The sequence below is a fragment of the Blastococcus sp. SYSU DS0617 genome (assembly GCF_054051075.1).
In genome coordinates this window covers 112978-228320 of the sequence record NZ_JBJHAO010000001.1, presented here as the reverse complement: position 1 = coordinate 228320, position 115343 = coordinate 112978, and the positions used below count along the sequence as shown (strand labels likewise).

At 72.9% G+C, this 115343-nt stretch carries 101 protein-coding genes, 2 tRNA genes and 4 pseudogenes (2 of these 107 only partly in view); 44 read left to right on the top strand and 63 right to left on the bottom strand.

Annotated features, from left to right (window positions below):
- Positions 1-196: the 5' portion of a hypothetical protein gene (locus ACI793_RS01075; protein WP_456604515.1), read on the bottom strand. The gene continues 932 nt to the left of window position 1, outside the view; the window shows 196 of its 1128 coding nt (coding positions 1-196); the start codon lies at positions 194-196; its stop codon lies beyond the left edge, outside the window.
- A 289-nt stretch (positions 197-485) separates the two neighbouring features.
- Between ACI793_RS01075 and ACI793_RS01070 the strand changes: the two genes are divergently transcribed.
- Positions 486-1964 (top strand): dihydrolipoyl dehydrogenase family protein, encoded by a 1479-nt coding sequence (locus ACI793_RS01070; protein ID WP_456604514.1) that lies wholly within the window; start codon positions 486-488, stop codon positions 1962-1964.
- Between the two features lie 318 nt (positions 1965-2282).
- Here the strand turns inward: ACI793_RS01070 and ACI793_RS01065 are convergent, their stop codons facing one another.
- The 4 genes from ACI793_RS01065 to ACI793_RS01050 form a co-directional block, all read right to left on the bottom strand.
- Complete coding sequence (locus ACI793_RS01065) at positions 2283-5036, bottom strand: transglycosylase domain-containing protein (RefSeq protein ID WP_456604513.1); 2754 nt, start codon at positions 5034-5036, stop codon at positions 2283-2285.
- 243 nt (positions 5037-5279) lie between these two features.
- Positions 5280-5352, bottom strand: a tRNA-Arg gene (locus ACI793_RS01060).
- Positions 5353-5372: 20 nt separating this feature from the next.
- Positions 5373-5461 (bottom strand) — tRNA-Ser (locus ACI793_RS01055).
- A gap of 158 nt (positions 5462-5619) precedes the next feature.
- On the bottom strand, positions 5620-6831 hold the full coding sequence (locus tag ACI793_RS01050; protein WP_456604512.1) for an MFS transporter: 1212 nt from the start codon (positions 6829-6831) through the stop codon (positions 5620-5622).
- A 101-nt stretch (positions 6832-6932) separates the two neighbouring features.
- Here ACI793_RS01050 and ACI793_RS01045 point away from each other — a divergent pair, with 101 nt between their 5' ends.
- From ACI793_RS01045 to ACI793_RS01025, 5 genes are all read left to right on the top strand, one after another.
- Entirely contained in the window at positions 6933-7466 is a 534-nt protein-coding gene (locus ACI793_RS01045) for a CGNR zinc finger domain-containing protein (protein ID WP_456604511.1), read from the top strand.
- A 155-nt stretch (positions 7467-7621) separates the two neighbouring features.
- Positions 7622-7876, top strand: a complete 255-nt coding sequence (locus ACI793_RS01040; protein WP_456604510.1) for a hypothetical protein — start codon at positions 7622-7624, stop codon at positions 7874-7876.
- Between the two features lie 114 nt (positions 7877-7990).
- Positions 7991-8251 carry a hypothetical protein gene (locus tag ACI793_RS01035; protein WP_456604509.1) on the top strand — a complete coding sequence of 87 codons (261 nt, stop codon included), beginning with the start codon at positions 7991-7993 and terminating at the stop codon, positions 8249-8251.
- A gap of 61 nt (positions 8252-8312) precedes the next feature.
- The gene (locus tag ACI793_RS01030; protein ID WP_456604508.1) at positions 8313-9032 is read left to right on the top strand and encodes an SGNH/GDSL hydrolase family protein; all 720 of its coding nucleotides are present in this window, start codon (positions 8313-8315) and stop codon (positions 9030-9032) included.
- A gap of 75 nt (positions 9033-9107) precedes the next feature.
- A complete protein-coding gene (locus ACI793_RS01025) occupies positions 9108-10538 on the top strand; it encodes a phosphatase PAP2 family protein (protein ID WP_456604507.1) in 1431 nt (476 codons plus the stop codon).
- Positions 10539-10557: 19 nt separating this feature from the next.
- On the opposite strand, the gene ACI793_RS01020 is transcribed toward ACI793_RS01025, so the two are convergent.
- The 5 genes from ACI793_RS01020 to ACI793_RS01000 form a co-directional block, all read right to left on the bottom strand.
- The gene (locus ACI793_RS01020) at positions 10558-11220 is read right to left on the bottom strand and encodes a potassium channel family protein (protein WP_456604506.1); all 663 of its coding nucleotides are present in this window, start codon (positions 11218-11220) and stop codon (positions 10558-10560) included.
- Positions 11213-12586 carry a TrkH family potassium uptake protein gene (locus ACI793_RS01015; RefSeq protein ID WP_456604505.1) on the bottom strand — a complete coding sequence of 458 codons (1374 nt, stop codon included), beginning with the start codon at positions 12584-12586 and terminating at the stop codon, positions 11213-11215. Before ACI793_RS01015 ends, ACI793_RS01020 begins: the two co-directional genes overlap by 8 nt.
- 163 nt (positions 12587-12749) lie before the next feature.
- The gene (locus ACI793_RS01010) at positions 12750-14183 is read right to left on the bottom strand and encodes an acyltransferase family protein (protein ID WP_456604504.1); all 1434 of its coding nucleotides are present in this window, start codon (positions 14181-14183) and stop codon (positions 12750-12752) included.
- Complete coding sequence (locus tag ACI793_RS01005) at positions 14180-15238, bottom strand: glycosyl hydrolase family 18 protein (protein WP_456604503.1); 1059 nt, start codon at positions 15236-15238, stop codon at positions 14180-14182. The genes ACI793_RS01010 and ACI793_RS01005 overlap by 4 nt, the downstream gene beginning before the upstream one ends.
- Entirely contained in the window at positions 15235-17481 is a 2247-nt protein-coding gene (locus ACI793_RS01000; protein ID WP_456604502.1) for a bifunctional polysaccharide deacetylase/glycosyltransferase family 2 protein, read from the bottom strand. The genes ACI793_RS01005 and ACI793_RS01000 overlap by 4 nt, the downstream gene beginning before the upstream one ends.
- A 2079-nt stretch (positions 17482-19560) precedes the next feature.
- Here ACI793_RS01000 and ACI793_RS00995 point away from each other — a divergent pair.
- From ACI793_RS00995 to ACI793_RS00970, 6 genes are all read left to right on the top strand, one after another.
- The gene (locus ACI793_RS00995; RefSeq protein WP_456604501.1) at positions 19561-20106 is read left to right on the top strand and encodes a DoxX family protein; all 546 of its coding nucleotides are present in this window, start codon (positions 19561-19563) and stop codon (positions 20104-20106) included.
- A gap of 13 nt (positions 20107-20119) precedes the next feature.
- The gene (locus tag ACI793_RS00990; protein ID WP_456604787.1) at positions 20120-21169 is read left to right on the top strand and encodes a PHP domain-containing protein; all 1050 of its coding nucleotides are present in this window, start codon (positions 20120-20122) and stop codon (positions 21167-21169) included.
- Positions 21170-21275: 106 nt separating this feature from the next.
- Positions 21276-21542 carry an ANTAR domain-containing protein gene (locus tag ACI793_RS00985; RefSeq protein ID WP_456604500.1) on the top strand — a complete coding sequence of 89 codons (267 nt, stop codon included), beginning with the start codon at positions 21276-21278 and terminating at the stop codon, positions 21540-21542.
- A gap of 110 nt (positions 21543-21652) precedes the next feature.
- Positions 21653-21787 carry a hypothetical protein gene (locus tag ACI793_RS00980; protein WP_456604499.1) on the top strand — a complete coding sequence of 45 codons (135 nt, stop codon included), beginning with the start codon at positions 21653-21655 and terminating at the stop codon, positions 21785-21787.
- A 55-nt stretch (positions 21788-21842) separates the two neighbouring features.
- Positions 21843-22598, top strand: coding sequence for a polysaccharide deacetylase family protein (locus ACI793_RS00975; RefSeq protein WP_456604498.1), 756 nt, complete (start codon positions 21843-21845; stop codon positions 22596-22598).
- Positions 22595-23695, top strand: a complete 1101-nt coding sequence (locus ACI793_RS00970) for a glycosyltransferase (protein ID WP_456604497.1) — start codon at positions 22595-22597, stop codon at positions 23693-23695. Before ACI793_RS00975 ends, ACI793_RS00970 begins: the two co-directional genes overlap by 4 nt.
- On the opposite strand, the gene ACI793_RS00965 is transcribed toward ACI793_RS00970, so the two are convergent.
- Positions 23672-24742 (bottom strand): GNAT family N-acetyltransferase, encoded by a 1071-nt coding sequence (locus ACI793_RS00965; RefSeq protein WP_456604496.1) that lies wholly within the window; start codon positions 24740-24742, stop codon positions 23672-23674. The two genes, ACI793_RS00970 and ACI793_RS00965, sit on opposite strands and share 24 nt — an antisense overlap.
- A gap of 276 nt (positions 24743-25018) precedes the next feature.
- Between ACI793_RS00965 and ACI793_RS00960 the strand changes: the two genes are divergently transcribed.
- Positions 25019-26188 (top strand): hypothetical protein, encoded by a 1170-nt coding sequence (locus ACI793_RS00960; protein WP_456604495.1) that lies wholly within the window; start codon positions 25019-25021, stop codon positions 26186-26188.
- A 19-nt stretch (positions 26189-26207) separates the two neighbouring features.
- Here the strand turns inward: ACI793_RS00960 and ACI793_RS00955 are convergent, their stop codons facing one another.
- Entirely contained in the window at positions 26208-27320 is a 1113-nt protein-coding gene (locus tag ACI793_RS00955; protein ID WP_456604494.1) for a GNAT family N-acetyltransferase, read from the bottom strand.
- Positions 27321-27349: 29 nt separating this feature from the next.
- Positions 27350-28516 carry a GH39 family glycosyl hydrolase gene (locus ACI793_RS00950; RefSeq protein ID WP_456604493.1) on the bottom strand — a complete coding sequence of 389 codons (1167 nt, stop codon included), beginning with the start codon at positions 28514-28516 and terminating at the stop codon, positions 27350-27352.
- 123 nt (positions 28517-28639) lie between these two features.
- Here ACI793_RS00950 and ACI793_RS00945 point away from each other — a divergent pair, with 123 nt between their 5' ends.
- Both ACI793_RS00945 and ACI793_RS00940 read left to right on the top strand, forming a co-directional pair.
- Complete coding sequence (locus ACI793_RS00945; protein ID WP_456604492.1) at positions 28640-30037, top strand: O-antigen ligase family protein; 1398 nt, start codon at positions 28640-28642, stop codon at positions 30035-30037.
- Positions 30034-30627, top strand: a complete 594-nt coding sequence (locus tag ACI793_RS00940) for a hypothetical protein (RefSeq protein WP_456604491.1) — start codon at positions 30034-30036, stop codon at positions 30625-30627. The genes ACI793_RS00945 and ACI793_RS00940 overlap by 4 nt, the downstream gene beginning before the upstream one ends.
- Positions 30628-30647: 20 nt before the next feature.
- Here the strand turns inward: ACI793_RS00940 and ACI793_RS00935 are convergent, their stop codons facing one another.
- Positions 30648-31328: a hypothetical protein gene (locus ACI793_RS00935; RefSeq protein WP_456604490.1), complete on the bottom strand. Its 681-nt coding sequence runs from the start codon at positions 31326-31328 to the stop codon at positions 30648-30650.
- A 1041-nt stretch (positions 31329-32369) separates the two neighbouring features.
- On the opposite strand from ACI793_RS00935, the gene ACI793_RS00930 reads away from it, so the two are divergent.
- The 5 genes from ACI793_RS00930 to ACI793_RS00910 all read left to right on the top strand — a co-directional run bounded on the left by ACI793_RS00930 (position 32370) and on the right by ACI793_RS00910 (position 37385).
- Positions 32370-32858 carry a hypothetical protein gene (locus ACI793_RS00930; RefSeq protein WP_456604489.1) on the top strand — a complete coding sequence of 163 codons (489 nt, stop codon included), beginning with the start codon at positions 32370-32372 and terminating at the stop codon, positions 32856-32858.
- Between the two features lie 182 nt (positions 32859-33040).
- The gene (locus ACI793_RS00925; protein WP_456604488.1) at positions 33041-34525 is read left to right on the top strand and encodes a sugar transferase; all 1485 of its coding nucleotides are present in this window, start codon (positions 33041-33043) and stop codon (positions 34523-34525) included.
- On the top strand, positions 34522-35619 hold the full coding sequence (locus tag ACI793_RS00920; protein ID WP_456604487.1) for a glycosyltransferase family 4 protein: 1098 nt from the start codon (positions 34522-34524) through the stop codon (positions 35617-35619). Before ACI793_RS00925 ends, ACI793_RS00920 begins: the two co-directional genes overlap by 4 nt.
- A gap of 92 nt (positions 35620-35711) precedes the next feature.
- Positions 35712-36002, top strand: a complete 291-nt coding sequence (locus tag ACI793_RS00915; RefSeq protein ID WP_456604486.1) for a hypothetical protein — start codon at positions 35712-35714, stop codon at positions 36000-36002.
- A 177-nt stretch (positions 36003-36179) separates the two neighbouring features.
- Positions 36180-37385: a L,D-transpeptidase family protein gene (locus ACI793_RS00910; protein WP_456604485.1), complete on the top strand. Its 1206-nt coding sequence runs from the start codon at positions 36180-36182 to the stop codon at positions 37383-37385.
- 9 nt (positions 37386-37394) lie between these two features.
- Here the strand turns inward: ACI793_RS00910 and ACI793_RS00905 are convergent, their stop codons facing one another.
- Positions 37395-38123 (bottom strand): GAF and ANTAR domain-containing protein, encoded by a 729-nt coding sequence (locus ACI793_RS00905; RefSeq protein ID WP_456604484.1) that lies wholly within the window; start codon positions 38121-38123, stop codon positions 37395-37397.
- Between the two features lie 348 nt (positions 38124-38471).
- On the opposite strand from ACI793_RS00905, the gene ACI793_RS00900 reads away from it, so the two are divergent.
- Positions 38472-39212, top strand: coding sequence for an ANTAR domain-containing protein (locus tag ACI793_RS00900; protein ID WP_456604483.1), 741 nt, complete (start codon positions 38472-38474; stop codon positions 39210-39212).
- Positions 39213-39634: 422 nt separating this feature from the next.
- A complete protein-coding gene (locus tag ACI793_RS00895; RefSeq protein ID WP_456604482.1) occupies positions 39635-39802 on the top strand; it encodes a hypothetical protein in 168 nt (55 codons plus the stop codon).
- A gap of 1 nt (position 39803) precedes the next feature.
- Here the strand turns inward: ACI793_RS00895 and ACI793_RS00890 are convergent, their stop codons facing one another.
- The 5 genes from ACI793_RS00890 to ACI793_RS00870 form a co-directional block, all read right to left on the bottom strand.
- Positions 39804-40658, bottom strand: coding sequence for an SDR family oxidoreductase (locus ACI793_RS00890; RefSeq protein WP_456604481.1), 855 nt, complete (start codon positions 40656-40658; stop codon positions 39804-39806).
- Complete coding sequence (gene rfbB / locus ACI793_RS00885) at positions 40655-41650, bottom strand: dTDP-glucose 4,6-dehydratase (protein WP_456604480.1); 996 nt, start codon at positions 41648-41650, stop codon at positions 40655-40657. Before rfbB ends, ACI793_RS00890 begins: the two co-directional genes overlap by 4 nt.
- A gap of 101 nt (positions 41651-41751) precedes the next feature.
- Positions 41752-42642 carry a hypothetical protein gene (locus tag ACI793_RS00880; RefSeq protein WP_456604479.1) on the bottom strand — a complete coding sequence of 297 codons (891 nt, stop codon included), beginning with the start codon at positions 42640-42642 and terminating at the stop codon, positions 41752-41754.
- A gap of 73 nt (positions 42643-42715) precedes the next feature.
- Positions 42716-42943, bottom strand: a complete 228-nt coding sequence (locus ACI793_RS00875; protein ID WP_456604478.1) for a hypothetical protein — start codon at positions 42941-42943, stop codon at positions 42716-42718.
- 107 nt (positions 42944-43050) lie between these two features.
- Entirely contained in the window at positions 43051-44370 is a 1320-nt protein-coding gene (locus ACI793_RS00870; RefSeq protein ID WP_456604477.1) for a UDP-glucose dehydrogenase family protein, read from the bottom strand.
- A gap of 241 nt (positions 44371-44611) precedes the next feature.
- Here ACI793_RS00870 and ACI793_RS00865 point away from each other — a divergent pair, with 241 nt between their 5' ends.
- Positions 44612-45760 (top strand): LCP family protein, encoded by a 1149-nt coding sequence (locus ACI793_RS00865; protein WP_456604476.1) that lies wholly within the window; start codon positions 44612-44614, stop codon positions 45758-45760.
- 19 nt (positions 45761-45779) lie between these two features.
- Here the strand turns inward: ACI793_RS00865 and ACI793_RS00860 are convergent, their stop codons facing one another.
- From ACI793_RS00860 to ACI793_RS00835, 6 genes are all read right to left on the bottom strand, one after another.
- Positions 45780-46382, bottom strand: coding sequence for an arsenate reductase/protein-tyrosine-phosphatase family protein (locus ACI793_RS00860; RefSeq protein WP_456604475.1), 603 nt, complete (start codon positions 46380-46382; stop codon positions 45780-45782).
- A gap of 15 nt (positions 46383-46397) precedes the next feature.
- Positions 46398-47903, bottom strand: a complete 1506-nt coding sequence (locus ACI793_RS00855) for a sugar transferase (RefSeq protein ID WP_456604474.1) — start codon at positions 47901-47903, stop codon at positions 46398-46400.
- A 204-nt stretch (positions 47904-48107) separates the two neighbouring features.
- The gene (locus ACI793_RS00850; protein ID WP_456604473.1) at positions 48108-49499 is read right to left on the bottom strand and encodes a polysaccharide biosynthesis tyrosine autokinase; all 1392 of its coding nucleotides are present in this window, start codon (positions 49497-49499) and stop codon (positions 48108-48110) included.
- 381 nt (positions 49500-49880) lie between these two features.
- Complete coding sequence (locus ACI793_RS00845; protein ID WP_456604472.1) at positions 49881-50858, bottom strand: glycosyltransferase family 2 protein; 978 nt, start codon at positions 50856-50858, stop codon at positions 49881-49883.
- A 223-nt stretch (positions 50859-51081) separates the two neighbouring features.
- Positions 51082-52170 carry a glycosyltransferase gene (locus ACI793_RS00840; protein ID WP_456604471.1) on the bottom strand — a complete coding sequence of 363 codons (1089 nt, stop codon included), beginning with the start codon at positions 52168-52170 and terminating at the stop codon, positions 51082-51084.
- Between the two features lie 168 nt (positions 52171-52338).
- Positions 52339-53082, bottom strand: a complete 744-nt coding sequence (locus tag ACI793_RS00835) for a WecB/TagA/CpsF family glycosyltransferase (protein ID WP_456604786.1) — start codon at positions 53080-53082, stop codon at positions 52339-52341.
- Positions 53083-53930: 848 nt separating this feature from the next.
- Between ACI793_RS00835 and ACI793_RS00830 the strand changes: the two genes are divergently transcribed.
- The 4 genes and pseudogenes from ACI793_RS00830 to ACI793_RS00815 form a co-directional block, all read left to right on the top strand.
- On the top strand, positions 53931-54923 hold the full coding sequence (locus tag ACI793_RS00830; protein ID WP_456604470.1) for a hypothetical protein: 993 nt from the start codon (positions 53931-53933) through the stop codon (positions 54921-54923).
- Positions 54924-55376: 453 nt separating this feature from the next.
- Positions 55377-56177 carry an ATP-grasp fold amidoligase family protein gene (locus tag ACI793_RS00825; RefSeq protein ID WP_456604469.1) on the top strand — a complete coding sequence of 267 codons (801 nt, stop codon included), beginning with the start codon at positions 55377-55379 and terminating at the stop codon, positions 56175-56177.
- A gap of 55 nt (positions 56178-56232) precedes the next feature.
- Positions 56233-57411 carry a lipopolysaccharide biosynthesis protein gene (locus ACI793_RS00820; protein WP_456604468.1) on the top strand — a complete coding sequence of 393 codons (1179 nt, stop codon included), beginning with the start codon at positions 56233-56235 and terminating at the stop codon, positions 57409-57411.
- A gap of 1106 nt (positions 57412-58517) precedes the next feature.
- A pseudogene (locus ACI793_RS00815) lies at positions 58518-58784 on the top strand (DDE-type integrase/transposase/recombinase); the annotation flags it as partial.
- 7 nt (positions 58785-58791) lie between these two features.
- Here the strand turns inward: ACI793_RS00815 and ACI793_RS00810 are convergent.
- A pseudogene (locus ACI793_RS00810) lies at positions 58792-59186 on the bottom strand (IS30 family transposase); the annotation flags it as partial.
- On the opposite strand from ACI793_RS00810, the gene ACI793_RS00805 reads away from it, so the two are divergent.
- Positions 59155-59742, top strand: coding sequence for a TraM recognition domain-containing protein (locus ACI793_RS00805; protein ID WP_456604467.1), 588 nt, complete (start codon positions 59155-59157; stop codon positions 59740-59742). The pseudogene ACI793_RS00810 and the gene ACI793_RS00805 overlap by 32 nt on opposite strands.
- A gap of 564 nt (positions 59743-60306) precedes the next feature.
- Here the strand turns inward: ACI793_RS00805 and ACI793_RS00800 are convergent.
- Genes ACI793_RS00800 through ACI793_RS00780 form a run of 5 tightly spaced genes read right to left on the bottom strand, consistent with a single transcriptional unit; the run spans position 60307 to position 67189 of the window.
- Complete coding sequence (locus ACI793_RS00800) at positions 60307-61401, bottom strand: hypothetical protein (RefSeq protein ID WP_456604466.1); 1095 nt, start codon at positions 61399-61401, stop codon at positions 60307-60309.
- Positions 61402-61406: 5 nt separating this feature from the next.
- Positions 61407-62036, bottom strand: a complete 630-nt coding sequence (locus ACI793_RS00795) for a hypothetical protein (RefSeq protein ID WP_456604465.1) — start codon at positions 62034-62036, stop codon at positions 61407-61409.
- The gene (locus tag ACI793_RS00790; protein WP_456604464.1) at positions 62036-63247 is read right to left on the bottom strand and encodes a hypothetical protein; all 1212 of its coding nucleotides are present in this window, start codon (positions 63245-63247) and stop codon (positions 62036-62038) included. The genes ACI793_RS00795 and ACI793_RS00790 overlap by 1 nt, the downstream gene beginning before the upstream one ends.
- Positions 63244-63765 carry a hypothetical protein gene (locus tag ACI793_RS00785; RefSeq protein WP_456604463.1) on the bottom strand — a complete coding sequence of 174 codons (522 nt, stop codon included), beginning with the start codon at positions 63763-63765 and terminating at the stop codon, positions 63244-63246. Before ACI793_RS00785 ends, ACI793_RS00790 begins: the two co-directional genes overlap by 4 nt.
- Positions 63758-67189 carry an ATP-binding protein gene (locus ACI793_RS00780; RefSeq protein WP_456604462.1) on the bottom strand — a complete coding sequence of 1144 codons (3432 nt, stop codon included), beginning with the start codon at positions 67187-67189 and terminating at the stop codon, positions 63758-63760. Before ACI793_RS00780 ends, ACI793_RS00785 begins: the two co-directional genes overlap by 8 nt.
- Here ACI793_RS00780 and ACI793_RS00775 point away from each other — a divergent pair.
- Together ACI793_RS00775 and ACI793_RS00770 are read left to right on the top strand one after the other, a co-directional pair.
- A pseudogene (locus tag ACI793_RS00775) lies at positions 67095-67706 on the top strand (2-C-methyl-D-erythritol 2,4-cyclodiphosphate synthase); the annotation flags it as partial. The gene ACI793_RS00780 and the pseudogene ACI793_RS00775 overlap by 95 nt on opposite strands.
- A 16-nt stretch (positions 67707-67722) precedes the next feature.
- Positions 67723-68004 carry a 2-C-methyl-D-erythritol 2,4-cyclodiphosphate synthase gene (locus ACI793_RS00770; protein ID WP_456604461.1) on the top strand — a complete coding sequence of 94 codons (282 nt, stop codon included), beginning with the start codon at positions 67723-67725 and terminating at the stop codon, positions 68002-68004.
- Here ACI793_RS00770 and ACI793_RS00765 read toward each other — a convergent pair.
- From ACI793_RS00765 to ACI793_RS00695, 15 genes and pseudogenes are all read right to left on the bottom strand, one after another.
- Complete coding sequence (locus ACI793_RS00765; RefSeq protein ID WP_456604460.1) at positions 67995-68798, bottom strand: peptidoglycan recognition protein family protein; 804 nt, start codon at positions 68796-68798, stop codon at positions 67995-67997. The genes ACI793_RS00770 and ACI793_RS00765 overlap by 10 nt on opposite strands.
- 223 nt (positions 68799-69021) lie before the next feature.
- Positions 69022-69327, bottom strand: coding sequence for a hypothetical protein (locus tag ACI793_RS00760; RefSeq protein ID WP_456604459.1), 306 nt, complete (start codon positions 69325-69327; stop codon positions 69022-69024).
- A gap of 1228 nt (positions 69328-70555) precedes the next feature.
- Positions 70556-71704 carry a protein phosphatase 2C domain-containing protein gene (locus ACI793_RS00755; RefSeq protein ID WP_456604458.1) on the bottom strand — a complete coding sequence of 383 codons (1149 nt, stop codon included), beginning with the start codon at positions 71702-71704 and terminating at the stop codon, positions 70556-70558.
- Complete coding sequence (locus ACI793_RS00750) at positions 71701-72615, bottom strand: hypothetical protein (protein WP_456604457.1); 915 nt, start codon at positions 72613-72615, stop codon at positions 71701-71703. Before ACI793_RS00750 ends, ACI793_RS00755 begins: the two co-directional genes overlap by 4 nt.
- Positions 72606-73313 carry a vWA domain-containing protein gene (locus tag ACI793_RS00745; protein WP_456604456.1) on the bottom strand — a complete coding sequence of 236 codons (708 nt, stop codon included), beginning with the start codon at positions 73311-73313 and terminating at the stop codon, positions 72606-72608. The genes ACI793_RS00750 and ACI793_RS00745 overlap by 10 nt, the downstream gene beginning before the upstream one ends.
- Positions 73314-73337: 24 nt before the next feature.
- Positions 73338-75020, bottom strand: coding sequence for an Hsp70 family protein (locus ACI793_RS00740; protein ID WP_456604455.1), 1683 nt, complete (start codon positions 75018-75020; stop codon positions 73338-73340).
- 1 nt (position 75021) lies between these two features.
- Positions 75022-75516, bottom strand: a complete 495-nt coding sequence (locus ACI793_RS00735) for a hypothetical protein (RefSeq protein WP_456604454.1) — start codon at positions 75514-75516, stop codon at positions 75022-75024.
- 15 nt (positions 75517-75531) lie between these two features.
- Positions 75532-75912 (bottom strand): hypothetical protein, encoded by a 381-nt coding sequence (locus ACI793_RS00730; RefSeq protein WP_456604453.1) that lies wholly within the window; start codon positions 75910-75912, stop codon positions 75532-75534.
- A gap of 20 nt (positions 75913-75932) precedes the next feature.
- Complete coding sequence (locus ACI793_RS00725; protein ID WP_456604452.1) at positions 75933-78500, bottom strand: hypothetical protein; 2568 nt, start codon at positions 78498-78500, stop codon at positions 75933-75935.
- Positions 78501-78597: 97 nt separating this feature from the next.
- A complete protein-coding gene (locus ACI793_RS00720; protein ID WP_456604451.1) occupies positions 78598-80097 on the bottom strand; it encodes a type IV secretory system conjugative DNA transfer family protein in 1500 nt (499 codons plus the stop codon).
- A gap of 229 nt (positions 80098-80326) precedes the next feature.
- Positions 80327-81229 (bottom strand): hypothetical protein, encoded by a 903-nt coding sequence (locus tag ACI793_RS00715; protein WP_456604450.1) that lies wholly within the window; start codon positions 81227-81229, stop codon positions 80327-80329.
- A 781-nt stretch (positions 81230-82010) separates the two neighbouring features.
- The gene (gene nrfD / locus ACI793_RS00710; protein WP_456604449.1) at positions 82011-83054 is read right to left on the bottom strand and encodes an NrfD/PsrC family molybdoenzyme membrane anchor subunit; all 1044 of its coding nucleotides are present in this window, start codon (positions 83052-83054) and stop codon (positions 82011-82013) included.
- Between the two features lie 19 nt (positions 83055-83073).
- Positions 83074-84141 carry a 4Fe-4S dicluster domain-containing protein gene (locus ACI793_RS00705; RefSeq protein ID WP_456604448.1) on the bottom strand — a complete coding sequence of 356 codons (1068 nt, stop codon included), beginning with the start codon at positions 84139-84141 and terminating at the stop codon, positions 83074-83076.
- Positions 84138-87440, bottom strand: a pseudogene (fdh, locus tag ACI793_RS00700) (formate dehydrogenase). Before fdh ends, ACI793_RS00705 begins: the two are co-directional and overlap by 4 nt.
- A gap of 38 nt (positions 87441-87478) precedes the next feature.
- A complete protein-coding gene (locus ACI793_RS00695) occupies positions 87479-87691 on the bottom strand; it encodes a hypothetical protein (RefSeq protein WP_456604447.1) in 213 nt (70 codons plus the stop codon).
- Between the two features lie 119 nt (positions 87692-87810).
- Between ACI793_RS00695 and ACI793_RS00690 the strand changes: the two genes are divergently transcribed.
- From ACI793_RS00690 to ACI793_RS00675, 4 genes are all read left to right on the top strand, one after another.
- Positions 87811-88644, top strand: coding sequence for an SGNH/GDSL hydrolase family protein (locus ACI793_RS00690; protein WP_456604446.1), 834 nt, complete (start codon positions 87811-87813; stop codon positions 88642-88644).
- Positions 88645-88667: 23 nt separating this feature from the next.
- Entirely contained in the window at positions 88668-90059 is a 1392-nt protein-coding gene (locus tag ACI793_RS00685; protein ID WP_456604445.1) for a NosD domain-containing protein, read from the top strand.
- 98 nt (positions 90060-90157) lie between these two features.
- Positions 90158-90424, top strand: a complete 267-nt coding sequence (locus ACI793_RS00680; protein ID WP_456604444.1) for a hypothetical protein — start codon at positions 90158-90160, stop codon at positions 90422-90424.
- Entirely contained in the window at positions 90418-91251 is an 834-nt protein-coding gene (locus ACI793_RS00675) for an HTTM domain-containing protein (RefSeq protein ID WP_456604443.1), read from the top strand. Before ACI793_RS00680 ends, ACI793_RS00675 begins: the two co-directional genes overlap by 7 nt.
- On the opposite strand, the gene ACI793_RS00670 is transcribed toward ACI793_RS00675, so the two are convergent.
- From ACI793_RS00670 to ACI793_RS00650, 5 genes are all read right to left on the bottom strand, one after another.
- Positions 91216-91584: a thiol-disulfide oxidoreductase DCC family protein gene (locus ACI793_RS00670; protein ID WP_456604442.1), complete on the bottom strand. Its 369-nt coding sequence runs from the start codon at positions 91582-91584 to the stop codon at positions 91216-91218. The genes ACI793_RS00675 and ACI793_RS00670 overlap by 36 nt on opposite strands.
- Positions 91585-91964: 380 nt before the next feature.
- Entirely contained in the window at positions 91965-92093 is a 129-nt protein-coding gene (locus ACI793_RS00665; RefSeq protein ID WP_456604441.1) for a hypothetical protein, read from the bottom strand.
- Positions 92094-92292: 199 nt separating this feature from the next.
- On the bottom strand, positions 92293-92889 hold the full coding sequence (locus ACI793_RS00660) for a hypothetical protein (protein ID WP_456604440.1): 597 nt from the start codon (positions 92887-92889) through the stop codon (positions 92293-92295).
- Between the two features lie 119 nt (positions 92890-93008).
- Positions 93009-93521: an N-acetyltransferase family protein gene (locus tag ACI793_RS00655; RefSeq protein ID WP_456604439.1), complete on the bottom strand. Its 513-nt coding sequence runs from the start codon at positions 93519-93521 to the stop codon at positions 93009-93011.
- A gap of 37 nt (positions 93522-93558) precedes the next feature.
- Positions 93559-94038, bottom strand: a complete 480-nt coding sequence (locus ACI793_RS00650) for a hypothetical protein (protein WP_456604438.1) — start codon at positions 94036-94038, stop codon at positions 93559-93561.
- Positions 94039-94194: 156 nt separating this feature from the next.
- Here ACI793_RS00650 and ACI793_RS00645 point away from each other — a divergent pair, with 156 nt between their 5' ends.
- From ACI793_RS00645 to ACI793_RS00625, 5 genes are all read left to right on the top strand, one after another.
- Positions 94195-96111 carry a putative bifunctional diguanylate cyclase/phosphodiesterase gene (locus ACI793_RS00645; RefSeq protein ID WP_456604437.1) on the top strand — a complete coding sequence of 639 codons (1917 nt, stop codon included), beginning with the start codon at positions 94195-94197 and terminating at the stop codon, positions 96109-96111.
- A complete protein-coding gene (locus ACI793_RS00640) occupies positions 96108-98666 on the top strand; it encodes a diguanylate cyclase domain-containing protein (RefSeq protein WP_456604436.1) in 2559 nt (852 codons plus the stop codon). Before ACI793_RS00645 ends, ACI793_RS00640 begins: the two co-directional genes overlap by 4 nt.
- 94 nt (positions 98667-98760) lie before the next feature.
- Entirely contained in the window at positions 98761-99219 is a 459-nt protein-coding gene (locus ACI793_RS00635; protein ID WP_456604435.1) for a DUF5313 family protein, read from the top strand.
- A gap of 111 nt (positions 99220-99330) precedes the next feature.
- Complete coding sequence (locus ACI793_RS00630) at positions 99331-100305, top strand: glucosyl-3-phosphoglycerate synthase (RefSeq protein WP_456604434.1); 975 nt, start codon at positions 99331-99333, stop codon at positions 100303-100305.
- An 85-nt stretch (positions 100306-100390) separates the two neighbouring features.
- Complete coding sequence (locus ACI793_RS00625) at positions 100391-101233, top strand: glycerophosphodiester phosphodiesterase (protein WP_456604433.1); 843 nt, start codon at positions 100391-100393, stop codon at positions 101231-101233.
- 88 nt (positions 101234-101321) lie between these two features.
- Here the strand turns inward: ACI793_RS00625 and ACI793_RS00620 are convergent, their stop codons facing one another.
- Positions 101322-101987, bottom strand: coding sequence for an HAD family hydrolase (locus tag ACI793_RS00620; RefSeq protein ID WP_456604432.1), 666 nt, complete (start codon positions 101985-101987; stop codon positions 101322-101324).
- 93 nt (positions 101988-102080) lie between these two features.
- Positions 102081-103190 carry an NDMA-dependent alcohol dehydrogenase gene (locus ACI793_RS00615; RefSeq protein WP_456604431.1) on the bottom strand — a complete coding sequence of 370 codons (1110 nt, stop codon included), beginning with the start codon at positions 103188-103190 and terminating at the stop codon, positions 102081-102083.
- Positions 103191-103307: 117 nt separating this feature from the next.
- Here ACI793_RS00615 and ACI793_RS00610 point away from each other — a divergent pair, with 117 nt between their 5' ends.
- The gene (locus tag ACI793_RS00610; protein WP_456604430.1) at positions 103308-103751 is read left to right on the top strand and encodes a DUF5946 family protein; all 444 of its coding nucleotides are present in this window, start codon (positions 103308-103310) and stop codon (positions 103749-103751) included.
- Between the two features lie 65 nt (positions 103752-103816).
- Complete coding sequence (locus ACI793_RS00605; protein WP_456604429.1) at positions 103817-104521, top strand: TetR/AcrR family transcriptional regulator; 705 nt, start codon at positions 103817-103819, stop codon at positions 104519-104521.
- Between the two features lie 14 nt (positions 104522-104535).
- Here ACI793_RS00605 and ACI793_RS00600 read toward each other — a convergent pair whose 3' ends face one another.
- The 5 genes from ACI793_RS00600 to ACI793_RS00580 form a co-directional block, all read right to left on the bottom strand.
- On the bottom strand, positions 104536-105132 hold the full coding sequence (locus tag ACI793_RS00600; protein WP_456604428.1) for a TetR-like C-terminal domain-containing protein: 597 nt from the start codon (positions 105130-105132) through the stop codon (positions 104536-104538).
- Between the two features lie 138 nt (positions 105133-105270).
- The gene (locus ACI793_RS00595) at positions 105271-105603 is read right to left on the bottom strand and encodes a hypothetical protein (RefSeq protein WP_456604427.1); all 333 of its coding nucleotides are present in this window, start codon (positions 105601-105603) and stop codon (positions 105271-105273) included.
- 10 nt (positions 105604-105613) lie between these two features.
- Positions 105614-106504, bottom strand: coding sequence for a 1,4-dihydroxy-2-naphthoyl-CoA synthase (locus tag ACI793_RS00590; protein ID WP_456604426.1), 891 nt, complete (start codon positions 106502-106504; stop codon positions 105614-105616).
- A 43-nt stretch (positions 106505-106547) separates the two neighbouring features.
- Positions 106548-107327, bottom strand: coding sequence for a hypothetical protein (locus tag ACI793_RS00585; protein ID WP_456604425.1), 780 nt, complete (start codon positions 107325-107327; stop codon positions 106548-106550).
- Positions 107328-107453: 126 nt separating this feature from the next.
- Positions 107454-107954 (bottom strand): NUDIX domain-containing protein, encoded by a 501-nt coding sequence (locus ACI793_RS00580; RefSeq protein WP_456604424.1) that lies wholly within the window; start codon positions 107952-107954, stop codon positions 107454-107456.
- 94 nt (positions 107955-108048) lie between these two features.
- On the opposite strand from ACI793_RS00580, the gene ACI793_RS00575 reads away from it, so the two are divergent.
- Genes ACI793_RS00575 through ACI793_RS00565 form a run of 3 tightly spaced genes read left to right on the top strand, consistent with a single transcriptional unit; the run spans position 108049 to position 110284 of the window.
- On the top strand, positions 108049-108507 hold the full coding sequence (locus tag ACI793_RS00575; RefSeq protein WP_456604423.1) for a MaoC family dehydratase: 459 nt from the start codon (positions 108049-108051) through the stop codon (positions 108505-108507).
- Between the two features lie 4 nt (positions 108508-108511).
- Positions 108512-109084: an LOG family protein gene (locus ACI793_RS00570; protein WP_456604422.1), complete on the top strand. Its 573-nt coding sequence runs from the start codon at positions 108512-108514 to the stop codon at positions 109082-109084.
- Between the two features lie 51 nt (positions 109085-109135).
- Complete coding sequence (locus ACI793_RS00565; RefSeq protein WP_456604421.1) at positions 109136-110284, top strand: NAD(P)/FAD-dependent oxidoreductase; 1149 nt, start codon at positions 109136-109138, stop codon at positions 110282-110284.
- On the opposite strand, the gene ACI793_RS00560 is transcribed toward ACI793_RS00565, so the two are convergent.
- From ACI793_RS00560 to ACI793_RS00545, 4 genes are all read right to left on the bottom strand, one after another.
- Positions 110223-111545 (bottom strand): alkaline phosphatase family protein, encoded by a 1323-nt coding sequence (locus ACI793_RS00560; protein ID WP_456604420.1) that lies wholly within the window; start codon positions 111543-111545, stop codon positions 110223-110225. The genes ACI793_RS00565 and ACI793_RS00560 overlap by 62 nt on opposite strands.
- Positions 111542-113209 (bottom strand): alkaline phosphatase D family protein, encoded by a 1668-nt coding sequence (locus ACI793_RS00555; RefSeq protein ID WP_456604419.1) that lies wholly within the window; start codon positions 113207-113209, stop codon positions 111542-111544. Before ACI793_RS00555 ends, ACI793_RS00560 begins: the two co-directional genes overlap by 4 nt.
- 618 nt (positions 113210-113827) lie before the next feature.
- Entirely contained in the window at positions 113828-114556 is a 729-nt protein-coding gene (locus ACI793_RS00550; protein WP_456604418.1) for a GerMN domain-containing protein, read from the bottom strand.
- Positions 114553-115343 carry the 3' portion of a sensor histidine kinase gene (locus ACI793_RS00545; protein WP_456604417.1) on the bottom strand. It continues 583 nt past the right edge of the window, so the window shows 791 of its 1374 coding nt (coding positions 584-1374); the start codon falls outside the window, past its right edge; it ends in the stop codon at positions 114553-114555. The genes ACI793_RS00550 and ACI793_RS00545 overlap by 4 nt, the downstream gene beginning before the upstream one ends.

Sequence of the window (115343 nt, the reverse complement as noted above, 5' to 3'; positions counted from 1 at the left end):
CGGGCTCGCGGGTCGTGGCCAGCCGGACGGCGTAGGGCGCCGTGCCGGCGACGACCTCGACCACCAGGCCGCCGGGCCGGCAGCTCGGGGCGTGGGTGACGCGGGCATCGGGGTGGGTCAGATCGTCGATGGCCGCGGCCGGCGCGGCAGCGAGGACACCGGAGACCGCGCAGGCCAGGACGAGGCCGGCGAGCACGCCGGGGCGCCGGAACGCCGCCGATCGGGTGGCGCCGGGGTGACTGGTGGAGATCGGCCTGCCCTCCCGGCATCGACTCGTCCGGGTTCCGATGATGACCGAGGTGACGCATCGTCGCCAGGGCCTCACCGGATCGCCGGAGTCCTCCCCGGCGTGTCGCCGGAGTGTCGGCATCCGGGCGTCCGCCACGCGGGGAGGGCCGTGCCACCACGGCCCGGCCCGCACGCTCCCCATCAGCGACCGGCGCTCCGCCGCGGGAGATCCCCGGACAGCGGTGCCAGGGTGGGGCATGCCTCCCTCCGCCCTCGCCCGTCGCCGCTGGGACCTGCTCGTCGTCGGCGCCGGCACGGCCGGCCTGATCGGCGCCCAGGTCGCCGCGGCGCTCGGTGCCCGGGTCCTGCTCGTCGAGCGGGAGCGCTTCGGCGGCGACTGCCTGTGGACCGGGTGCGTGCCGTCCAAGGCGCTGCTGGCCGCGGCCCACGCCGCCGCCGATGCGCGGGTCGCGGAGAGGTACGGCGTGCACGTCGGGGACGTCCGCGTGGACGGGCCGGCCGTCCTCGCCGCCGTCCGGCAGGCGATCGACACCATCGCCCCGGTCGACTCCCCGGACGCCGTCCGCGCCTCCGGGGCCGGGACGGCGTCCGGCTCCGTCCGGTTCACGGGAGCGACCCGCGCCGAGGTCGACGGCGTGCCCGTCCGGTTCCGCCAGGCGCTGGTGTGCACGGGCTCGGCCCCGCGGATGCCCGACCTGACCGGCCTGGCCGACGTCGACCCGCTGACCACCGACTCGATCTGGTCCCTGCCGGATCTGCCGGACCGGCTCGCCGTCCTGGGCGGCGGCACCAGCGGCTGCGAGCTCGCCCAGGCGTTCGCGCGGCTCGGCGTCCACGTGACCCTCGTGGAGGCCGGCGACCGGCTGCTGCCCGGCGAGGACCCGCGGGCCGCGGAGGTCCTGACCGACGCGCTGCGCCGGGACGGCGTGGACATGCGCCTCGGCAGCGCGCCCGTCCGCGTCACGGGCGACGGGCGGCAGGGCCGGCTGCACCTCCCGGACGGCAGCGGAGCCGACTTCGACCGGCTGCTGGTCACCGTCGGGCGGGCTCCGCGGACCGAGGGCCTCGGGCTCGACGCGGCCGGTGTCGCGACGGACGAGGACGGCAGCGTGGTCGTCGACGACGCGCTGCGCACGACGAACCCCCGCATCTGGGCTGCCGGCGACGTCACCGGGCATCCCGCGTTCACCCATGTCGCCGGGGTGCACGGCAACCTCGCCGCCACGAACGCCGTCCTCGGCCTGCGCCGCCGGGTCGACCTGTCGGCGGTGCCGCGCGTGACCTTCACCCGCCCCGAGGTGGCCGCGGTCGGCGAGCCCACGGGCGAGCCGGGGGCCGGCCGGCGGGTGCACACGCAGCCGCTGCGCCGTGCGGACCGGGCCATCGCCGAGCAGTCGACGGAGGGCTTCACCCGGCTGGTCGTGGACGCCCGGCACCGGGTGCGCGGGGCCACGGTCGTGGGGCCACGGGCCGGCGAGGCGCTCACCGAGCTGACCCTGGCGGTCTCCCGTGGGCTGACGACCTCGCACCTCACCGGGGCGATGCACCCCTACCCGACCTACGCCGATCCGCAGTGGAACGCCGCGATCGCCGACTACCGCGGCCGCCTGACCAGCCGGTCCGGGCGGATCGCCCTGACCGCGCTGCGGCTGGCCCGGCGGGTCCGCCTCGCCCCGGACTCCCGGCCCGGGAGGGACACGCCGACGACGGGTTGACGGACCCGAGTGACCGGGGTCACAGTGGTCTCGGGCGGGGGCAGCCGGCAACGAATGGCCACCCATCGCTGGGTGGACCGACCAACGCGGCCAGACCGCCAGGACCGGCCCCCCGCCCCCACACTCCCCACCCGCCGGGCCCGGCGAACTCGGCCGACCAGCCGCGTCGCGTCGTCGTCCTGCGGCCTGCCCGTCTGCTGCTGGATCAGCAGGCCTGCGTGCGCCGGTTCGAGCACCTCCGCCTCGTGACGCACGGTGGGCAACCGGCACAGCACCCCTGGGCCACAAGCGCTGGACGCCGGTTCTCCGGCGCCGTCGCTACGCGGCGGGCGCGGGCGCCTGGCCGGGCTCCGGCTCCGGCTCGGGCGTCGGCTCGGGCTCGGGCGTCGGCTCGGGCTCGGGCGTCGGCTCGGGCGTCGGCTCGGGTTCAGGCGTCGGCTCGGGCGTCGGCTCGGGCGTCGGCTCGGGCGTCGGCTCGGGCGTCGGCTCGGGTTCAGGCGTCGGCTCGGGCGTCGGGGTCGGCGCCGGAGGCGGAGGCGGAGGCGGCGGCTCCGGGGTGGGCGTGGGCGTCGGTTCGGGGGACGGTGCGGGCGCGGGGGCAGGTGCGGGTGCGGGTGCGGGTGCCGGTGCGGGTGCGGGTGCGGGGGCAGGTGCAGGGGCCGGCGCCGGCTCCGGGGTCGGGGTGGGCGCCGGAGGCGGCGGCGGCTCCGGCGTCGGTGCGGGCGCGGGCGCCGGGGCCGGCGCGGGAGCGCGTCGCGGCTGGGATTCGGGGGTCGGCTCCGGCCGCGGGGGCGGCGGGGGCGCCCAGCGGGCGCCGTTGCTCACCAGGACCGCCACCGGCTGGTCCGTGCTGGCGATCGCACCGGGCCCCGGCTGCACCGCGACGACGATGCCGGGGCGGCGAGGGCTGTCCACCGGGGTGACGGCGGCGGCCAGCCCGACGCCGGAGAGCAGCGCTCGGCAGCGGTCCTCACCGGCCCCGATGCAGCCCCCGGGCACGGTCTGACGGGCGCCCCAGACGTACCGCGGGTCGGCCGGCGCGAACGACGCCTCGGGCCAGAACGGCAGGATCGGTGCCAGCGCGTCGTGCCAGATGGGGGCGGCCAGGCCGCCACCGGTGCCGCCGATGTCCCGGTTGGCCACCGGGTCGAAGACCATGACGCTCGCGGACACCTGCGGCGTGAAGCCCACGAACCCGACCGAGTAGCGGTTCTGCGTCGTCCCGGTCTTGCCGGCGATCTCACGTCCGGGGATGTAGGCCGCTCCGCCCGTCTGTCCCGGGGTGCCGGGCTCGACGTCCTTGCGCAGTGCCTGGCTGAGGGTGTTGGCCAACCCGACGTCCACCACCTGCTCGCAGGGCCCCGGGCCGCCCAGCGGCTGCCCCTCGGAGTCGGTGAGCGGCTCGCCGTCGCGGTCGAGCACGGCCTCGACGGGGGTGGGCGCGCAGCGCTGGCCACCCGCGGCCAGCGTCGCGTAGGCGTTGGCCAGGGCCAGCGGGCTGGTCGACTCCGAGCCGAAGGTGAACGACCCACGGTTCTCCGCCACGATGGTGTCGGCCACCGGGTCCAGCGAGGTGAGCCCGAGACGCTGCGCCATGCGCACCGGCCCCTCGACCGAGCCGAGCTGGTCCTCCAGCGCCAGGAAGTAGGTGTTCGAGGAGCGGTACAGCGCCTCCTCCATGTTCAGCGTCGCCGGGTAGTTGTCGCTGTAGTTCTGCACCGCGTACGGCTCGCCGCCGTCCTCGTACACCGCGGACTCGTACGGGTTGGGCGTGGTGATGACGTGGTCCAGCCCGAAGCCGGCCTCGAGCGCGGCGGCGGCGGTGAAGACCTTGTAGATCGACCCGGCACCCGCGCCGGAGACCAGCCCGAGGTTGACCGAGGTGCGGCTCGGATCTTCCCCGTCGGCGCCGAAGATGCGGTTGACCGACATGGCCAGCACGCGGCCGGTGCCCGGCTGGACGGCGGTGTAGACGCCCGCCCGCGGGTCCTCGACCGCCAGGGCCTTGCGCACCGCGGCGTCCCCGGTCTGCTGCATGACCGGGTCCAGCGTGGTCTGCACCGTGAGGCCGCCGGTCTCGATCTGCTCGCGCGACAGGTCGAGCTCGTCGGTGAGGTACTGCAGCACGTAGTCGCAGAAGAAGCCGGCTGTCCGCGCCTCGCGGCAGCCCCGGGCGGGGCCCTCGCCGGGCTGGAGGACGACCGGGTCGGCGCTCGCCTCGTCGGCCGCCTGCTGGTCGACCATGTCCAGCTCAACCATGCGGGCCAGGACGACGTCCCGGCGCTCGGTCGCCCGCTCCGGCGCGACGAAGGGGTCGTAGGCGGAGGGGCTCTGCACCAGCCCGGCGAGCGTGGCGGCCTGCGCCAGGGTGAGGGCGTCCGGCGTCACGCCGAAGTAGGCCTCGGCGGCAGCGGCGACGCCGTAGGCGCCGGCACCGAAGTACACGCGGTTGAGGTAGCGGGTGAGGATCTCGTCCTTGCTGTAGCGCTTCTCCATGCCGAGGGCCAGCTGCGCCTCGCGGAGCTTGCGGCCCACGCTCTGCTCGGTGGCGCCCTGGCGGCCCTCGGCGTCGTCGGCTGTCTGGAGCCGGATCTGCTTGACCAGCTGCTGGGTCAGCGTCGAACCGCCCTGGACGACGTCGCCCGCCCGCACGTTGGTGACCAGCGCCCGCGCCAGCCCCTTCCCGTCGACACCGGAGTGCTCGTAGAAGCGGGCGTCCTCGATCGCGACCAGGGCGTCCTTCATCACCGGCGCGATCGCCTCGCTGGGGACCACGGTGCGGTTCCGCTGGAACAGCTCGGCGATGAGGGTGCCGTCGGCGGCGAGGATGCGGGTGTTGCCGGGCGGCGTCCGGTCCAGCAGGTCGTCGCCCGCCGGCTGGAACATGTCGGCGGTGGTCCGGGTGGCCAAGGCGGCACCGCCGACCAGCGGCCAGGCGAGACCGGCGGTGAGCGCGCCGGCCAGGACGACGGCGAGCACCAGGAGCAGCAGCGCCCGGAACCGGCGCGGACGCGCGGGCGGGGCCGGCTCGACTGCGGGCAGCGGCAGTCCACCGGGAGGCGGGACGGGCACGGAACTCCTTCGACGGCGACAGGGCTCGGTCCGCCGCGAGGGCGGGCCACCTGTCCCCCGTGCCCGCATCGCACCCGTTTCCCTACGGGATCGGGCGAATCGTCACGTGACGGCAAAGAGACGACGTCCTGCGGGGCCGCCGTCACCGGATCGCAACGTTCGCGGCGGCGCACGCTCCGCGCACGACGAAGCGGCCCCGCACTTCCGTCGAAGTGCGGGGCCGCTCGGTGTCTCAACCAGACGTGCACCCGAAGGGATTCGAACCCCTAACCTTCTGATCCGTAGTCAGATGCTCTATCCGTTGAGCTACGGGTGCCGATGTTCAGTTGTCGTGCGCGGAGGCTCCGGGATTTGAACCCGGGATGGGGATTAACCCAAACCGCATTAGCAGTGCGGCGCCATAGACCGGACTAGGCGAAGCCTCCCGGGGTCCGAGTGTCCTCGTAACCGCCGACGGAGAGACTACCAGCGCCCCGGACGCCGCCCCCAGGGGGCCGGAGCTCCGTGCGAGAGCCGCCGCGCAGTGCCGCAGCCGCGGCCCACGGCGGCTGCGGCGACGTGCGGCGGCTCCCGCACGGAGGGCTCAGGCGGCGACGGGCTCGCGGACGGCGTTCGGTGCGAGCACCGAGGGGCGACGGCCCGGCACCAGCGTGATGCCGACGGCGACCGCGGCGCCGACGGTGGCCAGCGCGAGGCTGCCGCTGACCCCGAAGCGTCCCTCGATGAGCGCGCCGCCGAGCGCCGCACCGACGGCCGACGCACCCACGGTGATGGTGGACAGCCAGGTGAAGGCCTCCGTGGTGGCGTGGTCGGGCGCCATCGAGCCGACGAGGGTGTTCTGCACGGTCAGCGTGGGCGCGATCGCCGTCCCGCCGAGGAAGAGCAGCACCCCCAGCGCCCACGGGCTGGAGATCCAGGCCAGGGGCGCCAGCCCGATCGTGACGCCGAGCAGCAGCAGCCGGTACTGCCGGGGCAGTGACATGCTCAGCACCCGCGCGCCGAACCACAGGCCGCCGATGGTCGAGCCGAGCGCCCACAGCGCGAGCAGCAGGCCGGACATGCCGGGAGCGCCGATCTGCTCCGCGAACGCCGGGACGGCGACCTCGAGCGCGCCGAACCCGAGCATCAGCGCGGCGCCGCTGAGCAGCAGCCGCGGCATGCCCGGGGTGCGGACGGTGGAGAACATGCCCGCGCTCGCCCCGGGCGAGGGGACGTACGCCCGGGTGGCCGCGGAGGTGGCGATGCCCAGGGCGCCGCCGACGGCGAGGACGCCCGCGACGCCCACGGCCAGGGCGGGCGAGGCGAAGACGGCGAGCGCGGCGACCAGCGAGGGGCCCACGACGAAGACGAGCTCGGTGGCGGTGGCGTCCAGCGCGTAGGCGGTGGGGCGCACCCGGGGGTCGACCCGCGACCACAGCGCGCGCACGGTGCCCGACACCAGCGGGGTGGCCGCTCCGGCACCGGCCGACGCGGCGACGACGGCGGCGTCCGGCGCCCCGCCGAGGGCGACGGCGATCAGGAGGGCGAGCAGCAGCGGGTAGGCGGCTGCCTGCACGAGCAGGATCGAGCGGGGGCCACGGCGGTCGGCGAGCCGGCCGAGGACCGGTGCCATGACCGCGGAGGCGACCCCGAGCGTCGCCGCCGCGAGCCCGGCCACCGCGTACGACCCCGTCTGCTGCTGCACCATGAGCAGCAGCGCCAGCGGCACCATGGCCGAGGGGAGCCGGCCGGCGAAGCCGGCGAACAGCAGGACAGGGGCGGACGGAAGCCGCCAGACAGGGAGGTAGGCACGCACGGCGGAGCTCGTTTCGCACTTGCTGGGGAGGAATCGGTAGGTGGTCAAAACCCGTTGACCACCTACGACGGCGACGGTAGCACGGATCGGTAGGGAGTCACATGGATTACGACACCTACGGGTCGACGGCGGTGGAGCTGGCGATCGAGCTGGCCAACACCGAGCGCGGCGACCCGGGGTGGGCGCGCGCCTTCCTGGACTCCCACCACGAGTGGTTCAGCCCGGGCACGTCGTTCGACCTTTCCCCCGGCGAGACGCACCGCGCCGCCGCGACGGCAGGGCTCGTGCGCACCGTCGCGCTGGCCGAGTCGCAGGCCGACGTCCTGGACCGGCTCAACGAGCTCCTCGCGCTGGCCCGGCCGCGGCCCTACGCCACCGACCACGACGGGGAGCTGCACCTGCACTACGCCGCCCCCGACTCCCCGGCACTCGAGCAGCTGACGACGACGGTGGCCATGGGCCTGTCGCAGGTGGTCGTGCAGCACGGCTGGCAGCGCCTGGGCGTCTGCGCGGCCGAGAACTGCGACGACGTCTACGTCGACACCTCGCGCAACGCCAGCCGCCGGTACTGCTCCAACACCTGCGCCAGCCGCTCCACCGTCGCCGCCTACCGCGCCCGCCGGAAGACGGAGTAGCCGGCGCACGGCGGACCCGATTTCGGAACGTCATCGTCCTTTCCTCCGCCACCCCGGCCGGTGAACGCGCAGGTCAGACGCGCACCCTCACCCGTTCGGGTGAACGTCGGCGAGGCCGGTTCAGCGATCGGTGATCGGACCCGAACTTCCCGGACATGAGCAGGTACCGGACGACGACGGCGATGCCCTTCGCCCATCTCCACGGAGCGACGTCCGCGCTCCGCCACCAACTGGAACGCCAGATCACCGCCGACGACGCGTGGGCCGTGGCCGACTGGTCGACGCTGCGCGTCGTCGGGCCGATCGAGACGTTCGGCCCGCACGGCGCGGTCCAGTTCGAGTACCGGGGTTCGGTCGAGCCCCGGCGGCTGGCGCCGCTGCCGAACAGGGCGGCACGCACCCGGCACTGACCCGGTGCCCCCCGGACCCGCGCCTCCCTCCCCTGGTCGTCGCGCGTCACCCGTTCGGTGCAGCGCGGCGCGCAGGGCAGACGCCGGACGGGTCCGACCGGAGATCATCGCCGCGTGCGACTCCGGGATCCGCGCTACCTGTTCGGGGTGAGGCCCTGGGTGTTCTTCCCGGCGTGGTTCGCTCTCGGTTCCACGCTGGGCTGGCTGCTGGACGGCGCGCCGGTCTGGCTGAGGCTGCTGGTCCTGGCGCCGGTCGGCTGGACGATGCCGTTCTACGTGGCCCGGATGCCGTGGATCACCCGGCTGAGTCCTCACGCACGCCGCGACGGCACGAGCCGCTGGAGAGCCGGTCCGCCGGGCGACCGCTGGACGTAGCTGGCGCCTCGCACGGTCCGTCCGCCGCCACCGAGGAGCCGGCCCACGTAGCGTGCGCGCCATGACGCGGCAGCGCCCCTGGATCGCCGCGGGGGCTGCCCTGCTCGTCGTCGGAGCCGCCTCGCTGGGGGTCGCCGACGGTGCCGCACGCGAGGACGCCGGGGAATCACGCGAGGACGCGGGGGAATGCGGCCCGGCCATCGAGGCCCGGGAACAGCGGCTGGCCGAACCGGTCACCAGTGGCAGCCCCACCATCACCGTGCTGGGCGACTCCTACACGCGGGGCACCGGCCTGTCCGGCCCCGAGGTGGCGTGGCCCACCGCGCTGGGCGAACGGCTCGGAGCCGAGGTGGTCGTCGACGGCGTGGGCGCCACCGGCTACACGACCCCCGGCTTCTGCATGACCGCCCCGTTCCGGTACGGCCAGCGGCTGGACTCCGACCCGCCGGAGGGCGACGTCGTCGTGGTGCAGGGCAGCGTCAACGACTCCCTGCTGGGCACACCGGACGAGGTGGGCGCGGCCGCGGCCGACGTCCTGGAACAGCTCGAGGACGTGCCCACCGTGGTGGTCGTGGGCCCGCCGCGCGTCCCCGCCGCCGACGAGGCGGAGCTCGCGGTCATCGACGCCGCCCTGCGCGAGGCCACCGACGAGGCCGGGCGGGTGTACGTGCCCCTGATGGACGCGGACATCGAACTGCTCGACGACGACCTGCACCCCACCGAGGCCGGCCAGCAGCGGATCGCCGAGCTGGTCGCCGCGGCGATCGAGACGGCCGACTAGACGACCCTCCCGGGCGCCGCACCCGGCCGCCGCCGACGGACCCAGCCCGGGCGCGGGCTGCACTAGCGTCCGGCCGTGCCCTCCGCCCGGAACCTGGACGTCCGCCTGCACGCCTACATCGGCGGGCTGCCCAGCTCCCCCGCCGACCGGTGGCTGCACCGGCTCACCACCGCGGCGGACCACGGCCGGCTCTGGCTGGCCGTCGGCGGCCTGCTGGCGCTGCGCCGGGGCAGCCTGCGCCGGGGCGCACTGCGGGGGGCGGGCTCCATGGCGATCACCAGCGCGCTGGTCAACGCCGTCCTCAAGACGCTGTTCCGGCGCGTGCGGCCCGTGCACAGCGGGCACCCCGACCGGCTGCTGCGCCGCTCGCCCACGTCGTCGTCGTTCCCCAGCGGGCACTCCGCCTCCGCCGCGGCCTTCGTCACGGGGCTCGCGATGGAGTCCCTGCCGGCCGGGGCCGCGCTGGCCCCGGTCGGGCTCGCCGTCGGCTACTCCCGGGTGCACGTGGGGGTGCACTACCCCGGGGACGTCGTCGCCGGGTTCGCCGTCGGCGCGGGCGTGGCCGCCGCGACGCAGCACTGGTGGCGGGTCCGGCCGACGGAGCCGGCCCGCGTGCGACCGGCCTCGACGGCGCCCGCCCTGCCCGACGGCGAGGGCCTGACCGTGGCGGTCAACCCGCGCAGCGGCCCCGCCGACTACGACCCCGCCGAGGACATCCGCCGGCTGCTCCCCCGCGCGCGGGTGCTGGAGACGACGGAGGAGGCCGGCGTCGACGAGCTCCTCGGGACGGCGGCCCGCGACGGCGCCCGGGCGCTGGGCGTGGCCGGGGGCGACGGCAGCGTGGCCGCGGCCGCCGCGGTCGCGCTGGAGCACGGGCTGCCGCTCGCGGTCATCCCCGCCGGGACGCTCAACCACTTCGCCCGCGACGTCGGCCTGCTCACCCCGCAGGACGCCGTCGACGCGGTGCTGGCCGGGGAGGCGGTCACCGTGGACGTCGCCGAGGTCAACGGGACGCCGTTCCTCAACACCTCGAGCATCGGCGCCTATCCGGAGATGGTGCGCCGCCGCGACCGGCTCGCCGGGCGGCTGGGCAAGTGGCTGGCGCTGACCGTGGCGGCCGCGCAGGTCCTGCGCACCGGGACGCCGGTGGAGCTCGAGGTGGACGGACGCCCGCTGCGGGTCTGGATCCTGTTCGTCGGCAACTGCCTCTACACCCCGCGCGGGCTGTCGCCGGCCTGGCGCCCGCGGCTGGAGGACGGCCTGCTCGACGTGCAGTACCTGCGCGCGGACCTGCGGTTCGGCCGCACCCGGGCGGTGCTGGCCACCCTGTTCGGGGTCGGCGAGCGCAGCCGCTGCTACGGCAGGTTCCAGGCGCGGGAGCTGGCGGTGGTCTCCCGGTCCGGTCCGCAGCGGGTGGCCTACGACGGCGAGATGGGCGAGCCGGCCACCGGGTTCCGGTTCGGCAAGCGCGCCCCGCTGACCGTCTACTGCTGCCGCGGCCGCTGACGGGCCGTCGAGCGCGGGATCAGTCCAGGTCGACGAACCGCTCGACGTCGCGCGGGCGTCCGGCGATCACGATCTCGGCGCCGTAGGTGAGCACGGTGTCCAGGCCGGCGTGGGTGAAGCTGCTCGCGGCCTCGGGCTTGACGGAGACCACCGTGACGTTGTGCCGCTTCCGCAGCCGCGACTCCCCCAGCGGCACGCCGACCAGCTCCCGCGGCGGCCGGGTCTTGGCGAACACCCACTCCGGGTCGAGCTCCACCCAGTCCAGCAGCCGGCCGGAGACCAGGTGGGCGACCCGCTCCCCCATCTCGTGCTCGGGGAACACCACGTGGTGGGCGCCGATGCGCTCGAGGATCTTCGCGTGCTGGACGCTGAGCGCCTTGACCCAGATGTCGGGGACCGCGAGGTCCACCAGCAGCGCGGTGGTGAGGATGCTGGCTTCCAGGTCGGTGCCGATGCCCACCACCACGCGGGTGAAGTCAGCGATGCCGATCTCCTCCAGCGCGTCGACGTCGGTCGAGTCGGCGACGACCACCTGGCCGAGCTGCCCGGCCAGCCGCTGGACGATCTCGGGGCGGTTGTCGACGCCGAGGATCTCGGTGCCGTTGCCCGCGAGCTCGAGCGCGAGCGCGGTGCCGAACCGGCCCAGGCCGATGACCGCGACGGGGTCCTTGTGGCTAGCCAACGATGGTTCTCTCCTCGGGGAGCTGGTGGCGCCGTCCGCGGTTCCGGATCGCGAGCCCCGAGGCGAGGGTCAGCGGTCCGATGCGGCCGACGAACATGAGGACGACGACGAGCACCTGCGCCGCCGCCGGGAGGTCGGCGGTGATCCCGGTGGACAGGCCGACGGTGGCGAACGCCGACACCGTCTCGAACAGGACGCGCTCGAACGGGAAGGGCGTGAGCACCTCCATGAGCAGCGTGCCGAGGACGACGACGCCCATGCTCAGCACGGCGACGGCCAGGGCCTGGCGCTGGTTGGTGGCCGGGACGCGGCGCCGACCCACCTCCACGTCGGTGTCGCCGCGCATCTCGGCCCACAGCACGTAGGCGAGCAGGCCGAAGGTGGTCACCTTGATGCCCCCGGCGGTGCCCGCGCTGCCCCCGCCGATGAACATCAGGACGTCGGTGAGCAGCAGCGTCTCGGGCTGGTAGGCGCCGATGTCGAGGTTGTTGAACCCCGCCGTGCGCGGCATGACGGCCGCCACGAAGGCGGCGAGCACGGCGCGGGCCGGGTCCAGCCCGCCGAGGGTGTCGGGGTTGCGGCCCTCGAAGGCGAGCATCCCGGCGGTGCCGACGACGAGGAGCACGACGCTGACGAGCACGGTGATGCGGGTCAGGACCGACCACGACCGGGGGTGCCGCCACGAGCGCAGCAGCTCGAACACGACCGGGAAGCCGAGCCCGCCGACGATCACCGCGAGCGCGATGGTCCCGGTGATCCACGAATCGCCCACGAACCCCACCAGGCTGTCGGAGAACAGCCCGAAGCCGGCGTTGTTGAAGGCCGAGACTGCGTGGAAGACGCCGAAGTAGAGGGCGTCGACGGGCGACCCGCCGTAGGCGGTGGCGAACCGGAGGGCGAGCACGGTGGCGACGACGGCCTCGCACACCAGGCTGAAGACGACCACCTTGCCGATGACGCGGCGCACGTCCGCGGCGCTCAGCGACTTGGTCTCGGTCTGGGCGATCAGGCGGGCACGCAGGCCGAGGCGGCGGGACAGCAGGAGCGCCACGAGGGTGGCCAGCGTCATGATGCCGAGGCCGCCGGCCTGGATGAGCAGCAGGATGACCCCCTGCCCGAAGCCGGACCAGTAGGTCCCGGTGTCGACGGTCGCCAGGCCGGTGACGCACACGGCCGAGGTCGCGTGGAAGAGCGCGGTGAGCAGGTCGGCCCGCTCCTCCCCGGCCGTCGACACGGGGAGCATCAGCAGGGCGGTGCCGACGGCGACGGCGGCGGCGAAGGCGGTGGCGATGACCTGCGCGGGGTGGCGGCCGGCGCCCGCGGCCGATCGCCCACGGCGCGGGCTGATGGAGGCGGGGACGCTCACGGGGCGGGCTGCGGGGGCACGCGCCCTGCGGGGAACACGGCGCACACCCTGGCACAGCCGAGCGACCCGCTCGTCGACGCCCGGCAGCTGTGCGGAAGTTGTTCGTGCTCTCCGGGTCCTGCAGGACCCGGGAAGCACGAACAACACCCGTGAACCGGGCGGCTCAGGCGTCGGCGTTCTGCGCCCTCGCCCCGTCGAGCAGCAGCTTGTCCCAGCGCTGGACCAGGTGCTTGTCCCAGCGCTCCGCCCAGAGCGCGGCGAGGTCCGGGTCGACCGTGCCGCGGGCACCCGCCCCGGCCGACGGCCCCGCCCCGACCGATGACCCCGCCCCGGCCGGCGGGCCCGCCTCGACCGGTGGACCCGGGTCCGCGACCACGTTGCCGCTGAACACCACCGCGCGCTGCGCCGGCACCACCGGGCCGCCCGCTCCGTCGTCCGCCATGACCACGTTCTCCTTCCGCACCACCTCGGGTGGCAGCTCCGCCACCGCGTTGTCCTCGAACAGCACCGCAGGCCTGGGAGCCGCCACCGGCCGGCGACGGCGCCACGGCAGCAACCGCACCGGGCGCCCGGCCGCGACGTCCTCCACCCAGCCCAGGAGCACCGCCGCGGCCAGCAGCAGCACCCAGGTGGTCGCGAAGCGGACCAGCCCGCCGGTCGCGTCAGGGGTGTTGAACCCGCGCAGCGGCGACCGGCTCAGCAGGAAGGGGGCCGCCGCGATGGCCAGGTTGGCCCAGACGTACATCGTGACCAGCCGGGAGCCGAAAAAGGCCAGCACGCCGCGGTCGGGCAACCAGGCCGGTGCCGGCCGGTCCGGATCGAGCCGGAGCAGCACGAGCACGCCGCCGACGGCGAACAGCATGTGCGCCAGCGGGACGTCGGCGATCGTGTCGCCGCCCACGACCCGCAGGTGGCGCACCCCCGACCAGGCGCCGACGCCGACGAGCACCGCTCCGGCCGCCACGGTGGGGACCAGGGGTAGCCGGCGCAGCCGCCCGTCGGCGTGCGCGAAGCCCAGCAACCAGCACCCGGCGAAGGTGCAGAGCGGGACGAGCACCTCGGCGCTGCGCAGCGAGACGTTCACGACGCCCAGCGCGACCAGCACCAGGGTGACCACCGGGACGGCCGCCAGCCGCAGCGGCCACCGCCGGAACAGCCACAGCGACGCCGGCGTGAGCAGCAGCAGCCACAGGTAGGTGCCGACGAACCAGAGCGGGCCGGTCCACTGCAGGCCGGTCGTCGACGACGGCGGCTCGACCAGCGGCAGCACCCACGCCCAGCCGGTGTCCCAGGTGAGCGCACGGGCACCGGTGCCCTCCTCGAGGGTCCAGCCGGTGACGAGCATCGCGGTCACCGCCACCGCGCCCAGGAGCCAGAACGGCAGGAGCAGGGCCGGCACCGCCCAGCGCAGGAACAGCCGCCCCGATTCGGCCCGGTCCAGCGCCGTCGCGGCCAGCGAGGCGCTACCGGCGAACAGCACGCCCATGGCCGGGAAGACCAGCGGCAGCCACGCACGCACGGCGGAGTGGTAGCTGACGACCATGACCAGGGCCACCAGCATCAGCAGGTGCAGGTAGCCGGTGCGCCGCGTGCTCATCGGGCACCGCCCCGGGTCGCATCGCCCACGGACTCCCACAGCCGCGGGTCCTCGCCACCCAACTGCCAGATCGCCACCCCGCGCAGGCCGTGCTCGACCGCGATCCGCTGCTTGACCGCCAGCGACCGCGCGTCCTCGAACCAGACCGTGTGCCGCCGGCCGTCCTGCTCGTAGTCGAAGGTGTGCGCGGCGGCGTCGGCGTCCCAGCGCGGCTCGACGCCCAGCCGGTCGGCCAGCGCGACGGCGTCCACGGCCTGCAGGTTCGTGCCGGTGCTGCCCACCCAGTCGTAGCCGTAGGTGGCCAGCCCGAGCATCAGCTTCTCGCGGGGCACCCGCTCGACGGCGTACTCCACCACCTGCTCCACCCACTCCGGCGGGGCGACCGGGCCGGCGGGGCTGGTGCTCCACGCGTGGTCGTAGGTCATCAGCCGCACCTGGTCGGCGATCGCACCGATGAGCTGGTAGCTGTAGGCGAGCGCGTGCGGGCTGGCGTCCTCCGGCCGGGCCGGCACCGCCACCGACAGCTCCAGCCCCTTCGCGTGCAGGTCGTCGCGCAGCGCCTCCAGGAAGTCGGTGAAGTGCGGCCCGGCGGTGGGCGGCAGGCTCTCGTAGTCGATGTCCACGCCGTCCCAGCCGTGCCGGACGGCGAGCTCCACCAGCCGCTCGCGGTGCGCCCGCGCCCGCACCGGGTCGGCCAGCAGGTCGGCGACCGCCTGGCCCTGCCACTCGCCGTCGGAGAAGTTCTGCACCGCCGGCAGCACCCGGGCGCCGCGGCCTGCCAGCAGGCGCAGCACCTCGCGCGGGGGCTCGGTGAGGACGACGTCGCCGTCGGCCTGCAGCACGGCCCACGTGGGGCTCACCTCGGTGACCCCGCCCTCGTCGAGGGCCACCCGGAGCGAGTCCGCGCTGCGCTCGTCCCACACCGGCAGCCAGGCCGCCGCGACCAGCGGTGCGCGGTCGCCGGCGGCCACGCGGACGACGGTCACGACCGCCAGCACCAGCACCGCGAGGACCGCGCTGACCGCGCTGACCGAGAGGAGCGTGCGGCGGCTCATGCCGCCACCACCCCGGGCTCGGCGACCTCGTCCATGTGGGCGGTGCGGGCCAGCTTGTTCCAGCCCAGCCGCACCCCGCGCAGCGCGGTGCCCAGCGACGCGTACAGCAGGTAGGCCCGCAGCGGTTCGTAGATGAACCGGTAGAGCGGCACCATGAGCAGGTGCGCCGGGCGCTCGTGGAGCAGGCGCACCGCCACGGCCGCCAGCAGCCCGTAGAACAGCGCGAACGCCGCGAAGTAGAGCAGCACCATCAGCGGCCCCTGCGCCACCAGCATCTGCAGGACGACGACGGTGATGAACGGGATGAACACCAGGGGCAGCACGACCGTCAGCACCGCCATCGGCATGACGAGCATGCCCAGCCACCCGTACCGCGGCCGCAGCAGCATGGCCCGGTGCGCCCAGACGGCCTGCAGCGTCCCGTGCATCCACCGCACCCGCTGCTTGAGCAGGGCGTCGACGGTCTCGGGCGCCTCGGTCCAGGCGGTGGCCTCGTCGGCCTGCTCCACGCTCCAGCCGTGCCGGTGCAGCGCGAGCGTCAGGTCGCAGTCCTCGGCGAGGGTGGCGTCGCGGTAGCCGCCGCAGGCCAGCACGGCCTCCCGGCGCCAGGCCGCGCAGGCGCCGGGGACGATCATGACCGCGTCGAGCAGCGCGGCGGCCGCGCGGTCGACGCCGATCTGCGTGACGTACTCCAGCGCCTGCCAGCGGGTCACGATGTTGCGGGCGTAGTTGCCGACCTTGATGACGCCGGCCACCGCGCCCACCCGCGGCGAGTGGAACTGCTCCATCAGCCGGCCGACGGTGTCGGGGGTGAAGAGCGTGTCGGCGTCGAGCGTGACCACGAACGGCTGCTCGATGGCCGCGAACCCCCGGTTGAGCGCCGCCCACTTGCCGGCGTTGGGCTGCCGGATCAGCCGCACCCGCGAGTCGGCGGCGGCGATCTCCTCCACCACCGCAGCGGTCCCGTCGGTGCTGCCGTCGTCGACGACGACGACCTCGCGCACCGGATAGCTCGACTGGAGCACGTGCCGCACCGTGCGGGCGAGCACCACCTCCTCGTTGAACGCGGCGATGAGCACCGCGACGGGCGGCCGGTCGGTGGAGACCGGCCGCCGTCGACGCCGGCGGCGGACGACGGCGAGGGTGGTGTTGAGCAGCCCGAGGCCGAGCATCGTGACCACCGCGAAGACGAAGAGCACCACGAGCAGCGGCCCGGGCAGGGCGAAGGCGGTGAAGCCGAGGTACAGGGCGACGCGGTCCTCGACCGACACCTCCGTCGGCCCGGCCCGGCTGTCGGCCTCGGGCAGCACCTGCGGCATCGAGTGGAACGTGTAGCCCGCCGCCCGCGCCTCGGCGACCAGGTCCTCGACGTAGGCCAGCGTGCGGCTGCGGTCGCCCCCGCCGGCGTCGTGCAGCAGCACGGTGATGTTGTCCACGTCGCCCAGCGGTGGCATCGGGATCTCGCCGGAGCGCTGGCCGCTGGCGTAGGCCCAGTCCTGGGTGTCGAAGTCGTGGGTCGCGACGAGGTAGCCGAGCTGCTGCGCGCGCATGATGCCCGGCGCCGCCCCGGTGAGCGACCGGTCGTCCGCCCCGTCGTAGGGCAGGCGGAACAGGTCGGTGCGGTAGCCGGTCTGGGCCTGCATGATCCGGTCGGTCATCACCACCTCGGCCTGCGCCCGCAGGCCGGTCGTGGTGTTCACGTCGATGTGGGTCAGCGAGTGGTTGCCGAGCGCGAACCCCTCGCGGACGATCCGCCGCATGATCTCGGGGTACTTGACCATCTCCTCGCCCGTGACGAAGAAGGTGGCCGGTACCTCCAGCGCGCTCAGCATGTCCAGCAGCCGCGGCGTCCAGACCGGGTCGGGTCCGTCGTCGAAGGTCAGCGAGAGGGTCCGGTGCGCCGATTCGGCGTAGCCGTAGCGCTGGACGATGTAGCGGGCGTCGCCGACCTCGGCGATGGCACGGGCGCCCAGCCGGGTCACGACCTGGCCGGTGAACGGCTCCTGCGCGTAGACGGCGCTCCCGACGCGCAGCAGTTCGAGCACCCGGACCAGCGGTCCGGTGCCGGTCACCGGCGGTTCGCCGATCTCGGCCACCCGCGGCCCCTCCGGCGGTGAGGCGCCCGGGAGCGCGGGTGGGGCGAGGAGCCGCGGTGCCCCGACGGCGACGACGGTCGCCAGGAAGGCGAGCACGACCAGGCCGGCGGCGCGCAGGCGACGCCATCGGCGGCCGGACGGGTTCATGAACACGGGGTGGTCCCCTCCCCGGGCCGTGGCAGGACGGCCCGGGCGGGCGGAACGGAGCATCGGTCGGTTCCTCTGGGCGAGACGGGGGGCGCGCGGGCGCGCCGCTGACCGGCGGGGCGGCTCGTCGTCCGCGCTGCACCGGGGCGCACACGGGCGCGGGGCGCAGGGGACGACGGCGCGACGGCCCGAGGGGCCGTGCGCGGGAGCCGACGCGGCTCAGTCAGGTGGGGACTGGGGCCCCGAGGCGGTGCCTCGCAGGCCCTCCCCGGTTCCGGCGCGCGGCTCGACGCCGCCGTGCTCGCCGGATCCGCTCCCCGACGGGGACGTCGCGTCGTCGACGCCACCACCCGATCCGGGAACGTTCTTGGAGGAGGAGGAGCAGCTCGCGGATCCGGCCGAGGACCCCGCGCCCGGGCCGGCGGGCGACGCAGGTGCCGACGGCGCGGGCGGGGGAACCGGGAGCGGCGCCGGGCCGTGCTCGCCCGCGGTGCCGACGGCCGTCGCGAACATCCGCGCCGGGGCCGGGGACGCCCGCTCGCCAGGGGCCGTGGTGCTCCGCGACGCGGTCGTGCCGGTGGGGAACCCGGTGACGCCGCCGGGGGCCTCGACGCCCACCGCGGCCGGGAACGACGGGCCGCCCTCCGCCAGGGCCACGACGGTCGACGGGTCGGCGGGGTCCGACGCGCGACGGCGCTCGTCCGGCGCGATGCCGGATGCGGACGCCTCGTCCTGTCCAGCGGCTGCAGGGGTGCGGTCCGGCTCGGCTGCGGCGGGAGTTCCCTCACCGGCCGCGGGCCGTCCGGGCTGCGCAGGTGGGCCGGCAGTGGCCGGGCGACCAGCGGTCTCCGGCGGGCCGGCCGCGGCAGGACGACCAGCGGTCTCCGGCGGGCCGGCAGCGCCAGGGCGACCAGCCGACTCCGGCGGACCAGCAGCGGCAGGACGACCAGCCGACTCCGGCGGACCAGCAGCGCCAGGACGACCAGCCGACTCCGGCGGACCAGCAGCGCCAGGACGACCAGCCGACTCCGGCGGACCAGCAGCGCCAGGGCGACCAGCCGACTCCGGCGGACCGGCAGTGCCAGGGCGACCAGCCGACTCCGGCGGACCGGCAATGGCGGGACGACCGGCGGCCGCATGGGCCTGAGGTGCGGCGCCCGGCGCCGGACCAGCCTGGGCGGCAGGCGTGCCCGCCGTCCCCGGCCGGGAGCGCGCCGGATTGGCCCGCGGCGGGGGTCCGCCGCCGGAATCCGGCTTCGCCGCGGCGGCGGAGGCCTGCGGTGCGGGTCGGCCGGCGGTCGGCGGCGCGTGCCCGTCGGCTGCGGGGCGGCCGGCGGCCGGGGGCGGGGACGCCGGCGCGCTAGCCGCCGGGGGGCGGGCCGGTTCCGCGGCGGGGGCCGGTGCCCGCTGCGCGCTCGGCGCGGACTGATGGCCGTCCGGCTTCCCGGACCGGACCGGCTTCCCGGGCCCCCGCTCTGCGGGCCTCGAGGACTCCGCGGGCGCACCGGCGGATGCCGGCTCGCCGTGCGTCACGGCACAGCGGTCGCCGGATGCACCAGCGGCTGCGGCCCCCGGCGGTGGACCAGCGGCCGGACCGCAGGCGGAGGCGGGTGGCGCGGTGAGGACCACGACGACCGTCCAGAGACCGGCCAGGAGGGCGGCCCCCAGGAGCATGCGGAGCAGCCGGCGGGACGGTGCGACCGTCGACGACGGGGGGCCCGCGGGGCACCCCCCCACGCCTGGTCTCTGCACCGCTCGTCTCCACCCGCCGGAACGCACGCCTGATCAGCACGTGCCCCCGTGGATCGCACCCAACGGAACAGCCGGGCGCAGCGCAAGTCCGTTCCGGAACGATCCGCGCCGTTCCGGTTGACCTTCACCGTGCGTGACTCCTCGCGTGACCGGTGTAGCCGCTCCACCCCACCGCGACGCGGGGTACAGCGCCGGCCGTCGCTCGGCCGCGGTCGAGGGGCGGATGTCGCCGGTGATCACTACGGTCGACCGCAGGGATTGCCCGCGCGCCACGCCGGGCACTGCACGACCCGACGTCCACCGAGGTACAGACGGAAAGAGGTCACCATGCTGGTCCGCCGGATCGCCCGGCCCCTGCTCGCCGCGCCGTTCATCGGCGACGGCGTCGACGCGCTGCGCAACCCGCAGTCGCACGTCGCAGCCGCCGCCCCGATCGTCGAGAAGGTCGCCGACACCGCCGACAAGCAGCTGCCCGTGCAGCTGCCGAAGGACACCGCGCAGTGGGTGAAGGGCGTCGCCGGCGTGAAGGTGGCCGCGGGCGTCCTGTTCGCCCTGGGCCGGTTCCCGAGGTTGTCGGCGTTGCTGCTAGGCGCCACCGCGGTGCCCACGGCACTGGCTCAGCACCGCTTCTGGGAGGCGACCGACCCGCAGGAGAAGGCCAACCAGACCAAGCACTTCATGCACAGCATGGGCCTGCTGGGCGGGCTGCTCATCGCCTCGGTCGACACCGAGGGCAAGCCGTCGGTCGGCTACCGCGCGCGCAAGGGCGCCAAGGCGGCCGCCGTCGTCACCGAGAAGAGCTTCGAGCAGGCCTCCAAGCGCGCCGCCAAGGCGCAGCGGAAGGCCGAGAAGAAGCTCAAGAAGAAGCGCTGAGCAGGGTCGAACGCTGAGCACACCGCTGGCGCCCGCGGCCGCGCTCCGGAGGATCGCCTTCCTCCTGGAGCGCGCCCGCGAGCCCAGCTACCGGGTGCAGGCATTCCGGACGGCGGCCGCGGTGGTCGACGGGCTCGGTGCCGACCAGCTGGACCTGAAGATCCGCACGAACACGCTCAAGGACCTCAAGGGCGTCGGACCCAAGACCGCCGCCGTCGTCGTGCAGGCGCACAAGGGCGAGGTGCCTGAGTACCTCGCCAAGCTCGAGCAGGACCTCGCCGAGCTGGTCCCGATGGCCGACGACGTCGCCGAGTTCCGGTCGGCGCTGCGCGGTGACCTGCACCTGCACTCGGACTGGTCCGACGGTGGCAGCCCCATCCGCGAGATGGCCGAGGCCGCCATGGCACTGGGCCACGAGTACATGGCGCTGACCGACCACTCCCCCCGGCTGACCGTGGCCAACGGCCTCTCGCCGGAGCGGCTGGAGAAGCAGCTCGACGTCGTCGCCGCGCTGAACGAGGAGCTCAGCCCCTTCCGGATCCTCACCGGCATCGAGTGCGACATCAACGTCGACGGCAGCCTCGACCAGACCGACGAGCTGCTCGGCCGGCTGGACGTCGTCGTGGCCAGCGTGCACTCCGACCTGCGGGCCGACGCGAATGCGATGACCGCCCGGATGCTCACCGCCGTCGCCAACCCGCACACCGACGTCCTCGGCCACTGCACCGGCCGGCTGGTCATCGGCCGCCGGCAGCGCAACGGCGAGCAGAAGCCGCGCCCGGAGAGCAGCTTCGACGCCGAGGCGGTGTTCGCCGCCTGCGTCGAGTTCGGCACCGCCGTCGAGATCAACTCCCGCCCCGAGCGGCTCGATCCCCCGCGGCGGCTGCTCACGCTGGCGCGGGAGCTCGGCTGCGAGTTCGCCATCGACACCGACGCGCACGCCCCCGGCCAGCTCGACTGGCAGTACAACGGTGTTGAGCGGGCGATCGAGTGCGGCGTCGAGCCGGACCGGGTGATCAACACGAAGGCCGCCGACGACCTGCTGGCCTGGACTGATGCCTGACCGGCCGCGGGCCGGCGAACCGGCGGCCGAGGCCTCGTCGCGCACGCCGCCGGACGCTGAACCACCCCCGTCGGAGGGGTCGCGTTTACGTCGTACGCTGCCCCGCGTGAGGGAGCCGCTCGGCGTGCACGACGACGAAGCGGCACGCCTGCGTTCGGAGCTCGGGATCGTCCACGAACACGTCACCCAACTGGAGGCGGCGCTGCTGAGCAGCCGGCGCATCGGCATCGCCATGGGGATCGTCATGGAACGTCACCGGCTGACCGAGGAGCAGGCGTTCGGCGTCCTCGTCCGGCTCTCCCAGGACGGCAACGTCAAGGTGCGCGACATCGCTGCTCGCATCGTCGAGACCGGGCAGCTGCCCAGCGCCTGAGACCCTCAGTGAGGGGACGCGGTCACGAGCGGGTGACCGACGTCGCCCGACCGGGCGAGGGAAGGCCCCGCCGGTGACCGTGGGTTACGACGGCTGGCTAGGTTCCCCCGGTGCCGGTCGCCCGCAAGATCCTCGCCTCGCTGGCCACCGTCGCCGCGGCGGCCGCCCTGATGGCCTTCGGCACCTTCGGGGAGTTCACCGCCGAGAACGCGGGCATCACCCGCAGCACGCCGGCCGACCGGTAGCCGGACGGATCCCGGCCGCTCCGGGCCGGGCGCAGCGCTACAGTGAGTGACGATCATGCAGACAGACGCGGAACCAGCCGACGGCACGTCCGCCGCGCCGTCGCCGCGACTGCTGCCGGCCGTGCTGATGTACCACTCCATCAGCCCGGCCACGATCCCCGATCCGCACCTGCTGCGCGTGCATCCCGACCGGCTCGACGCCCAGCTGCGGACGCTGCGCCGGCTGGGTCTGCGCGGGGTCTCCCTCGGTGAGCTGATGGCGGCCCGTGACCGCGGCGAGGGGCACCGGATGGTCGCCCTGACCTTCGACGACGGGTACCGCGACTTCCTCGAGCACGCCGTTCCGGTGCTCGACCGGCACGGCATGACCGGCACCGTCTACGTCGTCGCCGACCGGCTGGGTGGGGAGAACGACTGGGACGAGGGGCCGCGGCTGCCGCTGATGGACGCCGACCAGGTGCGTGCCGTCGCGGCGGCCGGCCACGAGGTCGGCAGCCACTCGCTCAGCCATGCGCACCTGGCCGGGCTCGGCCCCGCGGCGCTGCAGGCGGAGGTCGCCGGCAGCCGCTCGGTCCTCGAGGAGGTGCTGGGCCGGCCGGTGCGCGGCTTCTGCTACCCGTACGGCGACTTCGACACCGCGGCCGCCGACGCCGCGCGCGACGCCGGCTACGACCACGCCTGCGTGACCCGGGACTACTCCGTCGGCGACCGGCACACCCTTCCCCGCTCCTACGTGGGCCAGCGCGACACCGGGCCCCGGCTGGTCGCCAAGCTGGCCCGTCACCTGCTCGTCCGCACCCGCGTGCGATGAGGGTCCTGCACGTCATCACCGGCCTGGCGGCGGGCGGCGCGGAGACGCAGTTGCGGTCGCTGCTGCAGCACAGCCGGCACGACGCCGAGGTGGTGGCGCTGTACAACGCCGGGTCGGTGGCCGAGCAGCTGCGGGACGACGGCGTGCCCGTGCACGACCTCGGCATGCGGAGCAACACCGAGGTCGGCGCCGTCCTGCGGCTCGCGCGGCTGATCCGGCGGGGCCGCTACGACGTGGTGCACACCCACCTCTACCGCGCCTGCCTGTACGGGCGGGTCGCCGCCCGCTTGGCCGGGGTGCGCACGGTGGTGGCGACCGAGCACTCGCTGCTCGACGACCAGCTCGAGGGACGGTCGGCCGGCCGCGGGGTGCGCCTCCTCTACCTGGCCACCGAGCGGCTGGGCATCACCACGGTCGCGGTCTCGGCGGCCACGCGGGACAACCTGCTGCGCTGGGGGGTGGCCCCCGAGCGAGTGGTGACCGTGCCCAACGGCCTGGACCTCGATGCGCTCGCGTTCGACCCGGCGGACCGCGCGGCGGTGCGCGCCGAGCTGGGGGTCCCGGCCGGCGCACGCCTGGTCGGCGCGGTCGGCCGGCTGCACCCCGGCAAGCGGTTCGACGAGCTGATCCGGGCGCTCGCGCCCACCCTGGGCGGGGACGACCGGCTGCTCGTCGTGGGCGAGGGCCCGGAGCGGGCGTCCCTGACCGCGCTGGCCGGCGAGCTCGGCGTCGCACCCTTCGTCCACCTGGTCGGCGAGCGCCCGGTCGCACCCGCGCTGTCGGCGATGGACGTGCTGGCGTCGCCGTCGGGCTACGAGACCTTCGGGCTCGCGGTCCTGGAGGCCCTGGCGGCCGGGCTGCCGGTGGTCTTCCGTCGCAGCCCGGCGGTGGACGAGATCGGCGGCCACCTGCCCGGGGCGATCCGCCTCGGTCCCGGCGCGGATCTGGCCGCCACGCTCGCCGGCGTGACCGCCGGTCCGGAGCGCCGGGCTCCGGACGCGCTCGCGGCCTTCGACGTGCGCGCGGTGGCCGCCCGGATCGACGACCTGTACGAGCGGCTGACGTCGTCGGGTTCAGCCGGTTCCGCGGTCGCGTAGCTGCTGCACCCGCCGCGCCGCCGCCAGCGTGACCGAGCCGGCCGCACCGGAGAGCGGCACCAGCACCGTGGAGAACCGCCGTCGTCCGGGCCAGAGCTGGTTGAACAGCGTGTTGTCCGGAACCGTCGCGGAGTCCCGCCATGCGTAGCGGCCGTCCGCAGCGGTGTCGACGGCGTGCAGCAGGATCTGCTCGCCGGGCCGGTGCTCTCCGAGCGTCTCGTCGTAGGCGGACTTGAAGTGCAGCGATCCGTCGCCGGCGGCGAAGTCGACAGCCATCGCCGTGGTGCGGTCCCCGGCTTCCACCGTGAGCACCTCCAGGCGTCCGGCGTCGCGCAGCCCGTCGCAGGCCTCGCGGAACCACGCCGCGTGGGCCGGCTGGCACGCGAGCGCGGTCCCTGACCGTCCCTTCCAGCCCGCCGCCTCCAGGGCCAGGAACTCCTCGATGGCGTCCGGGTCGTCGGCCCGGTCGCGCACGCGGACGGGACCCAGCGCCGCGGCCAGCGCCTCCCGCTGGCGGCGCAACCGCTTGTACCGGTTCTTCCGGTTGCGACTGGGGTCGGGCAGCTCCCGGGGCAGCCACGCGCGCTCGTACGTCTTCAACCGCACGGCTTCCTGTCCCCGGCGGGCCAGTGCCGCGTCGAGCGCCGCGGCGACCGGACCATCCTCGGCGAAGTACCGCAGCAGCAGCGCCGGCGCAGGCAGCCGCCCCGGCGGTCGCAGCAGCCCGGCCATGGCACCCACGGGATCCTCGCCGTCCAGCAACGGCGTGCTGAGCACCTGGTAGGGCTCGACCCACGCCTGCAGCAGCGGCACGGGCAGCCGCCGGCCGGCGACGGCGGGCACCATCACCGGCCACTGCACCAGCAGCAGGCCATCGAGCCGATTCCCGCGCCACGAGGTGAGGACGCCGACCCGCGACCGTCCCGCCAGGTGCCGGACGGCGGGCAGCACCGTCTCCGGCTCGGCGAAGGGGTTCGGCTCGGCGGCCCGCGAGACCAGGTCCCGCCATGCGGCCAGCAGCTCGTCCCCGATCGCGCGGCCGGGCACGAACCTCGTCCGGACTCCGCGGTCACCCGTCGGACGACGGGACTCTGCAGGGCTCACCGATCGGACGCTAGCCCGACCGGAGGACGACGGCCCGGGGACCTGCGCGGACGACCCGGTCGGGTGACACGATGCGACCATGACCGCTCCCGCCCGGCCGGGCACGGCGCCGCTCGGCGCGCCCGTCCGACGGGAGCAGCGGGCAACGCCGCGGTGAGCCCGAGCGATCCTCCGGCCCGTGGGACGTCGTTGCGCACTCGGCTGGACACGGTGCGCCAGATGACCTTCCTGCGCCTGGGCCTCGCCGGCCAGGTGCTCACCTTCGCCGCGATGGTGGTCCCCATCCTCGGGCGGGTGACCGACCAGGTGCTGGTCCTGGTCTTCGCGTCCTCGGTGGCGCTGCTGCTGGTCAACGCCGGGATGCTCGCCTTCCCGTTCGTCTACCCCGTGGTCCGCGGGCCGCGCCTCGCGCGGGTGGCCACGGTGTGGTCGCTCGTCGTCCTCTACTGCGTCTCCGCCGCCGTCGCCGCCCTCTCCCCCCTCGACGGCCGTCTCGGTCTACCGGCCGGCACCTTCGCCTCGGCGGCAGCGGTCACTGCGGCCTGGGGCACGTTCTCGGTGATGAACACCCGCCTGGTCCGCGTCGGTGACGACACCGGCATCGGGCTGGCCCGCCTCTACTACGGCGCGCTGGTGCTGACGACGGCGGTGGCGGCCACGGTCGCCGACCCCGGACCGCTGGCGCTGACGCTGGGGCAGGCGCTGTCCTACCTGCTGGCCGCGGCGCTCCTGCTGGGCCGCCGTACCCACCACGGGCCGCCGCTCCGCCGGTCGACGCGCGCCGGCCGCCGGAGGTTGCGCCGGGCCTGGTTCGCCCGCGTCGCCCAGCCGACGGCGGCCAGCCTGGCCGGCGGCTGGACGGCGGTGATCCCCGGTCTGGTGGTGCCCGGCCTGGGCACGGCCGCGGAGCCGTGGGCCGTGGTCAGCCGCATCTGCGGCGGCTTCGCGACGGTCATGATCGCCCTCATCGCGCCGCCGCTCGAGGCCCGGCTCGGCCGGGCGGTGCGGGACCGCGACCGGGCGGCGTGGGACACCGGACGCCGGACGGCGCTGGCCCTGGGCCTGGGCCTCGCCGGCTGCGGCGTCGTCGGCGGGCTCGCGCTGGCGCTCTACGCCGCGGACGACGCGGCGGAGTGGTTCGCGCCGGTCGCGGTCGCCACGGTGCTGTTCTGGGGCTCGCTGCTGGCCGGCACGCTGCTCAACCGGCTGCCGAACTTCCTGGGCCGCGACGGCCAGCGGCTGTGGTGGGACCTCGGTCGCGCCGCCGCCGTGACCGCCGCCTTCCTCCTGGTCGACGGGCAGGAGGGGCTGGTGGCCATGGGCGTGGTGCTGGCCGCGTCCGCGTGGTTCCTGCTGCCGATGACCCGCTGGAACCGCCGGGAGCGGTGACACCGATCTCCGGCGGCGGTCAGCCGCGGAGGCGCGCCAGCACGTCGCGCAGCCACGGTGCGCGAGCCTTCGCCTGCCGGACGGCGGCGGCGCGGCCGCGGGCGAGCAGCGGATAGCCGGCGCCCGCGAGCCCGGGGCGGGTCAGCAGCAGCCGGGTCTGGACGACGGCGTCGGGGCGCCAGCGCAGCTTGTAGTCCTCCTGCCCGCGCAGCATCGAGTACCGCTGCGCCCCGCGGGCCACCGCGAGTGCGACGTCGTGCTGCACGAGGAGGGCGGCGGTGTCGACCCGGTCGCGCAGCCGGGGGGCGATGCCGGCCAGGTAGTAGGCGACCTCGTCCCGGCCGATCAGCAGGATCTGGGCGAGCACGAGCTCCCCGCCGAGCCGGTACTCGACGAGCGCCGCCTGCCCACCGGCGATCATCGCGGGCAGCGCCCTGACCAGATGGGCGCGGAACCGGCCGGTGAAGTGCTCGGGGGTGCCCCCGCGCCCGGCCCACTGCTCGGCGTGCAGCCGCAGGAGGGCGTCGACCGCGCCGGGGACCTCCGGAGGCGCGGCCTCCGTGATCTCCAGCCCGGCCGCCTCGATCTTGCGCAGCTTCCGGCGCATCGTGTTGGCCGTGCGGCCCGGCATGCGCGCGGCCATGAGGTCGGGCAGCGGCTGTGCGGGCAGCTCCAGGCAGGTGGAGGCCGGCATCCGGGTGACCGCGCCCGGCCAGTGCCCCGCCCACCCGACCGCCGACGCGCCGGGCCGCACCTCCGGCAGGTCGAGCAGCGACCAGCCGGGCTCGTCCAGCAGGACGCGGGCGAGCGCATCGAGGTCGGCGGCGTCGGCGTCCGGGTGCACGAGGACGTCGGTGTGATCGCTCAGGTCCCCGCCCAGCGGGGCGAGCACCCGCCAGGGGCCGCGCCGCACCCGGTGCAGCGGGGCGGCGGCCCGCAGAGCGCCGTCCCGGCGGACGACGGCGACGCGCAGCTCGCCGTCGGGCACGTACGCGCGCGCCCAGGAGCTCAGCCAGGGATGCGCCTGGAAGGGCGTGGCCGCCGGGCACGCCGCGGCGAGGGCGGCCCACTCCTCCGCCAGCCCGTCGAACGCGGCGGTCCCGAGCAGCAGGTCGGTCTCCGCGCGGCGCACCGATCCACGGTATCGACGCAGGTCGCCGCTCACTCCCGCAGCGTGCCGGCGGTGTCGACGAGGGCCTGCTCCGTCGGCGTGCCCAGGATGGCGAAACCGTCGTCGTCGGCGTCGTCGTACCGGTAGGGCGCGAAGCCGACCACCCACTCCCAGTCGGCGGCCTGCCGCAGTGCCGCGGCCATCCACTCGGACCGCCGGGGCTCCGGCACGTGGTACCACTCGCCCTCGGTGGTGGTGTAGCCGAACTCGCCCAGGTAGACGTCCCGCTCGATGCCCTCGTCCTCGGCCACCTGCTCGCGCAGCCGCTCGACGCCGAGGAAGGTCATGTCCTTCGCGCCGCCGCCGGAGGAGCGGCCCTCCATCGATCCGGCGGGCAGCCGGGGGTCGTACCCCTCCCCCCGCTCGCCGGCGTAGGGGTGCACCCCGAGGACGTCGTAGTAGTACCCGTTCTCCGCGTCGCCGCCGCGCTCGGCGAGGGCCCGGCTGAGCTCGCTCATGTAGCCCAGGTCGTTGTTGCTCAGCACCCCGCCGACCAGCGTGACGTCCGGGTTCACCTCCTGGGTCGCCTGCCACACCGCGCGCAGCAGGTCGGCGTACTCACCGGCGTCTGGCCCCTGGGCCCAGAAGTCGTCGATGTTCGGTTCGTTCCACACCTCGTAGGTGGCGACGTCGGTGCCGTAGCGCGCGACGAACTGGGCGAACAGCGCCGCCCACCGGTCCGCGTCCGGCCCCGTCGGCGCGTACCAGCGGCCCCGCTCCGCCATCCACCCCGGGCTGCTGTTGACCTGCAGGTGCACCCGCAGGCCGCGTTCTCCCGCGCGGGCGACCACCGGATCCAGCGGAGCGGTGCTGCACGTCGTCCGCCCGCACAGCCAGCGGACGTCCGCGGTGAGCGCGATCCCTCCGGCCCCGATCGCGGCGGCGGCGTCGACGTCGGCCAGCGCGCCCTCCAGCGTCTGCCGTCCGCCGGGCTCGTCGCCGCCGATCGGGATCACCGGCACGACCAGCGTCTCCTCGGACACCGGCACCGGCGGGGACGACGAGGGCTGCGCCCGGCGGTCGTCCGGCTGCCCGCCGGCGCAGGCGGACACCAGCACGACGAGCGCCAGGGCTGCGGCCGTCCGCCACCGTGCGCGGCGCCGTCGCCGGCCTGCCGGCCACGCCCGCCGGAACCCCGGGTCTCCGTTCCCTCGCACGGGCGGAACCTCCGGGATCGGCGCACACGACGGCGGTCCCGTCGGCTTGACTGCCATGATGACCCTGCGTCGCAGGATCGCGCTGTCCACCGGTCCCGCCGCCGAGGTCCGGGAGGAGGCGCGGTGCACCGGCTGACCGCCGTCGTCCTGCGGCCCAGCACGTGGTTGGCGCTGGCGATCCTCTCGACCCCGCTGTCCTCCGCCGAGGCCTCGGACGGACCGGCGGTGGCGCTGAGTGACGGCGTCCTCGCGGTCGCCGTCGTCCTCGCCGGGTGGGCGCTGCTGCGCGGCGGGGGTGCGGTGATGGCGCGCTCGGTGCCGGGGGTCGCCTTCTGGGCGCTCGGGGTGGTCAGCGTGGTGGCGGCGCTGGCCGCGCCGGCCTTTCCCGAGGGCGTCGTCGGGGGCGTGCGCTTCCTGCAGCTGTTCTGCCTCGTGCCGCTCGCCGTCATGATCGGCCTGCGGACCCGCGCCGACGCCGCGGTGGTCCTCGGCTCGCTGCTGGGGCTGGCGTTCGTGCAGGGCGGCATCGGCGTCGTCCAGTCGGTGACCGGTACCGGGGCCGACATCGGCGGCCGGTCGATCCGGGCCGTGGGCACCTACGGCGCCTACAACATCATGGCGCTGGCCTACCTCGTCTCCCTCGCCCTGGTCGTGTGCGTGGCGTTCGCGGTCGTCCTCCCCGGCCGCGCCCGATGGTGGGCGGCCGGCGGTGCCGCGCTCCTCGCGGTGCCGCTCGCCTTCTCGCTCAGCCGGGGCGCCTGGGTGGCGGCCACCGTGGCCGTGCTCGTGGTCCTGAGCCGCGGCCGGCCGCTGCGCCTGCTGGTCACGGCGGGCGCGGCGGTGGCGGTCGGCCTCGCCGTCCTGCCGGCCGTCCTGGCACGGGGCGGGGACGTGGCGGACCGGCTGACCAGCCTGGTGGACGCCGGCAGCGAACCCGACCAGTCGCTGACGGACCGCTTCGCGCTGTGGACGGCGGCGCGCGACATGGCGTTCGACCACCCGCTCACCGGGGTCGGCCCGCGCGGTTTCGCCGAGCATCGGGACGCCTACGCCGACCTGACCCTGCTGGGCTCGAGCGACATCTCCCTGGGCGGCACCTTCGAGCGGGTGGCGCTGGAGTCACCGCACAACTTCTACCTGCTCGTCGCCGGCGAGCTCGGCCTGGTGGCGGCCTGGACCTTCCTCGTGGCCTTCGCGGTCCTCCTCGCCCGGGGGCTGGTGCGCGCCGCGCGCCCGCGGTCGGACGCCGGCACCGCGGTCGCCCTGGCCGGCACCGGGCTGCTCGCCTACCAGCTGGTGTTCATGGTGACGACAGACCTGGGTGGTCCGGGGTCGGCGCTGGTCGCGATCGCCCTGGGTCTGGCGGGGTGGGCGGCCGCCGACCGCGGGCTCCTGCCGTCCGGGCGGCTGCCGGCCGCGCTGACCCGGCTGCTCCCGGCGTCCCGCTCGCCCGCTCCCGGGCACGGGCCGGGCCCGGGACCGCGGTCGCGGGCGTCCGAGCTGGTGGGGGCGTCGTCGTGACACACCCGGTGGAGCGGCTGCCCGGTCTCCGTCTGGTCGTGCGGCGGCTGTGGTGGGTGGTCGTGGGCGGCGCGCTCGGCCTCGGGCTCGGGCTGGGGCTCGGGGTGGCGCGCCCGCCGGTGTACGAGGCCACGGCCTACCTGACCGTCAGCTCTCCCGCGGGCAGCGACCCCACCAGCCTGGCGCGGGCGGCGCAGGCACTGGCCCGGCTGGCCACCTCGCCCGGCATCGTGTCGGACCCTCTGGAGGCGGCGGGCCTGCCCGACGCCGCCGAGCAGCCGCGCCGCTTCATCGCCGTGGCGGCGGCTCCCGACGCCCCCGTCATCAGCATCACGGGCACGGCGACCGATCCGGAGACCGCCCAGCGGCTCGCCACCACGGTCGGCCGGGCGCTGAGCGACGTGTCGCCCTTCGAGCCGTTCGAGGCCACGCTGGTCGGCGGCGCGCCGCTGCCCGCCGCTCCGACCGTGCCCGGCTGGGTCGCCCCGGTCGGTGGCGTGGGCGTGGGCTCGGGCATCGCCCTGGTCCTGGCCGCGACGGTGCCGGCCCCGGGGGCCGGCCGCCGGACCCCGCTCTCCGCGCGGCGCTGAGCCGGGGCCGGACCCCCCGGTCAGGCCGTCGCCCGCCGACTCGCGCGGCGGTCGAGCAGTACGCCTGCACCTGCACCGAGCAGCGCACCGCCCAGCGCCACGACACCGATCAGGGCCAGACCGGCGCGGACGTCGGCCGTGGCCGGCGGCAGCGCTTCGGTGACCTGCCCGAGGTCGTAGCCGGGGACCGGGTCGTCCTCGGCCTCCTCGAGCAACTGGGCCGCGACGGCGTTGGCCCACTCCGCCGACCGCTGCATGTCCTGGGTGGTGACCCGCACCGACACCAGCGGGGCCCCGGCCGACTGGCTGACCGTCAGCGCGTCGCGCAGGTCGGCGGTGTCGATGCCGAGCGCGTCCGCGGCCTGCTGCCGGATGGCTGCGGAGTCGCCGATCTCCACCCAGATCGCGGTGAACTGCACGGAGACGTCGCCGGCCGGGTCCTCGGGCAGGACCGCGACCAGGGCCTCCGCGGTCCAGGTCCGTGGCAGCAACCGGTCGATCGCGACGAGCGCCGCGACGGCCAGGACGGCGCCGAGCAGCGCCAGGAGCAGCCGCCGGCCGTTCTGCTTCGGGAGGGCGGCGGGGGGCACGGCCACCACGGCTCCACCGCCGGGCGGCGTGCGGTCCGGCTGCTGCGACCGCTCGTCCTTGGGCCTGGCCGCGCGAGCCGGGTCCCGCCGCTTCGGACCTCGTGTGCTCACCCGGCCGATCCTATGGTCACGGAAGGTGACGGCGACGCCTGTCGCCGTCTTTCACCCAGTCGTCGCCCGAGCTGGTCACGCATCGCACTCGACACGCGTACGACGTCACTCTCCGTGATGGCCATGCCGCTGTTCTCCATCCGTCACCGCCCGATGCTTGCTGGGGCTTGCACAGTGAATGGCCAGGTCAGAGGGTTGTTGTCGCTGGCGCCGGGTCACGGGCGCCGGGTGCAGGCGCTGGGGGGAGGAGCTGACGTGTACGGAGACGGCACGACGTCCCCGTCGCTCGTCGCCCCGGCCGGTGACGCCCGGAGTGCGACCTGGGCCCGCCGGTTGCTCCTCGCGCTGCTGCTCCTGCTCACCGCCTGGGTCCTGCTGGTCGTCGCAGCCACCACCGCGCAGGCCCGTGAGCGCGGCCCCGCCGACGCGGGGGTGCAGGGTCGATCGGCGGATGCGGGCGCCTCCCGCCCCGATCGCCCCGCCGCCCCCGGTCGTCCCGCCGCCCCGGACGGTCCGTGCGGCGCCGCGGCACCCGGGCAGCACGGGGCACAGGCCGCGGATCCGGACAGCGCCTCCGGAGCCCCGGGCCGCGGGGACGCCCCGCAGCCCGGCTCCTCGTCGGGCGGGGGCGGCTCCACGGCCCCGGACGACGCGGCGAGGCCCGATCCACCCCGCGACACTCCTCCCGCCCCGGCTCCCCAGGACCCCGGGAACGCGCCGGCTCCCCAGGACCCCGGGACCTCGCCGGCTCCCCAGGACCCCGGGACCTCGCCGGCTCCCCAGGACCCCGGGAACGCTCCGGCTCCCCAGGACCCCGGGAACGCTCCGGGCCCTGGCGAGCCCGCGCCCGGTCCTGCCGCGGACCCGGCCCCCACCCCTCCCGGTGCGCCCCCGGTTCCCGACCCCGGTCCCCCCTCGAGCCCCGGAGCCGACGCCCCGGCCGACGTCCCGGCCGAGGTCGAGGCACCCGTCGCGGCCGATGTCGCGGCACCCGTGGCGGGGAGCGTCGTCCCCACCCCTCCGCTGACGAAGACGCGTGCCGTGCGTGCCGACGCGGCGGCGGGAGCGCCCGCCGCCCCGGTTCCCGCGCGCGCCCCGGCCGGCTCCCCGCCCGCCGGCACGAGCGCGGACTTCTCGCCGGCCGCGGAGCCCGCGCAGCAGGAGGCCGACGGCCCGCGGGCGCCGCAGTCCGCAGCGCCGACGTCCGCAGCGCCGCCGTCCCAGGGCTCGGCGGCCGCGGCCGCGGTCACGTCCCGCTCGGGCTCACCGGACGCGCCGAAGGTCCCGGCACCGTCGCCGTCACCGACCGCGCCCGCGCAGCCCGCACCTCCGGGCCCGGTGGGGCACTCCTCCGGGCACGGACCCTGCACGACGACCCACTCCGGCGGCGGACACGGCGACCACGCCGACGTCGCGATCCTCATCGACGCGCAGACCGCGTCGATAGCCGGCGCGTCCGCGCGGTTCGCCGCCGACCTGGCCGGCCGCTGCCCCGCTGCCGGAGACGCACCGGGGCAGCACCCGGACTAGCCGGCCGCCGGCCCGAGACGGCGCCGAGGCACGGACTCCGCCGCCGTGCCCGGTGTTCCCGCACCGGCCACCTCCTGCTCGCTCTCCCGCGCGCCCCGGCGTCCTGCGCCCGCGCGCCTCAGCTCCAGTCGAGGACCTCCTGAGATGAACCGCAGCACGTCCACCGCTCGGCGAGCCGCACCGTGAGCGCCGACGCCACCGCACGCATCCGGTCGTTCTCCGCGCCCGGGAACAGGGGGCGCGCTCCGGATCCGACGCCCCTGCCACCCTTCCGGAGGTCGGCGGGCTGGCAGCGCCTCTTCCGTTTCGGCGCGCGCCCGCTCCTGGTCGCGCTCGACGTGCTCGCCGTCGCCCTCGCACTGGTCGCCGCCGAGGGCCTCGGCGCCGTCTGGGGCGTCGACGCGCCGGGCCGTGCCGCGCTCGCCTTCGGCGTGCTGCTGCTGCTGACCCTGTGGAACGCCGGCCTCTACCGGTCCCGGCTGTCGCTCTCCGTGCTCGACGACCTGCCCGTGCTCACCGGGCGGTGGCTGGTGAGCGCGGCGCTGCTCGTCGTCGGCCGGATCGCCTGGGACGCGCTCCGATCGCGCGAGACCGTGATCGAGTGGCGCTTTCTGTGGGGCGCTCTCGCCATCGGCGTGCTGGTGCTGGCGTTCCGGGCGCTGGGCTACTGGACGGTGCGCCGGATGCGCGCCCGCGGCGCGGTCATCCATCCGACCCTGGTCGTCGGTGCCGGGCAGGTGGGGAGCGACCTGGCCGAGGTCCTCCACGCGCACCCCGAGTACGGCCTCCGGCCGGTCGGCTTCCTGGACGACGACCCGCCGGACCATCCCCGGACCGTGGACCTGCCGATGATGGGGGGCGCGGACGCGCTGCAGGGCATCCTGCAGCGGGGCGAGGTGCACGCGGTGGTGGTGGCGTTCTGCGCCATGAAGGAATCGGACATGGTGCGCGTCATCCGCACCTGCGACCGCTTCCGCTGCGAGCTGTTCCTCGTGCCGCGGTTCTTCGAGCTCCACCAGGTGGGCGTCGACATGGACTCCGCGTGGGGCTTTCCGCTCGTGCGGCTCCGGCGGTCGACGTACCGCAGCGCCACCTGGCCGCTCAAGCGCCTGACCGACGTGCTGCTGTCCGGGCTCGCGCTGGCCTTCCTGGCTCCCCTGCTGGCGCTGCTCGCGCTGGCGGTGCGGATCGACGGAGGTCCCGGTGTGCTGTTCCGGCAGGTCCGCGTCGGCGTGGACGGCCGGCGCTTCGAGCTGTTGAAGTTCCGGTCGCTGCGCCCGGCCAGCTCGGCCGAGTCGGCGACGACCTGGAACGTCGCCGACGACCCTCGCCTCTCGCCGTTCGGCCGGTTGCTACGGGCGACGTCGCTGGACGAGCTGCCGCAGCTGTACAACGTCCTGCGTGGCGACATGAGCCTGGTCGGTCCCCGCCCCGAACGCCCCTACTTCGTCAGCCAGTTCGAGGAGAGCTACCCCAGCTACGGGGCCCGCCATCGGGTGCCGTCGGGGGTGACCGGCCTGGCGCAGGTGCACGGGCTGCGCGGCGACACATCCATCGCCGACCGGGCCCGCTTCGACAACTACTACATCGAGAACTGGTCGCTCTGGCTGGACGTCAAGATCATGCTGCGCACGTTCGCGGCGCTGCTGCGGAGCGAGGGGAGGTGACCGCCGGGTCCTCCGCCCGGCCGGCCCTGCGCGTCCTGCACGTCGTGCAGAAGTTCAGCAGCGGCGTGGGGTCGGCGATCGCGCAGTACACCCACTCCCTGCCGGAGGCCGAGCACCACCTGCTGTCGGGCACGCCGGTGGACGCGGAGGGGGATCTGGCCGACCAGGGCCGGTTCGCCTCGGTGCACCGCATGGACGGCGGGCACCTGCGTCGCGTGCGGCGGGTGCGCGAGGTCGTCGGCCAGGTGCGCCCCGACGTCGTCCACTCCCACTCGAGCCACGGTGGCGTGTACGCGCGACTGGCCGTTTCCCGGCGGCGCACCCCGTCGGTCTACACCCCGCACTGCTACGCCTTCGAGCGCCGTGACGTCGCGGCACCGGTCCGCGCCGCCTTCTGGGCGGTCGAGGCGCTGCTGGCCGTGAACACCTCCGCCGTGGGTGCCTGCTCGGTCCGCGAGTGGCAGCTGACGCGCTGGCCGCACCGCCGGGTCCCCCGGCACCTGGTGCCCAACATCGCCCCGGTGCGCCGCCCGGGCGGGGCGCGGCACGCCGGGCTGGAGAAGCTGGTGGTCGGGGGTGGCCGGCTGGCGCCGCAGAAGGATCCCGGCTTCTTCCTCTCGGTCGTCGAGGGCCTGCGCAGGCGACAGCCAGGGCTACGCGCGGTGTGGCTGGGCGATGGCGACCCCGCGCGGCGGGCCGCACTGGAGGCCGGGGGGGTGGAGGTGACGGGATGGCTCCCGCGGGCCGCCACGACGGAGGTGCTCGGCGGCGCCGACCTCTACCTGCACTCCGCCCGGTGGGAGGGCTTCCCGCTCATGGTGGCCGAAGCCGCGGCCCTCGGGATCCCCACGCTGGTCCGGCGGGTTCCCTGCTTCGCGGACGTCCCTGACTCGCTGACCCTCTCCCCCGAGGTGCCGGCGCAGTCGGCCGCGACGGTCCTCGACGATCCGGTCGCGGCCGCGGCGAACGTGGCCGCCTGGTCACAGGTGCTGGCCGGCAACACCCGGGCCACGCAAAGGTCGGCGCTGCTGGCGCTGTACGCGGGTGCCGGGGCGCCGGCCCCTGCCGGAATCCACCAGGGCGGTTTTCCGTAGGGGGTCTGGCGCACACGGCTCGCAGAACGCATCATCGGACGATCGGAGCCAGAACGGTCTCGCTCCTGACGCAAGGACGGGGACGTGAACGAATGGTGACGTTCGTTGCGATCTGGCTCGGGCTGACGCTGGTGGTGGGCCTGGTGCTCGGTCAGGCCATCCGCCGGGCCGGACACGTGCCCGCTGCTGTGCGCCTGGACTCCCCGGAGCTCGACGGCCCACGGCTCGATGCCTCCACCCCCGCGGTGCCGGCGGCCGGGGGGACGGTCGCGCTTCCCGCCGCCCCCGCAGTGGCCGTCCCCCCGGCCCGTGAGCCCGAGGACGGCCGGACCGGCGTCTCCGGGGACGACTCCACCACGATCGAGACCGCTGCGACCTCCTGACCGCGAGCTGCCGGTAAGCCCGGCGGTGTGAACGGTGGGGCCGGAGCGGTCCTCGGTGAACGGGGCGGCCGAATCGTCACCGAATCCGGCCGGTTCCGTTTACGGTGTCCGCGACCGCGGCCCCCGGCCGCACGCGTGCCGATCGCTCCGTCGACGGCCGACCGTCCAGGAGCCGGCATGTTCTCCAGCACCCGCTCGCGCCGCCGCGCGGCCGCGGCCCTCGTCACCGCCGCCGTCGCAGCCGTGGTGGCGTTGACTGCGCCCAGCGCCCACGCCCAGACCTTCACCTCACCGGCGACCGGCACGCACAGCGTGATCGGCGCGATCCTGAACCACTACCGGGCGCACGGCGGCCCGGCCGGCCGGCTGGGCTACCCGCTGACGAACGAGCTGGCCACGCCGCGCGTGTACGGACGGTTCAACGCCTTCCAGGGCGGCTCGATCTACTGGACGCCGGGCACCGGGGCGCACGCGGTGTGGGGCGCGATCCTGGGGCGCTGGGGAGCGATGAGCTGGGAGGGCGGCCGGCTCGGCTTCCCGACCACCGACGAGCTGCCCACGCCGACGAAGTACGGGCGGTTCAACCACTTCCAGCACGGCTCGATCTACTGGACGCCGCAGACCGGGGCCCAGCCGATCTACGGGGCCATCCGCAACCGGTGGGCGTCGATGGGCTGGGAGAACTCGGCGCTCGGTTTCCCGACCACCGGCGAGTTCGCCATCCCGGGCGGCCGGGCGCAGGACTTCCAGTACGGCTCGATCCGGTGGTTCCCGAACGCGGGCACGCACGTGGTGGGCGCCCCGGCCCTCGGCGTCGCCCCGCCCGGGACCCAGGTGGTCACCGTGGCCGCCCCCACCGCGGGGTCGACGACGGCGAAGCTGACCGCGTGGGAGCGCGTGGGCGACGGATGGCGGGTCGCGGTGGGCCCGGTGACCGCACGGATCGGCTCGGCCGGCGTGGGTGCGGCCCGCGAGGGCTCGACCCGCACCCCGGCGGGCACGTTCCGGCTGACCGAGGCCTTCGGCCGGGCCGGCAACCCCGGCACGGCACTCCCCTACCGCCGGGTCGACGGCGACGACTGGTGGGTCTCGGACGTCAACAGCCCCCGTTACAACCGGTACGCCGAGTGCGCGCCCGGCACCTGCGACTTCGACGAGCGGGCCGGGGAGAACCTCTACGCCCAGGGCGCCGTCTACGACCAGGCCGTGGTCATCGACTACAACCGCGAGGGACGGCGGGGCGCGGGATCGGCGTTCTTCCTGCACATCAGCAACAACGCGCCGACGGCGGGCTGCGTCGCGATCAGCCAGTACGCGCTGGAGAAGCTGATGCGCTGGCTGGACCCGGCTGCGCGGCCGGTCATCGCCATGGGCGTCGGCTGACCCCGCCTGTCAGTCGCGGCGGCCCCGCCCGCCCGGCAGCCCTCCGGAGTCCGTGAGCTCACGGGCGATGTCGACGAGCTTCCGGTTCGTCTCCTGGGACACGCGCGAGAGCACGGCGAACGCCTGACCGGCGGTGAGCCGGTGGCGCTCCATCAGGATCCCCTTGGCCTGCCCGACCAGGTCGCGGTGGCTCATCCCGAGCCGGAGGTTCTCCTCCGTCTCCGCCCCGGCCAAGGCGACGGCGGCGTGGCTCGCGAACAGCAGACCTATCTCCTGGGCCTCGTCGTCGAAGGCGCCGGGGGTGCGCGCGTACAGGTTCATGGCGCCCAGCTGGTCGCCGTGCACGAAGAGCTGGAAGCACAGCATGCTGCCCACGCCCAGGGCGGCGGACTGCTGGGCGAACGCGGGCCAGCGCTGCTCGGAGGCCATGTCGTCCACCCGCACGACCTCGTGTTCCCACACGGCGTCGAGGCAGGGGCCCTCCTCGAGCTGCTGCTGCAGCAGGTCCAGCGTCCGCGGGAGTTCGCCGGTCGCCGCGCGCGGCGCGAACTTCGCGCGCCCGATCACGTAGTTGATGCTGCATTCCTCGGCGCCGGGCACCGTGGCCACCGCCCCGACCGTGATCGCCTGCAGCGTGCCCTCGACGTCGCCGTGCTCCTCCTGGAGGGTGCGCGCCACTCTGCTCAGGGCGTCGCCCAGGTGACGCCCCGGGTCGGGAACGGTCCGGTGCTCGACCATTCCCGGACCCTAGTGGAACCGGGCCGTCCGACTGCTCGCACGAGTGCTCCCGACGTCCCGGAGGGTTGGACCGGGCGTGATGGGGCACAGCGCGCCCAGGTCCTGTCGGCCGGTCCCGGGAAGCCTTCAGCGGCCAGGTCCTGCCGGTCCAAGCCCACGGGCCGGCAGGGCCGCCGCCGGGTGCGGCCAGGCCGCTCGTCGGACGCCGACGTGCGGAGTAGAATCGACCCGTACCGCTTCGGCGGTTTCTCTTCGGGTCATACAGCGGCCTCGGGATCATGGCGCCCCTCTCGGGGCGAGCTCCGGTGAGCGCTCAGCGCGCACCGGACCCGACGGGCGGGACCTGTCTTGAGCACCGAAGAACTGTCCGCTGGACCGCGGTCCAGTGCGGCGCGGGACGCCTTCGCCGAGCTCGCGCGGCTCTCCTTCGACGACACGTCGATGGAGTCGCTCCTCCAGCGCGTGGCCGACCTGGCCAAGCAGGTCATCCCCGGTGCCGCCGAGGCATCGGTCAGCCTCATCGTCAGGGAGAAGCCGACCACGCCCGCCTTCACCGGGCAGCTCGCACTGGACCTCGACGAGGCGCAGTACGGCCGGGGCCACGGCCCGTGCCTTGATGCCGCCGTCGGCCAGGAAATCTGCGAGATCACCGACGCAAGGCAGGAGACCCGGTGGCCCGACTACGCCCGGGTGTGCGTGGCCAAGGGGTCGCTGAGCTCCCTGTCGGTTCCGGTCCCGGTCCGGGAGACCCTCCACGGCGCGCTGAACCTGTACGGCCGGGAGGCCGGCGCCTTCGACGACGTCTCGAGGGAGTCAGGCCGAGAGTTCGCCTCCTACGTGGCCGTCGCGGTGCGCAACATCCACCTGTACGAGAGCACGCGTGAGCTGGCGACCAACCTGGACGCCGCGATGCGCAGCCGGGCGGTCATCGAGCAGGCCAAAGGCATCCTGATGAGCCAGCGCCGCTGCGACGCGGCGGAGGCCTTCAGCCTGCTCGCGGCAGCCTCACAGCGGTCGAACCGGAAGGTGCGCGACATCGCGCAGTCCCTCATCGACGGCGTGAGCGGCGGCTCTCTCTCCGGTCCCTGAGCCGATGGCACGGACATGATCGTCCTGGCCGCTGCCGTGCGATGACGCCTCTGGAATCGACCTGCCTCCCCCGCGGTGGGACCATCGGCACGTGTCCGTTGTCGGGGGTTTCCGCCGGCGCTCCGGCAGCCGCGCTCCGGGCAGACCGGGTCGCCCGACACCCTGGCACGTGCACTGGTTCCGCGGGGCGGGAGCCGACCCGTTCAGCAGCGCGACGCTGTACCGCTGCCGCTGTGGACAGGTCCGCCCCGGCTTCTGACCCGGTGGCTCAGCGCGGAGCCACGCAGCCCGGCGACGAGGTGCCGGCCGTTGCGCGAGAGCGCCCGGCCTTACCGGCCTAGCCATCAGGAGAGGAAGCGGTTCGTCACTTTCTGTCTGCGTGGCGGTACTTAGGATCACAATGCGCCCAGTAGACATGGGTCATGACCACGGTGCTCTTGGCGGGACTCGCCTGGACGACGCTCGCCCTGCCCGTGGCACTGCTCCTCGGTCGCGCCATCCGGTTGGGCGACGAGGCCGCGGAAGCCCCGTTCGGCACTGACAGCGTCGAGCGCTACCTGCGCGAGCAGGCCTCGGCGCAGTCGTCCTGACCTACGCCGGCGCCTCGATCCCCTCGAGGTAGGTGGGCAGGACATCGCGCCAGTCGCGCGGCCAGAACCCCGCCGCCTGGATGCGGCTCAGGTCCAGCACGCTGTTGAGCGGCCGGGGCGCCGTCCCCGGCTTGTCGGCGAAGTACTTCTCGGTGCTGACCCGCGTCACGTCGTCGGCGGACCGGCCGCGCGCCTCGAAGACGGCGGCGGCGACGTCGGCCCACGAGACCGGGTCACCGGCGTTGGTGAGGTTGTAGGTGCCGAACGGCGCGCCGGAGTCCAGCAGGTGCGCGATGCCGGCGGCGAGGTCGGCGGTGAACGTCGGGCGGCCGATCTGGTCGTCGACGACCGTCGGGGACACGCCGCGGTCGGCCAGGCCGGCCATCGTGCGCACGAAGTTGCCGCCCTCGCCGGCCACCCAGGTGGTGCGGATCAGGTAGTGCTTGGTCACGTGGCCGGCGTGGGTGTCACCGTCGGCCTTGCTCTGCCCGTAGACGCTCAGCGGGTTGGCCGGCCAGTCCTCGGGGTGGGGGCCCTCGTGCCGGCCGTCGAAGACGTACTCGCTGGAGACGTGCACGAGGGTGGCGCCGCAGGTGCGCACCGCCCGGGCCAGGTAGCCGACGGCGTCGGCGTTGGCGGCGCGCACGGCGGCGTGGTTGGCCGGGTCCTCGGCGGCGTCGACCGCGGTCCAGCCGGCGGCGTTGAGGACGACGTCGACGCCGTCCCAGCGGTAGTCGCGCACGGCGGCGGGGTCGGAGACGTCGAGCTTCGACCGGTCCAGGGCGATCGCGTCGGGGAACTGCCGCTGCAGCGCCCGCCCGAGCTGTCCGTTGGCGCCGAGGATCAGGGTGGTCACTGGCCGGCGGCCGCGTACTGCGCCTCGACCTGACCCTTGAGCGGGCGCCACCACGACTCGTTCTCGCGGTACCAGTCGATGGTGGCGGCCAGTCCGTCGCGGAAGTCGGTGTAGCGCGGCGTCCAGCCCAGCTCGTCGCGGAGCTTGGTGGCGTCGATGGCGTAGCGCAGGTCGTGCCCGGCGCGGTCGGGAACGGAGTCGAACGCGTCGGCCGGCTGCCCGGTGAGCTCGAGGATCAGGGCGAGCACCTCGCGGTTGTTCTTCTCGCCGTCGGCACCGATCAGGTAGGTCTCCCCCGACCGGCCCCGCTCCAGGATCAGGTGCACGGCGGCGTTGTGGTCGTCGACGTGGATCCAGTCGCGGACGTTCTCACCGCCGCCGTACAGCTTGGGCCGGAGGCCGGCGAGCACGTTGGTGATCTGCCGCGGGATGAACTTCTCGACGTGCTGGTAGGGCCCGTAATTGTTGGAGCAGTTGGAGAGGGTGGCGTGGATGCCGAACGAGCGGACCCAGGCGCGCACCAGCAGGTCGGAGCCGGCCTTGGTGGCGGAGTAAGGGCTGCTCGGGTTGTACGGCGTCTCGGCGGTGAACTTGGCCGGGTCGTCCAGTTTGAGGTCGCCGTAGACCTCGTCGGTGGAGATGTGGTGCAGCCGGACGCTGTGCCGGCGCACGGCCTCGAGGATCGTGAAGGTGCCGACCAGGTTGGTTGTGAGGAACGGCGAGGGGTCGCGCAGCGAGTTGTCGTTGTGCGACTCGGCGGCGAAGTGGACGACGACGTCGTGCCGCGCGACCAACCGGTCGACCAGCTCGGCGTCGGCGACGGAGCCGTGCACGAACTCGATGTCGCCGCGGACGGGGGCCAGGGAGGCCTCGTTGCCGGCGTAGGTGAGGGCGTCGAGCACAGTGACGGAGTGCTCGGGGTGTTCGCGCAGCGTCTGGTGCACGAAATTGGCACCGATGAACCCGGCACCGCCGGTGACGAGCATGCGCATGTCCTGTCCCCTCCCCTCGTCGTGCCCGCGCCGGGCTGTCCGTGCTTACCGACGCTAGTCGCCGGCCAACCTCGGCGGCCGCCGTTTCTACCTCGTCCGGGTCAGCCCTGCACCGGCCGTTGGAGTGCGTCGGTGACCGGCGCGTCCAGGGTCTGGGCGTCGGCCGTGCGCCGCAGCGCCCATTCGGCCGGCAGCACCAGGCGGGGCGCGACACCGATGAGAACGGCCATGAGGAAGGCGACACCGGCCAGCGCCTCGCCGGACTCCTCGAGGTAGGTGGCCGCGGCGGCCAGGTTGGCGCCGAAGCTGCTGGCGGCGACGCTGGAGAAGGCGGAGAGACCGACCGAGGCGCCGGCGTAGAGGGCGAGCACGCCCAGCACCCGTCGCCGGTCACGGCGCTCGGTGCGGCTGAGGAACCAGAGCGCGCCGATGACGGCGGCGGCCGCGGCGACGCTGACCACCAGCGCGCCGACGTTCCCGAGGGCGTCGGTGAGCGTGCCCATGGCGTTGACGTGGACGGTGCTGCCGGCCTTCACGGTGGCGATGAGCCCGGCGACGAGCCCGACACCGAGCCACCAGGCGCGGCGACCGGGGAGGCGGGAGGCCCCGACCACGGCCGCGATGGCCGCGACGGCGAAGAGGACGGCGACGAAGGTGCGGGGCACCGAGTACGCGGCGTCCATGGAGAGCGCGCGGGCGACGGGACCGGACTCACCACGGAGCCGGACGACGAAGCCGACGGTCTCCAGCGCCACCGCAAGGGCGGCGAGGGCGATGCCGACGGGCGGGAGCGGGACGGCGCGGCGGCGGGTGCGGACGGCAGCCCGCTGAGAAGGGGCCGGGGCGAGGGCGAGATCAGCAGTGGTCAGGACGGTCGCGGCGCCCGGCCGTCGCTGCTCGGCCATCCGGATTCCGCGGCCGATGACGACACCGGCCACGACGGCGAGAACCGCCCACACGGCGACCGCGCTCAGCACCCAGACCCACCACACGTTCTCCCTATCGGCAGTCCGGAGGAGAAACCTGACCGTGGAGCATGAGAACGGTGCTCTCGGGCGAACCGCCTCAGGCGGGCCGGCTGCGCGGGAGGTCGGTGCTGGGCGGCGTTGACCGCCCCGCGCGGATGTACCGGGCGACCAGGAGGCAGGACAGCGCCGCGATCAGCAGGACCCCGATGGCCATTCCGATGGTCTCCGGTGATCCGAGCCAGAAGAGGGCCCCGACGACGACGAGGCCCACGACGATCTCCACGGCCACGACGACCGCCAGGAGGACAGCAAGCAGCTTCGCCACCTGCTCAGGCTGCCAGTCGCACCCTTGCTGCCGCCAGCCTGTCCGTCACACGTCCCCCGGACGTCGGATCAGCGGTCTGACCGGCCCCGGATCCCAGGCGGGCGCCGTTACCCGGCGCGGCGGCCCAGGGCCCGGTAGGTCCAGCCGGCCGCCGTCCACGCGTCCCGGTCGAGGGCGTTGCGGCCGTCGAGCACCCGCTTCTGCTTCACGACCTTGCCGAACGCCGCGGGGTCCAGCTCCCGGTACTGCTTCCACTCGGTGAGGACCAGGACGGCGTCCGCGCCCTGCGCGGCTTCCTCCGCCGTGTCGGCGTAGTCGAGCTGCGGCCACTGCCGGCGGCTGTTTTCCACCGCAGCCGGGTCGGTGACGCGCACGACGGCGCCCTGCAGCTGGAGCTGCGCGGCGACGTTGAGCGCCGGGGAGTCGCGGATGTCGTCGCTGTCGGGCTTGAAGGCCGCACCGAGGACGGCGACGCGCTTGCCGAGCAGCGATCCGTCGCAGACCTCGCGCGCGAGCTCCACCATGCGGATGCGGCGGCGCATGTTGATGTTGTCGACCTCGCGCAGGAAGGTCAGCGCCTGATCGGCACCCAGCTCGCCGGCGCGGGCCATGAAGGCGCGGATGTCCTTGGGCAGACAGCCGCCGCCGAAGCCGAGCCCGGCGTTGAGGAACTTGCGGCCGATCCGGTCGTCGTAGCCGATGGCGTCGGCCAGCAGCTTCACGTCGGCGCCGGTGGCCTCGCACAGCTCGGCCATGGCGTTGATGAACGAGATCTTGGTGGCCAGGAACGAGTTGGCCGCGGTCTTCACCATCTCGGCGGTGGCGTAGTCGCTCTCCACCTTGGGCGTGCCCCGCTCGACGATCGTCGCGTAGACCTCGTCCAGCAGGGCGCGGGCGGTGTCGCCGTCGGCGCCGGCCGGGAGGCCGTAGACCAGCCGGTCGGGCTGCAGCGTGTCCTGGACGGCGAAGCCCTCGCGCAGGAACTCGGGGTTCCACGCCAGCAGGGCGCCGGGGACCTTGCCGGCAACGATGTCCGCCAGGGCGGCGGCCGTCCCGACGGGGACCGTGGACTTGCCGACGACGAGCTCGCCCGGTGCCAGCACGCCGAGCAGCGACTCCACCGCGCCCTGCACGTACCGCATGTCCGCGGCGTACTCGCCCCGCTTCTGCGGGGTGCCCACGCAGACGAAGTGCACGGCGGCGCCGGCGGCATCGGCGAAGTCGGTGGAGAAACGCAGCCGCCCCGTCGCCAGGGTGCGCTCGAGCAGCTCCTCGAAGCCGGGCTCGTAGAACGGCGCCTTGGCGTCGGCCAGCGTCGCGATCTTGGCGGCGTCGACGTCGATGCCCACGACCTCGTGCCCCAGCTCGGCCATGGACGCCGCGTGCACGGCGCCGAGATAGCCGCAGCCGATGACTGAGATGCGCATGGATCCTCCGTGAACGTCCGATGCCACGACCCCGTTCGCGGCATCCAGACCCTACGGAACCGGCCGGTACGCGGCCAGACCACGGGCGGGTGAGGCGTTCCAGGCGGAGGAACCTGCGCCACGCCGGCACGCGCGCCGGCCTCCGAAGAGAAACAAGCAGCTCACTCCCCCGGATGAGGCCCGCTCGGCAGGCGCCTCACCGCCGTACCCTCGACCGCGGTAGTCCGCAGACGGGGGTCGCATGAGCACCGACGAGCACGACGGGTCCGGGAAGGACGCCCTCGACGGCGCGCCCGCGGACGACCCGAACGCCGACCCGGCCGCGTCGCGCGAGCGGGAACAGCCGTCCGCTCCGGACGACGACGGATCGACCCCGGGCAGCAGCCGCCCGGTGCTGCGTCGCGTCCTCATCGGGCTGGGCGTGCTCACCGTGGTGCTGGCCCTGGTCGTCGGCAGCTCGGCCTGGTACCTGATGAACCGGTACGCCGGCAACATCGAGCGGGTCGCCGACGTCTTCGACGAGATCGACGAGGAGACGCGTCCGGCGCCCGCGACGCCCGCTCAGGAGACCTCCGAGGAGCCGGTGACCTTCCTCCTGGTCGGCTCGGACAGCCGGGTGAGCGCGGAGGAGGGCGAGGACCCGAGCGGGCGGTCGGACGCCATCATGCTGGCCCGGTTCAGCGGGGACCGCGAGCATGCCCAGATCATCTCCATCCCCCGCGATTCCTGGGTCGACATCCCCGGCCGCGGCATGAACAAGATCAATGCGGCCTACGCGTTCGGTGGGCCGTCGCTGCTGATCCAGACGGTCGAGCAGCTCACCCAGGTGCGCATCGACCACTACATGGCCATCGACTTCGACGGTCTGATCCAGGTGACCGACGACCTCGGCGGGGTCGATGTCGTCGTCGCCGAGACGACGACCAACGGTCCGTACACCTTCACCGAGGGCGTCAACCACCTCGACGGCGAGCAGGCCCGCTGGTACCTCGGTCAGCGCTATGGGCTGCCGGGTGGCGACTTCGACCGGGTGAAGCGGCAGCAGCAGTACCTGCAGGCGATGTTCAGCAAGCTGTTCAGCTCCAACACGTTCTCCAGCCCCGGCCGGCTCGACGACGCGCTCCGGGCGGTCACCAGTGCGGTCACCGTCGACGACTCGCTGAGCAACACCGACCTGCTCGGCCTGGCGCTCTCCATGCGGAACGTCCGGCCGGACAACGTCGACTTCTTCACGGCTCCGGTACTCGGCACCGGGATGGAGGGGCCCGCGAGCGTGGTGTACCTGGACGGCGCCGCAGGCGAGCGGATGTGGGCGTACCTCCGCAACGACTCGCTGTCCCAGAACGCCGATGCCTTCAGCGACGAGACGCTGCCCCCGGTCCCGCGCTGACAATCCGAGCCCGACCGCGTCAGCGCAGCTCCGCCAGGCGGCCCAGCACGGGCAGCAGCGCCTCGACGATGGCGTCGCCGACTTCCTGATGCACCTCCACGGGGTGCCCGATGGGGTCCCGGACGTCGTCATCTCCCCCGCCCGGGCGCTGCGCGCGAGCCGACGCCATGGCCGCGACGAGGGCGCGCGCCCGGTCAGCCAGGGAGTCGCCCGGCAGGTGGTCCGCCGGCGGAACCAGGTCGAGCAGGGCGGCGGCCTCCCGCAGGGTGAACGTGCGGGAGAGCCCCCGGGGCGCGGCGGCGAGCACGTCCCGGCGATGGCTGCGCGTCATGGTCAGCACGAGGTCGGCCTGAGCGGGCAGCGCCTCGGTCAACTGCCGGGCGCGGAAATCACCCGGCTGCGCGCCGTACCCGGCCAGGACGAGGGCGCTGTCCGGATGCATCGCCGAGCCCACGACCGCACGGGTACCGGCGCTGACCAGCCGGATGGCCGCCGCTTCGTCGCCCAGGACCTCGTCGAGGTAGGCGCGGCCGAGCCGCTCGCCGAGGGCCGACCGGCAGATGTTCCCGGTGCAGACCAGCAGGATCGTGAAGGCCGGAGGCGCGCCACCGGAACTACTCACTGGCACATTGTGCGGTCAGTACGCCCCTGACCCGCGCAGCACTGCCCCGGCGGTCTTCCAGAGGATCATGAAGTCGAACGTCAGGGACCAGTTCTCGACGTAGCGGACGTCGATCCGCACCGAGTCGTCCCACGAGAGGTCGGACCGTCCGCTGACCTGCCACAGGCCGGTGAGGCCCGGCTTGACCAGGAAGCGGCGGTGCATGTCGAATCCGTACCGCTCGACCTCGGTGGGCAGCGGCGGGCGCGGCCCGACGAGGGACATGTCGCCCCGGATGACGTTGAGCAGCTGGGGCAGCTCGTCGAGCGAGTACCGGCGGAGGAACTTGCCGACGCGGGTGACGCGCGGGTCGTCCTTCTTCTTGAACAGGACGCCGTTGCCGTCGCTGTCGGCCTCCAGGGCCGCGACCATGCGGTCGGCACCGGTGACCATGCTGCGGAACTTGAGCATCGAGAAGGTCTGCCCGTCGCGGCCGACGCGCTCCTGGCGGAAGAACACCGGGCCGGCACTGGTGACCTTGACGGCGAGGGCGATGCCGAGCAGGACGGGCAGCAGGAACAGCACGCCGAGTGTTGCCGAGGTCTTGTCGAACAGGTCCTTGGTGATCCGCCGGATACCGGTGAGCTCCGGGCGCTCCATGTGCATCAGCGGCAGCCCGCACACCGGTCGGATGCGCACGCGCGGTCCGACGATCTCGGTGACGGCCGGGGCCAGCAGCAATTCGGCGCGAGTCTTCTCCAGGTCCCAGCCCAGCCGGCGCAGCGCCGGTCCGTCGAGTTCCGGGCATGGAAGCACCGCCACGGTGTCGACCTCGTACTGCGCGACGATGTCGGCCACCTGCTCGAGGTCCCCGAGCACCGGCAGCCCGTTGAAGGCGTCGGCCGCGGGGTCGTACTGGTCGGTCGGCAGACAGCAACCGATGACGCGGTAGCCGTGGAACGCCTCCCGGTCGAGCTGCTCGTCGAGCGCGGCGACGGCGTTGCGGTGGCCGACCAGGAGCGTGGTCTGCAGGTGCTCACCTCGACCCCGCGCCCGGTGCAGCCGCTGCCGCTGGATGTAGCGGTGCAGCAGGGTCAGAGACGCGGCCAGCGGCACGGCGACGCTGACGAAACCGCGGGCGACGTCGAGCTGGAATGCCCACGAGACGGTGCCGACCGTGGCGAGCAGCATCATGGCCGCGAAGAAGACCCGCCGGAACTCCTCGGCCCCCACCCAGAGGAAGCGCTCCTCATAACTGCGCGAGATGAGCATCGCGCCGACAAAGATGGCCGGCAGCGCGAGAGCGGCCAGAAGCGACGGATGCGACGCAGCGCCATCGGGTCCGAAGCGCGTCAGGTACCCGGCGATGCCGGCGGCGGCGGCACACACGACATCACCGATGACGATCCGGCGGACGTAGTCGCCCCGCCAGGCCCGACGAGCCTCCGTGCCTTCGCCGCGGAAACGAGCGGCGTACGAGTACCACCCACGGGAAACCGGCCGCTGGTCATGGCGCGGCGAACCTTCGCGAACATCGATCATCGAGATCGGGCACCCCCGTGCGCCTCATCGGGGCCGCGGCACCCCAGGTATCCCCCGCTGACTACCGGAACCTCAACGTTCAACCGGCATGCGGACCGTACAGGCTCGTTAGCGTCAGCGGGAGGGCCCCAGAGGTCGCATGTGGCCCGTCACACACATGTACGGGTGCTCGCGCCCAAAGCCGCGCCCCCATGCGCTACGGGATCATGCCCGACGCTTACTGCCCTTAGTCCCGGCCTCGGGCTCGGAACCGTAGCCGTATCCGTAGCCATAGGCGCTGGCCAGCTCCGCCCGCGCCGGCACGATGTTGAGGATGACGCCAAGCGTCTTGGCCCCCACGCGCTCCAGCGAGGCAGCGGCCTGCTGCAGCTGCTCCTTCCGGGTGCTGCCGTAGCGGACCGAGAGCAGCACTCCGTCCATGTAGACCGCCAGACCGGTAGAGTCGGCGACCGGCAGCAGCGGCGGTGCGTCGACGAGTACGAAGTCGTTCCCACCCCGGAGCTTGTCCAGCAGGGCATGCATGTTGGTGGAGGCCAAGAGCTCGCCCGGATTGGGCGGGGTCGGCCCGGAGGCGATGACCGACAACCCGGAGGGGCCGTACTGCTGGACGACGTCCTCCACCTCCGCTGTGCCGGCGAGAACGTTGGTGAGGCCCACCCCGGCGACGATGCCGAGGTAGCGGGTGACCTTCGGCTTGCGGAGGTCGGCCTCCACGATGGTCACCGTCCGGCCGGCCTCGGCCAGCGCCAGACCGAGGTTGACCACGGCCGTGGTCTTGCCTTCGGACGGAAGGGCGCTGGTCACCATGATGACCTTGGGTGGCTCGTCCACGTTGAGGAACTGGAGATTGGTGCGCAGCTGCCGGTAGTCCTCGGCGGTCCGGGAGGTGCTGCTCCGTTCGACGACGTGCCGCTTCTCCAAAGCATCGTCGCGCAGCACTGTGCCAATCACGGGCGCGCCCGTCAGCTTGACGACATCGTCCGGCTCCTTCACCGACCGGTCCAGCATGACTCGGATGAAAGCCAGAGCAGCTCCAGCGAACAACCCCACGAGAAGACCCACCACAACGTTTCGCACTGTCTGCGGCGAGCTAGGCGCGTCCGGGACGTTGGGCTGCTCGGTCACACGGACCGCAACTGGAGACGGCCCCCCGCTGGGCGGCGTCTCGAGATCAGTGGCAAAGTCGGTGAACTCGTCGCCGATCGCAAGCGCGATACGCTGGGCGTCTCTAGGGGACTGGTCGGTTACGGACACGTCAATCAGAATCGTGTCGGCTACAACGGTGGCCGTCACATTTTCAGCCAACTCTTCCGGCGTCAGCTCGAGATCGAGTCGAGCGATCACTCTGCTGGCTAGCCCTCCACCGCCGATCAGGCGGGCGTACGAGGTAACTCGCTCCTGAGACAACTGACTCCCCTGAAACGCTTCCGACGTGGAGGCGGTATCAGGCGTGGAGACAAACAGCTGAGTCTCCGCGGTGTAGAGCGGTGGCTGCAGCAGGCTTACGAGAAGAGCCGCCGCGCCACCTACCAGGATGCCGGCGAAGGGCAGCCACCATGCAGCTCGCAGGGTGGTCAGCACCTCTCTCAGTTCCACGTTGTCCCCGTTCGTCGGCGTGCGCGCTACCGCGCGACCTCTTCAGCCGCCAGAAGGCTAGATCATGAAGCATCCAGTGGTTACATCGGAGGCCGCCGGGATCGCCGCCGTCCAAGGCGCAGCGCGAGCGTCGCCGGAAGATTGCGCGACCACGCGGCCCTCGCCGATGCCGCAGGTCAGGCTGACAGATGTTTCACGGACTGGGCCCAGTACCTGCTGATTGGTCTAGAGGTAATCGCCGTCTAGGCGAGACCAAGCGGCCACAGCAAGGAGCCCCGAAGTTAGCGCCTCGGGACTAAGCCATCACAATATCGGATCACGCGCGCAGGGACGGCCTTTTCCATGAACACAGCCCGTCACACTTCAGGAAACCCAGTTCCGCTACCCGTTACTAGCACGTAGGTAAGCCCGATAGATCCAAGGGTAGAGGAAACCACCGTATCGCATCAGCGCCGCAGTTAGTGCCGCTCTTCGACTAAACCTAGACACCCCTCGGATCTGCCTCAAGGTAATCGAGTTCCTGGCCGCCTCGGCGGCTTGCAAGGCCGACCGGCCCGCACCAAGTCGAATCGTCGTATTTACCGCACTTGTGCGGTAGAACCACTGGTCGAAGAATGCGAGCTGATCTGCCAGTTCTGACTCCCAGCCGTGCCGCTTGACCAGTTCGTGTACGCGCCGCCAACAATACGTGAGGTTATCCAGTGACAGAATTCTACTATTCGTGATGGACCCCATGCGCTCCACGTGCGTGTACAGCAGGTCTGGGACGAAGTGGAATCGGGCGCCAGCGAAAGCGATCTCCAAGACAGCAGCTAGATCGGACTGTGAGCTAAGTGGCGGGAAGGGGTGCGCAATGAGCAGCTCTCTCCGGATGGCCTTGGTCCACAGATATCCTCTGACACGGCCCGTCAACAGGAGAGCGGCAAGACGCAAACCATCCGCAATCGCTTCTTCGTTCAACCCATCGACCAGAGTCCCTCCCGGACGTTCCGGGTTGCGAGTCCTCCGCGCACGGCACACCACCACGTCGGCGTGTGAAATCTCAGCTGCCTGCAGTAGCCGTTCGACTATATCTGGCGACCACTGGTCGTCACAGTCCGCAAACCAGATATATTCCCCCCGGCATTCGCGCACTGCGCGATTGCGAGACCAGGCGATACCACGGTTCGCATCATTGCGAATGTAGGTATACCAACCCTCCTCCGAACGATCAGCCAACGCCTCAGCCGTACCGTCGGTGGATCCGTCGTCCACCACAACCAACTGGATACGCTGGTCGGCCAGGGCTCGCAGCTGCGCCAGTGCGCTCTCCACGAATTTGGCGTTGTTGTAGAACGTCAGCACGGCTGATAACTTCATAATGGCACCCTCGGTTCGTGAACCCACCTGGACCTCCAGCTCTGGGCCCTTAACGCAATATCCACAAGCTGTTCGACGCGCTCTGACACCCGCCCGAGGCCCACCTGGTCACCATTCCTCATCTCCATCTTGCACGCCCGCATGGTGGAGAATCTGTCGCCGGCTAAGGCCAAGGCTCCGACTCGTGATGCTCCTGATGGCGCCCCGATACGGTGATCGCACGCTACTTCGCTCCGTCGTCGGCAAGGTCGTCGGCAAGACGTTCCCAACTTTGACAGACTCGCTCAACAGAGTAAGGCGCGGCGCAGTCGCGAACGAGCGCCGGAGCCGCCAAGTCCGCAACTTCGATATCAGCCAGCGCAGAACAAAGGGCCTCGACGTTTCCCGCCTCGAAGAGCCGCAGGCAACGCGCGTCACCTCCGAGGTTCGCCGCGATCTCCCGCGGTCCATTCGCTGCCGCTGCCAACACGGGCGTCCCTGCGGCGAGCGACTCAACTAGCACCACTCCGAAAGATTCACTCCGAGCAGCGTGCAGCATGACGTGCGCTGAAGCCATGACACCGTAGGGATCCGGCCTGGAGCCGTGGTAAACCACCTTCGTTCGCCCCCCGATACCATTCACGCTCATTACCACATCCAGGAGTGGTCCCTCGCCGACTACGTGCCAGGTAACCGGACGATCTAATCGCCGCATGGCCGAGACGATGTCGAGGATTCCCTTGCGCTCGATCAAGCTGCCGACAGTGACGATGTGCAGGCTATCGTTTTCAGCCCGGACAGGCGCCGCTTTGACCTGAATGGCGTCGAAGTTCACTCCACATCCGATGACCTCTGGGGTGCGACTCAGCCGGTATACCCGCGCCATGGAATCGGCCACGTGCGCGGTATTGGCGATGAGCTTTCGGTCCCGCCGGAAGATTTGGCCAATTAACCTCTGCTTCAATCGCCCTAGGGGAATATAGCTAGCGTGGTCCGTCGGGTCCAAGTCCTCGTAGAAGACGTATTTGTGTTTCCGAACGACTTTGTCGACGGTTGCCGTCATCATGATGCTCGACCAGAGTCGTACAATCACTAAGGAGGGCTCCATAGCGGCGAGCACATTTTTCAGACGGGTGGCACCGACTAGGAGTCGCGCGTGCCCACCGAAACCTAAATCAGTAACTGTCACGCGCGGGTCTAGCTCCGCCAGAAGTCCGCCCGTTCGCTCGTGCAGCACCACGGAACACTGACGCCCGCGGCGGACGAGCTCGTTCGCGATCAATACAGTTTGCCTTTCAGCCCCACCATACTTGAGATGCGGCTGAATGAACACGATGGGACGGTGCTGATCCACGGCTTCCCCCGTTTGCCGGTACGCGCACAGGACGCCTCGCGAAACTCTGGCTTGTGCCCGAACCATGATGTCGGTAACTCTCAACCTGCGCTGGCTGGTTGCGACAGTCGCGCTACCAGTTCATCCTCAGCGAACTCGACATATCAGCTAAGCCCGCTTCGTCCTCCGTCGCACAATCACTTGCCCAGGAACGTGCCCAATCGTCACCAGCAGACCCTTGCCATAGCGTGCCGCAAGTCGCCTTGGGTCTTGCTTGAGTCGGTACACCCACTCCAATCCGGTTGTTTGGAGAATCTTGGGAGCACGTTTCTCATGCCCGGCCAAGAACCCGAGCCACCCGCCGCACGTAAAGATCAGCGCGTCTGGGAGGGCATCTATGTGACGCGCCACCCACTTGGCCTCGCTCGGCATCCCTAATCCGACGATGACCACGTCTGGCGCCCAGGAGCGAAGCTCACGGAGCACAATCGAATAGTCGTCATGGTAACCGTGCGCGGAATACGAGTCGGCTATGCCGACTCCACGGCCCAAGGTGTCGAGGGCAGACTCGGCAACTCCTGGCTGGCCACCCACAACAGCAATTCGTAACGCTCGCCCCCGCCTGCGCTCTTCAGCTCGGAGTAATTCGAGCCCGAGATCCGTCGTGGGTGAGCGCTCTATTCGCCGGGCACCTGCCAGGCGAGCCAGTAAGACAACCGCGGCGCCGTCAGCGTAAAGAACGTCCGCTACGCTGATCGCCGACCGGAAGACGAAGTCGTTCCCATGATTCAGGCCCCCAACGTGGAGCGCGAATGCGACACACCGGTCCTCAGATCTGTCGGCAACCGCACTCACGATGTCGGACGAACGAGCGTCCGCTACCTGAAACGGGCCGACCGCCGCGGTGGGCATGGCTGCGCGCGAGCGCGCGTCGTGGCTCGAAGGCTTGTCCTTCCAAGCCATGGGCAGGGCTCCTTTGCTGGTCCACCTAGTGGCGCTGAGGCGCACCCCGGACATAGGTGCAGGTCCTGGCCCTGCAGGGCGCGGCGAAACGATCGCATGCCGCCAGCCGAGACAGCAAATAGCGCGCCCTATCGCGACGGGTCGTCCTAGCGCATCTGCCACGCTTTGCGTGGCGCCGGTAGCGCCCGTGGGCCTGCAGCGATGCGAGGACTCGGTAGCCGTCAGCTCAAGCGACTCGGGGAGGGGGATCCCCGGCTGGCATACGGACCCTCGCGCCCGGCGCCTCGATCGCAGGGGCCCCAAGCAGGGGTCGCCGAGCAGGACCCAGCGGACGGTCCTGGCCCTCCGCGGGCTCGACTGAACGATGGGAGCGGGCTGCCAGGCCGAATATCTCGAGCATCTATACGCGGCGTCGGTGGAATGCTTCCACCGCCTGGCTTCAGCGAATGCGTCGGTACTGTCCGGCAGCACCCGGCTCTGGAACGCATGGGAGCTAGACCGGACCAGCATCGTTCAGGCCGCCAAGCGCCTGCGCCGGTACTCGAGCGGGAAGGCATTCACGACGATGTCGCGTAACGTATACGAACATGGATGGCAGTACGGGGGCTAGCGTCAACGAGGCTGATGGAGCCCGTTCCGCCGCTGTGGCTGCCCTACCGGGTCAGCGCTACGGCGGATTAGGCGACTCCGAAAGGCTCGGACGCGTCAACCCGGCCAGAGTTGTGGCCGAATGGGTGGTACCTGTCGGGGTCGCGCTCACGCCATTCGGGCTAGTGTTTCAAGAGACACTGGCTCCGGTGGTATTCGATGGCTTATACGTACTCTTAACCCTCTTTGCGACGGCCTTAGTTGCAACGTATGCGCCGCTTCATCCTGGTCTTGTCGTATTGGTCTGCGGAGGCGCGATCGCAGCGGTGCTGACACAGCGGCCTAACCTCTTCGCGATCGTTTTGGTTCCTCTTGTCGCGTATGTGCTGCGATGGGTCGATATTGCCGCCGTCATGCGCCGGTTCATCCTGGCGAGTGCTGGTCTTTTTGCACTCGTCGTCAGCCTATACTCGCTGACCGGTTTCAATCGCGCCAAGGACGTCGTCGTCTGGCGCGCCTACACGGGCGACTTCATGGTTCGACTGAGTGTGGGCTTTAGCCACCCCAATCGAGCCATGATGGAGTGGAGCATCATTGCGATCGCTATCCTCGCCTTTACATCGGCACGGGGCCGCGTCCGGTGGGCGCTGCCGATCCTCGCAGTCACATGGCTCTTGTTCGCTGGCACCGATTCGCGGACTTCAACAGCACTTGTCGTCGGCTTTACGGTGATCGCTCTACTACAACGCAAAACGTTGGACGGACCCGTCAGCCGTGCCACACGGCTCGTCGCCATCATAGCCCCCCTCTTCTTCACCATCTCGGCCTTCGTACTTCCCCGCTTGACTGGCGGGCAGTTGGATTCATTGCTGAGCGGTCGGCCGGCGGTGTACGCCAGTCTGCTGGAGGATTACTCCCTCCTGTCCATTTTCGGGCACGGGAGTGTTGAGGAAGGCATTGTTGACAATGGCTACCTGCAGATGTTCCTCAGCAAAGGACCGCTACTAGCCGTCTTGTATCTCACTATTCTAATGATCCTCATAGCATTGCCTGCGCGGCTGTCGCGACGCACGGTTGTTCTTCTCGGAGTATTTCTAGTGTCGGCCGTCTTCGAGACAACGCTGCTTAGTTTCGCGCACCTCCTCCTCGTCCTCACGAGCCTGGAGATGGATCGGCGCTCGCCCAACGGCGAACTCCCTTAGCGCAAAACTCGGCCCGCATGCGATGCTCCGAAGTTTCCCCGGACCTTGCCCCGGGGGCCGCCCGCCGTGAACCTCTGACACTTGCGATACCGCATCGCAGGCTGCTTGGTTGACGCCCGCGGTAGGCCGTTGTCCGCTGAACGCCGAGACGACCCGGCTGAGCTCGTCCGACCCACCGCACGCTTCGGTGCAAGGCAACGAGCGGTACTGGAGAGCCTCACCCGAACGCGCTCATCGGAGTGGGCACGCCATCACATTCTTAGGCCGGGACCAGCCGGCGGCTAGACTACGTCGAGACGACGGCTGGAGTAGCACGTTGGCACGCGCCTGCTCCGGCGCCGCGCTCACGAAGCCACACGACACGATACGGGGCACGAAATGACCGCACTGCGCCATGGCACCCGGCGCCTTATCCACAGACTGGCTTCCCTCTTGCCGATTCGGTGGCGTCGCGTGGTGCTGCACGTCATCGCACACCGGCGCATGCCTCGGTTTCGCCAACCCAGGACATTCTCCGAGAAGGTTGTGTGGCGAGCGCTCTACGACCGCGACCCAGCCCTTGCCTGGACATGCGACAAGCTGGCGATGAAAGAGCGAGTGCAGCGTCTCGACCCGCTCATCGAGCCAGTCCCCACTCTCTGGTCCGGCACGGACGTTGGCGAGCTTGCCGACGTCGATATGCCGGAGCGCTGGGTAGTCAAGCCGAACCACACCTCGGGCGCTGTATACATCGGGAAAGGGTCGCCTGACGTCGTTCTCCTAGAGGCCCTCACTGCAGACTGGCTCTCAAAGTTCGGCGAACACGAGTCCCACTATCTTGGCGAGTGGCCGTACAGCTTGGCCCGACGCTTGCTGATTGCTGAGCCGTGGATCGGCGATCCCAAGGGGGATGAGGTGCCCGACGATTACAAGTTCTTTGTGTTCGGCGGCGTGCCACGAATGATTCAAGTACACAAGGGGCGCGGCGCGGACCATCGGCAATATCACTATTTGCCCGATTGGACTCCGGCGCCCGTCACTACGGCGGTCTCCGATTCTTCACCACTCGAGGTGCCCACGCGTCTCGACGAGATGCTTCGCCAGGCGGCCGTCATAGGAAGACAATTCGACTTTATGCGCGTAGATTTTTACCAGGTCGGCGAGAGGGTCTACTTCGGGGAAGTTACACCATTCCCTGCCAGTGGCCTTCGCCGATTCTTTCCCACCAGCTTCGACTACAAGCTTGGTGGCTACTGGAAAATAGCCGACACGTGACCGCTCGCCCCGTCTCTGGCCGCGCGTTGATTGGTATGCGAACGATGGGGCTGGGGTGCGTAAGCTATTCGCGTTGATGGCGGCGGGGCGCTTGCTCGCGGCACTGGTACAGGCACTACAATTGATCCTCTTGGCGCGAGACGTCTCCGTTGCAGATTTCGGCCGCCTCTTGGCGTCGTTCACGGCACAGACAACTATTCTCGGCATAGTCGGGCTTGGAATCGTCCCGTTTGTTCTTCGCGAGTACGCCCGAGGCGAGATGGCTGGAACGGTTGCTGCACTACGGCTCAATCTGCGCACGACGCTAGCCGGCGGAGTTCTCGGCGCCAGTCTTGCCTGTCTGTTCATTCCCGACTGGACACTCGTTGCAAGTGTTATTGCACTAGGTATCGCCGTGGCCTTGGACAAGAATATCGAGGCCCGCACGGCCGTGGCAATTGCGCGTAGCAGTCGAATGGCGCCTTTGATCTCGGTCATCGGCCGTCCCATCGCAGCCTTAACGTTCTACCTGCTACTTACTAACGCGGGCGCGTCAGCAGTCCTTGCTTTCGGCATCGGCAGGCTCGTCGGCGTCGCCGCAGCGGTCGTTGCGGTTTGGGCTCTCGTGCGCCTGCCTCAAGCTGATGCACCTCTCCAATTGCGGGAGCTGCTTCAGCGACTCTGGCCGCTTGCTGCCAGTAATTCAATCGGGACACTGCGGGCATTGGATGCGGTTGTCGTCGGCCTAGTGGCCGGGCCTGCCGCCACAGGGCTTTATACAGCCGCCTCACGAATCCTATCGCCGGTGTCAGTCGTCGCCACGTCCGTGAGTAACGTCCTGATGCCGCATGGCGCCACCTTGAAGCCAAGAGAAGCGGGCCGTCTGATTCGGAATCTTACCGTGGCGGCATGGCTGGGAGTGGTGCTTCTTTCGCCATTCACGCTCTTTGCTGAGAGGGCGATGATGCTGCTCTTCGGCGAAGAATACGCACCGGGCGGTGGAGCTCTGTCCTGGCTCCTTGTTAGCCTGCCGCTGGCGGCCGTGGCTCCGCTGATCGCAACTATCCTGCAGGCGCAGAACTTGGATCGCTATGTCTTCGTTAACACAGCACTGTTCACGCCTGTAACCCTAGTGCTGGCAGGGTTAGGCGCCACACTGTGGGGGGCCTCCGGCGCTGCGGCGAGCTTCGCGGTCTTGACGGGGCTGAGGGCGACGAGGTTAGCAATCGGAGCTCGTCGCTTGCGAGCCCTCTGAGGCGCCCGTCGATCGGGTAACCGCGGACCGGCCGATCTGCAAGGCGACCACACCGAGGGCATTTCCACCCCGCCTCGGAGGTGGGCGTGTAGTGGCTGGGCACGGGCGCAGCGTTGCCGGCGTCGTCGGCCAGCGTTCCGTACGTGGCGCACGCGAGCCGGACGGGCAGGTGCGCGCCAGACGCCAGCGCGTACCTGCCCAGGTCAAGCGCCTCCGGCAGCAGCACGTTTCGCCTTCAATCGAACTTGAGGTGCGCTGGTCGTCCCCACTGGAGTTGTGTGCCTGATGGGAGTCCCACTCGGCGCCCGTTGTAGCTTCCAGGACCTTCGCCGTCCCCAGGTAGGGACGACGGTCCCGCCGCTCGCCGGCAGCACCAGCTTTCCGCGAGAAGCCTCGGATGGCACTGGTCGCGTACGTCGACTGACTTCTCAGGGCGCGGCCACTCTCGTGCCCCGTTCCGGTCCGGAGGGGAAGACTCCCACCAGACGCCGACCGTCGCACGCGCGTGGCCGGTGTGACGGGTGTGCCCCCAGCGTGAGCGACACGTGAGCGACTCGGGCCTCGAACGTGCCGGTCAACCTCTGCGCTTCGAGCATGGCATGTCCCTCCTGTGGGGCGACGGGCGCACGCACGCAGATCCTTCGCGGGTAACGGCATTGCGCCGCCCACGCCCCGGCCGGCCAGTCCGTCGCCGTCGGCACCGCCACGTCGCCCGTTGCCACCGTGACGAAATCCCGCTGCGGCAAGGGGTCTGCATCTAGACCCGCGACGAGGACGCCAGCTCGGCGACCTGCCGCTGCGGCGACCCCGCCGTCGGCGAATGCACCGAATGCTCCGCATGGTGTGCGCCGACCACTCCGACCTCTGGCAGGGCTGGCGGGTATGCGACCGCGACCTCGCCATCGCCCGGGTGCGTGCACGGTCGTCCGCCGCCGCGGAGGAGCGCCGCCGCGAGGAGGCGCCTGCCGCCGCCGAGGCCGAGCGCCTCCGCCAGCGCACCACCCTGCTCAAGCTTGCCGACGAGGACGCCGTCGGGACCTGTACGCCCGCGACGAGAAGCGCACCGAGCAGGAGATCCGCTCCGCCGCCCACACCCTGGGATTGCCCCCGTACCGCCGGTGCACGACGACCTGGTGCAACGGGACTTCAAGGCCAAGCATCCCAACCGGCTGTGGCTGACCGACATCACCGAGCACCCCACCGCCGAGGGGAAGCTCTACCTCTGCGCGGTCAAAGACGCCCGCTCCCAGCGGATCGTCGGCTACTCCATCGACGCCCGAATGACCTCGGAGCTGGCCGTCAACGCGCTCCGCAACGCCATCGCCCTCCAAGGCCAGGTCGGAGCGATTATGCACTCGGACCGCGGCGGCCAAGGCGGAGTCAATCAGTCGTCGCGACACCAGACTGTTGCGGGGACAATAGGTGCTCGTTGAAGGCTTCGGCGGGGGTCTTCCAGACGAGTATCTTTCGGGGCCGGTTGTTGGGGGTGGCTGCGACCGCGGAGAGGTCATCGCTTGTGCAGCGGGCCAGGTCGGTGCCTTTGGCGAAGTACTGCCGGAGAAGCCCGTTGGTCAGCTCGTTCGTTCCGCGCTGCCAGGGGCTGTGCGGGTCGGGGAAGTAGACGGGAACGCCGGTCTCGACTCTGAAGGCGGGGTGCTGGGAGAGCTCTTTGCCGCGGTCCCAGTCAATGATCGGCGAAGCTGCTCGGGCAGCGTGCTCACCGCAGCCGCGAGTGCGAGCTTCATGGTGACCGCCCCGTATCCGGCGAGCGCAGGCGTCCTCACCACCTACCTTGAGGTGCTCAACGCCCCCGGCTTCAACCGCGTCACGGCCCGCCGCGAGCTGAAAATGCAGGACGTGACCCGCGACCCCGGTCTGCTGCTGGTCACCGCGCCGCTGGCCGACCGCAAGATGTCGGAAGCGGTCTCGGGGTTGTTCCTGTCGCAGTTCATCTCGGCCCAGCTCAAACAGTTCAACACCGACTCGCGTCCCGTGCTGCTCGTGCTCGACGAGGCTCCCCGGCTTCAGGAGCGCCTGGACCTCCCGCAGCTCATGGCGACGTCCCGGAGTTCCGGTCTCAGCGTTCTGCTCGCCCTCCAGGAGATCACCGACTTCGAGGAGAAGGACCGCGACACGATCCTCTCCAACTGCGTCACCCACATCCTGCTGCCCGGTGCCGGTGCGCCGACGACCGAGTACTTCGGGAAGCGGATCGGTACGCGTTCCGTCGCTCGCCAGACGCAGTCGATGACTACTCGCGCCGTGACGGGCAGACGTTCCAGACCGGCGTCCAGAACGCCGAGGTGCCCGTCCTCGGTCGCGCCGAGATGACCACGCTGCCCGGTGGTCCGTACTCAGCGGTCGTGCACTGCCACGAGCTGACCCGCAAACCGATCCTGGTGGACCTGACCCGCTACGACCTGCTGAAGTCCTGAGCCGGGCGGCTCAGCCCCGGCCCCTGCTGGGCGCGCGGGAAGGTTCCGCGGCGCCGTCGACGGCGGTCCGCCCCAACGCCCGCTGGACCCGCTCGGACCGCGCCGAGGAAGGGGCCTGGACCGTGCGCGACATCGCGGCACGACCGAGGGCGCGCTGCGTCCGGTCGCTGACCGGGTTCCGAGGCGTGTCCGCCGGCTGGGGCTCGAACTCGGGGCGGGTCTCTGGGTTGCGGCGGGATGGCGTGGACTCCACGGGACGCTCTCCGATCAGCCGTGCCGGCCGCCGGACGCGACCCGCGATGCACTCTCCCACCTCGCCGGCTAGAGAGCCACGCCCTGTCGACCGCCGGAGGTCCCCTCCTCCCCGGGACCTGCGGGGAGCGAGCGAAGGCTCCGCACCGCAGCGCCCGACCGGCGGCGCCGAACGCGACCGATCTGCTCAGCGGAGTGCGGTCGCTCGTCAGCCGGCGTCGGCCCGGATCAAGGCCTCCGCCAGCACGGCCGGGGTCAGCTCGGCGAGCGTGCCGGGCACCGTCAGCAACGCGTCCAGCAACAGGTCCGCCTCCCGGTGGGTGAGCACCCGTCCGGCCACTGATTCGGCCAGCGGCACGGCCAGCTCGGGCACCACGACGTCGCGACCCCAGAACCGCAGGGGCACCGCCGGCAGGGCCGCTGCCCCGTGCCGGGCGGCACCGGCCTCCGCGGCCCCCTGGAAGTCCAGGTCGCCGTAGCGCATCACCCGCCGGAGGACGTCGTCGTCCGCGCCGATCCGGGCGCGGCGGCGCCGGAACGCCGGGTGCGTCGCCGGCCGCGGCGCCTCCTCGGGCTCCTCGTCGGAGGGCAGGGCAGCCGCCAGTGCCCCGAGGCAGGCGGCGACCGCCGGTGCGGGCAGCGCCGTGGCGTACCGCGTCACCAATGCCACGGTGTTGAGCAGCTCGGCGTCCGTCGTCGCGGCCGTCGCCAGCCGCACGAGCCGCGCTCCGGCCACCGCCGGGTCCTCCTCCACGCCCAGCAGCCGGGCCACCGCCTCGCAGACCACGGCCCGGTAGCCGCCGCCCTGCGCGAGGAAGGCAGCGGCTGCCCGCAGCCGGTCGGTCTCGCCCGCACCACCGGCGAGCAGGTGCGCGACCTCGTGCATCGCGGCGACCCGGGCCAGTTCCTGAGCGTCCTCCGCGGTTCCGGCCACCCGCAGGGCCGGGCGAACGGCCCGCGGGCAGTCCTCCTCGACGGCGGGCAGCCGACGGTCCCGCGGAGCGTCCGAGTCGAGGTACCAGGCGCCGAACGGCCCCCCAGGCCAGTCCTCGGGGCGGTACCGGTAGCCCCGGGTCGTCAGCTGCGGCCCGGCCCCGGGTTCGTCCCGCCACCCGTCCACCACGCCGTCCACCACGTGCACGAAGCCGCCGGTGCGCATGACGACCGTGTACGTGCCGTCCGGAGCGAGGCCACCGCGGGGCAGCCCCACGGCGTCGCCCACGTGCAGGTGCCGCAGCGCCTTGCCCCACAGCTTGAGCTGCTCGAGACGGCGCCCGTCGTGCAGCGTGTCGTAGGTGCCCACGCCGGTCAGGCCAGCCCGACGGACGCCGGCTGCCCGGCGCGCAGGGCGTCCAGGACGGGCAGGAGGCCCTCCCTCTCGATCGCGTCCACCACGATGCGGATGCGGAGCGGGTCGAGGGAGCGCGTCGACGTGCTCTTCCCGACCTCGGCGTCCAGCAGCCGCTCGGCGGGAGACGCATCGGGGCGGCCGAGGTACAGGTGCGCGACGTGCTCGCCCACACCGTCGGCGATCCACGACGGCGCGTCCGCGACCTCGTGGCCCAGCAGGACGGCGCGCCCGACGTGGTGGGAAAGGACCCGCCGGAAGAGCGCATCCGGGAAGCCGGCGACGATCGTGATCGTGAGGTTCGCACCGGCCTCCTCGATGCGGCCCAGCGCGAGCGGTCCGGAGCCCTCGAGGACCGGCCCGTAGTACTCGCGCGAGACCAGCTCGACCCCGATCCGGCCGTTCAGGGGGACCCCGGCTGCCCGCAGCACCCCGAACACCGGGCGCACGTGCCGCGCCAGGTCCGCCGGCTCCTCCACCGGGTCGTCCGCGGCGCAGCGCGCGCACCGCGGCATGCCCAGGAAGTCCTCGTCCGCCGGGGCGCCGCAGTAGCACTCGCGCGGCGCCCCGGCGCGGAACGGGCCGAACATCAGGGCATCGGAGCGCACTGGCGCAGCAGCTCGGCCATGTCCGGGCCACGGGTCGCCGGGAGCTCGACCTCCACCAGGTCACCGCGGTGGACGCGGTACTCAGCGGCACCGACGAGCCCGAGCAGCGCACCCGCCTCCTGCCAGGCCTTCGCGCCGGCGATCACCCGGGACGTCCGATGCGCGGACCCGCAGTCGACCAGGCGCACCCGGTGCTGGACGCCGCAGAGCACCTCGGCGGTCGCGAGCACCAGCAGCGAGTGCATGTCCCACGCCTTGTCCCCCTGCTCACGGGCGAACCGGAGTTCGGTGACCCGCTCCGCGACGGTGCGGTAGATCGGCCACACCGTGGGGAGCACGGCCACCGGGAGCTGTCCCTCGCCGGCGGATCCGGAGTCGAGCAGGCCGGCCAGACGCTCCTGCACCGCGGCCACGCCGTCCTCGTCGCGCGCGCTCAGGGCCGCGCGCTGCGCCGCCCGGACGAGCGTCGAGGAGAGGACGACGACGGTGTCGCCGCGGCCACCCAGCCGCGGCAGGTCACCCTTGAGCAGCTGCACGGCGACCTCCAGCCCGAGCAGGTGGAGCGTGCCGGTGCCCGGTCGCGGCAGCGGCGCCCCGGCGCGCGGAGCACCGGCCGCGGGCGACGGGGTCCGCGGCGGGGGCACGGGCGCACCGAGCAGCGCGACGCCCAGCCGGCCGGACGCCTTCTTCAGGTCCCGGTCCGCGGTGACGAGGACGGCCTGGTGGTCGGCGCCGGTCAGCACCCGCACGGTGTGCGCGATCTCGAAGTCGGCGTCGCCGGGCACGGTGACCCACCGCTCCTTCTTCGTGTTGTAGTCCGTGTACAGCTCCTGGGTCACGAGCCCGCGATCCGCGCTGTCCCGGCACAGCTGCGCCACGTCGGTGGGGCGGAGCACCGCTCGCCGCACCTCGCCGATCCCGATGAGCGCCTCGGGGTCCTTGAGCGCCAGGGCGGCCCGGCGCTGGACTTCCAGCCGCTTCGCGCCGGACGCGCCGGAGAGCAGCGACTTCGTCGCGACGTGCGCGATCTCCGCGATGACCCGCGCCGGCAGCACGGAGATGCCGTCGGCTCCCAGCCAGTCCCGCACCCTCCCCTGGAACCTGTCGCGCCAGTCCTTGCCCTCGAACACGGTGCAGGTGTCCAGCACCGCCTTGCGCCGGGTGACCGGCGAGGCCAGCAGGTCGGCGGTCACCGGTCCGCCCCGTACTCGAGCCCCTGGTCGGCGTCGTCGTACAGGTCGACGGGCAGCGTCTCGTCGAGGCCGAGCACGGCGCGGCGCAGGGCCTGCTGCTCGAAGGTCTCCTTGAAGCGCGCGAACGCCTGGTCGGCCTGCCGGGCCACCTCGATGACCTCCACGCTGCCCTTCTGGATGTAGGAGCTGGGCGCGAACATCTGGCCGTCACGCAGCACCGTGAGGAACCCCGGGCCGTCGATGCGGCCGCTCCAGTAGCAGATCGGCAGCACCGCGCCCCACGGGTGGGCCGACCGCAGCAGGCGGGTCAGGTGGAGGCCGGTCTGGCCGTCGGGCCGCTCGAAGTCGTGGTCGAGGATCAGCACGAACGGGTCGGTGTGGTCCACCAGAGCGCGGGCGGCGTCGTCGAGGTCGGCGATGCCGCGGACGACCCAGCCGTCCATGTCGAGCTCCTCCACGGCGGCGGCGAGCTGGGCGAGGTTGTCGTCGACGACGACGACGGGGAGACGGTCAGGCATGTGAGGAGTCCTCTCGGGGAGTGGTCTGAGCGCCCCGCGTCTGGCGGCGCGCGGCGGAGGGGAGGCGGAAGGAGAAGCGGCTGCCCTCGGTGACCGACTGGTCGACCCAGAGCTGGCCGCCCGAGAGGCGGATCATGTTCTCGGTGCGGCTCAGGCCGATGCCGGCACCGAGGCCGGGCTGACCGGGCATCGACCAGTTCGCCACGTTGTCGGGCAGGTCGTCGGGGACGCCGTCCCCGTGGTCGCGCACCGAGACGATCACCCAGCCGTAGGGCGCCACGGCCAGGTCCTCGCGGGTGGACTCGGCGAAGGTGGCCATGAGCTCGATGTCGCGGCGGACGTCGTCCTTGAACCGGCCGTGCGCCTTGATCCCGTTCGAGATCAGGTTGTGCAGCGCGAACTGCAGGAGCGTCGCGTGCCCGCGCACGTGCAGCCGCGCGCACTCGTCCCGGTTGACCACCTGGATGGTGGTGTGCGCCTCCTCGGCAACGCTCGCCATCTGCTGCGCGACCACCGTCATGGAGTCGAGCACCGGCACGGTCCCCGCCGACGTCCGCTCCTGGTCGGCGGCGGCGACGATCTTGTCGATCGTGCGCTGCTGCTCGTCCTGGTTCTCGTGCAGAGCCCGTTCCACCCGCTCGAGGGCCTCCAGGTACCGGGCGTTCTCGGCGGCGACCTCGGGCGGCAGGTTCGCGCGGAGGTGGCCGAGCGCGGTGCCGAGGAGCCTCGTGCGGGACCGGTTGATCTGCAGCTGGTTGGCGATCTCGTGGTGGAGCAGGCCGTTGTAGGCGGCCAGCTGCGCAGTGGTCCAGACCGGGCCGAGGTCCTCGACGACCGGGACCGTCGGCCGGTCGGTGGCGAGCAGCACGCCCAGCGCGGTGGGGCTCAGGTCCAGCCCGCGGCTCTGGGCGGCGACGCGGAGCCGGCGGGCGTCCTCGCGCTGTCCGGCGTCGTCGAAGGCCAGGACGGCGACACTGACCAGCCGCTCCGCCTGCTCCTCCGGCAGGGGCGGCTCGGCTTCGTCCAGCACCCGCTCGACGGGCGCGGCGTCCCCGGTCCGGGCCAGCGCCCGGCCTGCTGCGTCGGCGACCAGGTCCGAGGCGAGCAGCCCCCGCTGGCACTCCGCCTGGACCGCGCGGACGGTCTCGTCCGGGTCCCCGGTCAGGGAGTCCAGCAGCGCCTCGGCCAGCTCCGGGCGGTCCGCCACGCCGACGCGCTCGGCGATCGCGCGCAACCGGGCGATCCCCGCGGTCAGCTCGGCCCGGGCGTGCGCGGCGGCCAGCGCGCCGAGGAAGGCGCCGAACTGCTCCTCGGGCTCGTTCTCCTCGGCCAGCCGCACCTCGACGGCGGCGTCCACCTGGGCGTAGGGCCGCCGGGTCAGCGGATAGGCGCGGGCGATCTCCAGCAGCTGGGCCGGGCTGAACCACCGCTCCGGCAGATGACCGCTCCCGTCGGGTGGCGTCAGCGCGTCGAGCGCCTGGGCCAGCACCGCCTCGCCCTCCGCGATGGCGGTCCGGGCGTTCTCCCACGCTGCCGCCTCGGCGCTCGCGCCGTTCGGGACCCGGACCTTCGCCGGCTGGAGGGCGCCGACGATCGCGGCGGTGAAGAAGGCCGCCGTCGGCTGCGCCCGGTCGTACTTCATCGCGCGGAGCGCGTCCCGCACCCGGGCGGTGCGCTTGGCGCGCGGCAGGGCGTACAGCAGCTGCGCCCACACGTCACCGGTGGGCCGCGTGCCCGCCTGACGCATGCGGCGCATCACGCCCTCGATCGCCGAGACGTTGCCCTTGCCGCGGCGGTACGCCGCGGCAAGACCCTCCCAGGCCGCCGCGGGCCAGCACTCCTCCGCGTATCCGGCGAGCCACTCCTCGGCCGCCTCGGTGCCCCGCTTGATGGCGAGGACCCGCACCATCTTGCCGATCAGCGCCGGGGGGTGCGGCAGGGGAACCGCTCGCGGTCCGCCGTCCGGGGCGGAGCCGCCCTCCGGCTCGAACAGCCGGGCGGTCCGCAGTGCGCCGTCCATGTCGCCCGCGGCCAGGTACGCGAAGGCGACAGCTTCCGCGGCCTCCGGTGCGCCGGTGCTGCGGGCGGTCTCCTCCGCGCCGGCCAGGTCCCCCCGCTCGAGCTGGGCGGTGGCGAGCGGGAGCCCGAGCACGACGCCGGCCGAGGGGTCGGCGGCACAGACCCGCGACAGGGCATCGATCACGTCGTCGCCGTGCCGGTCGGAGGCCAGCTTGACCAGCGCCTCCAGCTCGGACTGCGTGGCCCGGCGCAGCCGGCTGAAGGCGGCCAGGGCGCGGGCGTGGTCGGCGAGGGAGCGCGACCGGCGGGTGGCGCTGGTGACCAGCTGGCGGTGGTGGTCGTTCCAGTCGAAGACGTCCGCCGTGTGCTCGACGACGTCGACCATGTCGCCGGTGTCGTCGTGGACCAGTCCGTTCAGCACGGTGGTGAGCAGCGAGGCGGCGGGATCCTCGACCGTCCCGGCCCGGACGGCCTCGGCCCAGTCCCGGAGCGCGGCTCGCGCCTCGCCGGGGCGTTCGGCCCAGCACAGCGCGGTGAGCTGCGCGCGCCGGGCACGCGCGTTGGCCGGGTGCCCCTCGGCCAGGTACGCCTGATACGCAGCCAGCGACTCCTCGTAGCGCAGCGCGTTGTTCAGCGCGGTCAGGTGGGTGACCCGGTGCAGGGCGGCGGGTTCGACCCCGGCGGCCCGCGCCTCGTCCAGCAGCATCGCGCTGTCGTCGGCGGCGCCGAGTTCGGACAGCACGAGCAGCGCGTCGTTGAGGGTCCGCGGCGTGAGCTCGACGGTCTGGACGGCCAGCCGGAACAGACGGACCGCGTGCTCCGCGGTGCGCCCGGAGGCCGCGCGAAGCGCCGCGAACGCGCGCCCGGCGGCCACGACGTCGCGGAAGCCGCCGTCCTGCTCGAGCTCGTCGATGGCGGCGGTGATCTCCGCGGTGGTCTGCACGCCCTCGAGCCCCTGCCGTTCCGGCTCGACCGGCACGCCCGCGCTCCGCAGCTCGGTGAGGAAGCGGGAGACGACGTCGGTCCCGAACGTGGTCAGACGGCGGATGGCGGCCTGCGGATGGCTGCCCGTGAAGCCTTCCGGCCGCAGCTGGCGGGCGGTGACCATCAGGCGCACGGCGCCGTCGACGTCCCCGAACACCGCTCGCACGTTGGCGCCGATCACGAGCAGGCCGCGACCCAGACGGTCGGCCTTCCGCGCAGCGTCGATCATGGCGTCCAGCGCGGCGATGCAGTCGCCCTGCGCGGCGCCGGCCAGGGCGAGGGCGTCGAGGGAGCGGAAGTGCTCTTTGAGGTCGTCGTGACCGAGGGTGCCGGCGGACAGCCGGTCCGCGAACCGCGCCGACAGCTCCGCCGGCGTCACCCACCCCGATGTCGCCTCGGTGTGCGCAGCCGTCGTCGTCACGTCGAACCCGTCCCTCTCGGTGCGGGCCTCCGCCGGACCCGTGTCGGGGATATCGGCTGGAACAGCACGGGTCTTGAACCGGACGTGGACGGACCTCAGCGGTGCGGCAGCGGCCCCCCGTGCAGTCGGAGCAGGGGCCAGCTGCGGTCGGGCGCGTGATCCGCGAGCCGCCAGTCGACACCGATCGCGACCCGGCCGGCCGCGAGGCCGACGACGGTCCGCTGCCGCTCGGGGTCCACGGTCGTGGCGGCCCCTGCGCATCGGGCACGGGCACGGGCACGACATCCACCGGCTCCAACCCGGGCGCCCCTTCGTCGTGGGCGGCGTTCCCGTGCCGGGCGCCGTCGCCGGCTTCGACACCCACAGCGACGGCGACGTCCTCTGCTACGCGCTCATCGATGCCCTGGCCGGCGCCATGGCCGAGGGTGACCTCGGCACCCACTTCCCCGAGGACGACCCCGACGCCGAGGACGCGCGGAGCCTGGACTTCGTTACCGCGTTCATGGCCCACGTCCGCCCGGAACGGCTACGACGTGGTCAACATCGACGGATTCGTGACCCTCGGGACGACGGGGTTGCGGCCGCACGTCCAGGCGATGCGCGAGAACCTCGCCGCCGCGTCGGGCGTGCCGGTGCAGCGGATCTCGGTGAAGGCGAGGTCCGCGGACGGCGTCGCCCCCGAGGGCGGGGGCACCGAGGCGAGCGCGACGGTGACCGTGCTCCTCGTCGTCGTTGTGTCGCCCCACGCATCCCAGTCGCCCCGCCACCGCCCCGCTCAGCGCGTGACGGAGCACCAGGGCCACCGTCACAGTTGAGCGCCGGGAGGCCTGTCCCCCACGCCTGCGGGCCCTTCGTCGTTCCGCCCGCGAAGCTGGAGGATGGTGACTGTGGTGACCACCGCGGCCATCGCTCCTGCGCCGGCCAGCGCGACGGTAGTCGGGTCCAGCCCGCCGTCGTCCTCGGCGCTGCTTGCCTCCACGGCCGGCGAGGTGGCGGTCGGCGCGATTGCCGTCGGCGCGGCTCCCTGCGGCTCGGCGGGCGGTGATGCCGGAGGCGCCTCTGCGGGCGCAGGAGCCGCTGCGCGCGCGGCGAGCACCGCGACCACCTCGGCCGGGAAGATGTCGCGCACCAGGGGGTAGGCCGCATCGCCCGGGCACGAGGTCAGGGACATGTCCCGGTGCCCCGAGATCGTCGCCGCCGTCACCGGCGCGCCGGCGGGCCACTTGTTCGACCCCCGGGAGACGAAGCCGGCGGTCGCTCCCGGCCGCGGATCGATGCCGTAGCGCCCGGCGAGCGCTGCGAGCAGCAGTGTCATGGAGCGCTGCGCCTCGGGGGTCGGCGCCTCGGTGGAGTGGTCCCCGATGAAGCACGCGATCTGCGAGAAGCCCTGGCTGCCGCCAGTGGCGTCAGGCAGCACCGGCCCGTCCAGGCTTCCCGCCCGACCCTCCCACACAACGCCGAACCGGTCGACGAAGAAGTTGTAGGCGACGTCGGGCCAGCCCTTCTCCGGTCCGGTGTGGAACGCGTGGAAGCCGCGCAGCACGCGCGGCACCCCCTCGGACGCATAGCCGTTCGGCGAGGCCGAGTGGTGCACGATGAGGAAGCGCACGTCACCGGGCTGCTCCCGCGGCAGACCCTGCGGCGCCGGCAAGCCCTCCGCCCATGCCGACCGAGGTCGCACGTCGACACCGACCAGCCCCGGCGCCGCCCCCGCCGGCCGCGGGAGGGCAGTGGCCAGCGGAACGGTGAGAGCGGCGGCCGACACCGCGCGCAGAAACGTCCGCCTGCTCGCGCCGCTCATGGCCTCCCACCCCTGGTCGGAGGTCGGCGCATCAGCACTGCCACAGCTGCTCAGGCGGCGTCGTGTTGTCCATCCGCTTGACGTAGGCCCCGCCACCGACCACGGCCCGTGCCGCGCAGGCCGTCGCCTGGTCAGGGTACGGGCCGATCCACACGCTGTAGATCAGGGTGCCGTCGGAAAGCGCCGGACGCATCGAGGTGCAGGATCCGCGAGTCAGCAGGTACTTGGCGTCCGGCCGGCTATTCAGCAGCGTGCGGACGTCGGCGGCGTAGGCGGCGGGCTCTGTCGCCGCGCCCAGGAAGACGACCCACGAGCCATCGCACTCCGGCAGTGTCATGGGCACCCCGACGTCGAGGCTTCCCGCGGGCGTCGCTGACGCGGTGCGGCCGCTCGGCGCAGGTGCTGCGGTCGTCGGACGAACCGCCTGGCTCTCGTCCGCCGGCGCCCGCGTGTCGGTGGCCCGCTCCGGTGAGTTGCTCGACGGCCCCCGGGTGCTGTCGGCGGCGGGAGAGGTCTCCTCCCCGGACCAGTCGCCGAGGATGATGAAGCCTGCAACTACGGCAACCACCACCAGGGCGGCGATGGCCGTCCACCTGGCCGCTCGCCTGCCGGCGCGAGGCGGGCCGGAAGGGTCGGGAGGCCCCGCCTGGGCGGTTGCGTTCCCAGCCCCCGGCGCAGCCGAGGCCCTGGCGCGGGCGGAGCCGGGCACGCCGGTCGGTTGACTGCCGGGCGTGCGCACACCGGCTGCCGGCCTCGCGGAGGCGTACGCCGGTTGGCCGTGGGACGTGGTCGTGTGCGTCGGCGGCCGGTCGTCCGACGTGGTGCGCGTGGTGAGCGGCGCTGGCGGTGCTGCGGCAGCGGAGGACGGCACCGCTGCGGAGGCGGTGGAGGGCGGAGACACCGACCCCACCTGCCCCGTGGGCTCGGAGGGTCCGCGGGTCGGCAGGGCACTTCCTACGCCACCGGCTCTGCCTGCAGCCGTTCCGGGGCCGCCCTCGGCGGGCGGCAGATCGCTCCCCGGCCATGCCGCCCAGGCGACGGGAGCGCCCGGGGTGGGGCGCGGTTCATCGGTAGTCATCCGCATCTCCGTTCTCTCCGGCGCCGGTCCCGCCGAAGAGGCGGCGCCGGCCAGGACACCAGTGGCTCACGGCTCCAGACGAGTCAGCGTGTCCGGTCGCTGCGCTTCCGCTCCCGGTCGGTGCGCCGGGCCGGAGCGGGCACCGCGCCTGCCGATGTCTCTGCGGCCCGTTGCCTCCGCTTCTCCCCGTGATCGGCACCCCTGCCCGGATCCGCCCGCTGAGACGTCGTCTGCTGCCGCACCGCGTCGGCCATCGCCCTCTCCCGGAGCTCCTTCTTCAGGCGCCGGTCGTGCGAGCTGAGCTCCTCGACCTGTTGCGGCACGCTCGTCCTCGGGGCTACGTCGGTCCGCCGCACGACTCCGGGCGGGTTGGGCGGCAGACCCGCCTGCTGGGGCGGTGGCCCCTGTGTCGCTCCGAAGAGCGCGAAGGGCACCTGCACCGCCGCACTGAGGCGCCCCAGCTTCCTCCGCCAGGCCGGCTGCTCGCTCATCGCGCGTCCTCCTCCGGCAGCACCCACACACCGACGACCGTGCGGTCGTCGTCGTAGCTGCGGCGGAGGAAGTTGACGTCCGCGAACAGCTGCACGGCGGTCGGTGGCTCCTGCCACCGGCGCGCGAGCTCGGTCCCCACCTCACCTGTGCCGTCGCCGATGGGGTCGCCCACCCCGTCGCTGGTCAGCAGCAGCACCTCGTCCGGATCGAGTGCTGACCTCACGACTCCCGGGCTCGACGGGCCCGGCAGGGGGTGCACCGCGCCGTCTGCGACCCCGGACGCGCCGGGGTCCTTGCCACCGGCCACGACCGCGAAGCGCCCGTTCCGCAGGATGTAGGCACCGGAGTCGCCGGCCAGCACCGCCACCACGTAGGGGAAGCCGCCGTCGGGCCCTGGGCGACGCGCGACCAGCGCCACCACCGCTGTCGTCGACATGGCCCGCCGCACGACGCGGATCTGCTCCGCCGGGTCGTCCGTGGTGCTGAGGTCGACGAGACGCCGGTACCGGGCCTCGTCGAGGATCCGCCGGGACACCCGGTTGGCCAGTGCCGTCCAGTCCAGGGACTCCAGGTCCCCTGCCCCGTCGAGAGCGAGCTTGCAGGCGGCGCGCGCCGCCGTCTCGGCAGCGACCTGCGAGTGCCGGCCCTCCGAGACACCGTCGGCCACGCAGACCGCGAGCCATTTGTCGTCCTGTGCGACGCAGAACGCGTCCTGTCGCGGCGTGCCTGCGTGCCGATGGCTCGCCCCGCGCGTGGCGCAGGCCCGGACCTCGAAGGGATCGGCGGTGAAGAAGTCCAGCTCGGTGTCCGAGACACCGATGGACAACGGCCCGTGGACCGGGACGACCTCCTCCTGCCGGCCGGCATCGCCGATGCGCGTCACGTCCGACAGCGGGGGGAACGCTGTCACCGCGCGCGCCGGCAGAGGCTGGACCGGCGGTTCCCCCGGCGCCGGCTGCGCGTCCGCCGCCTCGGGCTGCCCCGCGGGGACAGGCGCACCGTTGTCCTGGTCCGGCACCTCCGCCCGATCCGGCTCGGCTGCCTCCAGCGGCGGCGCGGAGGCCGTCGGCAGGGGCGCCGTCACCGGGTTCGGTGCCGGCGTCGCGGTGTCCTCGTCGGTCGCGGACGGGCTGTGCTCGGTCATCGCGTGAACTCCCGATACCAGTCCCGAGCCGCCGGACGCGCCGAGGGATCGTCGCTGAGGCTTCGAACCAGCAAGGTGTAGAGGTTGAGCGGCAGGTGCGGCCGCGCCGCCGCGGGATCGGTGTTGGTCGAACAGCCGTCGCCGGGCGTGAGGATCCGCAGGATCGCCAGACCGAGCTTGTACCGGTCGGTCTCCTTGTTCTGCACGCTGTAGCCGGCCGAGTCCCTGCGCCGCCGTGCCCTCAGCGCCTCCGGGGGTTCCCAGTCGGGCGAGTGCGGCTGGTGCCCGAGCGCCGACGCCCCTCCATGGGGACGGACGGCATCGCAGTCCACGAGCATGACCGCCGGCCGCGGCTGGAGCCGGAAGAGGAAGTTTCGCGCCGAGAGGTCCCCGTACACGACGTCGGCCCGATCCAGGAGCCCGAGTGCGTAGGCCAGGGATCGGCAGAGCGCTCGCCGCTGCTGCTCGTCCGGGAAGGGGATGCCCACCCGTGCGCAGTACGCGGAATCCTTGAACAGGAACTGCGCCTCGGCCGGCTTCCTCTTGCGGGCTCCGCTGCCCAGGCGGAGCGTGAGGAAGAACGGTTCGGGGAGCAGCGGCAGGATGACGCCGGCGGCGCCGTCGTGTGCGTCCAGCACCACCCGCACCGGCCAGTTGAACGAGCGGTCGAACTTCTCCCGTTGGGCAGGGTCCAGCCCTCCGTTGAGCCGTACCAGCGAGCTGAGCCCGTAGGCGGGGATCGGCCGGATCTTGCCGCGGTACTTCTTGTAGACGAACAAACCGCCGGGCAGCTCGGGGAGGATGAAGTCGGGCACTGCGTAGACCCGAGCCATGCCGCCCGAGCCGATCTCGGTCCGACTGCCCAGGTCGGACTCCTGCACCGGCGACAGGTCGGCGGCGGCTACAGCCACACGTCGTCCTCATCGTCGTCCGGGAGGACGAACCCTCCGGTCTCGCCGTCGGTGGAGATGGAGTTCGCCGAAGCGATCACGCTGCTGATGAGCACCTCGGCCATCGAGCGGATCGCGTCGGAGGGCAGCACGCCGTCCTTGGCGATGAAGGCCCGCATCTTCCCTGCGGGGTAGACGAGCTGGTCCAAGACCACCTTCTTCGCGTCGCCGACACCGAAGGGGATCACGTTCGGGCGGCCACGGAAGGACGATGACGTCAGCTCGGAGAAGGCCTGCTGCCAGTCAGCGTCCGAATCCGTCGGTTCGCCGTCGGTCAAGAAGAAGACCGCCGGCCGGTGCACCTTGTGGTTGTCCGCCTTCAGCTGACGGATGTCGGAGTCGATCTGCTGGCGGATGGCCGCGAAGGCGGCGACGAACGAGGTGCCGCCGCGCGCCGTCAGCACCGGGATGGATCCGTTGGGGATCTTCATCAGGTCGCAGAGCGGGATCTGGGTGCGCGCGTCGTCGCTGAAGTCCACCAGCGAGAACCGGATCTTGTCGCCGAGGATCGGGTTCTCGTCGAGGGCATCCTTGACGGCCTCGACGGTCTTGTTGAGCGAGTCCAGCGGACTCTCCCCGTCCCCGCCGGCCGGCTTCTGGGTCATCGAGTACGAGACGTCAGCGAGGACGTAGAACGGCAGGACCAGTTGCTCGCTCATGGCGGCTTCTCCTTCTATCGACGGTCAGAGCAGGTAGGCGTGCTGGCGGATCGTCCGGTCCAAGGCATCCCGGGCGGCCGCCTCCTCGGCAGCCGGAGCGGCGAGCAGGCGGTCGATCAGCTCGTCCAACTCCTGCTGGACGTCGTCGTCGACGAAGGGATAGATCTTCTCCTTGGCCTTGCGGACGCTGGCCCGGCTCTCCAGGGACAGCCCGCCGGTGCGTGGTGCGGGCACGGATCCCTCACCTGGGCCCTCTTCGTGCCCGACGGTGGCGGTGCTGTCGATCCGGCGGCGGATCTCCACCAGCGACTTCTTGTCGACAGCCGCTCCGAACGCCAACTGCTGGTCCAGGAAGACGGTCGAGGTCTTGAGGTCCGCAGCCCGCACGTTGAGGATGCCGTCGACGTCGTATTCGAAGGCGATGCTGAAGCCGGCGTCGGCCACCGGGCGCTTGTCCGGCAGTGCGACGTCCCATTCCTTGAGGACGACGTTGTCCTCGTGGTCGAAGGCCTTGTCCGGGTCGCCCTCGATGACCTTGATCAGCACGCTCTCCTGCTCGTCGAAGACGGGGGAGAACGAGTCCGTCGCCGATGCAGGCAGCTTGGTGTTGCGCGGGATGAGGGTGCTGAAGTGCGGCTTCCCCTCGCGGTGCACCACGGTGCCGAGGGCGTGCTCGGTTCCCACGAAGAAATCGAAGTCGTCGATCTCCCCGTTCAAGATGCCGGCAGCGAGCGCGGCTCCCTCGGCGACCGCGGTCATCGGGTCCACGCCCGTCATGGGGTCCAGCCGGAGCATCTCGCGCACGTACCGCTGGACGACCGGGATCTTCGAGGAACCGCCCACCAGCACGAGGTGGTGGATGCTCGCCCCACCGATGTCGGCCAGGCAGGTGTTGATCGGCGCCGCCGTCCGGACGATCAACGGGCGGATGGCGTCCTCCAGCTCTCCGCGCGTGACCTCGAGCGTTCCCCCGCCGGCCAGGGGGACCACCACGCTCTCCCGAGTGGAGAGCAGTACCTTCGCGCGTTCCAGGTCGAACGGGTCGAGCGACGAACCGGCCGGCACCTTCGCCCGCATCGCTGCCGCGAACGCGGAATCGATGTCGATGCCCCCGAGGCGCTGGATCCCCTTCGACGCCTCCTCCATGAAGACGCCACCAACGCTGCGCAGGATCGTCACGTCGAGGGTCCCGCCGCCCCAGTCGAACACGAGGACGCGTTCGCCGTCGCCGATGCGCCGTCCGTACGCCATGGCCGCCGCAGTCGGCTCGTTGATCAGGGCGAGGACCTCGATGCCGGACAGACCCGCCGATACCTTCGTGCGGAACCGGGCGACCCCGCGGCTGTTGGCCGGGATCGTCACGACCGCCTGGTCGAGCGTGAGACCGGCCTCGGTCGCTCGCTCCTTGATGGCCCGGAAGAAGACCCCGGCCGCTTCCTCTACCTGCAGCGTCCGGTTGCCGATCCGCACCTCGTCCTCGCTGGCGAACAGTCGCTTGACCGCCTCGAGCTTGGAGGAGCTCCGTTTCGCCCTCCAGCCGAAGGCCAGCGCCCCACCGGAGTCTGCGATGACCGTGGGCAGCACCTTGTCGAAGCCGAGTTCGGCCCATTCCTGTGGCGGGCTGTCCAGCGAGACGGTGTCGACGTCCCCACCGCTGGTCACGGCCAGGACGCTGTTCGTCGTGCCGAAGTCGATGCCGAACGCCATGTCAGTGTGCTCCTCGGTCGTGGACGGGCAGGGAATCGAGGACGGCGGCTCGTGCCCGCCCCAGTCGCAGCAGCGCGCCGGTGTTGGCGTCGATGTAGGCGGGTTCGCCGACCTCCAGATCGCTGACGCCCTCGAGGCTGCCGCCGTCGACGTCCTCGAAGAGGTCCTGCGCCGGCGCACCCTCAGGCACCGCCCATATCTCGACGACCCCCGCCTGCTGCAGCCACTCGCGGACCTGGGGACGCAGGTCGTCGACGGAGCCGGCGCGGGCCACGGCGACGGCCATCGCCGCCAGCTGTGCCAGGTGCGTCCGCCGCTCCCCCGTGGCGGCGATCACCTGCTTGCGCAACCCCTCGTAGGCGTTGGCGGCGTGCACGGTGCCCGGCTCCTTGACCACGAGGACGGTCTTGATGAGCTCCGCCTCGTGCTCGAGCTGCTGGAGCCGGTCGGACATCTCCTGCAGGGCGGTTACCAATTCTCTACTGGAACTGCGCATCTCTTCCTCGGATCGTCAGCGGGCGGGCAGTGCCGAGTGGCGCGCGACGTCCACGCGGGCGGCAACGGCTACTTCTTCGGTCACGGAGCGCAGGAGCTGTTCCCATTCGCCGGCAGGCGACGAGCGCCGAGGCATCCGTTCGGGCGGCGGCCGGAGGAGACCGTCACCGTCCGGTTCGAGCGCACCGGGATCGGCCGGGACCCGGTAGATCTCGAGTGCCAGCTCGGGCTGCCGGAGGACCTCCTGGATCTGATTGAGAGCCCAGGTGAGTTGGTGCAGCTGCTCGGTCCCGCCCGGCTTGCGCCGGAGTCCTCGCGCCCTGCGGGCGAAGGCCGCGGCAGCAGTGTCCCCGCTCGCCCCGAAGGGGACGCCGAGCAGCACGTAGGGGTTACGCATAACGGTTCCAGCTCCCTGACTCATAGCCGCGACCGCAGCTGGACGACCTCGGAACGCCAGTCCTCCGTGACCTCGACGACGGCCTCGAGGGTGGGCTTGCGAAGTTCCGTGGGCAGCGGCAGCCGCCGCAGGCGATCGATCACCCGGTCGAGCTGCTCGATCTGGCTCGTACAGTTGGACAGCGTCTGGCGCATCAGCTGGACGATCTGGCCGCGGTTCTCGTTGTCCCAGCGGGCGCGACCGAGCAGGGCGTTGTAGTCGTCGGCGTAGCTGTCCCGGGCTGCCCCGGCCATGCTCAGCGCGGCGATCCCCAGGCACTTCCCCATGTTCTCGGCGAGGTACTCGAACGCGTCCGGCTCGAGGGTCGCCCTGCTCGCAAGGAGTTCCTCGCACGGGGTGAAGAAGAACTTTCCGAAGGCCTGTGGGTTGAGCCAGGTCTTGTCCGTACCTTCGGCGAAGGCCGCCGCCATGTGGGCTCCGGCCTGCGGGAGGAGGAGCAGCTTCTGGAAGGCGGTGAGCAGGCCCGGTGCCTCCACGAAGACGGTGTCGAAGAAGGTGGCGCTGCCGAATCCCTTGCCGAAGTCGACGAAGGTGGCTCGCCGGAAGCCCTCCACCACGGCGTCCCACTCCGAGTCAAACCACTCCGATCGTCCGTACTCGCGGTGGACGGCGATGAACGCCCGGGCCAGGTCTGCCGGCAGGTAGTCCGGGTCGTCACTGAAGCGCACCCGCGCCTGCTGCGTCCTGAGGACCCCGGCGCGCTCGTCGCTCGGCATGGGCAGCGACAGGACGAGGTCCGACGAGGCATACCGCGCGACCCGGAGCAGCCGCAGGTAGTCGCCGACGGGCGAGGGCTCGCTGAGCACCTCGCGTAGCGGCTGCAACAGTTCCGCCGGGAAGGTCAGCTCGTCCGGTAGTGCGTCCCACACCGCGACCGCACGGTTGATCGCCGCACGCCGGAGCTCCGGGGTGGGCGCATGCCGGACCAGCATGGCGAAGTACTTGGCTGCCGTCGCAGGCTTCTCGAGGGCCGCGATCAGGCTGGTGTTTACCAGCAGCGCCTCCGTGTAGGTGCCGTCCAGCGCTCGCTCGAGGAGGGCGAGCGCCTCCAGCGGCCTGCCCTGCTGGAGGACGGCGAAGGCAGTGAGGTTCAGCGCCTCGTCCTGGTAGCGCTCGACGTCGAGACCCGGGATGAGCGCTGAGCCGATGCGCTCGGCTTCGGCCCACTTCGCCTCCCATAGGAGGCCGACCAGGCGCTGCAGATCGCACCACTGGGCGAAGGCCGGGAACTGCGCTCGATCGACCTGGCCGAGCGAGATGGCGCCGTCCTTGGCCTCCTCGGCGAACAGCGGCCAGACCGTAGGGTCGTCGAGCAGCTCCCTCGGCGGCATGCTCGCCGCCCCGCTGCGCAAGGCGGCGCGGCTCTCGGCGGCCTGTCCGAGCACGTGCACGACGGACGGCCGCAGGCGTTCCTCGTCCGGCGCCGTCCCGTTCACCACGTCCAGGAGCGCTTGGTAGTGCCGCACGTCCGGGCCCTCGGGCAGCGCGGTCAGCCCGCTCCCGTCACGGGTCAGGAACCGCCTGCGGGCCCGTTCCGCCTGGTTCCCGACGCGGGCCAGCGCGTTGTCGTCCAGGCGGTCCGGTGTCACACGGGCCAGCAGGTGGAGAGCAACCGGGCCGGGCATGTCGCGCGTGTCGATGCCCCGGGTGAAAGCTCCGGCGTCGACCAGGTCGTCGAGCAACGGGATCGGCAGGACTCCCACGTCAGCCGGCACCGTGTCGAGCACCGTGCCGGCCCGTCCCTGGACGTACAGCGTGGCCGCCGACCAGGCCGGAAAGCCCGGGCCGGGTGGAGGCTGTGGCGCTTCGGCCGCGATCGCCTCCGCAGCCGACCGCCACGCGTCGGCCCGGGCCTCCTGCCCCGCCCGGTCGAACAGCGAACCTGCGGCCCGGACCGCGTCGTCCCACGACCCCGCGACGAGGTCGCGGACCTCCGCGGCTTCCGGGACGCCGCCCTGCGCCCAGCCCTCGAGCACGGGCACCCACGGATCAGGGTGCTCACCGATCTCCCGGAGGAAGGGCTTGAGCAGGGCGACTTTTGCTGCGTAACCGCCCGCCGGCAGGGCGGCGGCGTGCCGCCTCAGTTCCTCCAACTGCCCGGTACTGGCGGCGTGATGCGCGCGGAGCCAGTCCTTCTCGGTCGGCGAGAGTCCGATCCACTGGAAGATGTCCTCCCACTGCTGGACGAGCGCCTCCGCAGCGAGCGCCCGCCGAGCTCCCATCTCCTGGGTCAGAAAGGCCACCAGCGCCGGCATGGCGGCGGGATCCCAATCCTGCCGGACCTGTCCGGCCACGACCCGGGTCGCGTACAGGACACGCCCCGCCGGCGACAGCCCCACGGGGACGAGCTCGGACGGGGACTGACCGGCCGCCGGCACCGTCACGGTCTCCTTGGCGGAGAAGTGCAGCTGGAGCTCGCTGCCCGAGTCGGCGACGCACAAGGCGTGTCGCGTCGCGCGGAGGGTCCTGCGCTGCTCGAAGACCAGCCCCACCCGCAGCGGCCCCAGCTCCGGACCGTCGAGAGGCACCGCGCACGACGAGCACGTCGCGTCAGCGACGGTCGGAGCGCCGCAGGAACGGCACCACTGCGCAGTCGTGGCAAGCGTCATGTCTCGGTCCCCACATTCAGTCGGACGACAGATCGGGCCTGGTGAGATCGATCAACACCGGTCGTTGCGATATCTGGTCATTGAGCAGCGTGGCGCCGAACCGTCCGGCCGGGGGATGTCTCAGCGCCGCGTGGTCGAGGACGGGAACGGTCTCCGAGTCACGCGTGTAGCTGGTCGACCGGCCCTGGTGGTCGAGGCTGTCGGCTCTCGTCGTCTTGCCGCGGAGCCTCGTTCCGAGGCGGGACATGACGTAGTCGGTCGTGCTGGAGTTGGCTCCCGCGAGCAACACGAGCGAGCCGCAGTTCGCGAGGATCTCCTGCCGCTTCTCCTTGTCGAACTGGTCGATGTCCTGGGCAGCCAGCAGGACCGACACGTTCGCACCCGCCGCGAGCGACAGCAGACTCCCGAGATCGAGACGATCCTGCAGGCGGGGCGCCTCGTCGAGCACCAGCAGCATCGGCGCCGACGCCTGTCCGAACCGCGACATCCGCCGATGGAGCAGCTGGGACAGGAAGAGCCCGCTGGCAGCCTCCGACAGGCTCCTGTCCACGATCGGAGCGTTGACGTGGACGATCGCCGGCGCGTCGGTCGCCAGCGTCCGCATGTCCAACTGCGATCGGCGGGTTACGGCGTTGAAGCCGTCGGTGTTGAGCACCTCGAGGTATGTGCTGAGGAACTGTGTCGCCTTGGCGAATTCGTCGTCGGACAACTGGCAGAGGTCACGAAGTCGCTGGGCGCCGCGGGATGCCGGGTGCCGGGCGATCAGGTTTCGGAGCGCCGTCGGGTCCGCCAGCAGCACGAGGACGTCGCGCACAACCACATCCAGGTTGCTGTCGTAGACCAGCTCCAGCAGCCCGCGCATCCACTTCAGGTCCCGCAGGTGGAAGTTCTTGTGCGGGTCGTTGTCGCGAGCCCTGCCGCACAGCGCCTCCGCCGCGGCGTTGACTGCTCCCTCGTCGTCCAGCTCGGCGAAGAAGTTCCACTGCTTGGAAGCTCCCGGGTTCCGGTAGTCCCACGACAGCAGCCGGTGCTTCTCCCCCGGCGCGACCGCGTCCCGGTAGGCGCGAACCTCGCCGAGCAGATCACCGCCGCCCTTCACGTCCACCGTCACCACCTGGTAACCGGCCTGAGCGCCCGCGACGATCCAGGGTGCGATCACGCCCGCGGTCTTGCCACCCCTCGTCGGTCCCAGCACCAAGGTGTGCCGATTCGCCTGGCGCATCGACAGGCCGATCTCCTCGGATGCCGCCCACGGGTTCTTGGGCTTGACGTACCTGCCGAGGGGAAACCACCAGTCTCGGCAGTCGACGTCGCCGGGTCGTGCCGCACCCGAGAAGTCGAGGTAGCCGGTGGACCCGGCCGGAGGGACCGGATCCCAGGGGCCGATCCGTCCACGGGCGACCGATCTCGCGCCGCGGCCGGCGGCCCAGGACGCCACGCTGCGTTCCGTGGCCTGACCCGCCGACCGGCTCAGCGACCAGGAGGCCTTGGCGGCTCGGAGCCACAGATCCCTCATGTCATGCCGGCTCCGCGTCGACCCGGCGTGACCGGGTGGCGCCATGGGGCGGCCGCCATCACGGCCGTGCAACGCGGCCGAGCGGGTACGACTGGCACTTCACATGCACCCCCGTGAACGAGGGCGCCAACCTAGTTCTAGAACCCGGCGGTTTGGAAGATGTATTTGCACGCCGCCCGCGACGTGCTCCGCAGAGCTGCGCAAAGCCCTCACGAGAGGGGGAGTGCCCTCAGTCATGAGACGGGGACAGAGTTCTGGGCGCGCACGCATTCGCCAACTCCGCCGGTGACAGCATTGCGTAGGTCTGCGCGCACCACGCGTTCACGGCTCCCGCACTTCCAAAGTTGCCGTCTACGAGCGTCACCCAGTAGGGCTGCCCGTCTGCAGCGGCTGATCGCTTGCCGAAGTCCAGGGAGGTGAGCACCAGAACCTTCGACGCGCCGGCGGCGTGCACCGCGGCCTCGCTCTCCGCCAGGATGTCGACCGCGTAGAAGGTGTGGGTGCCGTTCTGGGCAACCTGCAGCGGATCGGTGATGCCGATGCTCTTCGAGGCGACCTGCGCCACCCAGCGGCCGTCGAGCACCACGGTCTGGAGCGCCGCCGACCGCAGCGCCCCAAGTTGCCGCACCGCCTGCTCCTCGGTCGCACCGGGCGCCGTCGTGGCTGTCGGCTGCGCGCTCGGCGCGGCACGACCCGCCTCTGGGACGCCGTCGTCCGAGGCCGCCTCGCGCGTCGGCTCGGCGTCGTCCACACCGTCGGTCGGTGGCGCGATGGGAGCGGCGGTGACACCGCCGGCCGTGTCACCAGGGGCCGTTTCGCCGTCGGCCGTGTCACCGCGGGTCGTGTCGCCACCGGAGGTGGAGGTGACGAGGGCCGCTGCCCCTCCGCCCGCCAACAGGCAGAGGGTGGCGACTCCGACCAGGACTCGGCGAGTGACGCCCCCTCCGCTCGCGGGTCCGCCGGCGGCCGCCGACGTAGCGATCCGGGTTTCCTCGGGCACCGGCCGTGGCGAGGCAGTCGCGAGCGCGGCAGCTCCGACGGTCGGCCGCCGTTCAGCACTGGTCTGGGTCCATCTCGATGCGGAGCTGCGTTCCTGCGCGCTCGCCAGCGGCTTCGCCGCCGGCGTCTCCACGACTGTCTCGGCCCGGGAGTCAGCTTCGACCGTGGGTTGCTTCGTCCGCGCCGGCCGGAGGCTGGGCGCGACTGGGACGGGCGGAGGACCTGCGGGCGGAGGCGGGACGACGGGCGCCGCGACGGCCGGGTATGGGACTTCCGCCTGCGCCAGCGAGGGAGGTGGAGCGGCCGGAGGTGGAGCGTCGTCCGGCCAAGCGCTCCATGACACAGGTTCCTGGCGGTGTCCGCTCACGCTCATCATGCCCCCGTCGGGCGCAGCCAGCCGGGCACCGACCGCTTCCGGACCGGACCGGCTGGTACCGGTGGGTGGACCGTAGCGCTGGGTGCGCAGCCGGGAGAACGGGTCCGGACGCCGACGGAGGCCTTCGGCCGGGTCTCCTGGGAGGTGCTCCGCCAGTCGTCGCGCACGGTGATGTCAGACTCACGCCGCTGACCCGGCTCGGGTGCGTGCCCGTTCCGAGAACGCGCCGAAGGTCAGGCTGGACGGCTCCGACCACACGCGCGCAGCCGCACCCCGGACCCTTGACGCGCCGCCGGGCGGCGATGACTCTGTGGCCCCCGTCGGACATCTCCCTGCGGGGTCGGTCGGTCCAAGGAGGCAGTCATGGCGTGTGCGTGCACCAGTGCGGGTCGGTCCAAGTGCGCGTGGTGCAAGGAGGCCGAGGCCCACCGGATCCCCACCGACCGCCACAACTGCCAGTGGGGGCGCTGTTCCTGACTCGTCCGGGGCTCGCCCGTCGACCTGAGTCTGTAGAGGGCTGACGAGTGATGGGCAGGCCTCAGGCGGTGGTCGTGGCGGCGTGGTCCTGCCCGCGGGCCGCCATGCGCTCCCGCTGCGGGACGACGACGTACTTCGGGTCCTTGGTGCTGGCGATCCCGGCCTCGAAGACGCCGAACCGGGTGAGCAGCGAACCGGCCGCCAGCAGCGTGCCCGAGGCCACCGCACCCCACCGCCGGCGCCCGCCCACCACGGCCAGCCCCGCCCCGGCGGCGGTGCACGCCCGCGCCGCCCGCATGAACTTCCCCGGGCGTCCCTCGTGGTACGGCTCGGCCTCGATGCGGTCGCTGCCCTCGATCCCGCGGATCACGGCGAGCTCGATGCCGGCGCCGAGGATCGCCATCTTCCGCGCCGGCTCCGCCTCCCCCACCGGCGTGAACGCCATGCAGATGCCGCCACCGGCCGCCATCGCCGAGCCGCCGAAGACGAACGGCAGCTTGCCGTGGAACTCGTGCCACGACGGCACGGCGGTGTTGGCCAGCAGCACGCCGGTGTAGGTGGCCAGCGGCCCCCCGAACACGGCGGCGACCGCGCCACCGAAGCGCTTGAGCCGCGGGAACCAGCCGAGCAGCTCCACCGCCGCCGTCGCCCCGGCCGCCGCGCTGAACGGCGCCAGGATGTAGGTGCCCACCGACAGCGGCGAGGTCACCTTGAACACCCGCAGCATGTGCAGGAACCGCTCGGGCCGGCCCAGGTCGTGGATGAGGAAGACCACCGACAGGATCGATCCACCACCGGCGGCGAGCCGGGCGGTGCGGGTCAGCGCCGGACGGTCGGTGACGTCGGCCAGCGCGCCGAGGATCGCCGACGAGCCGGCCGCTCCCCCGAGGAACAGGTAGAGCGGCACGTCCGGCGACTTCCACACCGGCGTCTTGACGATCTGCCGGCCGTAGTACGACGTGAACTCGACGTCGTCGACCATCGCGACCTCGCCGCGGTGGCGCCCGCCGCCGCGCTTGCGGCGCTTCTTGGCCGGCTGCTGCGCCGCCGGGCCCTGGTCGGCCTGACGCCACCCCGCGCCCGGGCTGGTGATCCCGCCGGTCATGAGCGCGCTCCCCCGGCCATCAACGCCTCCGCGAGCCGAGGATCGCCGTGACGGCGACCCCGATCATCATCGCCGCGGCCTGACCGGCCGCCTTCCACATGGCCGGCAGGTCGCGGGTGGTCACGATCGGGTCCGGCGGCAGGCCGTAGACCTCCGGCTCATCGAGAAGCAGGAAGAACGCCCCGACCCCGCCGACCCCGTCGCTCTCGTCGCGGCCGTACAGCCGAGCGGTCTCCACGCCCTGGTCCTTCAGCGTCGCCAGCCGCGCGTCGGCGCGGGCCTGCAGCTCGTCGAGGTCGCCGAACTGGATCGACTGCGTGGGGCAGGCCGTGGCGCACGCGGGCTGGAGCCCGTCGGTCAGCCGGTCGTAGCACATCGTGCACTTGAAGACCCGGCCGTCGTCCTTGCGCTGGTCGATGACGCCGTAGGGGCAAGCGGCCACGCAGTAGCCGCAGCCGTTGCAGATGTCGCCCTGCACCACCACGGTGCCGAACTCGGTGCGGAACAGCGCCCCGGTCGGGCAGACGTCCAGGCACCCGGCGTGCGTGCAGTGCTTGCAGACGTCGGAGCTCATCAGCCACCGCACCTGCTTGTCCGCCCCGCTCTGCCCGGTCTGCGGGTCGAACTCGCTCAGTGCCTCGGCGTTCAGCACGCTGTTCTGCTGGGCGTTGGCCAGGCTGACGTCGTCGCCGGCTCCCGCCGGCGAGGGGCCGCTGCCCTGCCGGTCGTCCCCGGGACGGCCGAAGGTCGGCATCGGCAGGTCGACCGCGCGGCTCTGCTCGATGAACGCCACGTGCCGCCAGGAGTTCGCGCCCAGCTGGCCGGTGTTGTCGTAGGACATCCCGGACAGGCCGAGGGCGTCCCGCACACCGTGCGAGTCGTCCATCGGCAGGGTGTTCCACTCCTTGCAGGCCACCTCGCACGCCTTGCACCCGATGCACACCGAGGTGTCGGTGAAGAACCCGACGCGCGCGGGGTGCTCCTCCTCGTAGCCGGACTGTTCCGTCACGTCGGGCACCGGGCCGTAGAGCCGGTTGCCGGGGTCGCGGCCGGTGAACGCCGCGCTCGCCGAGCTGATGGAGGTCATGTCTGCGTCGACCCTTCTCCGGCGTCGGCCGCCACCGGGTCGCGGCCGTTGAGCCCCACCCGGCCCGACTCCACCCCGGCCCTGCGGCGGTAGGACTCGACGAACTCGAGCAGCTCGGGCCCGCGCGGGCGTCGTCCCGGCACGATGTCGGCGGTGCTGACCTTGTCCTCCTGGATGTGCGTGTTCGCGTCCAGCACGATGCCGAGCAGGTCGTTGGCGGAATCCCCGGTGGAGATGCCGCTGTAGGACCAGTGGTACGGCATGCCGATCTGGTGCACGACCGTGCCGTTGCGCAGCCTGATGGGCCGCATCCGCTCGGTGACCAGCACCTTGGCCTCGATCGCCGTCCGGGCGCTGACCAGCGTGGCGTACTCGCCGTTGGTCAGCCCGCGCAGGCGAGCCAGCTCCGGGCTCACCTCGACGAAGAACTCCGGCTGGAGCTCGGCCAGGTAGGGCAGCGTGCGGCTCATCGCCCCCGCGGTGTGGTGCTCGGTGAGCCGGTAGGTGGTCACCTGGAACGGGAAGATCTCGCTGCGCGAGGGGTTCTCCCGGTTCCACGGACCGGGGATGCGTTCGATCGTCGGGTTCGCCTGCACCTCGTACAGCGCGTTCTCGACGACGGACTCGGCCGGCTCGTAGTGCGTCGGCAGTGGCCCGTCCACCAGGCCGGCGGGTGCGTAGAGCCAGCCCTTCCCGTCGCCCTGCATGACGAACGGGTCGTCGCCGCGCAGCGCGTCCTGCGCCCGCGCGTCGTCGGGCGGCACGTAGTCGGGGCGCTTGTTCTTCTCGAAGTCGGGGACGTCGAGACCGGTCCACTCGCCCGCGTCCTCGTCCCACCACACGTACTTCTTGCGCTCGCTCCACGGCTTGCCGTCCGGGTCGGCCGAGGCGCGGTTGTAGAGGATGCGGCGGTTGAGCGGCCAGGCCCAGCCCCACTCCGCGGCCGCGGGGCCCTGCTCGGCGGCCGGCCTGCGCCGACGGGCCTGGTTGACCTCGTCGGCGTAGACGCCGGTGTAGATCCAGCAGCCGCCGCTGGTCGAGCCGTCGTCCTTCATCTGCATGTAGGTCGACAGCGCCCGCCCGTCGGGGCCGGTGCCGTTGATCTCGCGCAGCACCGCGTCGGCGTCCGGCTCGTTCCGCTCGCCGTGCACCGGATAGCCCCAGGTGAGGTCCAGCAGCGGGCGGTCGCGCGGATCGGTGGAGTCCTTCAGCCGCTCGCGGAGGATGCGGCCGAGGTGGAAGTAGAACCAGAGGTCGCTGCGCGCGTCGTCCGGCGGCTCGACCGCCTTGTCCCGCCACTGCAGCATCCGCTGGGTCTGGGTGAAGGTGCCTTCCTTCTCCACGTGCGTCGCCGCGGGCATGAAGAAGACCTCGGTGCCGATCGAGTCGGGGGACAGCTCGCCGGTCTCGATCTCCGGCGCCTGGTGCCAGAAGGTCGCCGACTCGATCAGCTGCAGATCGCGGACCACCAGCCAGTCGAGGTTGGCCAGGCCGAACCGGTTCATCCGGCCGTTCGGGTGCCCGACGACCGGGTTCTCCCCGACCAGGAAGTAGCCCGAGACCTTGCCCTCGATCATGTCGGCGATCGTGCGGTAGGAGCTGTGGTCGCCGTTGATCTTCGGCAGGTAGTCGAAGGCGAAGTCGTTCTCCGCCGTCGCCGCATCCCCCCACCAGGCCTTGAGCAGGCTGACCATGTAGGCGCGCTTGTGCCCCCAGAAGCCCGCCTTGCCGGCGGCGTCGGCGACGTAGTCGTCCAGGTCGTCGTGCTGCAGCGCGTGCGGCATCGGCAGGTAGCCCGGCAGGATGTTGTACAGCGTCGGGATGTCGGTCGAGCCCTGGATGCTGGCGTGGCCGCGCAGCGCCATGATCCCACCACCGGGACGGCCGATGTTGCCCAGCAGGAGCTGCAGGATCGAGCAGGTGCGGATGTACTGCGCGCCCACGCTGTGCTGCGTCCAGCCCACCGAGTACACCCACGCCGTCGTCCGGTCGCGGCCGCTGTTCTCGGTGACCCACTTCGCGACCTGCTCGAACACCTCGGGCTCGATGCCGCAGACCTCGGACACCATCTCCGGCGTGTAGCGGGCGTAGTGCCGCTTGAGGATCTGAAACACCGAGCGCGGGTGCTGCAGCGTCTCGTCCCGCTTCGGCTTGCCCGGGATCGGCGGCCCGCCGCTGCCGGCGGCCTGCGCGCGGTCGGACCGGGTGACCGACGGCGCATCGTCCGAGCGCTCCTGCTGCGCGGCCTCGGCCGGGTCGTCGGCGCCCGACTGGGCCGGCTCCTCGAGGTCGTACTGCCAGCTGGTCTCGTCGTAGGTGCTGGTCTCCGGGTCGAAGCCCGAGAACAGGCCGCCGAGGTCCTCCGCGTCGACGAACTCCTCACCGATCAGCGCGGCGGCGTTCGTGTAGGCGGTGACGTACTCCTTGAAGTACAGCTCGTTGTCCAGCACGTACCGGATCAGGCCGCCGAGGAAGGCGATGTCGCTGCCCATCCGCAGCGGCACGTGCAGGTCGGCGATCGCGCTGGTCCGGGTGAACCGCGGGTCGATGTGGATGACCTTCGCGCCGCGCGCCTTCGCCTCGGCCACCCACTGGAAGCCCACCGGATGGCACTCGGCCATGTTCGAACCCTCGATGACGATGCAGTCGGCGTTCGCGAGGTCCTGCTGGGTGTTCGTGGCGCCACCACGACCGAACGAGGCACCCAGACCGGGCACCGTGGAGGAGTGCTATATGCGCGCCTGGTTCTCGATCTGGATCGCGCCCATGGCGCTGTAGAGCTTCTTCATGAGGTAGTTCTCCTCGTTGTCGAGGGTCGCCCCTCCGAGGCTCGCTACTCCCATGGTGCGGTTGACGCGCTTCCCGCCGTCCTCGTCCTGCCAGCCCTTCTTCCGGGCCTCCAGCACGCGGTCGGCGATCATCTCCATCGCCGTGTCGAGGTCGAGGTCCTCCCACTCCGTCCCGAACGGACGGCGGTACTTGACCGTGGTGACCCGGGTGGGGCTGGTGACCAGCTGCTTGCTCGCGCTGCCCTTGGGGCAGAGCCGCCCGCGGTTGACCGGCGAGTCGGGGTTGCCCTCGATCTGGACGATCTTCTCGTCCTTCACGTACACGTTCTGCGCGCAGCCGACGGCGCAGTACGGGCAGACACTCTTCACGACCTTGTCCGCGGTGGCCGTGCGCGACACCGTCGCCTCGGTGCCCTTGCTGCGTGCCGCCTTGCCGCGCCCGAACGGATCCGAGCCGGTGAGCTGCCGGTACACCGGCCAGCTGTCGAGCCACGTCTTCACCGGGCTCATGCTGCCACCGGCTCGGGGATCCGGCCCGGCGACCGCGGTCAGATCCGCCGGCCGCCCTCCGTGCGGTGCTTGGCCCCGCAGTCCCGGCACAGGTCGTGCGTGCGCGGCGACGGGTTCCACCGGGGGTTGAGCCAGGCGGCGCCCTGCCGCACCGCACGGGACTCCATCGCGGCGACGTTCGTGCCGCCGCACATGCCGCAGGGCTCGGTGCTGACCCCGATGGCGGTCACCCGCCGCTGCCGCACGTCCACCTCCGCATCGTGGCAGTGCCGGACCCGCGCGAGTAGGAGGAAACGCACACTCACCTGGGCGAACATCCCCCGAACACTCGGCCCGGCGGGTTTCCGAACCGGGCGGTACCGTCCCGGATGTGGCACGAGCACCGGACCGGCCGGGCTTCTTCCGGAGTCTTCCGCTGCCCAGCCGTACCGAGGGCATCGTCATCGGGGTGCTGCTGCTGGTCGCGGCGATCGCCGTCGGGCTCTCCGCCTGGCACGCGAGCAACCGCACGCCCCCGGAGTTCGATCCGCCCGCCAACGCCAACGCCAACGCCGGCGCCACCGCCAGCCCGTCGGCCGGGCCGTCGACGTCGTCCGAGGCCCCGGTGCTCGCCTTCTACGGCGACCTCTACACCGCCGGCACCCCGCAGGGCGGTCTCGGGCCCGCCGGCTGGCCGGCGATCCTGAGCGAGCGGCTGGACGCCGAGCCGACGGAGCCGCACGCCCTCCCCGACGCGGGGTACGTCGCCACGTCCGAGCTCGGCGGCTTCACCTTCGCCACGCTCGCCGAGCGGCAGCCCGAGCCCGATGCCGACGTCACCATCGTGTTCGGCAGCCGGAACGACTACCAGGCCGGCCCGGCGCAGATCACCGCGGCCGCGCGCCGCACCTTCGACATCATCCGGGCCAACGCCCCGGACACCGAGCTGCTGGTCATCGGCCCGGCGTGGACCGACGCCGCCGTCCCCCCGGAGCTCCCACCGGTACGCGACGCCCTCCTCCAGGCCGCCGTCGCCGCGAGCGTCCGGTTCGTGGACCCGCTGGCCGAGCGCTGGTTCTTCGACGACCTCGGCCTGATCGGCACGGACCTGGTCAGCCCGACCGACGCGGGGCACGTCTACCTCGCCGACCAGATCGAGCCCTACGTCCGCGACCTGCTCGACGACCCCGCCGCCGCCTCCACGACGACTACGGGGACGCCCTAAGGGAGGCCTTCGGGCTACTGCTGATGCCGGAGCAGTTCGGCGCCAAGGGCGATGGCACCACCGACGACACAGCGGCGTTCCAGGCTCTGGCTGCTGCCGCGACCGGCCAGGTGATCGGCCTCAAGAGCGACAAGACGTACCGCCTCACCAGCTCGGTTGCCTGCGCTGTCGCGAAGGTGCGAGGCATCGTCGGCAACAACGCCCTCGTCGCCGTGGACGGCGACTTCACTGCGTTCGCGTTCACCGGCACCCACACCGGCTCGGCCAACCCGTCCGAGAGCACCGTCGCCAAGCGGTCCGCCGAGTTCTTCCCCGTCGTGCACAACGTGCGCGTCCGTGGGGTCACCGGGGGCACGACAGGCGAGGCGTTCAGCTTCACGCAGACGATGGAACCCCGGATCACGTCGTGCTACCTGTTCGAGCTGAAGACGGGCGTGCGGATCTACGGTCAGAACCGGAACATCGTCGTCAGCGGCAACACGATCTACCACTGCACTACCGGCATCCACTTCGACGGCGGCAACCTGCACCAGACGATCCTCAGCGGCAACCACATCTCCTACTGCCGCAAGGCGATCTACTCCCGGAACGTCTCGCAGCACAACACGCTGATCGTCGGCAACGACATCGAGGCCGGCGGAGGCTCCACCCCCGGCGGGGTCGCGCAGAACCTCGTCCACATCGGCCGAGACAGCGCCACCTACGACCAGGAGAAGTGGCAGTTCGTCGGCAACCAGTTCGACGACCACGAGACCCTCACCGGGCTCGACATGGCCACGAAGGTGGGGGTCGTCACCAACAACTGCACGGACTACCTCTTCAGCGGCAACACCTTCGCCAACGCCCTGAACGGCTGCATCCGAGCCGACTACGTGATGGACATCGCCGTCACCGGCAACACCTTCCGGGCGTGGGGCGGATGGGCTGTCGACATCCAGAAGCACGTCATCGGCGTCCTTATCGCCGACAACGTCGTCGACGGCCGGCGCAACGACAGCTCCGCCAACGGCTTCGCGCGGGTCGTCGCCGACGACAGCTTCTCCTCCGCCGCCAAGGTCACCGACAACGTGATCCGTGAGATGTGGGGGCAGGTCTTCGTCGCCGCCGGTACGGCCGCCTTCCTCAACCTGGATTACTCCGGGAACCAGGTGCAGATCGCCGACATCGCCAAGACCATCACGGAGCCCCTCATCGACATCGCCGCTGGCACGGTCCGGGCCCTCAACGTCGTCGGCAACCAGTTCTACGGCCGCGCGGGCACCAGCCAGGCCATGACGGCGTCCTCGCCGGTGATCAGCAGCGGAATCATTCGGGACAACGTCGCCTACGACGCTGTCGCCAAGGGCACCTCGGCCTTCACGCTTCCGGCCGCCACCGCCACCCTCAAGGTCGCCGACAACATCGGCTGGAACTAACGCCCTTTCCGGTACTGGCCAGGAACTGTACGGTGCAGCGCGTGAACGGGGGTCTTGGTAGGCGGCTGCTCCTAGCCGTCCTAGCCTTCCAAGTCGTCGTGCCCGCGGTCGTGATCCTCAACGACCCTGAGCCGCCACGACGCTGGTCCTGGAGCATGTACGTCGAGTCCTCCACCGACTACCGGTACGAGGGCGCGACCGCGGACGACGCGAGCGTCCCGCTGGACCCGGACGACGTCGGCGAACCGTGGAACGACATCCACTACGGCCCAGACACCCTCGAAAAGCTGTGCGCGGCCAACGCTGAACTGGAGTCGGTCAACCGGTACTACGACGACGAGCTCGAGAGCGAACAGCGATGCTGACCGTCCCCGAGCAGTCCCCAGCCGCCCCGCTCGCCGTCTTCCGCATGGTCGTCGGCGCCGTCGCCGCGGTGAAGGCGCTCGACTGGGCCGCGCGAATCCTCCTGCAGGACCCCACCCTGCAACCGCTTTACGGCTTCCTGCCTGCACTGCCCGCCGCAGTCTGGCTGGTCCTGGCCGTAGCAATGCTGACCGCCGCGGTCACCGCGGCCGTCGGATACCGGGCCCGGCCGGCCCTGCTGGTCACCGCTGGCCTGGCCATGGCGTTCATCTGCGTCGGTGGCTTCTATGCCAACCACGCCTACCTCATGGCCACCCTCGCCGTCCTGCTGTCGTTCACTGACAGCGACGCCGCGCTCTCCGTGCGGGCGCGCCGTGGCGGTGGCCGCGAGACAGTGTGGGCGCCGCCGGTCTACCTGCTCCGAGCCCAGATCACCATCGTCTACATCTACGCGGCGCTGGCAAAGCTCAACCCCGACTTCCTGTCCGGCAACGCGCTTGCGTCATGGCACTTCAGCTCGCTGCTCGCTCCCGACTTCCTCATCAGCCGGCCCATCCTGATGACCATGGCGATCGGCGCGATCGTCTGCGAGCTGTTCGTCGCCTTCGCACTGTGGTTCCGCAGGCTCCGCCCCGTGGCGATCGTCATCGGTGTCGCCCTCCACCTGGGCATGATCGCCTTCATCTCCGCCGGGGTTCACCACGCCGTGCTCCTGGGGCTGTTCGCCGCGCTGATGATCGGCGGCTACGCGCTCTTCCTCGAGCGGCTCCCCGACGCGGTCACCCGTGCGGGGTCAGACAGCCGGAGGAAGGTCGACGCGGCAAGCTGACGTACCGCCGGGCATCCGGTGCCGGTTCGTGGCGACGTGCCCGTACACCCAACGCGCCAGCGGGCGGACAGGGCGCGACATGATCGCGCGGCCGGCGACCTTCCAGACGCCACCTCGCTGAACGAGCGCACGCCCGATCGCGTCGGATCCTCGCAGCTTGGCCCCGTCGGCCTCGATCCAGTAAGCCGCGGTCGCCACATCCTCGAACGTGAGGCCATAGTCGGCGAGGTCGTCGATGAACTGCCACGCCTGCAGGGGGAACGCCTTTCCGCCGCGGGCGATCCAGGTCGCCGAGCGCGTGCAGAATCCGCAGTCTGCGTCGTAGATAAGCACGGCTCAGTGTCTACGCCACCGCGCGGTCCCGGGCCAGAGGCTGCGCGCGAGATCACCCGCCGCAAGGGGGCGCTCTCAGTGAAGGTCCTAAATCGGACGAACGCCACGCCGATCGCCGTCGTCAACGGCAACAGCGATCGAAGTCCTGCTGCGCGCCGTGCTGCCCAGCCGTCACAGGCCGGGGCGCAGGCTCCCGCACCGGCAGGCGTAGAGCGTGCCGATCGGACCGTGCCCCGCCCAGCGGAAGCGGTGGAGGTGCAGCATCGGCCGTCGAACCGTGGGCGCCGCGGACGTCATGCGCACTGGATAGCGCGCCGGCATGGCCTCCGGGTGAACACCGGGCCAGGACTGAGCGGCCGCTCGGCTTCTCGTCGGCGTGCTCACACCAGCACGTCGCCGTCGAGGTCGAGGCCCAGGGCCGCGGCTGCACCGGCAGCGACGAGCCAGAACCCGATGCTCAGGTACCGCCGCACGGCCTCGGCCGGCTGGTGCTGCAGCTCGTGTTCCATGGCGTCCCCCTTCGTCGCAGGGGCCGAAGCTACGGCCCGCGACGAGGGAACGACTGAGGGATGGGACGGATGTGACGGGAGGTGTGCACCGAACCCGACCCGTCACAGTTCCCATCGGGGCACCCCGTGGTCGCCCCGATGGGAACTGTCGGACCGGGGTCGGGGGAGCGCCGGTCCCCCGGCCGGCGCTCCCCCGAGGTCAGCGGCTGCCGCCGTCGCGCTGGGCGGCGGTGAACACGAACTCGAGCGTGCTCTTCTGGTCCTTCATCGCGTTCCCGCCGGTGGTCGGAAAGGAGACGGTGGCCAGCAGGTGGTCGGTCTTCCCGGCCTCCAGGCTGTGGGCGCCGGCCAGCTCGGCGCTGGTGGCGACCGGCCCGGCGTAGAGCTGGTCCGCCCCGCCGGCGCAGGAGTACGTGGCGCCGGAGCGCACCCACGCCGTCTCGCACGTGTCGATCTGGAGCTGCAGCCCGTGCACCGGGTCGCTGTCGAGCCGGCTGGAGACGGCGGCCGACGACCCCAGGGTCACCGACGACAGGTCGACGGTGCCGCCGTTGCGCAGGTCCATCGGGAAGTAGCCCACGTCGCCCGGCATCATCGTGGCGGTCGTGACGGGCACCGGTGCGGACGTGCCGGCCGCCGACACGTCGATGGAGAGCACCCCGGTGTCCACGCCGGCGTCGACCGCCGAGGTGCTGTCGGTGAACCCGCCGAAGGTGCCCAGGCCGGCCACGGCCACGGCCGCGCCGAGGACGACGATCGACCCGGCGACCTTCACGGTGCTGGTGGTGGTGCTCATGCTCGGACTCCCCCGGGCTCGCGGAGCGGCGGTTCCGCTCCTGTCTCGCCGTCGACACTGAGGCCGCATGCGCACGGGCAACCGGAGGGTTCCGCAAGGGATCCGCAAGATCCCGGGAGTCAGGTCAGGTCGGCCTGCAGCAGGAGGGTGTCCAGCCAGCGCCCGTGCTTGAAGCCGACCGCGCGCAGCCGGCCGACCTCGGCGAAGCCGAGCGCGGCGTGCAGCCGTACCGACGACGGATCGCCGCCGTCGGCGACCACCGCGATCACCTGACGCGCGCCCGCCTCCCGCGCGCGGTCGAGGACGGCGCTCAGCAGCGCCCGGCCGGTACCGCGCCCGGTGCGCCCCGGCGCCAGGTAGATCGTGTCCTCCACGGTCTGCCGGTAGGCGGGCTTCACGCGCCACGGGGCCACGTAGCCGAAGCCGGCGAGCCCGTCGGCGTCCTCGGCGACCAGGAACGGCCAGCCGGCCGCCGCGAGATCCGCGAGCTTCGCCGTCCACCAGGCCGGCTCGGGCGCCGTCAGGTCGAAGGTGGCCACGCTGTGCGCCACGTAGTGGGCGTAGATCGCGGCGATCGCCGCCGCGTCGTCCGCCGTGGCCGGGCGGATGCGGGGCCCAGACGTGGTGTCCACGGCGGGCAACCCTAGGCGCGGCCGGCGCCGCGCCGGCTCAGCAGGTGACGGGAGCGGTGAGATCGCTGCGGGTGGTCCACCCGTACGCCGTCTCGGTGGTGACGCTGTAGACGTAGCTCCTGCCGACGGCGAACACGAGGTGGCTCGCCGACGTGTCGCCGGCGGCCTGGCGGGCGACGACCGTGGAGGAACCGTCCGCGAAGTGCTGCCGGACGGTGTAGCCCGTGACGTCCCGGGCGGCGCTGGGCGTCCACGAGATCCGGCCGCTGTACACCGGGATCCAGCCGTCGCTGCAGATCGCCCGAACGGCCTGCACGGCGCCCGGCGCCGGCACCGTCGCGGCGCGGATCGTTCCCGTGCTCACCGACGCGGTGGCCGAGAACGCCGCCGCCGCCGGACCGACGGTCACCCCGACGAGCGCCAGCGCGAGCAGGACGACGGCGAGGAGGCGGCGACCAGAACGCTCCCCCATGTCGCTCACCTCCCGCCCGATCGTCGCGGCGTCGTTCGCCGGCACGACCCCACCCTCGCTCCCGAGACGCACGGGAGGCTGGAGGGAACCGCAAGGAATCCGCAAGACCCCGGTCGCGGCCGTGCGGTCCCGTGCCCCCAAGGGGTGAGTGCACCGGCAGGCGGGGTGCAGCCGGGCGGGGCGGCTCCCGACAACCCAGGGGTGACCACCGCGTCCGCCCCGGGGCAGCCCCCGGTCGCCTCCCCGGTCGCGCCCCGTGCGCGGCGCACCGGGGTCCTCGCGGTACCCGGAGCCGCGCTCGCGATCACCGCGGGAGTCGCCGCTCTGCTCGCGCTGGACGCCCCGCCGGGCGTCGTCGTCGCCGTCGGCGGCCTGCTCGCCCTGCTGACCCTCCAGCTCCTGCTGTGGCGGCGCCAGCACCGCCTCTCCGGCGCCCTGCAGCGCAGCCAGAGCTCGCTGCGCACGCTGGTGCGCAGCAGCGTCGACCCGGTCGTGATCCTCGACGACTCGCTGCGCATCACCTTCGCCTCCGACGCCGCCGGCGAACTGCTCGGCCTCGGCGTCCCCGACCTGGTGGGCGTGCACGTCGCCGACACCGTCCACCCCGACGACCGCTCCGCCCTGTTCGGCGCCCTCGACGGGGACGCCGGCCAGTCCGCCGTCCGCACCGCGCGCGTCCGCCAGGCCGACGGCCGCTGGCGGCTGGTCCAGGCCACCGTGCGCGACCTGCGCGGCGACCCGGAGATCGGTGCGCTCGTCCTGCACTGCCGCGACGTGAGTCCCAGCGCCCCTGCCCCCGGCGCCGACTCCGAGCTGCTCGAGCTCTCCCTCACCGACCCGGTCACCGGCCTGCCCAACCGCACCGCGCTGATGCGGCGCCTCGGCGCGGTCCAGCGCGGGCCGCGCAACCGCAGCGCCGCTCTCGCGGTGATCGGCGTCGACCGCACCGAGGAGCTCTCCCCGGGCGAGGAGGCGACCCTGCTGCGCGCCCTCACCTCCCGGATCTCCCGTGCCCTGCGCGGCGAGGACTGGCTGGCCCGCAGCACCGACGGCGACTTCGTCGTCCTGGTCCAGGGCAGCATCGCCGACGCCGAGGCGGTGGCCGAGCGGCTGATCGCCACGGTCGGCCCGCTGGCCACGACCACCGGCACCCTGCCCCTGTCCGCGGTCGCCGGCGTCAGCCGGGTCTCCGCCGACGTCGAGCCCGCCGAGGCCCTGCGCCGGGCCGACCTCGCCCTGCGCAGCGCCCGCCGCGCCGGCAGCGGTGCCGTGCACCGGTACGACGACGCCCTGCGCACCGAGCAGGACCGGCGCAGCACGCTGCGGGCCGACCTCGACGGCGCCCTGGAGCGCGGCGAGCTGCGGCTGGTGTTCCAGCCCGTGGTCGACGCCGTCCTGCACCGCACCGTCACCGTCGAGGCGCTGCTGCGCTGGCGGCACCCGCTGCTCGGCGACATCTCCCCCGTGGAGTTCGTACCGCTGGCCGAGGAGTCCGCGCTCATCACCGCCGTCGGCCGCTGGGTGCTGCTCGAGGCCTGCCGCACCGTCGCCGCACTGGACGGCGGGGCACCGGGGGCCGACGCGCTCAACGTCGCGGTCAACGTCTCCGCCCGCCAGGTGCGCAGCGGCGAACTGGTCCCCGACGTGCTCGCCGCGCTCGAGGCCAGCGGCCTGCACCCCTCCCGGCTGCTCGTGGAGATCACCGAGTCGGTGCTGCTCGACGACGCGCACGTCATCGAGGACCTCGCCGCCCTGCGCCGGCTCGGCGTCCGCATCGCCGTCGACGACTTCGGCACCGGGTGGTCCTCGCTGGCCTACCTGGTCGGGATGCCCGTCGACGTCCTCAAGATGGACCAGTACTTCCTGGCCGACGTCGAGCACGACCCGGCCCGCCGCGCCATGTGCCGGGCCGTGCTGCAGCTCGGGTCCAGCCTGGGCCTGCCCGTCATCGTCGAGGGCGTCACCACCCCCGCCACCCTGGCGCTGCTGCGCGACATGGGGCACCGCTACCTGCAGGGCTTCCTGCTGTCCCGCCCGCTGGAGGCCGCACAGCTCGCCGAGGGCCTCGAGCTCGCCGCCGGCGCGCTGCGCGCCCGCGGCCCGGTCGTCCTGCCGTGAGCGGCCTGCCCCGCGGGCTCGGGTGGACCCTGACCCTCGGACTGGTCGGCCTGGCGTTCGCCGTGCCGTACAGCGCCCCGGACGGCACCGGCATGCAGTGGGACGAGCTCGTGCTCGGCTCGATCGCCCTCAGCAGCGCGTGGATGGCGTTCCGGCGCATCCGGCTCATGGACCGCGTCGCCGCCCGCCCCTGGTGGCCGCCGCTGGTCGGCGCCCTGTGCTTCGCCGTCGCCCAGTTCCTCGCCGGCCTCTTCCCGGGGCCGGCGTTCGACGGGTTCGGGGTCGACGACGTCCTCCTCTTCGCCGGCGCCACCTCGCCGCTGATCACCTGCGCGCTGCTGGCCCGCCGGGTCATCCGCACCCGGTGGTCCGCGCTGGTCGTCGACGGCCTGCTCACCACGACCGCGCTGCTGGTCGTCACCGAGGTGCTGCGGACGCCGCTGGTCGGACCGGCCGGCGCACCCGAGGACCTGCGCTCGCTCGTGCTCGCCTACGGCGGCTACGCGGCGGTCATGCTCGGCGGCGCGGGCGCGCTGTGCACCGTCTCCACCCAGGCGCTGCGCCGCGGCGCGACCACCATGATCGGCGCGGTCGCCGCCCAGGCGACGGCGTCGGCGTGCGAGGCCATGGCCATCGTGACCCCCTCCGCGCTGTGGACCGCGGGCTCCGACCTCGCCGTCGCCACTGCCCTGCTGCTCTCCACGCTGGCGGTCCACCAGGCCCCGCTGCGGATGGCCGACCGCACCGCCCGCGCCTCGGCCCCCGTGGTCGGCGCCGCCGGCGTGGCGCTCGTGGTCGTCGCGATGGCCGGCCTGCCGGTGGCCCTGGGCCTGGCGGTGGCCGCCGACCAGCCGCTGTCCGGCGCCGCCGAGCTCGGCTGCTGCGCCGTCTTCGCGCTGATGGCCCTCCGGCTGGTGCTGCGCATCCGCGAGGACGGCCGGATGACCGAGGACCTCGTGCGCAGCGAGGAGGACTTCCGCGAGCTCGTCGAGGCCAGTTCCGACGGCATCGCGATCATGGACGGCGACTACCGCCTGCTGTTCACCTCCCCCGCCGCCCGCACCCTCCTGGGCATCGACGGCGGCGACGAGGACGTCACCCTGCTGGAGCTCGTCCGGCCCGAGGACCGCACCGCGCTCCGCGCCGCGACGGAGGACTCCCCCGCCGGCACCGGCTCCCCACTGCACCTGGGCGTCCTGGGTGCCGACGGCGAACCGCGCGAGCTGGAGGCCACCTCCTCCGAGCGGCCCGGCAGCGGACGGCGCGTGCTGTACCTGCGCGACGTCACCTCCCGCCGTCGCCGCGAGCGCGAGCTGGAGCGGATGGCCTACACCGACCACCTGACCCGGCTGCCCAACCGCGCCGTGCTCTTCCAGGAACTGGGCGCCACGACCTCCGCGGAGCGCTGCCTGCTGGTGCTGGACATGGACGGCTTCAAGGCGGTCAACGACGGCGCCGGTCACCAGGCCGGTGACCAGCTCCTCGTCGAGGTCGCCCGCCGGCTGCACACCGTCGTCCGCGACACCGAACTGGTCGCCCGCCTCGGTGGCGACGAGTTCGCCGTCGTGGTGACCGGAACCCTCACCGAGGCCGAGGACGTGGCCACCCGCATCGTCCGGGTGATGGCCATGCCCTACCGCGTCGACGGAGCCGTCTTCGCCGTCGGCGCCAGCGTGGGCATCGCCGTCCTCGGCTCCGGCGGTGGGCAGCTCGCCTTCCGCGAGGCCGACGCCGCGCTGCGCGAGGCCAAGGCCGCCGGCAAGGGCTGCATCCGGATCGCCGGCGCCGGCCGCGAGGAGAACCCCGTCCCGGTCGCGGACTACTACGAGCACCGGGCGGAGGGCGCGATGCACCTGCGGCTGGACGGCGCCTTCGGGCCCGACCGCCGCCTGGAGCTCGTGCACGCGCTGCCCGCGTGGACGCACGCGGAGCTCGGCACGCTGGACGGGACCGACATCTGGACCTCCTCCGAGCGGCACGGCCGCAGCGCCGACCTGCAGCGCTGGCTGATCCAGCACGCCTGCGCCGCCGCCGCCGAGCTGCCCGACCCGCGCGTCGGCGTCGTCGTCAGCCTGCCCGCCGGCCACGTGACCGTCGACGGGCTCGCCGCCGAGGTGGCCGCTGCGCTCACCGACAGCGGCCTGGAACCCGCCCGGCTGGTCGTCTCCTTCACCGAGGAGACGCTGTTGACCGCACCCGCCGCCCTGGTCGGCGAGCTCGAGTCGATCCGCGCGAGCGGCGTCCGGCTCTGCCTGGACGACTACGGCATGGGCTACAGCCTCTACGCCCTGCTCGCCCGCATCCCCCTCGACCTGGTCCGCGTGGACCTGGGCCGGCTCGCCGCCGCCCAGGACCTCGGCCACGCGAGGCAGGTGCTTGCCGCCATCGTGCGGACCACCGACGGCTTCGGGATCGACGTCGTCGCCGGCGGGATCAGCTCCCCGGAGCTGCACGAGGCCGCGACCGCCGCGGGCGTCCTGCTGCTGCACGGGCGGGCGCTGCCGCACGACTTCGCCCCCGAGGACGTCGCCGACCTGCTCGCCGCCGTCGTCTGACCCGCCGGGACCGCCGATCCGGCCCTCGCGGGTGCCCGGCCCGGCCCCCTGCGCCGAGCGGTCACAATGGGCGGGACCGGAGAGGCAGGCGACCGTGGCCGAGGATCGAGCAGGAACCGACAGCGCCGGTGCGGCGCGGCGCCGGCCCGGTCCGCTGTGGTGGTTCTGGTACGCGCTGGGCGGCGGACTGCCGGAGCGGTTCAGCGCCTGGGTGCTGCACGACACGACGACGCGCTCCTGGGTCGTGCGGCACATGGCCCGCGCGTTCGTGCAGATGATGGTGCCGATCGGGTTGGTGCTGCTCCTCCTGCCCGGTGAGTTCTGGATCCGCGGGATGGCCGCGCTCGGCGGGCTCCTGCTGGGAATGTTCTATTCGGTCGCCTACATGCCCGAGGCCGCCGAGCACCGGGTCAAGCAGGCCGGCTACCCGGTGGGCACCGCCACCGCGGTGCGCGAGAAGGCCGCGCGCGTGCGCGACGCCGAGGACAGCGTCCGCCGCCGGGAGGCCGCGGCCCGGCGCGCCGCCCGCTACCGGGAGCGCCAGGGCCGCTGAGCTCCGGACGCCGGTGACGCCGGTGACGCCGCGGCGACGGGCCCGGGGCCGGCGGGTGAACACCCGCACAGGGCAGTGGTGCGAACCGGGATCGTCGTCGACAGTGAGGTGATGCGACCCGATGCCCGAACCTGGTTCCGCGGTCGCACCACGTCCGCGCCCTCCCTCGACGCGATCGACGTCGACGGGCTGGTCTCCGCCAAGCGGCGCAGCGGCTCGCGCGTCAGCGTCGTCCTCCCGGCCCGCGACGAGCAGGCGACGGTGGGACTGCTGGCCTCCGACATCGCCGAGCGCTGGATGCACCGCACCCGGCTGGTGGACGAGCTCGTGGTCGTCGACTCGGACTCCACCGACGCGACCGCCGCCGTCGCCCGGGCCGCGGGCGCCGACGTCGTCGCCACCGCCGACGTGCTGCCCTCGCACGGCACCCGGCCCGGCAAGGGCGAGGCGCTGTGGAAGTCGCTGGCGGTGACCACCGGCGACCTCGTCGTGTTCCTCGACTCCGACCTCAAGGGCGACGTCAGCCACTACGTCCCCGGGCTGCTCGGACCGCTGCTGACCGATCCACATGTGCAGTACGTGAAGGGCTGCTACACCCGGCCGCTGGAGATCGACGGGGTCAGCGTCCCCTCCGGCGGTGGCCGGGTGACCGAGCTGACCGCGCGGCCGCTGCTCAACGCGCTGTGGCCCGAGCTCGCCGGGTTCGTGCAGCCGCTGGGCGGCGAGTACGCCGGCCGGCGGTCCGCGCTGGAGCAGGTGCCCTTCGCCGGCGCCTACGGCGTGGAGATCGGGCTGCTGGTCGACCTGCTGGAGCTGGTCGGGCTGGGCGGGCTCGCCCAGGTCGACCTCGGCGTCCGCCGGCACACCTCGCAGAGCCAGGAGGCGCTCGGCGCGATGGCCGGGCAGGTCGTCTCCACGGTGCTCGCCCGGGCCGGGTCCGCGCCGGCCGCCGGCGGGCTGCTCACCCAGTTCCGGCACGACGGTGCGGGGTTCGTCCCGCGCAGCACGGCCGTGGCCCTGGACGAGCGGCCGCCGATGGCCACCGTCCCGGAGTACCAGGCCCGCGCCGCCATCCTGGCCGGCTGACCTGCGCCGACGGCGCTCCTGTCGCGGGGCGGCGGGGGCCGGGGGAGGATGCCCCGGTGCTCGTCGCTCCTCCCGCCCCGCCCCGGTGACCGCCGTCGAGGTCGTCGCCCACCGCGGCGCGACCGCCGAAGCCCCCGAGCACACGCTGGCGGCCTATCGCCAGGCCGCCGTGGTCGGTGCCGACGCCGTCGAGTGCGACGTCCGGCTGACCCGTGACGGCGTGCTCGTCTGCGTGCACGACCGGCGGGTGCGGCGCACCTCGAACGGGCGCGGCATCGTCTCGGCCCTCCACCTGGCCGAGCTCGAGCAGTTCCAGTTCGGTGCCCGCCGTCCCCGGGGCCGGCAGCGCTGGGCCGACGACGTGATCGTGTCGGTGACCGACGAGCCGGACGTCGAGAACGGGCTGGTGCTCACCCTGGACCGGCTGCTCGAGTACATCACCGCGACGCCGGGCTCCCTGCGGCTGGCCATCGAGACCAAGCACCCGACCCGGCACAGCCGCAAGGTCGAGGAGGCGCTGGTCGGGTCCCTGCGCCGGTACGGACTGCTCGGCAACGGGCGCCCGGTCGAGTGGGCCGGCCGCCCCGCCGTCCGGATGATGAGCTTCTCCCAGCTCGCCGTCCGCCGGATGACCGAGCTCGCGCCCGGGGTGCCCACGGTGCAGCTGATCGGCAAGCGGCTGCGGCCCGTCCGGCGGGAGCTGCTGCTGGGCAACGCGACGGCGGTGGGCCCCGGGATCGGGCTGATCCGCGTGGACCCCGGCTTCGTGGCCGACGCGCACGCGGCCGGCAAGGAGGTCCACGTGTGGACGGTGAACCAGCCCGGCGACATGGACCTGGTGCGCCGGCTCGGGGTGGACGCGGTCGTCACCGACCGGCCCGACGAGATGCTGCGCCGCCTCGGCCGCGGGAGTTCCGCCGCCTCCTGACGGCCCGGGCGCCGCCCACATCGGCGATGTGGGCGCCGTACTCGGGTCTTGACGCCCACATCGCCGATGTGGGCGCGGAGAAGCGGGGTCAGCGCAGGTCGAGGTGGTCCAGGTCCGCGCGGAGGTCGGCAGGGGTGTCGTACACGGCGACGGCGCCGGCGTCTCGCAGCTCGTCGTCGCCGAAGCCGCCCGAGCGGACGACGACCGCCGGCATCCCCGCGTTCTTCGCGGCCTCGACGTCGTAGACCGAGTCACCGACGACGACGCTCGGGGCGTCCAGCGGCTCCCCCAGCTTCTCCAGCGCCACCTGCAGCAGGTCGGGCGCGGGCTTGGTGTTCTCGACGTCGTCGCTGGTGGTCCACGCGTCGGCCAGGTCCCGGGCCTCCAGCAGGTCCAGCGCGCGCTCGACGTGGTGCGGCTTGCCCGAGCTGGCCAGCACCACCCGGTGCCCGCGCTCCTTGAGCGCCACGATCAGCTCCCGGGCGCCCGGCAGCAGCGCCGTCTCGCCCATCATCGGGTCGACCTCCTCGACCCAGCGCTCGCGGGCGGCCTCGCCGATCCGGCGCTCGACGTCGTCCCCACCGAGCGCGGCCACCAACTGGTCACCGCCCATCCCGATCAGCCGGTGGATGCGCCAGATCGGGAACGTCTCCCCCTGCGACCGGAAGGCCCGGTACCAGGCGAGCGCGTGCTGGTAGTTGGTGTCGACGAGGGTGCCGTCGACGTCGAGGACGGCAATACGCGGGGAACTCATGGGCCCGGGCTGCCCACGCCCACCCCGCCTCAACCGACTCCCTGCCTTTCCGCGGAGAAGCAGGCCGCACGTCCGCGGACGAGCGGGGGTGGGTCAGTCGGCGTGCACGAGCAGGCCGCGGACGATCTCACCGGCCGCCTGGTCGCGGTACCCCTGGTTGAGCTCGTCCAGCGAGTACCGGCGGGTGATGAGCCGGTCGAGCTCCAGCCGGCCCTCCTCGTGCATCTGCAGCAGCCGGGGGATGTCGGTGCGCGGGTTGCACGAGCCGTACAGCGACCCCTGGATCCGCTGCTCGTACACCGTGGCCATCGACCCGTTGAGGGAGAGCTTGCCGTCCTGGGGCTCGTCGGGCAGCGCGGTGAGCACCAGCGTGCCGGCCTTGCCCAGACACGTCATGGCGCCGGCGTAGGCCTCGGGCGTCAGCTTCCCGACGGTGAGGACGACGACGTCGGCGCCCGTGCCGCGGGACAGGCTGCGGGCGAGGCCGGCCGCCTCCTCGGCGCCGGCCACCGTGTGGGTCGCCCCGAGCGACTCGGCGAACTCGCGCTTCATCGCGACCGGGTCGACGCCGATGACGTGCAGCGCGCCGGCGTGCACCGCACCCTGCACCGCGTTCGCGCCCACTCCCCCGAGACCGACGACGACGACGGTGTCCCCCGGCCGCACCCCGCCCGAGTAGACGGCCGACCCCCATCCGGTGGGCACGCTGCAGGCCAGCAGCGCCGCGGTGTCCAGCGCCACCGACGGGTCGATCCGCACGCAGGAGAACTCGCTGAGCACGGAGTGCCGCGCGAAGGCGCCCACCATGCAGAACCCGCCCAGCGGCTCGCCGTCCAGCCGGAAGGGGAACGTCCCGGAGGGGAGCTGCCCGGTGCCGATGGTGGCGCCCTTGTCGCACAGGTTGGACTTCCCGCGGGCGCAGTACCGGCAGTGCCCGCAGGCCGGCAGGAAGCTGGTGATCACGTGGTCGCCCGGGGCCACGGAGGTGACGCCCGCCCCCACGGCCTGCACGACGCCCGAGCCCTCGTGCCCGCCGACGATGGGGCGCACCCCGGGCCCGTGGCGGAGGTGCTCGTCCGAGTGGCACATGCCGGCGAAGGCCATCTCGACCAGCACCTCGCCCGGACCGGGGTCGAGCAGGTCCAGCTCGACGATCTCCCAGTCGGCCTCCGGCTTCCGCATCACCGCTGCTCTGGTCCGCACTCCACCACTCCTCGGGTCCCGCCTCGCACCGTGGCGCCCATCCTGCCCGCACGGCCTCCCCCTCGCCGGACCCCGCCCGCACCGCGCCGGGCTCCGCGGTACGGCACGATCGCGCAGGTGCCCTCCGCTCCGCAGCCCGAGCCCGCCCCCGCGACCGAGGTGTGCCCCGGCTGCGGCGCCGTCCTGGCGCCGGTGGCCGGCGACGTCGCGGCGCACCCCGGCGCCTCGCCGTCCTGCACCCGGCTGTTCGACGTGACCCTGCGGGGACCGCGCGAGGAGGCGTCCGCCGACGCCGGTGCCGCGGCGACGGCCCGGCTCGCCGACGCCGCCTACGACGCCCAGCACCCCGCCGCCACCGAGCCGGCGCGGCTGCCGGCCGCACTCGGGCAGCTGAGCACTGCCCTGGGCGCGGCCGCCCCCGCCCGCGCGTCCGGGCCACCCCCCGCGTGGACGACGACGATCGCCGATGTCGCCGCCGACCTGGACGTCATCGACCTGGACGTGCTGGTCGGCTCGTGGGCGCGGGCCGTGCTCGCGGACTGGGCCGCGACGGGCTCCTGAGCAGGGAGATACGGCACGTCCCGGTGACGATGCGCCGGATACGTTCGGTGGCTAACATTGACACAGTGAGTGATCTTGTTGACCGTCGCGCGCAGAAGAAGGCCTTGACGCGGGAGTTGGTCCGGACCACCGCGCACCGCCTCTTCGCCTCGCGGGGGTTCGACGCCGTCACCATCGCCGACGTCGCACGCGAGGCCGACGTCGCCGTCCAGACGGTGTTCAACCACTTCGCCAGCAAGGAGGACCTCTTCTTCGACGGCCGCGTGCCGTGGGTGGAGGGCGTGGCGAACGCGGTGCGCGACCGTGCGCCCGGCGTCGGACCGCTGTCGGCCCTGCGCGCCCACCTGCTGGAGTTCATGGCCGGCCAGCTGAGCTCGCTCGGCGGCCCCGAGGAGCGGTGCTACCGGGCCACCCTCGACGCCTCGGACACGCTGCGCACGTTCGAGCGGAAACTGGTCTTCGAGGCCGAGCACCGGCTGTCCGACGCCCTGCTGGCCGCCTGGCAGGAGCCCGAGGACGGCGGTGAGCGCGCGCCGCTGGACCCGGCGATCTCCGCTCCGCTGACCGCCGCCATCTGGCTGGCCGCGGTGCGCGTGCTGATCGTGGAGAACCGGGTGCGCGTCGCCCAGGGGCTGGCACCGGCCGTGGTGGCCGCTGCGGTCGAGGTGCTGGGCGACCGGCTGCTGACCTTCATGCAGGCCGGCTCGGGCACCTTCCACGGGATGGTCACGCCGGCCCAGGAACTGCCCGGGGATCGTCAGGCCGGCTGACCCCGGCCCGGGCGTCAGACCGCGACGCGCAGGTCGGCCGGTTCCACCAGCGGGCAGAGCACCTCGTCGACCACCCGGTCCACGTGCTCGGCGAGCATCGCGCCGTCGCCCGCAGCGGTGAAGCGCTGCCACCAGAACGCCTCGAGGACCGAGTAGAGCAGCGCCAGCCGGTCGGCATCGATCTGCTCGCCCCGCGCCTCCGCCCGCTCGCCGATGACGGCGACCGCCTCGGCCAGCGGCTGCACCAGCGCCTCCTCCAGGCCCGCGCGCAGCTGCTGGTCGTACCGGGCGGCGCCCACGATGCTGGCCGCGGCGCGCTCCTCGCGGTCCAGCGGAGTCGTCCAGCGGTCGGCGAGCGCCCGCAGGTCCCCGCGCACGGAGCCGGTGTCCTCCGGCGTCGCGACCAGCCGGAAGCGGCCCACCGCCGCGTGGGCCAGCGCGGCCATCGTCGGCCAGCGGCGGTAGATGCCGGCCTTGCCCGCGCGGGCGCGGGCCGCGACGCGGTCGCTGTTGAGCCGCCCCCAGCCCTCCTCGGCCAGGATCTCGACGGCCACCGCCAGGAGCTGCTCGGACAACTCGGCGCTCAGCGGGCGCCCCGGGGTACCGGTCACGTGAGGCCTCCGCGGTGGCTGATCATCTGCACCGCGACATACTGGCCCCGTCGGTGGAGTCACCACAATGACCTTGCGCCCGCGTATCGCAGATAACTGTGATGCCGCGGCACGTCCGTGCGCGCCGGAGAGGCCGGCTCAGGCGCCCGCGGCGGGCTCCACCTGCACGCGGATGCTCGCGCCGTCGTCGGACAGCCGGCCCTCGCTCCGGGCCCGCGCCACCATCTCGTCCCACTGCCCCGTCCAGTCGGCCGCGGTGGCCCGCGGCTCGGCGGCGGCGCGCAGGGCCGCGGCATCCAGCTGCGCGGTACCGGCGTCCTGCATCCGGCCGAGGCCGGAGCGCTCCAGGACCTCGGCGGCCTCCTCGTCGGTGACCTGACCCAGCGCCAGGACGCACCGGCTCAGGTCGTCGATGTCGACGACCCGCGCCTCGGGGCGCTCGTCCGCGCCCGTGACCACCTCGACGATCATGTTCTCCTCCTCAGACGTGCCAGGGGAACCGGGTGAAGTCCGGGTCGCGCTTCTCCAGGAAGGCGTCCCGGCCCTCGACGGCCTCCTCGGCCATGTAGGCCAGGCGGGTGGTCTCGCCGGCGAACAGCTGCTGGCCGACCAGCCCGTCGTCGATCAGGTTGAACGAGTACTTGAGCATCCGCTGGGCGGTCGGGCTCTTGGCGACGATCTTCCTCCCCCACTCCAGGGCGGTGGCCTCCAGCTCCGCATGGGGGACGACGCGGTTGACCATGCCCATCGCGTGGGCGTCCTGCGCGGTGTACTCCTCACCCAGGAAGAAGATCTCGCGGGCGAACTTCTGCCCGACCTGCCGGGCGAGGTACGCCGAGCCGAACCCGCCGTCGAAGCTGCCGACGTCGGCGTCGGTCTGCTTGAACCGGGCGTGCTCGGCGCTGGCCAGGGTCAGGTCGGACACCACGTGCAGGCTGTGCCCGCCGCCGGCCGCCCACCCGGGGACGACGCAGAGGACGACCTTGGGCATGAACCGGATCAGCCGCTGCGCCTCGAGGATGTGCAGCCGCCCGCTGCTGCGCCCCTTGTCGTGCTCGTAGCCGTACTTGCCGCGCACCCGCTGGTCACCGCCCGAGCAGAACGCCCAGCCGCCGTCCTTGGGGCTGGGGCCGTTGCCGGTCAGGATCACGCAGCCGACGTCGGTGGACAGCCGGGCGTGCTCGAGCGCGGTGATCAGCTCGTCGACCGACTGCGGGCGGAACGCGTTGCGCACCTCGGGCCGGTCGAAGGCGATGCGGACGACGCCGGAGTCGACGGCCCGGTGGTAGGTGATGTCGGCGAAGTCGAACCCCTCGACCGGCCGCCACGCGGAGCTGTCGAAGATCTCGGAGACGTCGTCGCGGGCGCTCATGCAGCGAACCTTACGAACCGTCCGCCGGGAGCGGCTTCCCGCCTCACCTGCCGAGCAGCCCGCCGACCGCCCCGGTCACCCCGCCGACGACCTCGCCGACCGGCTCGGTGACCGGCGCCAGCACCTCTCCCACCGGCTCCGTGACCGGCGCCAGCACCTCTCCCACCGGCTCGGTGATCGGCGCCAGCGCCTCGCAGAGGCAGTCCGCCACGACCGGCGTGGGGGTGGCCGCGGGCGGTGGCGGTGGCGCCGGGGTGTGCGAGGGCTCCGCCGGCTCGCGCACGGGCGCGGGCTTCGGCTGGTGGACGGGCGCGGGCGCCACTGGCGGTGCCGGCGCCGGCGCGGGGGCGGGGGCGGGGGCGGGGGCGGGCTTCGCGGGCAGGGGCTGGACCGGCGCGGTGGCCGGCTGCCTCCCCGCCGCTGGTGCCGGGCTCGCGGCCTCGCCGGCCGACGTGGCACCGGGCGCCGCTGCGGACCACCCGGGGTCCGTGCCGGCGGCCGCACCTGAGCCGGCCGCCCGGTCGGGCGAGCCGGCACCTGTGTCGGCCACCCGGACGCTCCCCGCGGTGTCCATCCCGCTCAGGGACGCAACCGGTCCGTCCCCGCTCCGGCCGTCGGCCCCGCCGTCGTCGCCGTCCGTCCCGCCGCTCCCGACGTCGCCGTCGTCCGTCCCGACTCCGGGCACGGTGCCGGTGAAGACGTCCGCCTCCCGGTCGGCGCCCTCGGACGGGGTGGTGGACAGCACGATGGCCAGGGGTGCGGCGATCAGCAGCGCGGCGCACAGCAGCGACAGCAGCAGCAGGGCGCGCGCGCGTCCGCGCACGTCCCCGGTCCGGCCGGCGACGGTCGCCGTCCGCGGCGGTGAGGGAGGCGCGGCATGGCGGGACAACGACGGCTCCTCGGGCGGTAGGAGTGAGACCTGGGTCTCACTGCCCAGGTCGGCCCGAGGCTATACCTGTGATCCGGAGTTCCGCTCAGGACCACCCGCGGCGAGCAGCGGGCGCAGCCGGTCCAGCGACGCGGCCAGCCCCGGGTGCAGGTCGACGGCGGACAGCTCGGCGACCGGCCACCAGGCCACGCCGTCGCTCTCGCCGTCCAGACGTAGCTCGCGCGGATCGATCGGCCGCGCCGGACGCGCCAGGACGGTCGTGTAGACCCAGCCGCCGTGGTCGTCGACCGACCAGGCGCCCAGGACGACGTCGTCGGGGGTCAGCCCCAGCTCCTCCTGCACCTCGCGCAGCGCGCCGACGTGCGCCGGCTCGCCGGCGTGCAGCGCGCCGCCGGGCGTGCCCCAGGTGCCGCCGTGGTGGGACCACAGGGCGCGGTGCTGGAGCAGCACCTCCGGGCCGGCGGCGCCGTCGCGGTGCAGGAACAGCCCGGCCGCGCCCGCCCGGCCCCAGTGCTGGTGCCCCAGGGCGCAGGAGGTCCAGCCGTCGGTGGACGAGAACACGTGCCCAGTGAACCCCACCGCGCCGGGCCGCTCCGGGTGAGCACGTAGGTTCCAGGGGGACAACGCCCGCGCGCCCCCGACGGAGGACCTCTCGATGAGCACCACCACGACCATGGCCGAGCTGCCCGGACTCGTCGGCAAGGAGCTGGGCACCAGCGAGTGGTACGAGGTGACGCAGGAGCACGTGAACCTCTTCGCCGACGCCACCGGCGACCACCAGTGGATCCACGTCGACCCGGAGCGCGCGACGAAGGAGAGCCCCTTCGGCGGCCCGATCGCCCACGGCTACCTGACGCTGTCGCTGCTGGTGCCGCTGTTCGGCTCGGTCCTGCGGGTCACCGACACGGTGATGGGCGTGAACTACGGGCTGAACAAGGTCCGCTTCCCCTCCCCGGTCCCGGTGGGCTCGAAGGTGCGGCTGACCGCGACGCTGGCCGGCATCGAGGACATCGCCGGCGGCAAGCAGCTCACCTTCTCCTGCGTCATCGAGCGCGAGGGCGGGGACAAGCCGGTCTGCATCGCCGAGCCGGTGTACCGCTACTACGGCGGCTGATCCGGTGCGCGTCGCCGTCTTCACCGGCTCGCACGCCGGGCCGGCGGCGCACGCCGACGCGGCGGCGGCCTTCGCCACCGACCTGGCGCGGGCCGGGGTCGGCATCGTCTACGGCGGCGGCAAGGTCGGGCTGATGGGCGTCGTCGCCGATGCCGCGCTGGCGGCCGGTGGCGAGGTCATCGGCGTGATCCCGCAGCACCTGGTGGACGACGAGGTCGCCCACCCCGCGCTGCCGCGGCTGGAGATCGTGCAGACCATGCACGAGCGCAAGGCGGTGATGGCCGACCTGGCCGACGCGTTCGTCGCGCTGCCCGGCGCCGCGGGCACCCTCGAGGAGCTGTTCGAGGCCTGGACCTGGGGCATGCTCGGGCTGCACGCCAAGCCGACGGCGCTGGTCGACGTCGACGGGTTCTGGCAGCCCCTGGTCGGCCAGCTGCGCCGGATGGTCGACGACGGCTACCTCGACGCCGCCCGGCTGGACGCGCTCGGCGTGGTGCACGACGCCGCGGAGCTGCTGCGGTTCGTCGAGGGCTACGAGCACCCGGCGCGCAAGTGGACCGCCCCGTCGTCGTCCTGACCACGGGCCCCGGCCGGGCGGTGACCGCGGGAACTGCCTAGCGTCGGTGCCGTGGAGCACTGGGACGTCGTCGTCGTGGGCGCCGGACCGGCCGGAGCCGCCGCCGCGCTCGCCGCCCGCCGGGCCGCGCCGGCCACCCGGGTGCTGCTGCTCGACCGCGCCGCGTTTCCCCGCGACAAGGTCTGCGGCGACGGCATCGCCCCCGAGGCGCTCGATGTGCTGCAGCGGCTCGGCGTGGAGCCGGCAGCGCTCACCGACGGCTTCGCCCCCGTGCCGCGGCTGCGGCTGCGCTCCCCGGGCGGGGCCGCCGTGGAGCGGGCGATGCGCCGTCCCGCGCACGTGGTGCCGCGGCAGGTGCTGGACGCCCGGATCCTCGACGCCGCCGTCGCCGGCGGCGCGGAGCTGCGCCGGCACCAGGTGCGGCGGCTGACGGTGCACCCGGACCGTGTCCAGGTCGACGACGCATGCACCGCGGGCGTGGTGATCGGTGCCGACGGCGCGGAGTCCGTCGTCCGCAGGGGGCTGGGGCTGGCAGCCAACCGGCCGGACCGGATGGCGGTGGCCCTGCGCGGCTACGCACCGGAGCTCCCCGGGCAGCGCGGCGTGCAGGTCATCGCCACCACCGAGCAGCGCTGGCCGGCCTACGCGTGGTCGTTCCCGCTCGGCGACGGCCGGGCCAACGTCGGCTACGGGGAACTGGTCTCCGCCGGCGCGAGCCGGACGGCGCTGGTGGAGGGTCTGCACCGGCTGCTGCCCGGCGTCGAGCCCGACGGGTTGCGCGCGCACCGCCTGCCGCTGTCCACCCAGCGGCCGCGGCAACCCGACGGGCGGGTGCTGCTCGCCGGCGACGCCGCGTCACTGATCAATCCGCTGACCGGCGAGGGGATCTTCTACGCCGTCCTCTCGGGTGCGCTCGCCGGCGCTGCCGCGGTGTCCGGTCCCGCGGCCGGGCAGGCCTACCGGCGGGCGCTGCACCGCCGGCTGGGCCGGCACCTCCGGCACTCCTCGGCGGCCTCGCTGGTGAGCCGGTGGCCGCGGATCATGGACGCCGCCTTCCGGGCCGCCGTGACCGACCAGGGCGTCTTCGACGACGTCGTCGACCTGGGGCTGGCCGACGGCCGGCTGACCGCGCGCACGCTCAGCGCGGCCGCCCGCCACCTCGGCCGACGCCCCGCCCACGGCCGGCCGGCACCGCGGTGAACGCCGCGGTGCGCGCCGTGCCGTCGTACCCGCCCCGCGGGGCCGGGAGGCCGAAGAGCGCCCCCACGGTCGGGGCGACGTCGACCGTCCGGGCCGGATCGCTGCTGACCGCGCCCCGCCGGACGACCGGGTGCCCGCCGCTCACCAGGAAGGGGATCGGTTCGGTGACGGGGTGCCCGTGGTTGCCCGGCAGCGGGTTGGACAGCGGCGTCGTGTCGCTGAACCGCCAGCCGGCCCGCGCGTAGCAGACCAGGTCGCCCGCCTCCGGCCCGAGGCGCAGCTCCCGCGGGTCGTGCACCGACAGCACGCCCGGGTGGGCGGCGACCAGCCGGCGGACGTCCCGCAGACCGGCGCTGCGCCGGGACGCCGGCCCGGTCCAGTAGACGAGGTCCGCCCCGCCGTTCTGCCCGATCCGCACCGACTCGCGCAGGTCCGGCCGGCTGCGCAGCAGCAGGTCGAGCGACACCAGGTTCGTCACGAGCGACCAGTCCATCGAGTGGTCGGCGAGCACGAGCACCACGCTGTTCTCCCACCGCCCGGTGCGCCGCAGGTGGTCGGTGAACCGGCCGATCTGGACGTCGCTGCTGGCCAGTGCGGCCTTGCGCGCGGCGCCCAGCAGCGGGCCGGTCAGGTCGCTGTGGCCCACGCGGTCGACGTCGCCCAGGTTCACGAAGACCAGGTTCGGATCGAACTGGTCGACCATCGCGATGGCGGCGTCCATCGTGAACACGTCGGGTGCGTGGCCGCTGCCCGGCACCACGGGCCGCGGCTCCCAGCGGTGCGTGGCCCGGGTGCCGAAGATGCCGAACAGGTACTCCTTGGACAGCACCGTCCCCGTGGTGCCGCCCGCGGCGTTCAGCCGCTCGATCACCGTGGGGAACCGCAGGTCCGTCGGCCGGTCCAGGGTGCGGATCGTGGCCTCGCGCCGGTCGAACACGGAGTTGGCCGGCACGCCGGACCGGTCCGGCCGGACGCCGGTCATCATCATCACGTGGTTGGGGATGGTCTCCATCACCGGGAGCGACCGCGCCGCGGGGAACCAGGTGCCCTCCGCCCGCAGGGCCGACAGCCGGGGCATCAGGACCGGCTCCACCTCGGCCGGTGACGAGCCGTCGAGCACCAGCACGTAGACCCGCAGGCCGGGCCGGGAGGTGGCCCGCGCCGGCGGGGCGCCCATGGCCGACGAGAGGACGACGGCGGCGCCGCCGGCGACCCCGACCTGCAGGAAGCGGCGCCGGTCCATCGCCGTGCCCCCGGTCACGCGAGGCTCCCGCGCACCTGCTCGACCCGCTGGGTCCCGGCCGGCACCCGGTAGGACACCGAGTGGATGGCCGCCGCGTTGCGATCGGTGCGGTCGGTCAGCACGTACCAGTCCATCTGCGCTCCTGCGGGGGTCACCTCGAGCACGGAGAAGCCGTGCGAGTCGAAGTCCAGGTACTTGATGTGCGGGTTGTTCACCTTGATCGCGGTCTCCGCCACCTTCGAGGTGGTCCCCGGCGGCGTCCCGGTGATGTCGTCGAGGTTGTCACTGGTCACCGAGGTGCAGACCAGCTCGACGCCGAGGCTGCGGCGGGTGACCGGATAGGTGAGCCCGTCCGCCGGCAGCTCGCAGGCCCACCCGGAGTGGATGTCACCGGTCAGGAACACGGTGTCCCGGATGCCGTGGTCGCGCAGGTGGCCCAGGACCTTCGCGCGCTCGGCGGGGTAGCCGTCCCACTGGTCCACGTTGTAAGGGACCCCCGTGACCGGTGGCGCCCCGAGGTCCACCAGGGTGGCGATGCCCGCCGCCGTCCGGGTGTCGAGCGCGTTCGGGAAGCGGACCGGCGCGATCATCACCGGGTTGCCGACGAGCTTCCACTGCACCGTGGGATCGGACAGGCCGTCGAGCAGGAACTGCAGCTGGGCCGCGCCGGTGAGCGTGCGCCCCGGGTCGCCCAGCGCCGGGTCCAGCGGTGAGCCGGCCTGCTGGTCGCGGTGGGTGCGCAGGTCGAGCATCGACAGGCTGGCCAGGGAGCCGAAGCGCAGCCGCCGGTAGAACGGCTGCCCCGGCTCCCACCGGACCGGCATCCACTCGGCGTAGGCCCGGTAGGCGGCCGCCCGCCGCTGCGACCACGTCCCCTCGGCGCCCTCGGTGTGGTTCTCGGCGCCGCCGGACCACGCGTCGTTGGCCGTCTCGTGGTCGTCCCACGTGACGACCCACGGCGCCGCGGCGTGCAGCGCCTGCAGGTCGGGATCGGCCTTGTACTGGGCGTGCCGCCGCCGGTAGTCCGCCAGCGTGGTCATCTCCCGGGGCGGGTCGTGCGGCCGCACGACGACGTCGCGGGCCTGGTACTCACCGGGCGCGTACTCGTAGAGGTAGTCGCCCAGGTGGAGGACCAGGTCGAGGTCCCGGCGGCGGGCCAGGTGGCGGTAGGCGGTGAACCAGCCGGCCTGGAGGTTCGCGCAGGACACCACCGCCATGCGCAGCCGGCCCGGGGCCGCGCCGTCGGCCGGTGCCGTGCGGGTGCGCCCGACCGGTGACAGCACCCCCTGGCAGCGGAACCGGTACCAGTACTCGGTCCCCGGCCGCAGCCCGGCGGCGTCGACCTTGACGGTGTGGTCGCGCTCGGGCCCGGTGCGGACCGCACCCCGGCGCACGATCCGCCGGAAGGCGGGATCGGTCGCGATCTCCCACTCCACGGGCGCGCCCTGGCCGGCGCCCGGCTCCCGGCCGGGGGTCACCCGCGTCCACAGGATGACGGCACCGGGCAGCGGATCACCCGAGGCGACGCCGTGCGCGAACCGCGGCCGGGCCGCGGCCGGCGGGGTGCGCGGTGGGGTCGCCCCGGCCCGGGAGGGAACCGTGGCGACGGCGGCACCGGCACCGGCGACGGCGGCCAGCTGGAGCGCGGTGCGACGGGGCAGGGGGGAGGAGGACAGGGTCACGTACCGACCATCGAGCGTGGCGGCAGCTGGTGACGGCCTTCCCGCCACTGTTCACCGACCGTTCCCCGACCGGTCGACGGCACACCCGCCGCCGGTCCTCGTGCGGCGACAGGCTTCCGGCGTGACCCACGTCGAGGTCCCGCGGTCCACCCGTCTCCTCTCCCTCGCTGCCGTCGTCGCCGGCGCCACCGCCGAAGGGCTGCTCGTCCGCACCGGCGCACGCCGGAGGCAGCGCCTGCAGATGTGCACCGCCGCCCGTGTGCTCACCGCCCTCGGCGCCCGCGTGCGCGTCGTCCCCCCGCCCGTCCCGTGGCCACGCACGGGCGGATCGCTGGTGACCGGGCACGACGCCGGCTGGCTCGGCGACCTCGCCGTCCTCACCTCGGTGCCGCGCGCCCTCCCCGGCTGGGCGGAGCTCGCCGACCGCGTGCTGCCCTTCCCGGGCGCGGCCGCTCCTCCAGCCGACGACAGCCAGGTGCGCTGCCCCGTCACCCTGACCTACCGGACGGCGGACGGCCCGCTGCGCCGGCTGCCCCGGCGGCTCGACGAGGTGGCGGCGCTGCGCGACCTGGTCATCGAGGCCTGGCTGCTGGCGCCCGTCGCCGTCGGCCCGGCGGGTCAGGAGGGCGGAGCGGCCGGCTCGGTACCGGGCGGTGCGTCGGCGGGCGGCGCGTCGGACGCCGGTGCATCCAGGGTCGCCGGCACGTCCGGCTGGGCCTCCTCGGGGGCCGGAACGGCGGCGGGGGTGCGGAAGGCCGCGTAGTCCTCCGCGGTCAGCGGGCCGGCGGTCAGCTCCCCGGCCGGCAGGGGGGCCTCGATCGGCTCGCCGGCCAGTTCGAGCAGCACCGACTCCACGCCCGGGACGCTGGTCGCGGTGAGCACGATCTGCGCGACGGCCCGCCGTCCGGAGACCCCGGCCGGCGCCTGCGCCGACGGGTTGAGGTTCAGGTCGATCGTCGCCGTACCGCCCTCGAGGCCGGTGACGCCGAGCCGGACCTCCGGCGGCAGCGACGTGGACAGCTGCTCGTCCCGCTCACCCCGGGTGGGCCCGGCGGCCAGCTGCTCGAGGAGATAGGCGAGCCGCTCACGGCGTGATGTCCCGCTCACCTCGCGCACGCGGGGCACCAGGGTCCCGTCCGTGGTCAGCCAGTGCACGCGCGACGTGTCGACATTGGCCTCGGGCGGTGCGGTGGGCGTGGCCGTCGGACTGGGCGCGGCCAGTCCGTAGGGCACGTCCGTCGCAGCGATCGTCGACGGCGAGCCGCCCGTCGGCACGCCGCACCCCGCGGCGACGGCGACCACCAGCCCGGCTGCCGCTGCCGCCCAGCCCGCACGGAAGCCGGTCACGTGGGCTCCGCCGGCAGCGAGAGGGAGAAGCGCGCCCCGCCCTCCGGACCGTCGGCGACCCAGGCCGCACCGCCGTGCCGCACCGCGGTCTCGGACACGATCGCCAGCCCCAGACCCGCGCCCGGGAGCGAGCGGCGCGCGGCCCCCGCCCCGCGGGCGAACCGCTCGAAGATCCGTTCCCGGTCCTGCACCGGTACGCCCGGCCCGGCGTCGTCCACGGCCACGACGACGGTGTCCTCCGACCGCTGGACGGTCACCCGGCGCGATCCGCCGGCATGCCGGTCGGCGTTGTCGAGCAGGTTGCGCAGGGCCCGCTCCAGGCTGTTCTTGTTGCCTCGCACCACCGTCTCCTCGTCGGGGTCGCCGTCGAGCAGCTCGGAGGGCCGGCCGGTGACCGCGAGCACCTCACGGGCCAGCGCGGTCATGGACACCGGCCGGCTGGACTCGGCGATCGCGTCGCCGTCCAGGCGGGCCAGCTCCAGCAGGTCGTCGAGCATCCGGCGGAACCGGCGCAGCTCCCCCTCCACCAGCGTCAGGGCCTGCCGCGCCCGTGGCGACAGCTCCTCGCGGCGGGCCCCGAGCACCTCGACGCTGGTGACCAGGCTGGTGAGCGGGCTGCGCAGCTCGTGGCTGACGTCGCCGACGAAGCGCGCGTCGCGCTCGATGCGGGCGCTCAGCGCGTCCACCATGCTGTTGAACCCCGCCACGATGGCGACCAGGTCGGGGTCGTCGGTCGGCGGCAGCCGGGTGGCGAGCTCACCTCCGGCGATCCGCGTGGCCGCGACGG

Excerpts from the sequence above, each read along its gene's own strand:
- ACI793_RS01070 (WP_456604514.1), top strand. The coding sequence starts at position 486 with ATGCCTCCCTCCGCCCTCGCCCGTCGCCGCTGGGACCTGCTCGTCGTC.
- ACI793_RS01045 (WP_456604511.1), top strand. The coding sequence starts at position 6,933 with ATGGATTACGACACCTACGGGTCGACGGCGGTGGAGCTGGCGATCGAG.
- ACI793_RS01040 (WP_456604510.1), top strand. The coding sequence starts at position 7,622 with ATGAGCAGGTACCGGACGACGACGGCGATGCCCTTCGCCCATCTCCAC.
- ACI793_RS01030 (WP_456604508.1), top strand. The coding sequence starts at position 8,313 with ATGACGCGGCAGCGCCCCTGGATCGCCGCGGGGGCTGCCCTGCTCGTC.
- ACI793_RS01010 (WP_456604504.1), bottom strand. The coding sequence starts at position 14,183 with ATGAGCACGCGGCGCACCGGCTACCTGCACCTGCTGATGCTGGTGGCC.
- ACI793_RS01005 (WP_456604503.1), bottom strand. The coding sequence starts at position 15,238 with ATGAGCCGCCGCACGCTCCTCTCGGTCAGCGCGGTCAGCGCGGTCCTC.
- ACI793_RS01000 (WP_456604502.1), bottom strand. The coding sequence starts at position 17,481 with ATGAACCCGTCCGGCCGCCGATGGCGTCGCCTGCGCGCCGCCGGCCTG.
- ACI793_RS00995 (WP_456604501.1), top strand. The coding sequence starts at position 19,561 with ATGCTGGTCCGCCGGATCGCCCGGCCCCTGCTCGCCGCGCCGTTCATC.
- ACI793_RS00975 (WP_456604498.1), top strand. The coding sequence starts at position 21,843 with ATGCAGACAGACGCGGAACCAGCCGACGGCACGTCCGCCGCGCCGTCG.
- ACI793_RS00970 (WP_456604497.1), top strand. The coding sequence starts at position 22,595 with ATGAGGGTCCTGCACGTCATCACCGGCCTGGCGGCGGGCGGCGCGGAG.
- ACI793_RS00960 (WP_456604495.1), top strand. The coding sequence starts at position 25,019 with ATGACCTTCCTGCGCCTGGGCCTCGCCGGCCAGGTGCTCACCTTCGCC.
- ACI793_RS00915 (WP_456604486.1), top strand. The coding sequence starts at position 35,712 with ATGGTGACGTTCGTTGCGATCTGGCTCGGGCTGACGCTGGTGGTGGGC.
- ACI793_RS00910 (WP_456604485.1), top strand. The coding sequence starts at position 36,180 with ATGTTCTCCAGCACCCGCTCGCGCCGCCGCGCGGCCGCGGCCCTCGTC.
- ACI793_RS00905 (WP_456604484.1), bottom strand. The coding sequence starts at position 38,123 with ATGGTCGAGCACCGGACCGTTCCCGACCCGGGGCGTCACCTGGGCGAC.
- ACI793_RS00895 (WP_456604482.1), top strand. The coding sequence starts at position 39,635 with ATGACCACGGTGCTCTTGGCGGGACTCGCCTGGACGACGCTCGCCCTG.
- rfbB (WP_456604480.1), bottom strand. The coding sequence starts at position 41,650 with ATGCGCATGCTCGTCACCGGCGGTGCCGGGTTCATCGGTGCCAATTTC.
- ACI793_RS00870 (WP_456604477.1), bottom strand. The coding sequence starts at position 44,370 with ATGCGCATCTCAGTCATCGGCTGCGGCTATCTCGGCGCCGTGCACGCG.
- ACI793_RS00865 (WP_456604476.1), top strand. The coding sequence starts at position 44,612 with ATGAGCACCGACGAGCACGACGGGTCCGGGAAGGACGCCCTCGACGGC.
- ACI793_RS00855 (WP_456604474.1), bottom strand. The coding sequence starts at position 47,903 with ATGATCGATGTTCGCGAAGGTTCGCCGCGCCATGACCAGCGGCCGGTT.
- ACI793_RS00845 (WP_456604472.1), bottom strand. The coding sequence starts at position 50,858 with ATGAAGTTATCAGCCGTGCTGACGTTCTACAACAACGCCAAATTCGTG.
- ACI793_RS00835 (WP_456604786.1), bottom strand. The coding sequence starts at position 53,082 with ATGCCCACCGCGGCGGTCGGCCCGTTTCAGGTAGCGGACGCTCGTTCG.
- ACI793_RS00805 (WP_456604467.1), top strand. The coding sequence starts at position 59,155 with ATGGTGACCGCCCCGTATCCGGCGAGCGCAGGCGTCCTCACCACCTAC.
- ACI793_RS00795 (WP_456604465.1), bottom strand. The coding sequence starts at position 62,036 with ATGTTCGGCCCGTTCCGCGCCGGGGCGCCGCGCGAGTGCTACTGCGGC.
- ACI793_RS00785 (WP_456604463.1), bottom strand. The coding sequence starts at position 63,765 with ATGCCTGACCGTCTCCCCGTCGTCGTCGTCGACGACAACCTCGCCCAG.
- ACI793_RS00760 (WP_456604459.1), bottom strand. The coding sequence starts at position 69,327 with ATGACACTGCCGGAGTGCGATGGCTCGTGGGTCGTCTTCCTGGGCGCG.
- ACI793_RS00755 (WP_456604458.1), bottom strand. The coding sequence starts at position 71,704 with ATGACCGAGCACAGCCCGTCCGCGACCGACGAGGACACCGCGACGCCG.
- ACI793_RS00745 (WP_456604456.1), bottom strand. The coding sequence starts at position 73,313 with ATGAGCGAGCAACTGGTCCTGCCGTTCTACGTCCTCGCTGACGTCTCG.
- ACI793_RS00740 (WP_456604455.1), bottom strand. The coding sequence starts at position 75,020 with ATGGCGTTCGGCATCGACTTCGGCACGACGAACAGCGTCCTGGCCGTG.
- ACI793_RS00735 (WP_456604454.1), bottom strand. The coding sequence starts at position 75,516 with ATGCGCAGTTCCAGTAGAGAATTGGTAACCGCCCTGCAGGAGATGTCC.
- ACI793_RS00730 (WP_456604453.1), bottom strand. The coding sequence starts at position 75,912 with ATGCGTAACCCCTACGTGCTGCTCGGCGTCCCCTTCGGGGCGAGCGGG.
- ACI793_RS00720 (WP_456604451.1), bottom strand. The coding sequence starts at position 80,097 with ATGAGGGATCTGTGGCTCCGAGCCGCCAAGGCCTCCTGGTCGCTGAGC.
- nrfD (WP_456604449.1), bottom strand. The coding sequence starts at position 83,054 with ATGACCGGCGGGATCACCAGCCCGGGCGCGGGGTGGCGTCAGGCCGAC.
- ACI793_RS00705 (WP_456604448.1), bottom strand. The coding sequence starts at position 84,141 with ATGACCTCCATCAGCTCGGCGAGCGCGGCGTTCACCGGCCGCGACCCC.
- ACI793_RS00685 (WP_456604445.1), top strand. The coding sequence starts at position 88,668 with ATGCCGGAGCAGTTCGGCGCCAAGGGCGATGGCACCACCGACGACACA.
- ACI793_RS00675 (WP_456604443.1), top strand. The coding sequence starts at position 90,418 with ATGCTGACCGTCCCCGAGCAGTCCCCAGCCGCCCCGCTCGCCGTCTTC.
- ACI793_RS00665 (WP_456604441.1), bottom strand. The coding sequence starts at position 92,093 with ATGGAACACGAGCTGCAGCACCAGCCGGCCGAGGCCGTGCGGCGGTAC.
- ACI793_RS00660 (WP_456604440.1), bottom strand. The coding sequence starts at position 92,889 with ATGAGCACCACCACCAGCACCGTGAAGGTCGCCGGGTCGATCGTCGTC.
- ACI793_RS00630 (WP_456604434.1), top strand. The coding sequence starts at position 99,331 with ATGCGACCCGATGCCCGAACCTGGTTCCGCGGTCGCACCACGTCCGCG.
- ACI793_RS00620 (WP_456604432.1), bottom strand. The coding sequence starts at position 101,987 with ATGAGTTCCCCGCGTATTGCCGTCCTCGACGTCGACGGCACCCTCGTC.
- ACI793_RS00595 (WP_456604427.1), bottom strand. The coding sequence starts at position 105,603 with ATGATCGTCGAGGTGGTCACGGGCGCGGACGAGCGCCCCGAGGCGCGG.
- ACI793_RS00590 (WP_456604426.1), bottom strand. The coding sequence starts at position 106,504 with ATGAGCGCCCGCGACGACGTCTCCGAGATCTTCGACAGCTCCGCGTGG.
- ACI793_RS00575 (WP_456604423.1), top strand. The coding sequence starts at position 108,049 with ATGAGCACCACCACGACCATGGCCGAGCTGCCCGGACTCGTCGGCAAG.